Source organism: Cupriavidus sp. GW821-FHT07C08, assembly GCF_059419025.1.
This window is the reverse complement of sequence record NZ_JBWKQZ010000017.1, coordinates 57,672-170,412: the sequence shown is the minus strand read 5'-3', so window position 1 is coordinate 170,412 and position 112,741 is coordinate 57,672. Positions and strand designations below refer to the sequence as shown.

The window sequence follows — 112,741 nt, the reverse complement described above, 5'->3', positions numbered from 1 at the left end:
GCCGTTGTCTGTCGAGTTGGTTGTCGAAGCCAAGCGCCTTTACCCTCACGCGCGAGGTTCGCCCCTGTACCTTAGTGCGAGGCGGCGTGAAGGTAAAGCCGCAAATACGAGACCGCCTTCTGGCCGGGATGCGACCGGCACACCACCTCGCCAATCCCGCCACGCCGCATCCGGCAGGCTTGCGCTACACCACCCGATGCATCGCCGGCTGGCGCGGCTCAAGCATGCCGGCCTTGTGTGCGCATTCGGGCAGGACCTCGCCCAGGAAGTCGAGAAAGCGCCGGGCGGCAGGCGTCACGCCCTTGCGCGAGGGGAACACCGCATGCAGCGTGCCGACCGGCATGTCGTACTGCGGCAACACCAATTCAAGCTCGCCGCTTTCCAGCGCATCGCGGCAATACATCCGCGGCAGCATGGCCACGCCCGCGCCGGCGATCGCCGCCTCGCGCAGCAGCACGAAGTCTTCGGTGACCAGGCGCGGTTCATAGGCAATCTGGATCGAGTCGCTGGTCTTGCAGCGCAGGGTCCAGACATGCTTGCCATCGTGCGGCGGCTGGCCCACGCCGGGCATGCCGTCCAGCGCCTGCGGCGTGCGCGGGCGGCCGATGCTGTCCAGCAGCACGGGGCTGGCCACCAGCATCAGCTGGCTTTCACCGAAGGTGCGCACCGCCAGGCTGGAGTCCTCCATGGACTCGCGCACGCGCAGCGCCAGGTCGAAGCCTTCGCCGATCACGTCCACGCGCCGGTTGGTGGTCTCCAGCTCGATGCGTACGGCCGGGTTGGCGCGCATGAAATGGCCAATCGCAGGCGCCAGCAGGATCTGGGCGATGGCGATCGGGCAGCTCACGCGCAGCGTGCCGCCGGGCTGCTCGCGCGCCTGCTCGATGACCTCGCGGGCCGCCTTGGCCTCATCGAGCATGGCGCGGCAGCGTTCGTAGAAGGATTCGCCAAGCGGTGTAACGCGCACCTGCCGTGTCGTGCGGCGCAGCAGCTGCACGCCCAGGTCGCGTTCCAGCTGGGCGATGCGCCGGCTCAGGCGCGACTTGGGCACGCCTGAGGCGCGGCTGGCCGCGGAAAAACTGCCGTGTTCGACCACCTGGGCAAACAGGGACAAGTCGTTGAGGTCTTGCATGGATGGCTCCGGGATCACCGTGCGGCCGCCAGGCTGGCGTTGCGCCGGTAGAACAATCATTTGCATTTTGCCTCACTACCGATACCAATGGCCAGCCGCTATCTTTCATCCATCGCAACCGCACCCTCGTGGAGAAAGACATGAACATCCTGCAGATCGATTCCAGCGTCCTTGGCGACAACTCCGTTTCGCGCAGCCTTACCGCCAGCGTGGTGGCCGACCTCGTCGCCGCCAACCCGGGCGCAAACGTCACCGTGCGCGACCTGGACCAGGACGCTCCGGCGCACCTGTCCGGCAACCTGCTGCCCGTGCTGGGCGGCCCGAAGGAAGGCCTGAACGCCGTTCAGGAAGCCGAGCTGCAGCGCACCGAGCAATGGCTGGGCGAATTCCTGGCCGCCGACGTGCTGGTGGTGGGCGTGCCGCAGTACAACTTCGGCATCCCCAGCCAGCTCAAGGCCTGGATCGACCGCATCGCGCAGGCTGGCCGCACCTTCAAGTACACCGAGAACGGCCCGGTGGGCCTGGCCGGCGGCAAGCGCGTGATCGTGGTGTCGTCGCGCGGCGGCGTGCGCCAGGATGCCAATGAGCTGGACCTGCACGAAAAGACCGTCGACATCGTGTTCCGCTTTCTGGGCATCACCGACATCACCTACGTGCGCGCCCACGGCCTGGCCATGGGTCCGCAGTTCCGCGAAGCCGGCCTGGCCAGCGCCCGCACCGAAATCGCGGCACTGAACGACGCCAGCCGCCTGGCCGCCTGAGGTCCCGAGGGCCGGCCGGCGCTGCAGGACAGTGCCGGCTCGCCCCGCGGACGGATCGGGTCTATGATGGATCGGGGCGCTACGGCGCCCCGCGTGCCATGGGCGGCGCGCCGGCCCCGGCTATTTGCCCGCGGCTGTCCTGCCGCCTGCAGTCATCGACCGATCCACTCCCGGGAGCCCGCATGACTTCAGCCCTGTTGCCAGCCGCCGCCCTCCATCCGCCGCACGAACCCGCCCTGCTTTCGCAGTATCGCCACGTACGCACCGCCACCGAGACCCTGGTGGCCGACCTGTCCGATGCCGATACCACCGTGCAGTCCATGGACGACGCCAGCCCGGCAAAATGGCACCTGGCGCACACCACATGGTTCTTCGAGGAATTCGTGCTGGCTGCGCGAATCCCGGACTACGAGCTGGTGGACCCGGACTACCGCTACCTCTTCAATTCCTACTACGAAGCGGTCGGCCCGCGCCACCCGCGGCCACAGCGCGGGCTGCTGACCCGCCCTTCGCTGGACGAGGTGCTGGCCTACCGCGAAGCCGTCGACGAATCGATGCTGACGCTGCTGGGCAGCGCCCAGACCGATGACGAGGCGGCGCTGATCATGCTCGGCCTGCAGCATGAACAGCAGCACCAGGAACTGCTGCTGACCGATATCCTGCATCTGTTCGCGCAGAACCCGCTGCGCCCCGCCTTTGCCCCGGAACTGCCCGAGCCGGTGATCGCCGACCCGCGGCCCGCGCCGGACTGGATCGGCTTTGACGGCGGCCTGGTGGAGCTCGGCCACCGCGGCGAGACCTTTGCCTTTGACTGCGAAGGGCCGCGGCACAAGGCCTACCTGGCGCCGTTCACGCTGTGCTCGCACCCGGTCAGCAACCGGCAATGGTTTGAATTCATCGAGGACGGCGGCTACCAGACGGCCGGGCTGTGGCTGTCCGACGGCTGGCGCTGGGTGTGCGAGCAAGGCATCCTGGCCCCGCTCTACTGGGAAGAACGCGAAGGCACGTGGTGGCAGATGACGCTGCGCGGGATGCATCCGGTCGATCCGGACAGCCCCGTCACCCACGTCAGCTTCTATGAGGCCGAGGCGTTCGCGCGCTGGGCCGAGCGCCGGCTGCCGACGGAGGCCGAATGGGAGCACGCGGCGCGCAGCCTGCCGGCCACCGGGAATTTTGTTGAAGGCCGCGCGCTGCGGCCGTTGCCGGACCGGCAGAACACCTCAGGCGTGCTGCGCCAGATGTTCGGCGATGTGTGGGAATGGACCGGCAGCGCCTTCCTGCCGTACCCGGGCTTCCGCCCGAACGCCGGTGCGGTGGGCGAGTACAACGGCAAGTTCATGAGCGGCCAGATGGTGCTGCGCGGCGGGTCGTGCGTCACGCCCGAATCGCATATCCGGGCGACGTACCGCAACTTCTTCTATCCGCACCAGCGCTGGCAGTTCACGGGCGTGCGGCTGGCGGACGACGTCTGACCGCGCTTTAGCGCGGCGCCAGCCAGCGCCACGCCAGCCAGGCCAGCAGCACCCACACCAGCACGATGACCACGGCGGCCGCGCGATTGCGCGGCCGTTTTGCATGCGTGGCCTGCCACGCCTGGGCCCGGCCGCCGCATTCATTTTTTATCGCCGGTGGAATCATCCGCAGCGTGAGCCAGATGCCCAGCGGCACCAGCAGCACGTCATCGACATAGCCCAGCACCGGGATGAAATCGGGGATCAGGTCGATCGGGCTGAAGGCATAGGCCACCACCAGCGCGGCCAGCAGCCGCGCGCTCCACGGTGTGCCGGGATGGCGGCTGCAGAACCACAGCGTCAGCAGGCTCGCCTTGAGCCCGCGCGCCCACTGGCGCAGGCGTGCGCCGACGGCCATTGCCGGCATGGGCGCTTACCAGCCCTTGGTCTTCGGCTGCTGCGCCGCGGGTTGCTGCGCCGCGGGCCGCTGCCCGCCCGGCTCGCCGGTGGGCGCCTTCAGCGGCGGCGCCGCCACGATCGGCGTCTGCGGGTACAGCTTCTGCCAGCGCGCCTTCAGCCCCTTGGCGATCTCGGCCTGGTTGTAGCGCTCGGCAAAGTCGATCACGGTCATGCCCTGCTGGTTCTTCAGGCGCATGTCGGCGCCCTCGTCCAGCAGCAGCTTTACGGTCTCGATATGGCCGCCGCGCGCGGCCATCATCAGCGGCGTGGTGCCGTTGGGGCTTTCGGCGTCGATATAGGCGGCCTGGTCGACCAGGTACTTGACCACATTGTTGTGTCCGTTGGTGGCCGCGTAGTGCAGCGGCGTCCAGCCGGTCTTGTTAACCTCGGCCTCCATCTCGTCGACCATCAGCTTGACCATGTCCAGCTCGCCCTGCAGCGCGGCCATCATCAGCGGGGTTTCGCCGGCCGGGTTGGCCTTGTCGAAATCGATGTCCTTGGCGCGGATCAGCACCGTGGCCGCCTTCAGCGACTTCTCGCGCAGCGCCAGCACCAGCGCCGGGTTGCCGCGGCTGTCCACCAGATTGGGATCGACGCCCTTGGCCAGCAGCTTCTTGACGGTGTTGGCGTCGTCGAATTCGACGGCCTTGCGCATGTCGTCGGCAGGCGCGGCCTGCGCCAGGGTGGCGGCGACCAGCGCAAGGGCGCCGGCGGCGCGCCGGGCAAACTTCATGTTAAACATGCGATTCCCTGTCAATGTGCTTGAATAGATTGAAGAAATTTTCCGTCGTCTGCTCCGCAACCTGTTCCACCGGCAGCCCTCGCAACTGCGCGATGAACTCGCCCACATGGCGCACCCAGGCAGGTTCGTTGGTCTTGCCGCGGTATGGCACCGGCGCCAGGTAGGGCGAATCGGTCTCGATCAGCATGCGCTCCAGCGGCACCTTGCGCGCGGTTTCCTGCAGGTCGGCCGCGCTCTTGAAAGTGACGATGCCCGAGAACGAGATATGGAAACCCTCGTCCAGGGCCTGGCGGGCGACGTCCCAGGTCTCGGTGAAGCAGTGCATCACGCCGCCGGCCTCGCGCGCGTTCTCTTCGCGCATCAGGCGCAGCGTGTCGTCCGCGGACGAGCGGGTATGGATGATCAGCGGCTTGCCGGTCTGGCGCGCGGCACGGATATGGGTGCGGAAGCGCTCGCGCTGCCATTCCATGTCGGCGATGCTGCGGCCGTTCAGGCGGTAGTAGTCCAGCCCGGTCTCGCCGGTGCCGACCACACGCGGGTGGGCGGACAGTTCCACCAGACGCTCCAGCGTCGGCTCCTCGCCCTCTTCGTAGTCCGGATGCACGCCGACCGAGGCGTACAGGTTGGGATGCTGCTCGGCCAGTGCCAGCACGCGCGGGAAGTCTTCCAGCGTGACCGAGATGCACAGCGCATGCGTGACCTGGTTGGCGCGCATGTTCTCCAGCAGTTCCGGCAGGCGCGCGGCCAGCTCGGGGAAATCGATATGGCAGTGGGAATCGACAAACATTGGGAATCTCTGTTGGCGGGTGGCTCAGTCCACGCGGCGGCCGACGATGATCAGGTCGCGCTCGACACCGTCGAGCACGGCGACGCGCGGCAGGTCGCCCCAGCGCGTAAAGCCCAGCGACGCGAACAGGCCCAGGCTGGGCGCATTGTGGCCGAAGATAAAGCCGAGCAGCGTATTCACGCCGACCCTGGGCGCATGGTCGATGGCCTGTTGCAGCAGGTAGCGTCCCAGCCCCTGGCCGCGGCGCTGCGCGTCCAGGTAGATCGACACCTCGGCGGTGGCACCGTAGGCCGGGCGGCCGTAGAAATCTGAAAAGCTCATCCAGCCGGCCATGCGGCCGTCGGCGTCCTCACACACCCACAGCGGGCGGCGCCCGGGCTGGTGGGCATCGAACCAGGCCTGGCGCGAGGCCACGGTGACCGGTTCGGTATCGGCGGTGACCATGCGCGAGGGCACGGTGCTGTTATAGATGGCGACGATGCCCGGCAGGTCGCGGGGCTCGGCAATGCGAAGTGAAAAATTCATTGAAAATCAAAATGTTGTGAGAACAACCTCACAACGTTCATAAGGTCTGTGTGGGGCGCCCGGACTCCAGCATCTTGCCCAGGATCTCCTCCACCGCGCGGCGCAGGTTGCGCCCGTTGTCGTCGTCGGGGAAATGCACGCCGACGCCGGGGGTCTTCATCGGCGTGCCCGCCGGGGTGATCCAGGCCACGTGGCCCGCGATCTGGTATTTCTGCGGCCGGTCCAGCAGCGACAGCACCAGGAACACCTGCTCGCCCAGCCGGAACGGCCGGTTCGACGGCACGAAGATGCCGCCGCGCGCCAGGAACGGCATATAGGCCGCATACAGCCCGGCCTGGTCCTTGATCGACAAGGACAGCACATTGGGGCGCGATGCCGCCCCGCTGCCAGTTGGCGCAGCGGGCGGTGCGCCAGCGACTGCTGTGTTCATGGTTGACCCCCTGAATGACGGTGCTGCTTGTTGTTATGGCTTTTTTTTGACTGCCAGGCGTACTACCGGAACAGCTGGCGGTATTCCAGGAATACCGCTTCCATCACCAACCGGGCCGCCAGCGGATGGTTCTCGCTGCGGCGGTGCGCGGCCAACCGGGTGGCAAAGGCCTGCAGGCGGCGCGCGTCGGTGGCCCCGGCGCAGCGCGCCAGCACGGCCCGTTCCTTGGGGAGGTACCGCGGCGTGGCGCTGCCGTCCAGGCGCAGCGTCAGCAGATCGTACGTCCAGCGCTGCAGGATGCCAAGCACGGCAGGCACCGGCAGCTTCTGCAGTTGCTCGGCCGCCGCAGAGGCGTCGAAGGCGGCGGCGGCGCCCAGTTGGCCGACCAGCCAGCGCTGCAGCGGCTGCTCCTCGGCCTCGGCGGCATGCAGCGCGGTCAGCGGCGAGCCGCCGGCCAGCGCCAGCTGGGCCTCGGCATCGGCCACGCCCTGGCCGCGCAGCCAGGCCAGCGCGGCCTCCGGCGTCGGGCGCTGGGTCGAGAACTGGCGGCAGCGCGACAGGATGGTCGGCAGGATACGGTCGAGGCGGTCGGTCACCAGCAGGAACACGGTGGACGGCGGCGGCTCTTCCAGCGTCTTCAGCAGTGCGTTGGCGCCCTCGGTCTGCAGCGCATCGAGCGGATACACCACCACCACGCGCAGCCCGGCCCGGTGCGTGCCCACGCCCACGGCCTCGATCAGCGCGCGCACCTGCTCCATGCGGATGATCTTGCTGGGCGCCTTCTTCTTGCCGCCCTCGTCGGTCTCGGCCTCGGCCGCGGCGTCCAGCGCCTCGGGCCGCACCACGGTGAAATCCGGGTGGTTGCCCTGGCTGAACCAGTGGCAGGCGGCGCACTGGCCGCAGGGCTGGCCGTCCGGCAGCGGCGCCTCGCACAACAGCCCCTGCGCGAAATGCAGGGCCAGGTCGCGCTTGCCGATGCCTTGCTGGCCATGGATCAGCAAGGCATGCGGCAGCCGTTCACGCAGCGCGCCGAGCCGTTGCCAGTCTTCCTTTTGCCAGGGATATAGCATGTGAATCAGTGGGTTAGCGATCTAACTTTCAAGTTTTACCTGTGATAGGCCTGCGATTGCGGATTCCACAATAGCGCGGCGTTCACACGTATCACGTCAGGCATATATCGGCAAAAAATCAGACGGTTGCGATGATTTTTTCAAGTTCATCGCGAATGTCTGCAATGCTGCGCGTGGCGTCGATCACCCGGAAGCGCTGCGGCGACTGGGCTGCGCGGCGCAGGTATTCATCGCGGGTGCGCTGGAAGAACGCGCGCGATTCGGATTCGAACCGGTCGGGCGCGCGTGCCCCGGCCAGGCGCTCGCTGGCGGTTTCCAGCGGCACGTCGAACAGCAGCGTCAGGTCCGGCTGCAGACCGCCCTGCACCCAGTCTTCCAGGACTTCCAGGCGCTCGGTGGCCAGGCCCCTGCCCCCGCCCTGGTAGGCGAAGGTAGCGTCGGTGAAACGGTCGGAAATCACCCACTTGCCGCGCTCCAGCGCGGGGGCGATGACCTCGGCGATATGCTCGCGCCGGGCCGCGAACATCAGCAGCGCCTCGGTTTCCAGGTGCATCTTGCGATGCAGCAGGATCTGGCGCAGGTCTTCGCCCAGCGACGTGCCGCCGGGCTCGCGGGTGGTGACGACGCCGGCAATATCGCTGCGTGCGCGCAGGCGGTCGGCAACCCAGTCGATATGGGTGCTCTTGCCGGCGCCGTCGATGCCTTCAAACGTGATGAATTTTCCGCGCATGGAATGCCTATTTGCCGCGCTGGTACTTGTCGACCGCGCGGTTGTGTTCGGGAAGCGAGTTGGAGAAATGGCTGCTGCCGTCGCCGCGTGCGACGAAGTACAGTGCGTCGGATGGCGCCGGCGTGGTGGCCGCCGCCAGTGAAGCCAGCCCCGGCAGCGCAATCGGCGTGGGCGGCAGGCCGGTGCGGGTGTAGGTATTGTACGGGGTGTCGGCCTGCAGGTCGCGCTTGCGCAGGTCGCCGTCGAAGCCATCGCCCAGGCCGTAGATCACGGTCGGGTCGGTCTGCAACATCATGTTCTTGCGCAGCCGGTTGATGAACACGGCGGCGATCATCGGGCGTTCGGCGGCCTGGCCGGTTTCTTTCTCGACGATCGATGCCATCACCAGGGCCTCGTACGGGGTCTTGTACGGCAGGTCGGGCGAGCGTGCGTTCCAGGCCTCGTTCAGGCGCCGCTGCATGGCACGGTAGGCGTGCTTGTACAGCTCGACATCGCTGCTGCCGCGCGCGAACAGGTAGGTATCCGGGAAGAACATCCCTTCGGGCGAGGTCTCGGCCGCGCCGATTGTCTTCATCAGCTCCGCATCGGACATGCCCTGGGTGTCGTGCCGCAACGCCGGGCTGGCGTCCACGGCGGCGCGCATCTTGCGGAATTCCCAGCCCTCGATCACTGTGACCACATAGTGCGTAACCTCGCCGCGCGCCAGCTTGCCGATGATCGACAGCGGCGTGGCGCCGGTCTCGAATTCATAGCCGCCGGCCTTCAGGTCAGGGCCGTGGCCGGTCAGGCGCACCAGCAGCATGAACAGCCGCGGGTCCATGCCGACGCCGCCGCGCTGGATCTGGCGGCCGACGCTGGCGACGCCGGAATTGGGCTTGATCACCACTTCCACGGGCGACTTGTTGAGGGGCAGCGGGTGATTGGCCCACCACGCGAACGCGCCCACGGCCGCCAGCGCGAATACCAGGATGGCCAGGCCAAGACTAAGGAAAAATCGTTTCATGTATCAGGGATAGGGGCGGCTGGCCGGATCCGTCGGAGGGCTTGCGCACCGCCGCTTGCCGCCACGTGCTGCCGGCGCCGACCGAAAATCTCATAGCCCCATATAATAACCGGCAGCCTCGCACCGACCATGCGCCGCGGCGCCGGCGCCGCTTGATGGCCCGCCTGGCACGGCGCACGACCGGTGCCTTCCCTCTCCCGAATTGCCTCAACGATTGCCACGCAATGCCAGTGATGAATGCCCAAGCCCAGGAACTCGCCGCAAACCTTGAAGCCTTGAGCGGCAGCGGCATCGTCTGCAGCCCGGCCGGGCTCGGCCTGGTCCGTGTGGCCGGCGACGATGCCGGCAGCTTCCTGCACACCCAGCTGACCAATGCGGTCGAAGACCTGAAGGCCGGCGCGGCCCGACTGGCCGGCTACTGCTCGCCCAAGGGGCGCCTGCTCGCCACCTTCCTGATGTGGCGCGATGCCGAAGGCATCGTGCTGCAGCTGTCGGCCGACATCCAGGCCCCGGTGCAGAAGCGCCTGTCGATGTTTGTGCTGCGCGCCAAGGCCAAGCTGTCCGACATCACCCCCACCCACGCGGTCCTCGGCCTCGCCGGGGCCGGCGCAGCCAAGGCCCTGGCCGCTGCCGGCCTGCCCGTGCCCGAGGTCGCCTTTGCCGTGGCCGAAGCCGACGGCACCACCGTGATCCGACTGCCGGATGGCACCGGCCAGCCGCGCTGGCAACTGGTGCTGCCCGCCGAGCGGGCCGAGGCGGTGCGCGCGGCGCTTGCCGCCACGCTGCAGGATGCGTCGCCCGCGCTGTGGGACTGGCTGGAAGTGCAGTCGGGCCTGCCGCGCATCGTCGCGGCCACGCAAGAGCAGTTCGTGCCGCAGATGATCAACTTCGAACTGGTGGGCGGCGTCAATTTCCGCAAGGGCTGCTATCCCGGCCAGGAAATCGTGGCGCGCAGCCAGTACCGCGGCACGCTCAAGCGCCGCATGTGGCTGGTGCAGGGCGAAGGCGAAGTGCCGGCGCCCGCGGCAGAAATCTATCGTCCGGAAGACCCGGGCCAGCCGTGCGGCATGATCGTCAATGCCGCGCCGGCACCCCAGGGCGGCTGGGCCGGCCTGGCCGAGCTGAAGATCGATGCCGCCGCCAGCGCGCTGCGCCTGGGCAGCGCCGAGGGCGCGGCGGTGGCCACCGCCACCCTGCCCTACGAGGTGCCGCTGGGCGAGGCCGCCCAGGCCGCCGGCTGAATCCACAGGACCTGCCATGAGCGATCACCTCTACGTCTATTTCCGCGTCCCGGAAGCCGTCGCCGCCGAGGCGCTGCCGCACTGGCACCGCTGGATGGAGACGGTCGCCGAAGCAACCGGAATTGGTGGTACGCTGATGCGCAGGCCGGAAACCCGCGCCGGCGTGCAGACCTGGATGGAATGCTACGCCGACGTGCCGCCTGCTTTCGATGCCACGCTGGAAGGCCTGTGGCGGCAGAGCGGGCTGGACCAATGGGTGGATGGCGAGCGGCGGGCCGAGCACTTTGTCGACCTGGACGTGCTGTAGGCGTCTGCCGTTGGACTGAAGTACGCCGGGTGCCACTGCAGCAACCCCGGCGGCAAAGGAAGCAAAGCGATGTGTCTGATCCTGGTTGCCTGGCAATCCCACCCGGACTATGCCCTGGTCGTCGCCGGCAACCGCGATGAATTCTATGTCCGCCCCGCGGCGGCCGCGCACTGGTGGCAGGATGCGCCGCAGGTGCTGGCCGGGCGCGACCTGGCGGAAGTCATCGGCGAGCCCGGCACCTGGATGGGCGTCAACGCCGACGGCCGCTTCGCCGCACTGACCAACTACCGCGCCCCGTCCGAAAAACGCACCGACGCGCGCTCTCGCGGCGAGCTGGTGGCCGGCTTCCTGCGCGGCCATGCGGCCCCGTTCGATTACCTGGACGGCCTCGCCGGCGAAGACGGCTGCTACAACGGCTTCAACCTGCTGGCGAGCGACCTGCGTGAACTCTGGTGGTACAGCAACCGCTCCGCCTCGCGCCAGCCGCAACGGCTGCGCCCGGGGCTGTACGGCCTGTCCAACGCCCTGCTCGACACGCCCTGGCCCAAGGTGCGCAGCCGCGTGGGCGCGCTCGCCGAAGTGCTGGCCGCCGACAGCGGCCAGGCCAACGCCAGCGCCGAGCCCTACCTGCAAATGCTCGCCGACGCGCGCCAGGCGGCGGATTTCGAACTGCCTGCCACGGGCGTGGCGCCGGAATGGGAAAAGCTGCTGTCGTCGGCATTCATCCGCTCGCCGCTGTACGGCACGCGCGCCAGCACGGTGCTGCGCGTGCGCCACGATGGTCGTTTCGACCTGAGCGAGCGCAGCTTCGACGCCGATGGCCGCATCGGCGACGTCAACTTCCACGGCAAGCTGAACCTGCAACGCGACACCGGCATCGTGCCTGCGCCGCGCTGAGGCCCGGATCCCCGGCGTTCAGCCGGCCAGCCGCTTGCGCATCTCCACGTGCGGGATGCCCGCCTCTTCGAATTCCGGCCCCACCTGCGCAAAGCCCACGCGCGCATAGAATGGCGCCGCGTGCGTCTGCGCATTGAGTACCAGTTCCGGGTAGCCGAGCTGCTCCGCCTTCTCCATCAGCGCTTCTAGTACCAGCGCCCCTACGCCGGTGCCGCGCGCGGTTTTCAGCACCGCCATGCGGCCGATATGACCATCCGGCAGCAGCCGGCCGGTGGCCACCGGCGTGCCATCCTCGGCCAGCGCCAGCGCGTGCCAGCTCGGCTCGTCCCATTCATCCCATTCCAGCTCCACCGGCACGCCCTGCTCTTCGACGAAGACGGTGTAGCGGATGGCGCGCGCGCGTTCGCGGGCTTCGGACCAGGGGCAGATCAGGACGGTGACTGGCATGGCGGTGCAAGCAGGCTGGTTGAATGGCGGCGCCCGAAATCCGGGCGGGCGCTCATGATACGCCAGTGGTGCGGGGCGCGCATATTGCACCAAAGTGGACCAAAGACGGCATTTTCCGCACCAGACTAGGGTTTGCCCGGGGAGGCATCCCTTTAGCAAATTTGTATGATGACCTTATTACCCAATGACCCGGAGACTTCCGTGTTCCAGAAAGTCCCAGCCCGCGCCCTGACCGACAACGTCGCCGAACAGTTGCTGGACAAGATCCAGAGCGGCGCCTTTGCCCGCGGCGCCAAGCTGCCGACCGAGGCGGTGCTGTCCGAGGAATTCGGCGTCAGCCGCACCGTGGTGCGCGAAGCCATCTCCCGGCTCAAGTACGAAGGCGTGGTGGAGTCGCGCCAGGGCAGCGGCGTGTTCGTGACGCTACAGGCCGGCATCCGGCCGCTGCGCATCGACTACACCGAAACCGGCACGCTGGAATCGGTGCTGCAGATCGTCGAGCTGCGCCGCGCGATCGAGGCCGAGGTGGCCGCGCAGGCCGCCCGCCGCCGCACCGATGCGTCGATGGCAGCCATCGACGCCGCGCTGGCCCGGCTCGACGAAGAGGTAGCGCAAGGCGGCGACGGCGTGGCCGAAGACGTGGCCTTCCACCGCGCCATCGCCGAGGCCACCGGCAACCCGTATTTCCTGAAGACGCTGGCCTTCCTCAGCCAGTACCTGGAAGCGGCCACGCGCGTGACCCGGACCAACGAGGCGCGCCGCGCGGACTTTTCGCGCCAGGTGCGTGAAGAACACCAGACCATCGTCGCCGCCATCCGCGCCGGCGACCCGCTGGCCGCGCGCAATGCCGCGCAGAACCATATGTACAACGCCGCGCACCGGCTGGCCCAGCTGGGTGCGGACGAGAGCGGCGAAGCGCACGGCGCCACCAACTGACGCGCGCGCAAGCCCGAACCATCGAATTATCCGTATCTGTTTCAGGAGTCCCTTCATGTCCAGGAATATCGGCGTCATCGGCCTTGGTGCCATGGGCTTTGGTGTCGCGCAGTCGCTGCTGCGTGCCGGCTTCAACGTGCACGCGTGCGACCTGCGCCCCGAAGTACTGCAGCGCTTTGCCGATGCCGGCGGCGTGCCGTGCGCCTCGCCCGCCGAGCTGGGCAGCCGCTGCGACGTAGTGCTGACCCTGGTGGTCAACGCGCAGCAGACCGAGGCCGTGCTGTTCGGCGCCAACGGTGCCGCGGCCGCGATGCAGCCGGGCAAGCTGGTGATCGCCAGCGCCACCGTGCCGCCGGGCTTTGCCCAGGCGCTGGGCCGCCGGCTGGCGGAACAGGGCCTGCTGATGCTGGACGCACCGGTCTCCGGCGGCGCAGCGCGCGCCGCCAGCGGCGAAATGACCATGATGACCTCCGGCCCGGCCGAAGCCTACTCGCTGGCCGAGGACGTGCTGGCCGCCATCGCCGGCAAGGTGTACCGCCTGGGCGCCGCGCACGGCGCGGGCTCCAAGGTCAAGATCATCAACCAGCTGCTGGCCGGCGTGCATATCGCCGCGGCCGCCGAAGCGATGGCACTGGGCCTGCGCGAAGGCGTGGACCCGGATGCGCTCTATGACGTGATCACGCACAGCGCGGGCAACTCGTGGATGTTCGAGAACCGCGTGCCCCATATCCTGAAGGGCGACTACACGCCGCTGTCGGCGGTCGACATCTTCGTCAAGGACCTGGGCATGGTGCTCGACACCGCGCGCAACAGCAAATTCCCGCTGCCGCTGTCGGCCGCCGCGCACCAGATGTTCATGATGGCCTCCACCGCCGGCCATGGCGGCGAGGACGACTCGGCCGTGATCAAGATCTTCCCGGGCATCGAACTGCCGGGCAAGGCCGAATAAGAGGGGCGCACGATGACCGCAGGCACCCTCGCCCATCGCCCGCTTTTGGGCTGCATCGCCGACGATTTCACCGGCGCCACCGACCTCGCCAACACGCTGGTGCGCAATGGCATGCGCACCGTGCAGACCATCGGCCTGCCCGACGTGGGCGCCGTGCAGGACATTGGCGAAGCCGATGCGCTGGTGGTGGCGCTCAAGTCCCGCACCATCCCGGTCGTCGAGGCCGTGGCCCAGTCGCTGGCCGCGCTGCAATGGCTGCGCGCGCAGGGCTGCCGCCAGTTTGTCTTCAAGTACTGCTCCACCTTCGACTCGACCGACGCCGGCAATATCGGCCCGGTGGCCGAGGCGCTGCTGGCGGCGCTGGACAGCGATTTCACCATCGCCTGCCCGGCCTTTCCCGAGAACGGCCGCACCATCTTCCGCGGCCACCTGTTCGTGGGCGACGTGCTGCTCAATGAATCGGGCATGGAGCACCATCCGCTGACGCCGATGACCGATGCCAGCCTGGTGCGCGTGCTGCAGCGCCAGAGCAAGAACAAGGTCGGGCTGCTGCGCTACGACGCGGTGGCACGCGGCGCGCAGGCCTCGGCCGAGCGCATTGCCGCGCTGCGCAGCGACGGCGTGCGGCTGGCGATTGCCGACGCGGTGTCCGACGCGGACCTGTTTACGCTGGGCGAGGCCTGCGCCAACCTGCCGCTGATTACCGGCGGCTCCGGCATCGCGCTGGGACTGCCCGGGAATTTCCGCCGTGCCGGCCTGCTGCCGCAGCGCGGTGACGCCGCTTCGGTGCCTGCCATCGACGGCCCGGGCGTGGTGCTGGCCGGCAGCGCCTCGCGCGCGACCAATGGCCAGGTGGCACGCTGGCTGGAACAAGGCCGCCCGGCGCTGCGCATCGACCCGCTCGCGCTGGCGCGCGGCGAAGCCGTGGCCGACGCGGCGCTGGCCTTTGCCGCCGGCCATGACGAACCGGTGCTGATCTACGCGACCTCCAGCCCCGACGAAGTCAAGGCCGTGCAGGCCGAACTGGGCGTTGAGCGCGCAGGACACCTGGTCGAACAGTGCCTGGCCACGGTTGCCGCCGGGCTGCTGGCGCGCGGCACGCGCCGCTTCGTCGTGGCCGGCGGCGAGACCTCCGGCGCGGTGGTGCAGGCGCTGGGCGTGCGCGCCTTGCGTATCGGCGCGCAGATTGCACCGGGCGTGCCGGCCACCGTCACGCTGGATGCAAAGCCGCTGGCACTGGCGCTCAAGTCGGGCAACTTCGGCGGCCCGGACTTCTTTGACGAGGCGCTGCGCCAGCTTGGAGGCCAGTCATGAGTACCGAAAACCAGCTGCGCGAAGAGATCTGCCGCATCGGCGCCAGCCTGTACCAGCGCGGCTACACCGTGGGCTCGGCGGGCAATATCAGCGCGCGGCTGGAAGACGGCTGGCTGATCACGCCGACCGATGCCTGCCTGGGCAGGATGGACCCCGCCGCGGTCGCCAAGGTGGCCACCGATGGCAGCTGGGTGTCGGGCGACAAGCCGTCCAAGACGCTGACGCTGCATCGCGCGATCTACGACAACAACCCCGGGGCGCACGCCGTGGTGCATACGCACTCGACCCACCTCGTGGCCCTGACGCTGGCCGGTGTCTGGCAACCGGACGACGTACTGCCGCCGCTCACGCCGTACTACGTGATGAAGGTCGGCCATATCCCGCTGATTCCCTACCATCGCCCCGGCGATCCGGCCGTGGCCGCGCGCGTGGCCACGCTGGCCGCGCAGGTGCGCGGCGTGCTGCTGGAGCGCCTTGGCCCGGTGGTGTGGGAATCCAGCGTCTCGCGTGCCGCGTTCGCGCTGGAAGAACTGGAGGAGACCGCCAAGCTATGGATGACGATGAAAGACACGCCGGGCTTCGCCGCCCGCGCGGCGCTGCCCGACGGCGCACTGGCTGAGTTGCGCGACGCCTTCCAGGCGCGCTGGTAACACCGCCACCCGGCATTTCCCGATAAACGACGGCTTCACCCGGCGCGGTTGCCTAGCGGCCACCGTGCGGGGGACGCGCATGCCTGCATTCCGCGCGCCGCCGCATTAGACCCACCACCATACCCGGAGACCACCGTGAATCCAAACCAACCGGCGGCGAGCGTGCCTGCCTATGACAGCCTGGGCGGCAACGCCCGGCTGGACACCGAAGCCCAGATCGAAAAGCGCGCCTACAGCAAGGTGTTCTGGCGCGTCATGCCGTTCCTGATGCTGTGCTACGTGGTCGCCTACCTCGACCGTGTCAACGTCGGCTTCGCCAAGCTGCAGATGGGCCAGGACCTGGCCTTCTCCGAAACCGTGTTCGGCCTCGGCGCCGGCCTGTTCTTTATCGGCTACTTCCTGTTCGAGGTGCCCAGCAACCTGCTGATGCACCGCATCGGCGCGCGCATCTGGATCGCGCGCATCATGATCACCTGGGGCATCATCTCGGCGCTGTTCCTGTTCGTGAAGACGCCGACCCAGTTCTACACGATGCGCTTCCTGCTCGGCCTAGCCGAAGCGGGCTTCTACCCCGGCGTGATCCTGTACCTGACCTACTGGTTCCCGGCCAACCGCCGCGGCAAGATGATCGCGCTGTTCATGTCGGGCATCCCCATTGCAGGCATGTTCGGCAACCCGCTGTCGGGCTGGATCATGGATGCGTTCAACGGCGTGCACGATTTGCGCGGCTGGCAATGGATGTTCCTGATCGAGGCGCTGCCCGCGTTCGTGATCGGCGTGGTGACGATCTTCGTGCTGCGCGACGGCATTGACAAGGCACCGTGGCTCGACGCCGATGAAAAGCGCGTGCTCAAGCGCAATATCGAGGAAGACCAGCGCAACGCCCTTAACGCCGCCACCACCGCCGGCAAGTCCCACGGCCACTCGCTGGGCGCGGTGTTCTCCGACCGCCGCGTGTGGTGGATGTGCCTGATCTACTTCTGCTTCGTCACCGGCCAGTACGCGCTGACCTTCTGGATGCCCACGCTGGTCAAGGCCAGCGGCGTGACCGGCAACCTGAACATCGGCCTGCTGTCGGCGATCCCGTTTATCTGCGCCGTGGTCGTGATGAACATCCTGGGCCACAGCGCCGACGCCCGCCGCGAGCGCCGCTGGCACCTGATCGTGCCGGCGCTGATGGGTGCCTTGGGCTTTGCCATTGCTGCCTCGTTCACCAACAATACAACCGTGGCCATCGCCGCACTGTCGCTGGCCGCTGCCGGAGTGCTGACCTGCGCGCCTCTGTTCTGGTCGCTGCCGACCTCGTTCCTGTCGGGCATTGCCGCCGCTTCTGGTATTGCCGTGGTGAATTCGGTCGGCAACCTGGCCGGTTTCGTGTCGCCGTACATGGTCGGCGCGCTGAAGGACATGACGCACAGTACGCAGCTGCCCATGTACGTGCTGTCCGCGATCCTGGTCGTCGGCGCCGTGCTGGTGTGGCTGACGCCCGCTAAACTGGTCAACCGCTGATCCTGGCCGGCCCGCTTTCGACGTAGCGTTGAGCGGGCCGGTTCCGTACTACCGCTTTGGAGTTCCGAATGCCGCGCTTCGCCGCAAACCTCTCGATGATGTACAACGAGCACGCTTTCCTGGACCGCTTTGCCGCTGCCGCGGCGGACGGCTTCCGGGCGGTGGAGTACCTGTTCCCGTACGAGCACGCCGCCACCGAGCTGCGCGCGCGCCTGGACGCGAACGGTCTCACCCAGGCGCTGTTCAACGCCCCGCCGGGCGACTGGGCAGCCGGTGAGCGCGGCCTGGCTGCGCTGCCGGGGCGCGAGGCGGAGTTCCGCGACGCCGTCGGCCGCGCATTGGAATACGCCGGCGTGATCGGCAATGACCGCGTGCACGTGATGGCGGGGCTGGTACCGGCCAACGCCGACCGCGCCCGCCACCGCGCCGCCTACCTGGAGAACGTGGCCTTCGCCGCCAAGGCCGCTGCCGCACAGGGCATCACCATCGTGCTCGAACCGATCAACACGCGCGACATGCCAGGCTACTTCCTGAACCGCCAGGACGATGCGCAGGCGATCTGCAAGGAGATCGGCGCGGCCAACCTGAAGGTGCAGTTCGACTGCTATCACTGCCAGATCGTTGAGGGCGATATCGCGATGAAACTGAAGCGCGACATGCCCGGCATTGGCCATATCCAGATCGCCGGCGTGCCCGAGCGCCATGAACCGGACCTGGGCGAACTGAACTACCCCTATCTGTTCGAGGTCATCGACGGGCTCGGCTACGAAGGCTGGATCGGCTGCGAATATCGCCCCCGCGCCGGCACTTCCGAAGGCCTGGGCTGGCTCAAGCCTTACCTCGGCCGCTGATCCTTCGCGCAAACCCAAAGAACAAATCCTTCCTGCCATGAACGTACTGATTACCGGCGGCGCCGGCTTCCTTGGCCTGCAACTCGCCCGCCTGCTGCTGCAACGCGGCACCCTGAACCTGGACGGCCAGCCCGTCGCCATCGACCGCCTGACGCTGCTGGACGTGGTAGCGCCGCAAGGCCTGGACGATGCGCGTGTGCGTGTGGTCACTGGCGACCTGTCCGACCCGGCCGTGCTGCGCCAGGCCATCGACAAGGACACCGGCGCCGTGTTCCACCTGGCGGCCGTGGTCAGCGGCCAGGCCGAGGCGGATTTCGATCTCGGCATGCGCGTCAACCTCGACGCCTCGCGCGCGCTGCTGGAAACCTGCCGTGAGCTGGGCCACCAGCCACGCGTGCTGTTCACCAGCTCGGTCGCGGTCTACGGCGGCCAGCTGCCGCCGGTGGTGCAGGACGACACCGCGCTGAGCCCGCAATCGTCGTACGGCGTGCAGAAGGCCATCGGCGAGCTGCTGCTGTCGGACTACAGCCGCCGCGGCTTTGTCGACGGCCGCGTGCTGCGGCTGCCCACCATCAGCGTGCGCCCGGGCAAGCCCAATGCGGCGGCTTCGTCGTTCGCCAGCGGCATCATCCGTGAGCCGCTGTCGGGTGTCAGCGCCAATTGCCCGGTGGCACCGGACACGCCGCTGTGGCTGCTGTCGCCGCGCGCCGCCGTGGCGGCACTGGTCAATGGCATCGAACTGGCCGGCGAACGGCTGGGCAACCGCCGCGTGGTGAACCTGCCGGGCCTGTCGGTCACGGCTGCCGGCATGGTCGACGCCCTGCGCCGCGTGGCGGGCGATGCCGTGGCGGACCGCGTGACGTGGGAGCGCGAAGCGCGCGTGGAGAACATCGTCGGAACCTGGCCGGCGGCGTGGAATGCGGAGCGTGCGCAGTCGCTGGGGTTCCAGAGCGATGCGAGCTTCGATGAGGTGATTCGGGCTTATATGGAGGATGCCGGGCTGAGCAAGTAAAGCCAGGCCGGCTTCCTTCGCGACATGCCGGCATCTCCCGCGGGCCGGCCCCCTTTCCCGTGCGCGGGAGAGGGGATCGGGTCAAGCAGAGGCGAAGACGTCAGTTCCAGATGGGATCCTCTTTCTGCTGCTGTGCCTTGGACTTCGATGTCCAGTACGCACCGATCTGACGTTCGGTGACGTAACCCGACTTCTTGACATCGATCTTGTCAAAGTGCTTGTAGACTACCGGCGCGCCTGCCTGGGCTTCTTCGCGGCTTAGCTTCCCGTCGTGGTTGGTATCGGCAGTCTTGAAACGCTCGGAGATTTTTGCCTTGGCTTCGGCGGTAGTCGATGGCGCTGGCGGAATCTGGGTGGATTCCGCGCTTTGCGGGGCTGTTGATTCCGGTTTCTGCTGGGCGCTCGCCGCCGTAAAAGCGAGCACCATCACTGTCAAGCCGACTGCAGGCAGTTTACGCATGGTCATTGCCGTCTCCTCATGGTTTGTGATTCGACATTGCCTTCCTAAAGACTGCTTCGGCAACGAAGATCCTCTTTGAGCACTGGCTCACACCGATTCTAGGCAAGCGATCCCTACTTACCAATATCTTTGTGTTACAGGTCGCGACAGCTGATGCAGGACACCGGCAGTAATTCTTGCTGCACCTGGAATCCAGCGGAGCGCTACGGGCAAGGCGGGCGGCGTCATTCGGTGACGCCTTGCCTCACACCGCCGGCTTCACCACCTCATACCCTTCAATCGTCTCCCTTACCTGCCCCGGGATCGCCGCCGATTTCTGCGTGACCGGGTCCGCGCACACATAGACGATCTCACCGGTGATCAGGTGCTCGTCACCGCGGAACATCTCCACCCGGAACAGCATGCTCGAGCGCCCCAGGCGCGACATGCGGCCGCGGATCTCCAGCTCGTCGTCAAAGCGCGCCGAGGCGTGGTATTCCAGCGTGGACTTGACCACGAAGATGTCCACGCCATGCGCGTGCAGCACGTCTTCCGGATAGCGGATGCCCAGCGCGCGCCAGTACTCGGTCACGCAGATATCGCAATACGTCAGGTAGTGCGCGTTGAAGACGATCGACTGCGGATCGACTTCGGCCCAGCGCACGCGCAGCGGGATGCTGTGGCGAAAATCCTCTTTGGCCATCGGCCTGGTCTCCTTGTTTGTCGTGGCTTGTCAAAGCACCAGGCCGCCGGCCCGCCGGACAGGGCCGGCGGGCGTGGCGGCCCGGATCGATGATGGTGGCGGCAGGCTGATCGCCGTTATTGCGCCTTGGCCAGCCCCAGCTTCTCGATGATCGCCTTTTCCTTCTTGACGGTCTCGGCCGCAAACTGCGCGTATTGCTGGCTGTTCATGTAGTACGGCTCCATGTCGAACTTGGCCAGCGATTCGCGGTAGTTGGGCATGTCCATGGCCTTCTTGAAGGCGTCATGCAGCTTCTGCACGATCTTCGGGTCGGTGCCCTTGGGCGCGACCAGGCCGAACGGCGAGGTCTGCACGATGCCGATGCCCAGTTCCTTCAGCGTCGGCACGTTGGGGAAGCGCGCCGAGCGCTTCTCGCCCCAGGTCGACAGCAGGCGCAGCTTGCCCTGCTCCACATACGGTGCCCACGCCGGCGTGTCGGCCACCGACATCACGTGGCCGCCCAGCAGTGCCTGCATCGACTCGGAATTGCCCTTGTAGGGGATGTGCGAGAACTGCACGCCCTGCTTCATGGCCAGCTCTTCCATGGTCAGGTGCAGCGTGGTCATGGAGCCCGGCGAACCGTAGGTCAGCTTGCCCGGATTGGCCTTGGCGTAGGCGATGTATTCCTGCATCGTCTTGATCGGCGAGTCGGCCGGCACCACCAGGCCGAACGAATAGCCGGCGAGGTTGATGATGTAGCTCAGGTCCTTGACCGGGTCCCAGTTGATCTTGGTGGTGTACGGCAGGCGGTAGACCGGCATGGCAACCTGGGCCAGCGTGTAGCCGTCCGGCGCGGTGGTCTGCATCATCTGCGCGGGCAGCACGCCGCCCGCGCCGGGCTTGTTCTCGACGATCACGGGCTGGCCCAGGATCTTGGAGGCGTTGTCGGCCAGCACGCGGAACGGGATATCCGTGGAGCCGCCGGCGGTGTAGCCGATCACCAGGCGGATCGGGCGCTGCGGGAACTTGTCGGCCTGTGCCTGGGCGGGCATGGCGGCAAAACCCAGTGCCGCGGTGGCGGCGGCGATGCCCGCGCGGGCGATGAAGTGGCGGCGTTGCATTTGACTATGTCTCCTTGTGCTGCAAGTCACTGCTGAAAATGGAGGGCCGGGGCCGGTGCGGCCCTGACCGTGGCTGCTGGTCTAGTTGTGCGGTGTGCCGAACGCGGCGCGCAGCGCGGCAACGGCGTCGGCATGTGCCTGCGCCACCGCCGGCACGAACCGGCCCAGCTTGAAGAAATCATGGATCATGCCGGGGTAGTCCGCCAGCGTGGCGGCGACGCCCGCGGCGCGCAGCTTCTCTGCGTAGGCCACGCCCTCGTCGTGCAGCGGGTCGTAGCCGGCCACGGCGATCCAGGCCGGGCATGTGCCGCGCACCTCGGCGCCGGTGCCGCCGCCGTCCAGCGGGGCGAAACGCCAGTCGTCGCGGCTGGCTTCCTGGTCCAGGTACTGGGCAAAGAACCAGCGGATCATGTCCGCCGTCAGCAGGTAGCCATCGGCCAGCGCGCGGTGCGACGGCGTGTCCTGGCGCGCACAGGTGCCGGGATAGATCAGCAGCTGCAGCACGGGCGCCAGGCCCGTATTGCGGGCCTCCACGGCACACGCCGCGGCCAGCGTGCCGCCGGCGCTGTCGCCTCCCAGTGCGATGCGCGCCGGGTCGGCTCCCAGCCGGTCGCCTTCGGCAAAGACCCAGTGCAGCACGTCAAAGGCGTCGTTGGCCGCCGTCGGGAAGCGCCATTGCGGCCCGAGCCGGTAGTCCACCGACAGCACCATGCAGTCCGCCTGGCCACACAGCAGCCGGCACAGCGGATCGTGCGAATTGACGCTGCCGACCGTGAAGCCGCCGCCGTGGAAATACACCAGCAAGGGCAGCGGTTCAGTCCAGCTGGCCTCGCGCGGGGTGTACAGCCTGACCGGAATGGCGTGGCCGTCGCGCGCCGGCACCAGCAGGTCTTCCGCCATATGCACAGGCGGCGGGTTGATATCGAGGATCGGCGCGCTTTTCTCGTAGGCGATCTTGGCGTCCTCCGGCGCCATCGCGTGGATCGGCGGCCGCTTGGCGCGCGCGATCAGCTCCAGCAGCGCGGCCACCTGCGGGTCGAGCGGGCTGGACGGCAGGCCGGGCGTGGCGGGCGCATCAGGGCTGGAAGACGGTACGGCGGACATAGGGAATGACGCGGATCCGGACCCGGCGCCGGCGGCGCGCAGAAGCTCTGGCGCGTCGCCCGCATCGGGAGAAGTTCGAATTGTGAACGATCGTTCGATTTTAGTATGATGCCAGATGTTCCAGGTGCCCGGCAGTACGAGATAACCCCGAAAAGTCGCTGTCAGCCTGCCACGCGGCAAGTTTTTGCGCGATGATCGGCTGAAGCGATCCCGAGGGCTCCGGAAACGCAGTAGTGCAGGTCCATTGAAACCCAAGACAGCGGGCCTGGCGAGCATCCGCTCCAGGCCCGTGCAAAAGACAATTTGGCGGCAGATCCCGGCAGGAGACAAGCAAACATGGCGTTTATCTACTATCTGACCCACATCCACCTGGATTTCGGCGCGGTAAGCTTGCTCAAGTCCGAATGCGAGCGCATCGGCATCCGCCGCCCGTTGCTGGTGACCGACAAGGGCGTGGTCGCCGCGGGAGTGGCGCAGCGTGCCATCGATGCGATGCAGGGCCTGCAGGTTGCGGTATTCGATGAAACCCCGTCGAACCCGACCGAGGCCATGGTGCGCAAGGCCGCCGCGCAGTACCGAGAGGCCGGCTGCGACGGGCTGGTGGCGGTGGGCGGCGGCTCGTCGATCGACCTGGCCAAGGGCATCGCGATCCTGGCCACGCATGAGGGCGAGCTGACCACCTATGCCACCATCGAAGGCGGCAGCGCCAGGATCGCCGACAAGGCGGCGCCGCTGATCGCGGTGCCCACCACCTCCGGCACCGGCAGCGAGGTGGCGCGCGGCGCCATCATCATCCTGGACGACGGCCGCAAGCTGGGCTTCCATTCCTGGCACCTGCTGCCCAAGTCCGCCGTCTGCGACCCGGAACTGACGCTGGGGCTGCCCGCCGGACTGACCGCGGCCACCGGCATGGATGCGATCGCGCACTGCATCGAGACCTTTTTGGCCCCCGCCTTCAACCCGCCCGCGGACGGCATTGCGCTGGACGGCCTGGAGCGCGGCTGGGGCCACATCGAGCGCGCCACCCGCGATGGCCAGGACCGCGACGCGCGCCTGAACATGATGAGCGCATCGATGCAGGGCGCAATGGCCTTCCAGAAGGGGCTGGGCTGCGTGCATTCGCTGTCGCACCCGCTGGGCGGGCTGAAGATCGACGGCCGCACGGGCCTGCACCATGGCACCCTCAATGCGGTAGTTATGCCCGCGGTGCTGCGCTTCAATGCCGACGCGCCCACGGTGGTGCGCGACGACCGCTATGCACGCCTGCGCCGCGCCATGCACCTGCCCGACGGCGCCGATATCGCGCAGGCCGTGCACGACATGACCGCGCGCCTGGGCCTGCCCACCGGGCTGCGCCAGATGGGCGTCACCGAGGACATGTTCGACAAGGTGATTGCCGGTGCGCTGGTCGACCACTGCCACAAGACCAACCCGAAAGAAGCCAGCGCAGCGGATTATCGGCGTATGCTTGAGCAGTCCATGTAGCACACCATGTAGCACACAGCAGCTTCCCGCCGGTCAGACCGACCAAGCGGCTGTCCGGCGGCCCTCCCCTCCACAGCGCAGGAGACAACATGAGCGGCGAGCATTTGCAGGTAGTCCATGGCGATATCACCCGGATGGAAGTCGATGCCATCGTCAACGCGGCCAATAGCGGCCTGTTGGGCGGCGGCGGCGTAGACGGGGCCATCCACGGGGCCGGCGGCTCCGCCATCAAGGAGGCCTGCCGCGCGATCCGCGACGCGCAGGGCGGCTGCCCCACCGGCGAGGCGGTGATCACCACCGGCGGCCGCCTGCCGGCGCCATACGTGATCCACGCGGTCGGGCCGGTCTGGCAAGGCGGCGACCAGGGCGAGGACGAACTGCTCGCCAACGCCTACCGCAACAGCATCCGGCTGGCAGCGCAGCACCACCTGCGCAGGCTGGCCTTTCCCAATATCAGTACCGGCATCTACGCCTTCCCGCGCGAGCGCGCGGCGGATATCGCCATCGCCGCGGTGCGCGAGGCGCTGGCCGCGGCGCCGGAGATCGAGCAGGTCACCTTCGTCTGCTTCGACGACGAGAACTACCGCCTGTACCGCGAGCGGCTGCCCTGAGACAAGCCGCGGTGCATGCCCCGCGGCTTGCACCGCCTGCGTCAGAACTTGTGGCGCAGGCCCACACGCAACACCGCCTGGCTGTCATCTGCCGACGGACGCACGCCGTTGATCGCGACCACCGCGCGCTTGCCGGTGGAATCGATCCCCGATGCCTTCTGGTAGATCGCCATCGCGTAGACATCGGTGCGCCTGGACAGGTTGTAGTCCGCCCCCAGCACGAACTGCCGGTAGCTGGCGTCGTTGATGCCACTGCCCCTGGCATAGTCCGCGGCCACGCCCATCAGCAAGGCCGGTGTCACCTGGTACTTGAAGCTGGCTTCCACGTTGTTGAAGGTTGCGGTGCCGTGATAGCCGAACGGATTCGGGCCGGACGACAGGTCTCCCAGGTCCTTGAAGCGCGTGTTGGAATACGTGGTCCCGACCGTAGCCGCACCGAAGCTGTACGCCGCGCCCGCGGCAAAGACTTCCTGCGAGCGAGCCGACGCGTAGCCCGACTGCACCGGCGAGCCGATATTGGTCAGCGTGTTCAACGGTGCCGATCCCGTGGTATTGGCCGTGACGCCGGTGCCGTAGAACGAGGTATTGGGTTCCTGACGTTCAGGTAGCCCATGCCGAGCAGCAACGGTCCGCTGCCATAGCCCGCCCCCAGCGACCAGATCTGGTTGCGCGCCGGGCTGCCCGCCACGCCGCCCAGGCTGTAGACCCCGCCAAAACTCAGGCCGCCGTAGTTCTGGCTGCGGAGCTTGATGGCGTTGTTGACCCGGGCGGAGTTGTTCAGGTTGTCGATATCGCCGGTGTGGGCATTGTAGAAGCCGCCCCATTGCGCGCCGACGTTGAGCGGGCCGACAAAGTCCACCACCGAGTCGTACTGGCGGCCCATGGTCACCTTGCCATGGTCGCCGGACAGCCCGACATAGGCCTGGCGCCCGAAGACCAGGCCACCCTGCCCCAGCTTGCCGCTGCCGGCATCGAAGCCGTTTTCCAGCACGAACAGCGCCTTCATGCCGCCGCCCAGGTCCTCGCTGCCGCGCAGGCCGAAGCGGCTGGCCTAGATCACGCCGCTGGCCAGGCTGAACTGGTGATGGCCGCCCGCATTGTTGTTGTAGGTCAGGCCTTCATCGACGACGCCATAGAGGGTCACGCTGCCCTGTGCGCAAGCCATCTGCGCGAATCCGCCGATTAATGCAAAACCTGCAAGCTGCTTTTTCATTCCTCAGTCTCCGTCTGTAAGTTTGCTGCTGGACTGCCAAATCCCGGCGCTGGCAAATACCGCTGCCAGCCGCCGGTGCTCCCGGAACTGCCTTCAAAGAACCACTGCAACAACACTTGTGGGGGGAATCCGGCCACGTTTTCACTGGCGATGGGCGTGACAAAGCCGCTCACGCTGTGAGCACGGCTTTGCGCCGTTGGCGCAAAGCCGAAAATCTACCTCATGGAAAAGTCAGAACCAAGAACCGCCCCGCCCTTTGAAAATGACGGGGCTCAGGCAGGAAAGCGCGTCAGGTCATCCCGCCCGGTAGTCGCCGCGCCTTAGCCATCGAAATGAATCCAGGGCCGGCGCAACCGGTCCGCGCCCTGGAACGCGTCGATGCTTGACGCCAGCTTCAGCGTCAGCGCGATCGGGTCCAGCCCTTCCAGCAGCATCTGCCGCTGCTCGCTGCCGAGCGTGAAGCCATACCGCGCGCCCGCTGGCGACACCACTTCCAGCTCCTGGAAGTCGACCGTCACCTGCCGCGTGGCCGGCGCTGCGGCGCAGTCATCGGCCAGCGCCTGCACCGTTTCCATCGGCAGCACCACCGGCAGCAGGCCGTTGCGCACGCAGTTGTTGTGTAAGATAGCACCGAAGCCGGGCGCGACGATGGCGCGGATGCCGAACTCCTTCAGCGCCCACATCGCATGCTCGCGCGAGGAGCCGCAGCCGATATTGCTTCCGGCCAGCAGGATCGACGTCCCCGTGTACGCCGGCTGGTTCAGCACGAACAAGGGATCGGGGCTGCGGTCCGTCCCCGCCAGGTAGCGCCAGCCGGCGAACAGGCCCTCGGCCAGCCCGTGTTTGGAGACGCGCTTCATTTCCCGCGACCGGATGATGGCGTCGGTGTCGAGGCATATCGCGCTGGCATAGGCGCCAACCACGGCGCTGGCGCCAGCCTCGTTCATCTTCTCGACTTCGGCTGCGACTAGGCATCGCCTAGCACTGCTTCCAGCCTGGCGCCGCCCAGCGACTTGATGCCGCCGGCGGCGTGACGAAGGTCCCCTGCCCCGGCCGCCGATAAATCAGCCCTTCCTTGCAGCTCGGCCAGCGCCCGCCGCACGGTCACGCGCGCCACCCGGTACTGCTCCATCAGCCCGAATTCGGGCGGCAGGCCGCATACGACGTAAATGCGGTGATAACGCGGCATCGGTGAACTCTGGTTTCCCATGAATGGCAGTCGTTATCCTTCAAGTCCATAAAATCAAGTTCACATTTCCGAAAGCGCAGCCGTCCATACATCGAAATTTCCCAAAAGAAATATCGGTATTATTGTTACCTCAATAGGATATTAAATAGGACACCGAGAGATTTTCCCGAATGCAAGGCGTTGAATGGAAGGCAGTCTTTAATAACAACGCGCATCCGGTGGGCTGATTATTTAGTAAATGCTTAACGCGCTCGCCAATGCCTTATGGCGCGGCCGCTGCTTTCCCTTCGACCAATCAATACCATTGGCATCAATTAGATATCACTAAGAGACCAGTACGAGCCAATTTCGGCAAACTCGCTGGAGCATGACTGGTTCGCCGGAAGAGGAGATGGAATGGATGTGAGGAAACGACGGGCAATGTACCTGGCCGCCTTGGCCGCGTCGTCCGCCGAATGCGACGCGTCTGCCATGGGCGACGTCGCGATGGCAATGGAAAAGGAAGAAGGCAAGACCAGCCCCCGGGGGCTGGTCTTGCCCGGATCAGGACACAGGCAGCGCGCTGCGGATCAGCAGGTTGACCCGCTCCGGCTGCTCGTGGATCACCCAGTGGGTGCCCTCGGGGATGCGCTCCACGCGCAGGTCCGGCACGAAGTCACCCAGCCCGTCCACCAGTGATTTCGGCAGCGCGCGGTCGCGCTCGCCCCAGATCACCAGCGTGGGCACCCTGACCTCAAAAGCGGCCGGATCCAGGCGCGAGATGTCGGGCGGCGGCTCGCCCTCGCCCGGCGGGTGCATGGGCGAGGCGCGGTAGAAATTGACGCCGCCGGTGAGCGGATGGACGCTGGCATCCTGGCCTTCGCCCGGCTGGGACCATGCCGCGTGGTACCTGGCGCGCGTCTCGGGCGTGTACCAGGCCGCCGGCTTGCCGTCGGCATCGGCCAGCATCCGGTCCAGCAACGCGAAGTCGTTGGCGGCCAGTGCCTTTTCCGCGCCCGGCTTGCGCAGCCAGTTCATGTAGGCGGAAGCGGCCTGCTGCTCGGGATCGGTGGCCAGCGCGCGCGCAAACAGGTACGGGTGCGGCGAGTTGACAATGATGAGCTGGCGCACCAGCCGCGGGAACTGGATTGCCAGGTTCCAGCAGATCGCACCGCCCCAGTCGTGCGCCACCACCACGGCCTGGTCATAGCCCAGCGCGCTGACCAGCTGCACCAGGTCTTCGACGATATGGCGCGGCCGGTAGGCCTCGACCTCGGCGGGCTTGCTCGACAGGTTGTAGCCGCGCAAGTCCGGCGCCACTGCAAAATGCGTGCGCCCGAACTCGGCCAGCTGGGCCTCCCATTCGAACCAGAATTCAGGAAAGCCGTGCACGAACAGCATCAGCGGCTTGCCGCGCTCGCCCGCGCTGGCGTAGTGCAGGCGGGTGCCGTTGGGCAGCGTGGCGTACTGCAGGTGGCGGATCACGGCGGCGGGGGCAGCCATGTTGTTCTCCATATGTGGCCCTCCTCGTTGTGGCGTTGTGCTGGCGGCTGGTCAGCCGCGCAACGCGGCAACGAGGCCCGCGCGGACCTCGGGCTTGTCGGCAAACGGATCGCCGGGATTGCGCTGCCCGACGATATCCTCGAAGCGCTGGCGCACGGGGGCGAGCGCCTGGGGGTGGGAATAAATATAGAAGCTTTCGTCGCGGATGGCATCGAAGGTCAGCTGCGCGACCTCGGCGGCGGTCACCTTGCCGGAGCCGACGGCCTTGTCCGACAAGGCCTGCGACACCAGCTGCGAGCGCGTCGGCGGCGCCTGGTTGGCCAGGTCGGCGGGCCGGTTGCGCTGGGACTGGTTGATGCCGGTGGGCACGAAGTACGGGCACAGCACCGAGCAGCGCACCTGCTCCGTCACCAGGCCCAGGTCCTGGTACAGGGTTTCAGTCAACGCCACCACCGCGTGCTTGGACACGTTGTACACGCCCATTGCCGGCGGGTTCAGCAAGCCCGCCATCGACGCCGTGTTGACGATATGGCCCTGGTAGGCCGGATCCTTCCCTGCCGCGGCCAGCATCAGCGGCGTGAAGATGCGCACGCCGTGCACCACGCCGTACAGGTTGACGCCCAGCACCCACTCCCAGTCCTTCTCGGAGTTCTCCCAGATCAGGCCGCCCGCGCCCACGCCAGCGTTATTGAACAGCAGGTTGACCTGGCCGAAGGCCTCGATGGCAGCATCGGCCAGCGCCTGCACCTGATCGGCACGCGAGACGTCCGTGCGCAGCCCGATCACTGGCACATTGCGTGCCTTGAATTCCGCTACGGTCGCGTCCAGCGCGTCTTCCTGCACATCCGCCAGCACCAGCTTCATGCCGAGGTCGGCGGCAATGTGGGCAAACTCCTTACCGAAACCCGAGGCACCGCCGGTAATGACAGCCACCTTGTTGGAGAAATCCTTCATATCGTCTGTCCTGTTGCGTGATTCGTTTGGGAAACGGCGGGCCGTGTGCCGTGCACGCGCTCAGGCGGCGCGCTGCACCTGGTAGCCCTGCCGCGGGAAATGCACATTGAGCGCACCGGCGCGCGGGTCCTGGCGGCGCAGCGTGACGCGGCGCGCGGTCAGCGACAGCAGCACGCCGGCCACCGGGTCGCGCGCATAGTCGGTGGGCGTGACGGTGACAGGGTCGCCGGCCTGCAGCCCGGCATCGGCGATGACACCCTCATCCAGCACGACCGGATCGGCACTGCGCGCGGCGGCGATCGCGTCCTCGCTGTCGATCACGCGCGGCCGCCCATGGCCGAAGGTGTTCATGCGCGCATACCAGGCCTGCAGGCGCGGGTAAGCCTCCAGCAGCTGCGCCAGCGCGCCGGCGCGGCGGATAAACCAGAGGTTGTGGTACAGCGAGAAGTCGGCGACCGACAGCGCCGGCCCGGCCACATGCTCGATCCCGGCCGCGAACTGCATTTCCAGTTGCCCGAACGTTTCATGCAGCAGCGCGGTGGCTTCGGGCAACGGCATGCGCAGCGCATTGGTGTCGCCGCGCATGGCCTTGCGGTCGGCGCTAAAGGCCTGGACCTGCGCCGGCGACAGGTGGCCCAGCATGCTGGCAACGCCGGCTGGCTGGAACACATAGGTCACCGACGCCGTGAACAGCGCCGCATCGAACCAGGCTGCCGCGACCCGCGCCGCCGCGGCCTGGGCCGGCGGATACAGCGCCGGCGTGGGCGCCAGCGCGTCCAGCACCTCGCAGATCAGCGCGGTATCGCAGTAGATGTCGGCACCGACCTGCATCACCGGCGTGCGGCGGTAGCCGCCGGTCAGCGCCAGCAGGTCAGGCTTGGGCAGGATGGCGGGGATTTCCACCGCCTGCCACGCCAGTCCCTTGGCGCCCAGCAGCAGGCGCACCTTCTCGGAGAATGGCGAAGTTGCGTACTGGTGAAGAATGATGTCGGCCATGCGGTCCACCTCCATGTTTGCCAGCGGGTCGGCTAGTGTGTGCCGTGCAGATTCAGTCCAGCAGGTCCGGCTGTTCCTTGACGATGCGGGCATAGAGCGGCTGGAACTGGAACCAGCCCGCCTGCGCCGTGCCGACGATCGAATAGGCCTGGCGCGCGGCCGCATCGGAGATCAGCTTCAGCGGTGCCTGGGTGCGCGCCGCGGCGGCTTCGGCCAGCAACTGGACCTGGCAGGAGCGCTCCATGGTGATGAACCACCAGGCGGCTTCGTCCACGGTCTTGCCGACCGTCAGCAGGCCATGGTTCTGCAGGATGGCGGCCTTGTTCTGGCCCAGCGCATTGGCGATGCGCTGGCCCTCGTCGAGTTCCACCACCACGCCGCCGAAATCGTCATAGACCGCATGGTCCTGGTAGAACGCGCACACGTCCTGCGTCAGCGGATCGAGCGGGCGGCCCAGCGTGGACCACGCGCGGCCATAAGTGCTGTGCGAATGCGCTGCCGCGACCGCGTCGGAGCGGGTCTGGTGCACGCGCGAATGGATGGCGAAGGCCGCGGCATTGACCGGGTAGTCACCCTCGACCACGTCGCCGTGGTGGTCGCAGCGGATCAGGTTGGAGACCTTGACCTGGCTGAAATGCACGCCGAAGGGATTGACCCAGAAGGTATCGGGAAACTCCGGGTCGCGCGCGGTGATATGGCCAGCCACGCCTTCATCGAAACCGAATTTGGAAAACAGCCGGAAGGCCGCGGCCAGCCGCTGCTTGCGGTGCAGGCGCTCTTCGGCGGCGGTGGCGAACTGCGGCGGGCGCGGCAGGTTGCGGTAGCGGGCCTTGACCTCTTCGGGCAGGCCGGCGCCGATCTCGTCGTCGCTCTGGATTTGCGGGGCTTGCGGGGCTTGCGGGGCATTCATCGGTGTCTCCGTTTATTTGGTGAAATCCGTTGCCCGCGGCGCGCCCGGCAGGCGCGCCGCGGCCCTGCAGGCGCCGGTCAGATCAGCTTGACCAGCTGCTTGCCGAAGTTCTTGCCCTTGAGCAGGCCGATAAAGGCTTCCGGCGCGCTGGCCAGGCCTTCGGCAATGCTCTCGCGGAACTTGAGCTTGCCCTGTGCCACGGCGGTGCCCAGTTCCTTCAGCGCCTGCGGCCAGACTTCCATGTGCTCGGAGACGATAAAGCCTTCGATGGTCAGGCGCGACACCAGGATCAGCTGCGGGTTCTTCAGCGGCAGCGGCTGGCCGTCATAGCCCGCGATCATGCCGCACATGGCGATGCGGCCGAAGGCGTTCATGCGCGTCAGCACGGCGTCCAGGATATCGCCGCCGACATTCTCGAAATAGCCGTCGATGCCGTCCGGGGTGGCTTCCTTGAGCATCGTGTAGAGCTCCTTGGGATCCTTGGCCGCCTTGTAGTCGATGCAGGCATCGAAGCCCAGCTCATTGACCACGTAGTCGCACTTGTCCTTGCCGCCGGCAAAGCCGACCGCGCGGCAGCCGGCCAGCTTGGCCAGTTGCCCGACCACGCTGCCCACCGCCCCGGAGGCAGCGCTGACTGCGATGGTCTTGCCAGGCTTGGGCAGGATGATCTTGTTCAGGCCGTACCAGGCGGTCACGCCCGGCATGCCGACCGAGCCCAGGTAGGCCGACAGCGGGATATGCGTGGTGTCGACCGGCTGCAGGCCGGTGCCGTCGCTGACACCCATTTCCTGCCAGCCGAACATGCCGACCACCTTGTCGCCCGGCTTGAACTTGCTGTTCTTGCTTTCCACCACTTCGCCCACGGTGCCGCCGATCATGACCTCATTGAGCGGCTGCGGCGCGGCATAGGACTTGCTGTCGTTCATGCGGCCGCGCATGTACGGGTCCAGCGACAGGTAGTGGTTGCGCACCAGCACCTGGCCGTCGGCGATCTGCGGCACGGGCACTTCTTCCAGGCGGAAATTGGCCGGCGTCACCGCGCCTTCGGGACGCGAGGCCAGGACGATGCGCTTGAACGTTTTGGACATGGTCGATTCCTTTCAGTAGGAATATGGAACGGCTTGAATACTGCGTCGGGAGGGACAGCCGCGCTGCCCCGTCTGCTGCATCGGTGCCGGCGCTCAGCCGTCGGCACCGGTATCGGCTTCACCCGGGCGCTGCGGCGGCATGCGCCGGATGTACTTGAAGGTGCCCGAGCCGCGCGCCACGGTCTTGCCGTCGGCGTCGACGATCTCGCCTTCGCAGAACACCATGGTGGTGGTGCGGTGCACGGTGGTGCCGCGCGCGGTCAGCGCGCCGCGCCCCGGCGCCATGAAGCTGGTCTTCATCTCGATGGTGACCACGCCCCGGCCATCCGCGTCGCTGCTGCGGCCGGCCACCGCCATGGCCACGTCGAGCAGCGTCATGATCACGCCGCCGTGGGCCATGTCCCAGCTGTTCTGGTGGCGCTTCTCGATCGGCAGCGCGATCTCGCTGCGGCCGCCTTCGGCGAGGTTGCAGGTCACGCCGAGGTCGGCGAGGAAGGGGATGTGGGTCAGGGGGCCTTTGAACTGGTTCATGGCAATTGTGAGTCCGGAAATTGGGTGCCAGCGAGGCCGAGGCCTCGCGCCGGCCCCAAGTTTGAGGGCAATCCGGGATTCCGCCAAGCCGCGCCGTGCGTCATGTCCGGAATGCCCCCGGCCCGGCTCAGACCGCGCTGACGCCGCCGTCCACCGCCAGGATCTGGCCGGTGATGTGCTTGCCGGCGTCGCTGGCAAACAGCAGCGCCGCGCCCTTCAGGTCCTCGTCGTCGCCCAGGCGGTGCAGCGGCACGCCGGCGCACATCGCCTCAACGCCCAGGCGCTCGAGCGAGCCCTTGGTCATCTTCGACGGGAAGAAGCCCGGCGCGAGTGCATTGACGGTGATGTTGTGCTCGCCCCACTCGGCCGCCAGCGTGCGCGTGAAGTTGACCACCGCACCCTTGGAGGTGTTGTAGGCAATGGTCTCCATGCTGCCCGGCGGGTTGCCGGCCAGGCCCGCGATCGACGCCACGTTGATGATGCGGCCATAGCGGCGCGGGATCATCGACAGCTTGCCGATGCGCTGGCTCAGCAGGAACAGGCCGCGGATGTTCAGGTTCATCACCTTGTCCCAGGCCTCGACCGGGTGGTCTTCGGCGGGTGCGCCCCAGGTGGCGCCGGCGTTGTTGACCAGGATATCGACGTGGCCGAGCTTTGCGATGGCTTCATCGGCCAGGCGCGCGATCTCCGACTCCTGCGAGCCGTCGGCGGCGATCCAGTCGGCCTCGATGCCGAGCGACTTCAGGTGCGCCTGCGCCGCCTGCAGCTCGTCGGCCTTGCGCGCCGACAGCACCACGCGCGCGCCCTGCTCGCCGAGCGCCTCGGCAATCTGCAGGCCAAGCCCGCGCGAGCCGCCGGTGATCAGCGCGGTCTTGCCCTTCAGGTCAAACAGTTGCTGGATGGTACGCATATTGTCTTCCTTCGTTCTGTAGTGTTCGGGGATGGGCGGGCGCTGCTCAGAACCACGCGTCCTGCATGTCGAGCGTGGTGCGGTCGAGCGATTCAAGCAGCGCCAGCTGCGGGCCGACCTTGGGCAGCTCCCAGCGGAAGAAGTAGGCCGCCGCGGCCAGCTTGCCGCGGTAGAAGTCCTCGTCTTCCTTGCCGTTCGCGCGCGGCAGCGCGGCTTGCGCCAGCAGTGCCTGTTCCAGCCAGATCCACGCCACCACCACGTGCCCGAAAGCCTCCAGGTAGACCGAGGCATTGGCCAGCGTCACGTTGGGGTCGCCCGCGCTCCACAGCGCCTGCGTGACCTCGGCCAGGCGTTTGGTGGCGGCGCCAAGGGCGCCTGCCTGCTGCGACAGCTCGGCATCGCCGGCGGCCAGCGCGCGGCCGATGGTGTCCTGCACGCGCTCGCCCAGCAGCTTGAAGGCCGCGCCATCCTTCATCACCACCTTGCGGCCCAGCAGGTCCAGGCCCTGGATGCCGTGCGTGCCTTCGTGGATCGGGTTCAGGCGGTTGTCGCGGTAGAACTGCTCGACGTTGTACTCGCGCGTGTAGCCGTAGCCGCCGTGCACCTGGATCGCCAGGTTGTTGGCCTCCAGGCACCATTGCGACGGCCAGCTCTTGGCGATCGGGGTCAGGATGTCGAGCAGCAGCGCCAGGCGCGCATGCGCGGCTTCGTCGCCGGCGGCCGCCGCGGCCTCTTCCTCGTCGACCAGGCGCGCGCAATAGAGGTTCAGCGCCAGGCCGCCTTCGACATAGCTCTTCTGCGCCAGCAGCATGCGGCGGATATCGGCGTGCTCGACCAGCTTGACCTGCGGGCTGGCCGCATCCTTGCCGCCGGGACCGATCGCGCGGCCCTGCGGGCGGTTGCGCGCGTAGTCGAGCGCGTGCAGATAGCCGGTATAGCCCAGCATCACCGCGCCCAGGCCCACGCCGATGCGCGCCTCGTTCATCATGTGGAACATGCAGGCCAGGCCCTTGTGCGGCTCGCCCACCAGGTAGCCGATCGCGCCGGCCTTGCCGCCTGGCCGGTACTTCATGCCTTCGCCGAAGTTGAGCAGGCAGTTGGTGGTGCCGCGGTAGCCCATCTTGTGGTTCAGGCCGGCCAGCACCACGTCGTTGTGCTCGCCCAGCGAGCCGTCTTCGTTGACCAGGTACTTGGGCACGATGAAGAGCGAGATGCCCTTCACGCCCGGGATCAGCTTGCCGTCCGGGCCGGGGATCTTGGCCAGCACCAGGTGGACGATATTGTCCGACAGCTCGTGCTCGCCGGCGGAGATCCACATCTTGTTGCCGCGCAGCCGGTATTGCGCGCCCAGCGGCGATTCGCCCTCGTTCTCGGCGCGCGTGGTGATGTCCGACAGCGACGAGCCCGCCTGCGGCTCGGACAGGCACATGGTGCCGAAGAAGCGCCCTTCCATCTCCGGCTTGACGAAGGTCTCGATTTGCGCCGGCGTGCCGTGCGTCAGCAGCAGGTTGGCGTTGCCGATGGTCAGGAACGGGTAGGAGCTGGTGCCGACGTTGGCACCCTTGAAGTAGGCGAAGCCGGCCTTCTCGACCACCACCGGCAGCTGCATGCCGCCAAGTTCATAGTCCTGGCCGGCGGCCATCAGTCCGGCCTCGCAGAAGGCCTTCAGCGCGGTGCTGACCTCGGGGATGATGCTGACGGTCTCGCCATCGAAATGCGGCTCTTGCTGGTCGTTCTTCTTGTTGTGCGGCGCGAACAGGTCGGTGGCGATCTTCTCGCAGGTGTCCAGCGCGGCATCGAAGGTCTCGCGCGAGTGGTCGGCATAGCGCGGGATGCGCGTGAGCTCGTCGACCTTGAGCCATTCGTACAGCACGAAATTCAGGTCGCGGCGGGAAAGGATCATCGACATGGTGTCTCCATGCGGCGCACTGCGTGGCGCGCCGTGAATTCTTGTTGCCTTCTTTTGCGAACCGCCCGGGCTTTGAATCGCACCGCATGGGTGCTCCCGCTCCCGCTTGCGGGAGAGGGTTGGGGTGAGGGCCGGACGGTACTACGAAGTACAGGCCGGCGGTATGCCACCGCCTGCCCTCACCCCCTGCCCCTCTCCCGCAAGCGGGAGAGGGGAGCAAACCGGCAGCGTGCCGGCCTTGCCGGCAATTACAGGACTTCGAACAGCCCCGCCGCGCCCTGGCCACCGCCGATGCACATGGTCACCACCACGTACTTCACACCGCGGCGCTTGCCTTCGATCAGCGCATGGCCGACCAGGCGCGCGCCCGACACACCGTAGGGGTGGCCCACGGCGATGGCGCCGCCGTTGACGTTCAGGCGGTCCATCGGGATGCCCAGCGTATCGGCGCAGTACAGCACCTGCACGGCGAAGGCTTCGTTCAACTCCCACAGGCCGATGTCGTCGACCTTCAGGCCGGCCTTCTTCAGCAGCTTGGGCACGGCAAAGACGGGACCGATGCCCATCTCGTCCGGCTCGCAACCCGCGACGGCGAAGCCGCGGAACACGCCCAGCGGCTGCAGGCCGCGGGCCTCGGCCACGCGCGCATTCATCACCACCGCTGCCGAAGCGCCGTCCGAGAACTGCGAGGCATTGCCGGCGGTGATCACGCCACCCGGCACGGCGCTGCGGATCTTGGCCACGCCTTCCAGCGTGGTATCGGCGCGGATGCCTTCGTCGGCGGAGATGGTGACTTCCTTCGTCACCAGCTGGCCGGTCGACTTGTCGGCCACGCCCGCCAGCACCGTCATCGGCACGATCTCGTCCTTGAACTTGCCGGCTTCCTGCCCGGCGGCGGCGCGTTGCTGGCTGCGCACGCCGTACTCGTCCTGGCGCTCCTTCGAGATGTTGTAGCGCTTGGCCACGTTCTCGGCGGTCTGCAGCATGTTCCAGTAGATTTCCGGCTTGTTCTTCAGCAGCCAGCTTTCCTGGACCATATGGCGGTTCATTTCCTGCTGCACGCACGAGATGCTTTCCACGCCGCCGGCGACGAAGATGTCGCCCTCATCGGCGATCACGCGCTGCGCGGCCATGGCGATGGTCTGCAGGCCGGACGAGCAGAAGCGGTTGACGGTGGCACCGGGCACGGTGACCGGGCAGCCGGCGCGCAGTGCGATCTGGCGCGCGATGTTGGCGCCGGTGGCACCTTCCGGGTTGGCGCAGCCCATCAGCACGTCTTCCACTTCGGCGGCCTCGATCTTGGCGCGGGCAATGGCGTGCTGGACGGCATGGCCACCCAGCGTGGCGCCGTGGGTCATGTTGAAGGCGCCCTTCCAGCTCTTGGCCAGCGGGGTCCGCGCGGTGGATACGATGACTGCTTCGTTCATGTCTTGCTCCTCGGAATCTCTTGTGTCGTTCAGTTCGGTGGTTCGGTTCAGCCCTGGCCCTTGAGCAGTTCAGCGGACGTGACGCGCGCAACGCCGGCGGCGCCGAGGTCCTGCCATGCTTTGGCCAGCGACCCTTCCAGGTCGATGGCGCGGCAGGCATCCTCGATCACCGCGGCCGCGAAGCCCGCGGCGCGCGCATCGAGCGCGCTCCAGGCCACGCAGTAGTCCGTCGCCAGCCCGGCGCAGAACACGCGCTTGACGCCATGCTCGCGCAGGTAGCCGGCCAGCCCGGTGCGCGTGGTGCGGTCCGCCTCCAGGAAGGCGGAGTAGCTGTCCACATCGGCGTGATGGCCCTTGCGGATCACCAGCCGCGCATGCGGCACGTGCAGGCCCGCATGCAGCGCGGCGCCCGGCGTGTCCTGCACGCAGTGCACCGGCCACAGCACCTGCTCGCCATACGGCAGCGTCAGCGTCTGGAACGGCTGCGTGCCCGCATGGTTGGCCGCGAACGAGACGTGGCTGACGGGATGCCAGTCCTGCGTCAGCACCACGTGCCCGAACGCGCGCGCCAGCCGGTTGATGACGGGCACCACTTCATCGCCGTGGGGCACGGCAAGCGCGCCGCCCGGCATGAAGTCGTTCTGCACGTCGATCACCAGCAGGCAATCGTCCGGTCCGATGGTGGTGTTCATCTCAGCTCCAGGCTGAACCGTGTGGCGGTATTAACCGTTGAAGCCCTTGCCTTCGTCCGCCAGCTTCTGCAGCAGCGGCGCGACCTGCCAGGCTTCACCGTGGTAGCCCTTGGCGTAGCGCTTCATCGACAGCGCCACGTTGTACAGGCCGACCTGGTCCGCGTACAGCATCGGGCCGCCGCGGAACAGCGGGAAGCCGTAGCCGGTCAGGTACACCATGTCGATATCCGAGGCCTTGGAAGCAATGCCTTCTTCCAGGATCTTGGCGCCTTCGTTGACCAGCGCGAACACCAGGCGCTCGACGATCTCTTCGTCAGAGATCTTGCGGCGCGTGATACCCAGGTCCTTCGAATGCTGCACGATCATGTCGTTGACCTGCTGGTTCGGGTACGGCTTGCGGTCGCCCGCCTTGTAGTCGTACCAGCCCGCACCGGTCTTCTGGCCGAAGCGGCCCATCTCGCACAGCAGGTCGGCGGTCTTCGAATACTGGATGTCCGGCTTGTCCACCGCGCGGCGCTTGCGGATGGCCCAGCCGATGTCGTTGCCGGCCAGGTCGCCCATGCGGAACGGGCCCATGGCAAAGCCGAACTTCTCGATGGCCTTGTCGACCTGTTCCGGCAGCGCGCCTTCGTCCAGCAGGTAGCCGGCCTGGCGGCTGTACTGCTCGATCATGCGGTTGCCGATAAAGCCGTCGCACACGCCCGACACCACCGCGGTCTTCTTGATCTTCTTGCCGATCTGCATGACCGTGGCCAGCACGTCCTTGCCGGTCTTCTCGCCGCGCACCACTTCCAGCAGCTTCATCACGTTGGCCGGGCTGAAGAAGTGCATGCCGACCACGTCCTGCGGACGCTTGGTGAACGAGGCGATCTTGTTGACGTCCAGCGTGGAGGTGTTCGAGGCCAGGATCGCGCCTTGCTTGGCGACTTCATCCAGCTTCTTGAACACGGTCTCCTTGACGCCCATTTCCTCGAACACGGCCTCGATGATCAGGTCGGCGTCCTTGAGGTCGTCATAGGACAGCGTGGTGCTCAGCAGGCCCATGCGCTGCTCGACCTTCTCTTGCGTGAGCTTGCCCTTCTTGGCGCTGTTCTCGTAGTTCTTGCGGATCGTGGCCACGCCACGGTCCAGCGCTTCCTGCTTGGTTTCCAGCATGGTGACCGGGATGCCCGCGTTCAGGAAGTTCATGCTGATGCCGCCACCCATGGTGCCGGCGCCGATCACGGCAACCTTCTCGATCTTGCGAGTCGGCGTGCCTTCGGGCACGTCGGGGATCTTGCTGGCGGCACGCTCGCCAAAGAAGGCGTGGCGCAGCGCGCGCGATTCCGGCGTGGTCACCAGGAACAGGAAGCCCTCGCGCTCTTCCTTGAGACCTTGCTCGAACGGCTTGAGCGAGCCGGCCACCGCTTCCAGGCACTTCAGCGGCGCCGGGAAGTTCTTGGCCATCGCGGCCACGGTGTTGCGGGCAAAGCCCAGGTAGCCTTCGGGGTTCTCGTGGCGCACCTTCAGGTCGCGCACCTTGGGGTGCGGGCCGGTGGCGGCGCCGACGTTCTGCGCGAACTTGACCGCCGCGGGCAGCACGTCACCGTCGACGATCTCGTCGAACAGCTTGGTGCCGGCGAACTTCTCGGACAGCACCGGGGTGCCCGACACGATCATGTTGGCCGCGGCCTCCAGGCCGATCACGCGCGGCAGGCGCTGCGTGCCGCCGGCGCCGGGCAGCAGGCCCAGCTTCACTTCCGGCAGCGCGATCTGGGCGCCCTTGGACGCCACGCGGTAGTTGCAGCCCAGCGCCAGTTCCAGGCCGCCACCCATGGCGACCGAGTGCACGGCGGCCACCACCGGCTTGGACGAGCCTTCCAGCACGCGGATCACCGAGTGCAGCGTCGGCTCCTGCATGGCCTTGGGCGTATTGAATTCACGGATGTCGGCGCCGCCCGAGAAAGCCTTGCCAGCGCCGGTGATGACGATGGCCTTGACGGCGGCATCGTCCAGCGCACGGGTCATGCCTTCGACGATGCCAAGCCGGGTGCTGTGACCCAGGCCGTTGACAGGGGGATTGTCGAGCGTGATGACGGCTACGCCGTCCTGAACCTGATACTGCGCTGTCATGCTGGTTCCTTTGGTGTCAAAAATTGTCTCGGGATTCGAATTCTCGAATGCATTTTTTACTGCACGGCGCGGCCAGCGGCGGCCGGCGACTGCTGCGGGAGGTGACCGTCATGGGCGGGTAAACCCTCCGCCCGACCTGCCGCTTTCCCGCGTCCCGCAACGCCTTCCGGCGCTTGGGCGAAACAAGCATACACAAAATAGCACGGTCGTTCAATTTCAATTTTCGGACTTTTCCGGCGACATGCGCGGCGCGAATGCCGCCCCTGATCGCGATGCATGGCGGGAACGCTAAACCCAACGCCAAATCGCCCTGCCATGCCGGATAGAGCACTTGCCGAGTGCGACTGAGTGCCACCTCTAAACCAGTATCGGACTTTATTTGACCGACACGGACAAATCGCGCGGGCCGACACGGTAGACTCGCGGCTTTTCGTTTTTTGCCGCCCGGGTTCCACAAGGTGCCGGATCGGCGGAAGGTCCAGCGATCCTGATGTCTTCCCCCTCACATTCCCACGCTCACGAGCACCAGCACCCGGTGGTTGAGCACGACCACCTCAAGCGCAAGCTCAAGGCCCGCCACCTGACCATGATTGCCATCGGCGGCGCGGTCGGCACCGGGCTGTTCGTGGCCTCGGGCGCCTCGATCGCGCAGGCCGGCCCCGGCGGCGCGCTGCTGATGTATATGCTGCTCGGCCTGATGGTCTATTGCCTGATGACCAGCCTGGGCGAGCTGGCGGTGCATATGCCGGTGGCCGGCTCCTTTGTCACCTACAGCGCGCTCTACGTCGACGAAGGCTTCGGCTTCGCGCTGGGCTGGAACTACTGGTTCAGCCTGGCGGTGACCATCGCCGTGGAACTGACCGCGGCGCAGCTGGTGATGCAGTACTGGTTCCCCGAAATGCCCGGCGTGGTCTGGAGCGCCGCGTTCCTGCTGCTGATGTTCGGGCTCAATGCGTTCTCGGTGCGCGGCTTCGGCGAGGCCGAGTACTGGTTCGCGCTGATCAAGGTGGTGACCGTGATCGTGTTCCTGGGCGTGGGCCTGTTGATGATCTTCGGCATCATGAAGGGTGGCCCGCAGTCGGGCTGGCACAACTTCACCATGGGCGACGCGCCCTTTGTCGGCGGCATCCCGGCCATGATCGGCGTGGCGATGATCGCGGGCTTCTCCTTCCAGGGCACGGAAACGGTGGGCGTGGCCGCCGGCGAAGCGGAGAACCCGGCCAGGACCATCCCGCGCGCGATCCGGCAGACCTTCTGGCGCATCCTGCTGTTCTATGTAATCGCGATCCTGATCATCGGGGTGCTGATTCCCTATACCGATCCCAGCCTGCTGCGCAACGACGTCACCGACGTGGGCGTGAGCCCGTTTGCGCTGGTGTTCCGCCACGCCGGCCTGGCCTTTGCCGCGGGGCTGATGAACGCGGTGGTGCTGACCGCGCTGCTCTCGGCCGGCACCTCCAGCATGTATGTGTCGACCCGGATCCTCTACGGCCTGGCCGTCAGCGGCCGCGCGCCGCGCGCGTTCGGCAAGCTGACCGCGAGCGGCGTGCCGTTCAATGCGCTGCTGGCCACCACCGCCGTGGGCGCGCTGTGTTTCTTCAGTTCGCTGTTCGGGGACAAGGCGGTCTACCTGTGGCTGCTCAACACTTCGGCCATGACCGGCTTCTTTGCCTGGCTGGGCATTGCCATCAGCCACTATCGCTTCCGTCGCGGGCTGGTGCACCAGGGCTATGACGTGAGCATGCTGGCGTACCGCTCGCCGCTCTATCCCTTCGGCCCCATCTTTACCGTGGTGCTGTGCGTGGTGATCGTGGCCGGGCAGAACTACCAGGCGTTTGCGGATATTCCGAACCGGTGGCCGGAGATCGTGGCGACCTATATCGGCGTGCCGGCGTTCCTGGCGCTGTGGTGGGGGTACCGGGCCGTGAAGAAGTCGCGGCTGATTGATTACGAGGATATGCCGTTTGACTTGCCGAAGCCGCAGGTTCGCTCCCCTCTCCCGCTTGCGGGAGAGGGGCAGGGGGTGAGGGCAGGCGCTGGCATACCACCGGAATGACTTCGCAGGGGTGCTCCGCCCTACCGGCGCAAATCCATGATGAGCGCCGGATCAGACCTCCAGCCACTCCTTTCTCACCTGCGAGTTGGCCTTCAGCTCCGCGGGCGTGCCTTCGAACACGATGTGCCCGTGCCCCATCACGTAGACGCGCTGGGAAATGTCCAGCGCGATCGCCAGCTTCTGCTCGATCAGCAGCACGGAAATACCCCGCTCCTTCAGCGTCTTCAGGTAGTCCCCGACCAAGGCCACGATCATCGGCGCCAGCCCTTCGGTCGGTTCGTCGATCAGCACCAGGTCGGGGTCGCCCATCAGCGTGCGGCACAGCGTCAGCATCTGCTGCTCGCCGCCGGAGAGCACGCCGGCCGAGGTGTTCTCGCGCTCCTTCAGCCGCGGGAACATGTTGAACATGTCCTCGACGGTCCAGCGCGGCCTGGCCTGCCGTGGGTTGCGCTTCTCGCCCAGCAGCAAATTCTGCCGCACCGTCAGGGTCGGAAAGATGTCGCGGTTCTCCGGCACATAGCCAATCCCGAGGTGCGCGATTTCGAAGGTACGCCGGCCCAGGATCTCCTCGTCGCGAAACCGCACCGAGCCCTCGGCCTTGACCATGCCGAGGATGGCCTTGGCCATGGTCGAGCGCCCCACCCCGTTGCGCCCCAGCAGCGCGACGATCTCGCCTTCGTCGATATGCGCGTCCACGCCGTGGAGGATATGGCTCTTGCCGTAGTAGGCGTGCAGGCCCTGGACGTTCAGCATGCGCTTGCCCATCAGTGCGCTCCTTCGGTGGCGTCTTCGTCGAGGGTGGTGCCCAGGTAAGCCTCCTTGACCTTGCGGTTGTTGCGGATGGCCTGCGGGGTGTCCGTGGCGATCACTTCGCCGTAGACCAGCACAGAGATGCGGTCGGCCAGGCCGAACACCACGCTCATGTCGTGCTCCACCATCACCAGGGTCTTGCCGACGGTGACCTTGCGGATCAGTTCGACCGCGTGATCGGACTCGGAGCGGCTCATGCCCGCGGTGGGCTCGTCCAGCAGGATCACCTCGGCGCCGCCGGCGATGGTGATGCCAATCTCCAGCGCACGCTGCTCGGCATAGGTCAGCAGGCCCGCCTGGCTATCGCGGCGGTGCTGCATGCCAATCAGCTCCAGCACCTCCTCCGCGCGCTCGCGCGTGTCGCGCAGGCCCTTGAGCCGGTGCCAGAACGAATACTTGTAGCCGAGCGACCACAGCACCGCGCAGCGCAGGTTCTCGAACACCGACAGCCGATGGAAGATGTTGGTGATCTGGAAGCTGCGCGACAGCCCCATGCGGTTGATCACGAAGGGCTGCAGCCCGCCGATCTCCGCGCCGTTCAGGCGCACCGTGCCGCTGGTCGGCGCAAAGCGCCCCGAGATCAGGTTGAAGGTGGTCGACTTGCCCGCCCCGTTCGGCCCGATCAGCGCATGGCGCTCACCCTTCGGGATGCTCAGGTTCACGCCGCGGATGATCTCCGTCTGGCCGAACTTCTTGCGTACATCGGTCAGTTCCAGTGCCGCTGTCATGCCCTGCCTCCTGCGATTTCCATCTGTACCTTGTCCCACGCGCTGCGCACCCGCGCCGCCGCCAGGCGCCAGGCGAACAGCCCAGCCGCCCACAGCACGGCCGCCACCAGCCATGGCGTCCAGGTTGCGGCATCGAAGCCGACGCCGAACAGCGACATCGCGGTGCCGTTGGCGCTGTCGACCTGCACCTTGTAGACCAGCTCGACCGTCAGGATCATGGCCAGCAGCAGCACCACGCCGGCGCCGCCGGCACGCGCATAGGACGGCAGCATGCGGCCCAGCTTGCCCTTGCCCAGCAGCGGCATCTGCATCAGCAGCAGGCTGGCCAGCCCGCCCGGCACGAACATCACCATCAGCACGAAGAACAGGCCCAGGTACAGCAGCCAGGCCTTGGTCAGGTCCGACAGCGCCACCGCGAACAGCACGAACACCACCGCGCCGATGATGGGCCCGAAGAACACGCCCGCGCCGCCGATGAACACCGCCAGCAGCACGCCGCCGGAGCGCACCGCGCTGACATTCTCGGCCGAGACGATCTCGAAGTTGATGGCGCCCAGGGCTCCGGCGATACCGGCGAAGAATGCTGACAGGATCAGCACCAGGTAGCGCACGCGCTGGGTGTTGTAGCCGATGAACTCGACCCGCTCGGGGTTGTCGCGCACGGCGTTGGCGATGCGGCCCAGCGGCGTCTGCGTCCAGGCGTACATCGCCACCATCGACAGCAGGCACCACGCCGCGATCAGGTAGTACACCTGGCGCCCCGGCCCGAAGGTGATGCCCAGGAACGGGTCACCGACCACGCGGTTGGTGGAGATGCCACCCTCGCCGCCGAAGAACTCCGGGAACATCAGCGAGCTGGCGAACACCATCTCGCCGATGCCCATGGTGATCATGGCAAAGGTGGTGCCGGACTTCTTGGTGGTGACGTAGCCGAAGATCACGCCGAAGAAGGCGCCCGCCAGGCCGCCCACCAGCGGCAGCATCGACACCGGCAGCCAGACCTTGCCCGCCCCGATCATATTCAGCACATGCACGGCGATAAACGCGCCCAGGCCGGAGTAGACCGCGTGGCCGAACGACAGCATGCCGGTCTGCCCGAGCAGCATGTTGTACGACAGCGCGAAAATGATCATGATGCCCATCTGCGACATCAGCGTGATGGCGAAGCCCCCGGTGAAGACCAGCGGCAGCACCAGCATGACCAGCACGGTCAGGCTCCAGATGATCCAGCGCGCCAGGTTCAGCGGGCTGTAGCGCAGGGTGCGGCCGGTCACCACCGGCTCGCGGCGTTGTTGCATCGCTTGCTCCATGGTCTCAGCTCTCCCGGGTTCCCATCAGTCCACGCGGGCGGAAGATCAGCATCACCACCAGCAACAGGTACGGCAGCACCGGCGCCACCTGGGCCACCGTGAGCTTCCACAAGGAATAGAACGGCGTGGCCTCGCTGACGGCCAGCCCCAGGCTGGTCATCAGGCCCGCCAGCGAGGCGTCGATGGTGACCGCGAAGGTCTGCAGCACGCCGATCAGGATCGACGCAATGAAGGCGCCCACCAGCGATCCCATGCCGCCCACCACCGCCACCACGAACACGATCGACCCGACCGCCGCGGCCATCGACGGCTCGGTGACAAAGGCATTGCCCCCGATCACCCCCGCCAGCCCGGCCAGCGCGGCGCCGCCGCCAAACACCATCATGAACACGCGCGGCACGTTGTGGCCCAGCGCCTCGACCATTTCCGGATGCGTCAGCGCGGCCTGGATCACCAGCCCGATGCGGGTACGCGTCAGCACCAGGTAGATCGCCACCAGCATGCCCAGCGACACCAGCATCATGAAGGCGCGGTACTTGGGGAAGGACGAGGTGAACACCGTGAACAGCGGCCCGTCCAGCTCCGCGGGAATCCGGTACGGCACCGCCGCCAGGCCCCACACCAGCTTGACGCCCTCTTCCATCAGGTAGGCCAGGCCGAAGGTGAACAGCAGCTCGGCCACGTGGCCGTATTTGTGCACCGTGCGCAGGCCGAAGCGCTCCACCAGCGCGCCCGCGCCCGCCACCAGCAGCGGCGCGAAGATCAGCGCCGGCCAGAACCCGACCTTGCTGGCGATGGTGTAGGCAAAGTAGGCGCCCAGCATGTAGAAGCTGGCGTGGGCGAAATTGAGCACGCCCATCATGCTGAAGATCAGCGTAAGGCCCGATGACAGCATGAACAGCAGCAGCCCGTAGCTGATGCCGTTCAGCAGTGAGATGACGAAGAATTCCACAGCGTGTCCTTCAAGCTGGCGCCGCCATGCGGGGGCATGCCGGCATCCGTCCGGTTGGATTGAGGGTGAGCGTCCCCCTCCGGGGGGCGGATGCCCGCCCCGGACGCTCCCCGGTATCGACCGAAAAAGACCGAAAGTATGCAGGATCGGGCGGCCACTTTGTCAGCGTGGCCGGCCCGTCACGGACAGGATCAGCCCGGCCGCTTCATCTGGCAGGAAGTCGGCTGGGCCGACACGTACTGGTCCATCAGCGCGTTGGTCCTCCAGCCGTAGCCGGTGTTTTCCTGGTCGTACTTGATTTCCTTGCCATCCACCTTGGTCCAGGTGGCGACCACCAGCGACTGCTGCGCCTGGTGATCCGAGTTGCGCATCTCCACCGTGCCGTTCATGCTGTCGACCTTGATCCCCTCGAGCGCCTTGGCGACCTTGATCGGATCGGTCGATCCGGTGTCCTTGAAGGCCTTGGCCAGCATGGCAATGCCGGTGTAGGAGGCCATCACGTAGAAGTCATCGTTGTACTTCTTCTTGAAGCCCTCGATGACATCCGCCCCCTTGAACCCCTTGTTGTTGGGGTTGTAGTAGCCGACATACTTGACGTGCTCTGCGCCGGTGGCGCCCATCGCCGTGGGCACGCCGGTGGTGCCGGCGTAGTAGGTGTAGTAGTTGGTGGTCAGGCCGGCATCCTTGCCCGCCTTGATCAGCAGCGCCAGGTCGCTGCCCCAGTTGCCGGTGATCACGGTATCGGCGCCAGAGGCCTTGATCTTGGCCGCGTACGGGGCAAAGTCCTTGACCTGCGCCAGCGGGTGCAGGTCTTCACCGACGATCTGGATATCCGGGCGCTTGCGCTTCAGGTAGTCCTTGGCCGCGCGCGCCACCTGGTGGCCGAACGAGTAGTTCTGGTTGATCAGGTAGACCTTCTTGACGTTCGGGTCCTTGGCCAGGAAGGTGGTCAGCGCCTCCATCTTCATGTCCGAGTTGGCGTCGAGCCGGAAATGCCAGTAGTTGCATTTGGCATTGGTCATGTCCGGGTCCACCGCGGCGTAGTTCAGGTAGACGATCTCCTTGCCCGGATTGCGCTCGTTGTGCTTGGCCACCGCATCCTGCAGCGCCAGCCCGACCGACGAGCCGTTGCCCTGCACGATATAGCGGATGTTCTGGTCGACCGCCTGCTTGAGGATGGTCAGGCTTTCCTGCGGCGACAGCTTGTTGTCGAAACCCACCACCTCGAACTTGTGCGCGCCGGCCCAGTTCTTCTGGTTGGCGATGTCGGCGACATACTGCCAGCTCTTGAGCTGGTTCTGCCCAACGGGAGCCATCAGCCCCGATAGCGGGTCAATGAAGGCGATCTTCACCGTATCCGCGAGTGCGGTACCTGAAACCAGCGCAGAACCCAGTGCGGCAAACACGGCCACACCGGCCACCAGCGGACGCAATTTGGTCATACCTGTCTCCTTCACTCTTGTCGTTGGCTTGTCGTCGTATTTGGCTGGCTGCGCGGCGTCCTCCATGCCACGCCCTGCAGCCGGCCCCCGGACACGCCATGCCGCAAGCAGGCATGGCGCACCGGAAAGCGCGTGCCGGCGTCAGGCGGTCGGCAGCTTGTAGTCCTTGAACTGCTCGCGCAGCTTGAGCTTCTGCATCTTGCCGGTGGCGGTCAGCGGGATCTCGGTGACGAAGGCCACGTCGTCCGGGATCCACCACTTGGCGACCTTGCCCTCGAAGAACTGCAGCAGTTCTTCACGGGTGACTTCGACGCCGGGCTTCTTCACCACCACCAGCAGCGGGCGTTCGTCCCACTTGGGGTGGTAGGCCGAGATGCAGGCCGCCATATGCACCGCGGGGTGCGCGGCGGCGACGTTCTCGATATCGATCGACGAGATCCATTCGCCGCCGGACTTGATCACGTCCTTGCTGCGGTCGGTGATCTGCATGAAGCCATCGGCGTCGATGGTGGCAACGTCGCCGGTCGGGAACCAGCCGTCGGCCAGCGGGTTGGCATCGTTGCGGAAGTAGCGGTCGATGATCCACGGCCCGCGCACCATCAGGTCGCCGAAGGCCTTGCCGTCCCACGGCAGCTCGTTGCCGTCGCCATCGACGATCTTCATGTCGACGCCGAAGATCACGCGGCCCTGCTTCTCCTGGATCTTGTGGCGGTCGGCGTCGGACAGGTCCTGGTGCTTGGCCAGCAGCTTGCACGACGTGCCCAGCGGCGACATCTCGGTCATGCCCCAGGCGTGGATCACCTCGACGCCCAGCGCCTCGAGCGCGCGGATCATCGCCGGCGGCGCGGCCGAGCCGCCGATCACGGTGCGGTGGAAGGTGGAGAACTTGAGCTTGTTCGATTGCACGTGCTGGATCAGGCCAAGCCACACCGTCGGCACGCCAGCGGAGAAGGTGACCTTCTCTTGCTCGAACAGCTCATAGATCGAGGCCCCGCCCAGCTTGGCACCGGGCAGCACCAGCTTGGCGCCGACCAGCGGCACCGAGTACGGCAGGCCCCAGGCATTGACGTGGAACATCGGCACCACGGGCAGGATCACGTCGCTGGCGGAACAGCCCAGCGCGTCCGGCATGGCCGACGCATACGAGTGCAGCACCGTCGAGCGGTGCGAATACAGCGCGCCCTTTGGGTTGCCGGTGGTGCCCGACGTATAACACAGGCTCGACGCCTGGTTCTCGTCGAACTGCGGCCATTCGTAGTTGCCGTCCTGCGCGTCGACCAGCTCCTCGTAGCACAGCAGCGGCACCTTGGATTCGGCCGGCATATGCGCGCGGTCGGTCATCGCCACCCAGCCCTTGACGTTGGGGCAATGCGGCGCAACGCCTTCCACCAGCGGCAGGAAGGTCAGGTCGAAGAAGATATAGCCGTCTTCCGCGTGGTTGACGATATAGGCAATCTGCTCGGGGAACAGGCGCGGGTTGATGGTATGGCAGACGGCGCCCATGCCGGACACGCCGTAGTAAATCTCCAGGTGGCGGTAGCCGTTCCAGGCCAGCGTGCCGACGCGCTCGCCCTGCTTCACGCCCAGTGCGCCGAGCGCCTGCGCCAGCTTGCGGGCGCGCAGTTCGCAATCGCGGTACGTATAGCGATGCAGGTCGCCCTCCGTGCGCCGCGAGACGATCTCGGTGCTGCCGTAGTAACGCGCGGCGTGTTTGATGATGGAGGAAATGAGCAGCGGCGCGCTCATCATTTGACCCATCAATGCCATGAACCTGCCTCCTGAATGTCTTGTGTAATCCGCCTGAAAACGAACAACCGTACTATTTTTTGGCGGTCGTTTCCATGCACCAAATCGGCATCCGGCCGATCTCGTTGTGCACTGCCGTACTGTCGTTGCGTATTGCCGTCGGGGTTGCCGTCGGTATTGCCATCGAATTCGGGGCCGCAATTCTGCGAAAAGCCCATGCACCGGATTCATGTGCGCACTGAAAGAGAAAAATAACCGTGCGGTGCATGGCGGCATTCACTCGGTCGAGCGGTCGAGTGCCGTTGAGGACGTACAATACTGCGTGGCATGTTGCACCTCAACATGTCGTTTTCCCTAGCCACCATCGCATTTTCGTGCGCCCGGCATGCCGCGCTGCACCGCCTTTTACGCGGTTCGCCGCACATCGACGAACGCACGGAATTCGCACCGCCCCTTGCGCCCCGAGGCGCCCCTACGCGATGCCAGACACGCCCCAGTCACAAGCTCCGCAGCCCTCCGACGCAGCCACGCCGGCCACGCTGTCCGTGCCCTTTCGCACCGCGCCCGGCTTCGCCGAACTCGGCATGCAGTTCTTTACGCGCCTGCGTCCCACGCCGCTGCCGTCACCCTACCTGGTGGGGGTGGCGCCGGCCGCGGCGGCCCTGCTCGGATGGGAGGCCAACATCGGCAGCCGCGAGGACTTTATCGAGACCTTTGTCGGCAACCAGGTGCCGGACTGGGCCGACCCGCTCGCCAGTGTGTATTCCGGGCACCAGTTCGGGGTGTGGGCCGGCCAGCTCGGCGATGGCCGTGCCATCCGCCTGGCGCAGGCCGAGACCGCCACCGGTCCGTGGGAAATCCAGCTCAAGGGCGCGGGCCTGACGCCCTACTCGCGCATGGCCGATGGCCGCGCGGTGCTGCGCTCGTCGATCCGTGAGTACCTCTGCTCCGAAGCCATGGCCGCGCTGGGCATACCGACCACGCGCGCACTGTCGATCATGGGCTCGGACGCGCCGGTGCGGCGCGAGACCATCGAAACCGCCGCGGTGGTGACCAGGCTGTCGCCGACCTTTATCCGCTTCGGGCACTTCGAGCATTTCGCCGCGCACGACGACGTGGCCGCGCTGCGCAAGCTGGCGGATTTCGTCATCGACAACTTCATGCCCGCGTGCCGCGACGACGCCCAGCCCTACCAGGCGCTGCTGCGCGAGGTCTCGCTGCGCACCGCCGACCTGATCGCGCACTGGCAGGCGGTGGGCTTCTGCCATGGCGTGATGAACACCGACAATATGTCGATCCTGGGCCTGACCATCGACTACGGCCCATTTGGCTTCCTGGACGCATTCGACGCCAACCATATCTGCAACCACTCCGACACGCAGGGCCGCTACGCCTACAGCCAGCAGCCGCAGGTGGCGTTCTGGAACCTGCACTGCCTGGCCCAGGCGCTGCTGCCGCTGTGGCTGGGACCGGAGGATGCCGACAAGGAAGGCGCGCGCGACGCCGCCGTGGAAGCCGCGCGCGCGGCGCTGGACCCGTTCCGCGACCGCTATGCCGCGGCATTCTTCCGCCACTACCGCGCCAAGCTGGGCCTGCGCCCGCCCGCCGGCGGCGACGACAAGAGCGATGAGCCACTGCTGACCAGCCTGTTCCAGCTGCTGCACGGCCAGCGCGTGGACTACACGTTGTTCTGGCGCAAGCTGTGCGGCATTTCGTCCACCGATGCCTCGCGCGACGCGCCGGTGCGCGACCTGTTCCTGGATCGTGCCGCCTTTGACACGTGGGTGGCCGACTATCGCGTGCGCCTGCGCGCCGAGCAGTCGCACGATGCCGCGCGCGAACTGGAAATGCTGGCGGTCAACCCCAAATACGTGCTGCGCAACCACCTGGCCGAAACCGCGATCCGGCACGCCGGCGAGAAGGACTTCACCGAAGTGGACCGGCTGCTGGCAGTGCTGTCGCGCCCCTTCGACGAACAGCCGGAGGCAGAACACTACGCGGCGCTGCCGCCGGACTGGGCGTCCGGCCTGGAGGTCAGTTGCTCGTCGTGACGCCATGTGATCCGCGCCCTGCACGCCGGCGCCAGCCGGTGTAAGGTTCGCGCAGTTCGCACGACCAATGCCTTAACTGAGGAACCCATCCGAGGAAGCCCTGCGAGGACAAACCATGACCACCACCAAGACCGACGCCGAGTGGCGTGAACAACTCTCCGACATCGAATACCGCGTGACGCGCGAGGCCGCCACCGAGCGCCCATTCACCGGCCGCTACTGGGACCACTGGGACAACGGCATCTACCACTGCGTGGGCTGCGGCACGCCGCTGTTCGAATCCGCCACCAAGTTCGATGCCGGCTGCGGCTGGCCCAGCTATTTCCGCGCCATCAACGGCGAGGTGATTGCCGAGCACGTCGATCACAGCCACGGCATGACGCGGGTGGAGGTACGCTGCAAGGAATGCGGCAGCCATCTGGGCCATGTCTTCGAAGATGGCCCGGCCCCGACCGGCCTGCGCTATTGCATCAACTCGGCTGCGCTAAAATTCGATGATCGCGACCCGGCACAGCGTGCGGCGGATGATGCCCACGCCGCCGGCAGCGGCGACAAACCCCGGCGCGACCCGCAGCGCTGAACGCTCCGGCAAGGACGCCGGACACAACCTGGTACCGCATGAAATTCCTGTTCGACCTGTTCCCGGTCATCCTGTTTTTTGCCGCTTTCAAGCTGGCTGACATCTACACCGCCACCGCAGTGGCCATTGGCGCCACGGTGCTGCAGATCGGCTGGGTCTGGTTCCGCCACCGCAAGGTCGAGCCGATGCAGTGGGTCAGCCTGCTGATCATCGCGGTGTTCGGCGGCGCCACGCTGGTGCTGCACAACGAGACCTTCATCAAGTGGAAGCCGACCGTGCTCTACTGGATGTTCGCGGTAGCGCTGCTGGGCTCGGTGATCGGCTGGCGCAAGAACCTGATCCGCGCCATGATGGAAAAACAGGTGACCCTGCCCGACCCGGTGTGGGCGCGGCTGAACGCCGCCTGGGCCGGCTTCTTTGCCGCCATGGGCGTGCTGAACCTGTATGTGGCCTACCAGTTCTCGACCGAGACCTGGGTCAACTTCAAGCTGTTCGGCAGCATGGGGCTGATGCTGGTGTTCATCGTCGCCCAGAGTGTTTGGCTGTCGCGCCACATGCCCGAGAACAGCCAGGACTGACAGCCCCGCCCCCGCACCCCTGAAACGAAGGAAACCATTGATGGCAGCCGATCCCGCCACTATCGAGGCGATGCTGCGCGAAGCGCTCGCCCCCAGCCACCTGGCCGTGCGCGACGACAGCGCGCTGCACGCCGGACATGCCGGCGCCGCATCCGGCGGCGGACATTACGACGTGACAATCGTCAGCGAGCGCTTTACGGGTCACAGCCGGGTTGCGCGACACCGCATGGTGTATGATGCGCTGCGCGGTCTGTTCCCCGCGCAGATCCACGCACTTGCCGTGACTGCGTTCACCGACCAAGAGTACCAATCCCGCGCATCATCACGCGATTCTTCCAGCAACTCTCAGACCTGATTCCATGAAGACCACCGTCCTCTCGTTCAGCCTGGCGGCTGTGCTTGCTGCCGGCAGCCTGCCGGCCATCGCCCAGAATGCCGCCGTCGTGAATGGCAAGGCCATTTCATCGGCAAAGCTGGACAAGTTGATCGCCGGCACCGGCCAGCCCGACAACCCGGAGCTGCGCTCGCGCGCGCGCAACATGCTGATCGACCGCGAACTGCTCTCGCAGGAAGCCAACAAGCGCGGCCTGACCCAGCGCGACGACGTGCAGGAACAACTGGAACAGGCCCGCCTGAACGTGCTGGCCGGCGCAGTGTTCGAAGACTACGTGAAGACCCACGGCGCCAGCGACGCCGAGTTGCGCAAGCAGTACGACAAGATCAAGTCGCAGTTCGGCAACGGCAAGGAATACCACGCCCGCCATATCCTGGTGGAAAAGGAAGCCGACGCCAAGGCGATCATCATCAAGATCAAGGGCGGCGCCAAGTTCGAAGACATGGCCAAGGCCTCGTCCAAGGACCCGGGCTCCGCAGCCAACGGCGGCGACCTGGACTGGGCCAACAGCAGCAGCTACGTGCCTGAGTTCTCGGCAGCCATGACCGGCCTGAAGAAGGGTCAGCTGACCGATACGCCGGTCAAGACCCAGTTCGGCTGGCATATCATCGAACTGGTCGACGTGCGCGACGCCAAGATCCCGTCGTTCGAAGAGGTCAAGCCGCAGTTGACGCAGATGCTGATGGGGGACCAGAACTGGCAGCGCGAGCAGTTCCAGGCCATGATGAAGTCACTCAAGGACAAGGCCAAGATCCAGTAAGGCACGGTCCGGTCGCCCCCGCCGGTCCTGCAAGATTCAAGGATGCAGCGCGTGGAGTCGACTGGCCGTTACTGGCAACTCTGGCATCTCTCGTCCCGGGGCATGTGCTATTGCGCACTTGCCTGGGCGACCCTGGACGGCGCCGCCCCCGGCTGGCGCCAGCTCCACCCCTACCTGCCCCTGCGTGACCGTTACGCGCCCGAGAAGATCCTGCACGCCGTGGTGGCGTACAAGGAGGCTCGCGGCGAGATCAGGCCGCCTCCCGGTTTTGAATCGGGGCGCATGCTGACCTACGCGTATGCGTCATGGAGTTCACGCCTGCTCCCTCCGCTTGCCGGCTGAACCCTGCCTTCACTGGCGCAGGTCGTAGCGCCACCCCGTTTCATCGAGCTGCGTGATACTGTCGGCAACCAGTCCGACCAGCGCGTCCAGCATCTTGCTGCCCTTTTCCGCGCTGGCCCAGGTCGGGTCACCGGTGGCGCCGGTCGCCGAAACCTCGGCGATATCCCACATGATCTGTACGCGCTCGCCAATGCGGATGCTGTCTACCGGCATCTGCCGCATGGCCTTACCCAGGTCGCACAGGTCCGGACGCACCGCCATGGTGATCGAGGTTTCACCTTCGCCGCCGTGGCCCAGTCCATTCCACTCAGCGAAGAAGCCGTCGCCAAGCCGGCTGCCGATCACCGACCACCAGGCAGGCAGGAAGGCGAACACCACCTCCGGGTGGCGCTGCTTGACCTTGCGCTGGGCGATCTCGAGCGGCGCAATATTGCCGTCGTGCCCGTTCAGCACAAAGATGTGCCGGATATCGTAGGCAATCAGGCTCTCGAAGATGTCCTCGGCGAGCGCCGTCACCGTCTCGAGGCGCAGCGAGACCGCCATCGGGTTGGCGTTGTAGTGCATCGAGGTGCCGAACGGCACGCCGGGGACCACGATGGTCCGTTCAAGCCGTTGCGCCGCCAGCCGTGCCACTTCGGCGGGAACGAACAGGTCCGGCCCGAGCGGCAGGTGCCCGCCGTGGCTTTCGCAGCTGCCAAAAACGGTGATGGCGCTGTCTATGCCGCCAGCGGCAAACATGGCCTCCAGTTCGGCCGTGGAGAACTCGTTCAGCAAGACTTTCTTCATGATGCGTTCTCCGCCAGCGGCTGCGCTTTCGCGTTCAGGACCGGATGCAACAACAGGTACACCAGCACCGTGGCCAGCAGCGCCACCAGCCCGTTGGGCCAGTCGGGCAGCCAGCGGTTCAGCTCGAGGCCGAGCCCCAGTGCCATGCCGACCAGCGCGGCGCCGACACCGGCCCGGTTGAATGCAGGCTGCCGGTCGAGTTCGCGAACGTCATAGCGGCCTTTGTGCCGGATATAGAAATCCGCCAGCAGCGGGCCGGCCAGCGGCGGCGCCATGATGCCGAGGTAGTTGATGAACTGCGCGAAGAACATCTGGTAGAAGCCCAGCGCACCGAGCACGGTGCCAAGCAGCCCCGCCACCAGCACCAGCTGCCGCTTGCCGGCGCGGATCCCGCAGGAATGCAGCACCGGGCCGGTATAGAGCGCATTGCAGTAAAGTTCCGCGTCGTTGGTGGTCCACAGCGACAAGGTCCAGGTGAGCGCGCCCACCAGGGCCAGCAGGAAGCTCTTCTCCAGCATCCACGAGACGTAGTTGTATTCACCGACCGTGACGGTGCCGATATAGCCGACGATATTGAGCAGCGGGTTGGTCAGCCGGAAGCAGGCGGCCGAGCCCAGCCAGACCGCCCTGGCATTGCGGTTGAAGCGGAACAGGTCGACGCCCATGATGGCGCCGGCGATCCAGCTGCCGACCAGCATGGTCACGGCCGACGACAATGGCAGGCCGTCCTTCTGCGACGAGGCAGCGATAAAGCTGCCAAGCCCGCCGCCCTCGTCGACCATGCCGATGCCGACCAGCACCGCGATCAGCATGATGACGGGCGCCACCGGCACCGCCAGGCGCTCCAGCCCTTTCATGCCGGACATCGAGGTCGCGGTGAACAGCAGGCCGCAGGTCACGCATGCCAGGAACACTTCCAGCGTGATCGGCGCGATGTCGAATCCCAGGCGGGCCGGGTCAAGCACGGTGATGCCGCTCGGATTGCCGATGAACGCGCCCCAGATGTCGCCCACCATGCCGGTGATGGCGGAGAACCAGCCCAGCGTCAGCAGCCCCATCGCCAGCATCGGCAGGTTCATGCCCCTGGCACCGTAGGCATAGCGGCACAACAGCGCCAGGCTCAGGCCGGTGCGTTGCGCGATGATGCCCAGCAGTCCGGTCAGCACGAACAGGATGCCCATGCCGATGGCGATGGCCAGCAGGGCCATGGGGAAGGAAACACCCGCGCCGCCCGCCGGCCCGGCCAGCGTGCCACCGATGAACAGGCCAGTGGCAACGTAGCCAAACCCAACCCATACCATCACCTGCTTTCCAGGTCGGCCTGCGCGCATCGGGCGGGACCGGGGCGAACATATAGTCTGCATCGACTGCCGGGGACGACTGCACCTTCTGATTCATGATGGGATCTCCGAATCCACCGTTCCGTGTTCGAGCGACCCGGATGCAAGGGAACCAGCCCTGCATCCGATCGTGAGTCAGCGCGAGAGTAACAGTGCGAAAGCGGCAGGAAATGCGGAAGATTCCAAGATGCGTAGCGAAATGGCCGTCGCCATCCGGGCTTTGGCTGCTTGCATCGCCGAAAAACTAAAAAGCCACCGGCACTGCCGGTGGCTCTTGGTTGGGACGAAGGGCGCAGGCCCTGGGCTGCTGCTTACCCCACCCACTTCCGCGCATTGCGGAACATCCGCATCCACGGGCTGCCGCCGTCAGCAACCTGCTTCCACGCATCCGGCGCCCAGCTCATGGTCGCGGCACGGAACACGCGTTCCGGGTGCGGCATCAGCACGGTGAAGCGGCCATCGACGGTGGTCACCGAGGTAATGCCGTCAGGCGAGCCGTTCGGGTTGAGCGGATAGGTCTGCGTGACCGCACCGTAGTTGTCGACAAAGCGCAGCGCCACGTGGGCCTGGTCGATATTGCCCTGCTGCGAGAAGTCGGCAAAGCCTTCGCCGTGGGCGACAACGATCGGGATGCGGCTGCCTTCCATGCCGGCGAAGAAGATCGACGGCGAGGACTGCACTTCCACGGTCACGTAGCGCGCCTCGTATTGCTCCGACTGGTTGCGCGTGAATTGCGGCCAGGCGCCTGCGCCCGGGATGATCGGGGCCAGGTTGCTCATCATCTGGCAGCCGTTGCACACGCCCAGCGCAAAGGTGTCCTGGCGGTTGAAGAAGGCCGCGAACTGCTCGGCCATCTGCGCGTTGAACAGGATGGTCTTGGCCCAGCCCTCGCCCGCGCCCAGCACGTCGCCGTAGCTGAAGCCGCCGCAGGCAACGAAACCGCTGAAGTCGGCCAGGTTGGCACGGCCGGCGATCAGGTCGCTCATATGCACGTCGTGCGTGTCGAAGCCCGCGCGGTCCATGCTGTACGCCATCTCGATCTGCGAGTTGACGCCCTGCTCGCGCAGGATCGCCACGCGCGGACGGGCGCCGGTGGCGATGAACGGGGCGGCGATGTCTTCGGCCGCATCGAAGGTCAGCACCGGGCTGATGCCGGGGTCGGCGGCATCCAGCAGGCGGTCATATTCGCTGTCGGCGCAGGCCGGGTTGTCGCGCAGGCGCGCGATGCGCCAGCTGACTTCGCTCCAGTTGCGCTGCAGGTCGGTACGCGAGGCGCCGAAGACCTTCTTGGCATCGCGGTAGACCTCGATCTGGTCGGTCGCGTTGGGCTTGCCCACCACATGGCTGCAGGCCGACAAGCCGGCTTCGCGCAGCACGGCGAAGACCGTGTCGCGGTCTTCCATGCGCACCTGCACCACCGCACCCAGCTCTTCCGAGAACAGCGCGCGCAGGGTCTGGTCGTTGCGGCGCTCGGCAATCTGCTGCGCCCAGTTCTTGGCGTCGCCGTAGTCCTGCTCCTGCTGCGGGTCCAGCGCCAGCATGTCGACGTTTAGCGACACGCCGCAGTGGCCGGCAAAGGCCATTTCCGCCAGCGCAGCCATGAAGCCGCCGTCGGAACGGTCATGGTAGGCCAGCAGCTTGCCTTCGCGGTTCAGGCGCTGGACCACGTTGAAGAAGTTCTTCAGGTCTTCGGCATTGTCGACGTCCGGGGCGCTGTCGCCCACCTGCTGCATGACCTGCGCCAGGATGCTGCCAGCCATGCGGTTCTTGCCACGGCCCAGGTCGACGGCGATCAGCACGGTGTCGCCGGCGTCGGTGCGCAGTTGCGGCGTCAGCGTGCGGTTGACGTCGTCCACCGCGGCAAAGGCCGAGATGATCAGCGACACCGGCGCGACCACTTCCTTGTTGACGCCGTCGTCCTGCCACTTGGTGCGCATCGACAGCGAATCCTTGCCGACCGGGATGCTGATGCCCAGCGCCGGGCACAGTTCCATGCCGACGGCGTGCACGGTGTCATACAGCTTGGCGTCTTCACCTTCCACGCCGCAGGCCGCCATCCAGTTGGCCGACAGCTTGACCTTGCCCAGGTCCTTGACCGGCGCCGCCGCCAGGTTGGTCAGCGCCTCGCCGATCGCCATGCGGCCCGATGCCGGCGCGTTGATCACGGCCAGCGGGGTGCGCTCGCCCATGGTCATCGCCTCGCCGGCGTTGCCCTTGTAGTCGAGCGTGGTCACAGCTACGTCAGCCACCGGCACCTGCCACGGGCCGACCATCTGGTCACGCGCGTTCATGCCGCCCACTGTGCGGTCGCCAATGCTGATCAGGAACGACTTGCTGGCCACGGTCGGATGGCGCAGCACGTCGCGCACGGCCTGCTCCAGGCTGATGCCGGTCACGTCCACGGCCGGCAATGCCTCTTCCACGCGCTTGACGTCGCGGTGCATGCGCGGCGGCTTGCCCAGCAGCACGTCCATCGGCATGTCGACGGCGTAGTGCTCCTTGAGCGCGGCATCGACGCTGGCGTCGACCAGCTGCAGCTGCTTTTCTTCGGTGGCGATGCCGACCACGGCGAACGGCGAGCGCTCGCGCTGGCACATGGCCTGGAACTGCGGGAAGCTGTCCGGCGCGATCGCCAGCACATAGCGCTCCTGCGACTCGTTGCACCAGATCTCGGCCGGCGACAGGCCGGACTCTTCCAGGTGCACCTGGCGCAGGTCGAAGCGCGCGCCGCGGTCGGCGCCGTCCACCAGTTCAGGGAAGGCGTTGGAGATGCCGCCCGCGCCGACGTCATGGATCGACAGGATCGGGTTGGCGTCACCGAGCTGCCAGCACGCGTTGATCACTTCCTGCGCGCGGCGCTCCATTTCGGGGTTGCCGCGCTGGACCGAATCGAAGTCCAGGTCGGCGGTGTTGGTGCCGGTCGCCATCGAGCTGGCGGCGCCGCCGCCCATGCCGATGCGCATGCCCGGGCCACCCAGCTGGATCAGCAGCGTGCCGGCCGGCAGCGGGTTCTTGTGCGTGTGCCCGGCATCGATATTGCCGATGCCGCCCGCGATCATGATCGGCTTGTGGTAGCCGCGCACGGTGCCGCCCACGTTCTGCTCGTAGACGCGGAAGTAGCCGCCCAGGTTGGCGCGGCCGAATTCATTGTTGAAGGCGGCGCCGCCGAGCGGGCCATCGATCATGATCTGCAGCGGCGAGGCGATGCGGTCCGGCTTGCCGGTCACGCCGGGCTTGTCGTCCGGATTGCGGTGCGCCACCGGCTGGGCGGCGTCGCGGTCGTTTTCCCAGGATTCGACCGCTTCAGGCAGCATCAGGTTGGACACCGTGAACCCGGTCAGGCCGGCCTTGGGCTTGGCGCCGCGGCCGGTCGCGCCCTCGTCGCGGATTTCACCGCCGGCGCCGGTGGAGGCACCCGGGAACGGCGAGATCGCGGTCGGGTGGTTGTGCGTCTCCACCTTCATCAGCGTGTGGGTCAGCGCCTCGTGGCGGCCGTACTTGTGGTCGCCGCCGCGCGGGAACCAGCGCTCGGCAACGTCGCCTTCCATCACCGCGGAGTTGTCCGAATAGGCCACGATCGAGCCCTGCGGATTGAGCTGGTGCGTATTGCGGATCATCGCGAACAGCGACTTGTCCTGCTGCACGCCGTCGATGGTCCAGGTGGCGTTGAAGATCTTGTGGCGGCAGTGCTCGCTGTTGGCCTGCGCGAACATCATCAGCTCGACGTCGGTCGGGTTGCGCTCCAGCTTGGCATAGGCCTCGACCAGGTAGTCGATCTCGTCCTCGGACAGCGCCAGGCCCATCTCGACATTGGCCGCGGCCAGCGCGCTGCGCCCGCCCGAGATGTCGATAAAGCGCAGCGGCTTAGCCGGCAGTTCCTGGAACAAGCCGGCGGCATCGTCACGCGTGGCGACCACGGTCTCGGTCATGCGGTCGAACAGGTGCGCGGCGACGGCGGCGCGGGTGTCCGCGTCCAGCGTCTTGCGGCCGCGCAGCAGGCCCTTCTTGCAGACGACGGTGATTTCGATGCCGCGCTCGATGCGGTGGATATGCGTCAGGCCGCAGTTATGGGCGATGTCGGTAGCCTTGCTGGCCCACGGCGAGATCGTGCCGAAGCGCGGGATCACCACGAAGCGGTCGCCGTCGGACGGCTCGGCGAATGGCGCACCGTAGGTCAGCAGCGCCGCCACGCGGGACTGCTCTTCGGCCGACAGCGGCGTCTGTGCGTCAACAAAGTGCAGGAACTGGCCATGCACCGATTCAATATCGGCGTCGATCTGCCGCAGGGCGGTGAGCAGGCGTTGCTGACGGAAGGCGGAAAGCGCCAAAGCGCCGGGGAAGCACGAGAAATGCGCCATGATCGTAGCGGTCGGGAGGCGGTGAGGTAGGGGCTGCTGCTTAGCCGGCACCGCTGCATGGGGTGCCGACTGGCGGAAACCGCTATTGTACCTTGCCGGCACCCGGATTTTGCACTGCGACATCACGGCAAGGCCGTGTTAGGGCCTACCCTGATAATGCTTATGCGTCACTTTGACCAAATGGACGGCTCAGAGTGACGTCGCCGAGCGCGCGGCCTGCTCGTACAGGCCGGTCAGCACCCGCATCAGCCGGGCGAGTTCGCCGATCTCGGCATTTTCTTCGCTGCCTTCGGTGAAGTTGCTGGTCAGGCATTGTTCGCGGATCTCGCGGTAGCGCGCGCAGGCCTCGGTGCCGGCCGGGGTGGTCGAATAAGTGGCCTCCTTGCCGACCCGCTCCCCGCTCACCAGCCCCAGCCCCTGCAGCTTCTTCAATGCGTAGGTCACCAGGTGCGTGTCTTCCACGTTCAGCACGAAGCAGATATCGGCCAGCCGCTTGGGCCGCCCGCGATGGTTCACGTGATGTAGCACCAGCACGTCCAGGAAGGTCAGGTCGCGCACACCCGCCGCGCCCATGCAGCGCACCACCCAGCGGCTGTAGGCGTTGTAGGCGGTGTTCAGGCCGAACTCGAACTCGGACAGCTCGGGGCTGCGTACCGACACCAGGTGCGAGGACGACACGATATTGGACCCGGCCGCGCGCGACAGCGCGGTGGCCGGCCTTGCGTTACCGGCAACGGCAGGGGCATCGGCCACGGCGGCGGTGGTGTGCCCGCTCTCGGCTGGCTTGCGTGGCATGCGGGAGACTCCTTTCGATGGGGGCGGCGCTGACTAGCGGTGCTAGGTATAAGCCCCCGGCAATTTTAGCTTGACAGTTTATTGGCGAATTATGAGCATGAACACCTAATAAATACAGGTAAAGCATGAGGGAGGACGCCGGCCACGACTGGCTCCGCGCATGTGCACCGCGCCCTTCCCCGTGCTGGCAGGCGGCCGCCACCATGGCGGTGCCCGCCCCGCCCTCGCACCCCGTTTGCAGACCCCATGCCATCCATGCTTCCCGACCTCGACACCCTGAACACCCGCCTGCGCGACGGCGCCACCAGCCGTGCGCAGCTCATCGAGCAGGCGGCCACGCTTGCCGCCACGCCGGCTGCCGAGGCCGTGTTCCTGCACAGCACCTTCGAGGCCGCGGCCCAGGTCGCGCGCGCGGCCGATGCCGCCGGCCGCGCCGGCAAGGCGCTGCATCCGCTGACGGGGCTGCCGGTTTCGGTCAAGGACCTGTACGACGTGGCCGGCGAAGTCACCAGCGCGGCCTCGCTGGTGCGCAAGGATGCCGCGCCGGCCACGGCGGACGCCACCGTGGTCGCCCGCCTGCGCGCGGCAGGGGCAGCCCTGGTCGGGCGCACCAACATGACGGAGTTCGCGTTCTCGGGTGTGGGCATCAATCCCCACTACGGCACGCCGGTCAATCCGGCCGGCACGGATGGCGTGGAACGCATCCCGGGCGGCTCGTCGTCGGGTGCGGCCGTTTCGGTGGCGCTGGGGCTGGCGGTCGCGGCGCTTGGCAGCGACACCGGCGGTTCCATCCGCATCCCCGCGGCGCTGTGCGGCATCACCGGCTTCAAGCCCACCGCGCGGCGCGTGCCGCTGACCGGGGCCTTTCCGCTGTCGTACACGCTGGATACCGCCTGCGCGATGGCGCGCACGGTCAGCGACTGCATTGCCATGGACAGCGTGATTGCCGACAGCGCAGTGATCCCGCGCGTCACCAACCCCGCCGCCACGCGGCTGGCGATCCCGCGCCAGGTCCTGCTGGACGACCTCGACCCGGTGGTCGCACGCGCCTTCGACCGCGCCCTGGGCCGCCTGTCGGCAGCCGGCGTGCAGATCGAGCACGTCGACCTGCCGGAACTCGGCGAACTGGCCGGCCTGAACGCGCAAGGCGGCTTCAGTTCGGCCGAGGCCTACGCCATCCACCGCCATGTGCTGGCCACCCGGCGCGAGCTGTACGACCCGCGCGTGGCCTCGCGCATCGACCGCGGCGCCAATATCAGCGCCGCCGACTATATCGACCTGGGCCGCGCCCGGCTGGACTGGATCGCCCGCATGGAAGCGCGCCTGGCGCGCTTCGACGCCGTGGTCTGCCCGACCGTGCCAATGATCGCGCCCGAGATTGAGCCGCTGCGCACCGATGATGCGCAGTTCTTCCGCGTCAATGCCCTGCTGCTGCGCAATACCTCGGCCTTCAATTTCCTTGACGGCTGCTCGATCTCGATGCCCTGCCACGCGCCGGACGAGCTGCCCGTGGGCCTGATGCTGTCGCACGGCCCGATGCGCGATGCCGACCTGCTGGGCACGGCCCTTGCGTTGGAATGCATCGTGCAACCTTCACAGCGCGACGACTGAGCCTGCTGCCGCGCCGTTGATCTTGCGCCGACGTGCCCGCCAATGCGGGCGCGATCGGCACCAGGTAGTACGCAACCAGCAGTACAACCGCGCCCCCGCGCGCACACCAGGAGAGATCGAGATGCGAGTCAAGGCAATCGTTGCGGCCGGCCTGATGCTGGCCGCCGTGGCGGCACAGGCGGATACCAAATGGGACCTGCCTACCGGTTACCCGGTCAGCAACCTGCACACCGAGAACCTGCAGCAGATGGCCAGCGACGTGGACAAGGCCACCGGCGGCAAGCTCAAGATCGTGCTGCATCCCAACGGGTCGCTGCTCAAGGCCAATGAGATCAAGCGCGGCGTGCAGACCGGCCAGGTGCAGATGGGCGAAATCCTGATGTCGCTGCTGGCCAACGAGAACCCGGTGTTCGGCGTCGATGCGGTGCCGTTCCTCGCCACCAGCTACACCGATGCCTACAAGCTGTGGCAGGCGTCGCGCCCGGTCACCGAGAAGGTGCTCGACAAGCAGGGCCTGAAACTGCTGTACGCGGTAGCCTGGCCGCCGCAGGGCATCTACGCCAGCAAGCCGATCAATTCCGCCGCGGACATGAAGGGCCTGAAATGGCGCGCCTACAATCCCGCCACCTCGCGCATCGCCGAACTGGTGAGCGCGCAGCCAGTGACCATTCAGGCCGCCGACCTGGCGCAGGCGCTGGCCACGGGCACGGTCAACTCCTTCATGTCATCGGGCGCGACCGGGGTCGACACCAAGGTCTGGGAAAGCGTGAAGTACTTCTACACCGTCGACGCCTGGCTGCCCAAGAACATGCTGGTGGTCAGCAAGAAGGCCTTTGCCGCGCTGGACAAGCCGACCCAGGATGCGCTGCTCAAGGCCGTGGCCGATGCCGAGAAGCGCGGCTGGCAGGTCTCGGAGCAAAAGACCAAGGAGTACCTGGCCACCCTGTCGCGCAACGGCATGACGGTGCAGCCGCCTTCGCCGCAGCTCAAGGCCGACATGCAGAAGGTGGGCAAGGTCATGGTGGATGACTGGGCCAAGGGCGCGGGCGAGGACGGCAAGGCCATTCTGGACGCGTACCGGAAGTAAGGCCGCTGCCACCAGCGTTGCTCATTTACAAGGCAATCGTCATTTCCGCGCAGGCAGGAATGACGTTGCTTCACGCGTTCTGCCTCTCCTACCGCCGCCCATCATGCCAACTCCTACCCTCCCCAAGCGCTGGCTTGACCGCCTGCTCGACCTCTTCGCTGCGCTCGCGGCGCTGTGCATCTTCGCTGTCTGCGTGATCATGGTGCTGATGTCGCTGTCGCGCGAAACCGCGGTGACGTTCAAGGGCGGCGACGATTTCGTGGCCTGGCTGTGCGCCGCCTCGGCCTTCCTGATCCTTGGCCAGACCTTTCAGCACGGCGGCATCGTGCGTGTGGAGATGCTGCTGGAAGCGGTCGGCCCGCGCCGGCGCTGGGCACTGGAGGTGCTGTCGCTCTCCGTGTGCCTGATGTTCGCCGCCTATGCGGCCTGGGCGCTGGGCACCTTCGCCTGGCAGAGCTGGGAGATCGGCGACGTCTCGCAGGGCCAGATCGTGATTCCACTGTGGATTCCGCAGAGTTTCGCGGTGCTGGGCTGCATTGGCTTCCTGCTGGCGGTTGCCGACGAATGGCTGCGCGTGGTGCGCCGGCATAAGCCGCGCTACCAGCTGGCGCAGGAAGCCAAGCTCGCCGCTGGCGATTTCGGGGAGACGATCTGATGAGCACGGTATTGGTTGCGCTGGTTCTGCTGGTGGTGCTGATCGTCTTCCTCGCCATCGGCACTTGGATCCCGGTGGCGATCGCGGTCACCTCCTGGATCGGCCTGGTGGTGTTCTCCGACCGCGAGGCGCTGGTGAGCCTGGCCAATGCGTGGTGGTCGTCGAGCGCCTCGTACACGCTGGCATCGCTGCCGCTCTTTGTCTGGATGGGCGAGATCCTGTTCCGCACCAAGCTGAGCGAGCAGATGTTCAGCGGCCTCTCGCCGTGGCTGAACTGGCTGCCCGGGCGGCTGATGCACGTCAACATCCTGGGCTGCGGCATCTTCGGCTCGGTGTCGGGGTCGTCGGCGGCCACCTGCGCAACGATTGCCAAGTCGGCGCTGCCGGAGCTGACGCGCCGCGGCTACGACGAGCGCGTCACGCTCGGTTCGCTGTCCTGCGCGGGCACGCTCGGCATCCTGATCCCGCCGTCGATCACGATGGTGGTGTATGCAGTCTCGGCCGATGTGTCGATCATCCGCGTGTTCCTGGCGGGCTTTATTCCGGGGCTGATGCTGATGGCGCTGTTCTCGGGCTATATCGTGGTCTGGGCGTTGGCCAACCCGGACAAGACCCCGGCATCCGACCACTTCGGCTGGCGCGCGCGGCTGGCGTCGGTGCGGCAGCTGCTGCCGTGCATCGTGCTGATCGCCTTTATCGCCTGGGTCATGGTCACCGGCTACGCCACTGCCACCGAGGCCGCCGCCTACGGCGTAGTGGCGTCGCTGGGGCTGGCCTGGGCGGGCGGCTCGCTCACGCGCGCGGCGTTCTGGGACAGCCTGATGTCGGCGACGCGGCTGACCGCGATGATCATGTTCGTGCTGGGCGCGACTTCGTTCCTGTCGGTGACCATGAGCTTTACCGGCATCCCGCGCGCGCTGGCGGAATGGGTGGCGGCGCTGCACCTGTCGCCGTGGGCGCTGATCGCCGTGCTGACGGTGATCTACATCGTGCTGGGCACGGCGCTGGACGGCATCTCGATGATCGCGCTGACCACCGCGACGGTGCTGCCGATGGTGCAGGCGGCCGGCTTCGACCTGGTCTGGTTCGGCATCTTCATCGTGCTGCTGGTGGAGATCGCCGAAGTGACGCCGCCGGTGGGCTTCAACCTGTTCGTGCTGCAGAGCATGACCGGCAAGGACAGCAACTACATAGCGCGGGTCTCGCTGCCCTTCTTCATGATGATGGTGGTGGCCATCGCCATCATCACGATCTGGCCCGTCGTGGTGACCTGGCTGCCGGACATTGTCATGCAGCAGGAAGTCAAATAGCATTGGCCGGCCCCGCCCGGCCCCACCCCTTCCCGCCGGCACGGCAATGTGGAGGTTTCCCAGTCCGATGCATGTGATCGTCATCGGCGCCGGCGCGATCGGCGTCAGTTCCGCCTGGTACCTGCGGCAGGCCGGTTTCGACGTGACCGTGCTCGAACGCCGCGCCGCGCCGGCGCAGGAAGCCAGCTTCGGCAATGCCGGCGTGATCGCGCCCGGCTACGTCACGCCATGGGCCGCGCCGGGCATGCCCGGCAAGATCCTGCGCACGCTCTTTGCGCGCGAGGCGCCGGTCCTGTTCCGCCCTTCCGCCGACCCCGCCATGTGGCGCTGGATCGCGCGCTGGCTGCGCGAATGCCGGCTGGAGCGCTACCGCGCCAACAAGCTGCGCATGCAGCGGCTGGCGTTCTACAGCCGCGCGTGCCTGCACCGCCTGCGCAGCGAGCTGGAGATCGACTACGAGCAGTCGCAAGGCTATCTGCAGCTGTTCCGCACCGTGCGCGACCTCGACCTTGCCGCGCCCGCCGTGGCCCTGCTGCGCGAGAACAACGTGCCGCACCGGCTGGTCAGCGCGCAGGAATGCCGCCGCATCGAACCGGGCCTGGCGGCCGACACGCCGCTGGCTGGCGGGCTGCACCTGCCGGAAGACGAATCCGGCAACTGCCCGATGTTCGTGCGCGCGCTGCACCGGCATGCCGAGGCCGCGGGAGTATCGTTTCGCTTCGACACCCAGGTGGCGCGCGTCAGGCCAGACAACGCAGGCAAGCTGCAGGTCGAGCTGTCGCACGCCGACAAGCAGCGCCCTGGCCAGGTGCTGAGCGCCGACCGCGTGCTGGTCGCGGCCGGCGCCGACAGCACCGCGCTGCTGCGCCCGCTGGGCCTGCGCGTGCCGCTGTATCCGGTCAAGGGCTACTCGGTGACGGTGATAGTCCGCGACGAACTGCAGGCGCCGCTGGGCGCGCTGATGGATGAGTCCTACAAGGTCGCGATCACGCGCATGGGCAACCGCCTGCGCGTGGCGGGCACGGCCGAGCTGGGCTCACGCAAGCTTGATCTGCGGCCGGCCGCACTGAATACGCTGATCAAGGTCGCGCGCGACTGGTTCCCGGTGGCCGGCAACTACCAGGAAGCCACGCAATGGGTGGGCGCGCGGCCGATGCTGCCGGACGGACCGCCGCTGATCGGCCCTACGGCCGTGCCCGGCCTGTTCCTCAACCTCGGCCATGGCTCGACGGGCTGGGCGATGAGCTGCGGATCGGGCAAGATTGCGGCTGACCAGATCGCCGCCAGCGCCGGCCCCCATGGCGGCCCCGACATCGACATGGAGGGCCTGCTGCCCGACCGCTACGGCCTGGGGCCCGCCAGATAACCAGATATGACACCCTCTGCTTCCACCGCCACCTCGCCCGCAAGCGGCGACGGCTGGTTTGCACTCGATGCCGCCGCATCCGCACCGGTTCCGCTGTACGACGTCGCCGCCGTCCGCCGCATCGAGAACGCCGCCTTCACGCAACTGCCCGCCTTTACGCTGATGTCGCGCGCCGGCGCCGCGGCCGCGCGCTGGCTGGCTTGCCACGCACCCGCCGGCCCGCTGCTGTTCCTGGCGGGTCCCGGCAACAATGGCGGCGATGCGCTGGTGGCCGCCACGCAATTGCACAGCGCCGGCCGTGCCGTGCAGGTATGGCTGACGGCGGACCCGCAGCGCCTGCCCGCAGATGCCGCGACCGCCTGGCAGCAGGCGCACGCCGCCGGCGTCCCGGTCAGCGTGGTCGCGGGCATGGCTGCCTCGCAAGACGCGGACTGGCCCGCCGGCACCGCCGCGATCGTCGACGGCCTGCTCGGCATCGGCCTGAACCGTCCCGCCGACGGCACCATGACTTGGTGGATCGGACAAATCAACCGCAGCGCGCTGCCGGTGTTTGCGCTGGACATCCCCAGCGGCCTGTTCGCCGACACCGGCGCGGGCGCGCCGGCCGTGCGCGCGCAGCGCACGCTGACCTTTATCGCCGCCAAGCCCGGGCTGCTGACGCTGGACGGGCGCGACTGCGCCGGCGAGGTCGATATCGCGCCGATCGGGCTCGGCTATCCGCCGGACGAAGCGCCCCATTGCCTGGTAAACGGGCCGGCGCTGTTCAGTACCGCGCTGCCGCGCCGCCGCCACGCCAGCAACAAGGGCACGCATGGCTCGCTGGCTGTCATCGGCGGCAACCTCGGCATGACCGGCGCGCCGCTGCTGGGCGCCAGGGCCGCGCAGTTCCTCGGCGCGGGCAAGGTGCACATCGGCTTCCTGGCGCAGCCCGCACCACGGTTCGATCCGCTGCATCCGGAGCTGATGCTGCATGCCGTGGACGCACTGGCCCTCGCTGCGATGTCGGCGCTGGTGATCGGTCCGGGCATGGGCACGGATGCCAACGCACACAAGCAGTTTGCGCGGCTGCTGCAAGCCGCGCCCTTGCCGCTTGTGCTGGATGCCGATGCCCTGAACCTGCTGGCCGCCGATCCGGCGCTGGCCGGGGCACTGGCCGCCAGCGGCGCGGCTTGCGTGATGACACCGCACCCGCTCGAAGCCGCCCGGCTGATGGGCGTGTCCGTCGCCGACGTGCAGCGCGACCGGCCCGCTGCTGCCGCGGCACTGGCTGCGCAATGGCAGGCCGTAGTGGTGCTGAAGGGATCGGGCACCGTGATCGCAGCACCTGGCGGCAGCCCATGCACGCTCAACCCGACCGGCAATGCGGCGCTTGCCAGTGCCGGCACCGGGGACGTGCTGGCTGGCATGCTGGGCGCCCTGCTGGCACAGGGCATGGCGCCTCTGGCCGCGGCGCAGGCGGCGGTGTGGATCCACGGCCGTGCCGCCGATGCCCTCGTGGCCCAGGGCACCGGGCCGGCCGGCGTCACCGCAAGCGAACTGTACGCGCCGGCGCGCACCGTCTTCAACCAGTTGCTGGCCGGGACCCGCGCATGACGCGCGGCACGCTGCTGCGCGATCCCGCCGACCGCCGCCACCTGCTTACCGGCATCGCCCTGCTGGTCATCGGGCAATGGATCCTCAGCCTGCTCGATGCCACCAGCAAGACCCTGACGCAGCAAGGACTGCCGCTGGTGGCCGTGGCATGGGTGCGCTATGTCGGCCATGTGGTCGCGATCTTCCTGCTGCTCGGTCCCGCCGGCTGGCGGCGCCAGTGGCGGCCGGCAAAGCCTGGACTGCAGTGGCTGCGGGGCGGGCTGATGCTGGTCTCGACGCTGGTGTTCTTCAGCGTGCTGATGCTGATGCCGCTGGCGCAGGCCACGGCACTGAATTTCTGCGCGCCCCTGTTCGTGGTGGCGCTGTCGCCGTGGCTGCTGGGTGAGCGCCCCGGGCGCCATGCCCGCTGGATGCGCTGGACCGGTGTGGTGGTCGGCTTTGCCGGCATGCTGGTGGTGGTACGCCCGGGTGGCCAACTCAGTCCGCTCGGTGTCGGCCTGGGCCTGGTGTCGGCACTGGTGTTCGCGCTGATGCAGATGCTGACGCGCCGCATTGCCGCGCATGACGCGCCCATGACCACGCTGATCCAGAGCGGTGTCACCGGCGCCTGCCTGACCACGCTGATCGTGCCCTTCTTCTGGTTCAGCGCGTGGCCCACGCCGATGCAATGTGCGCTGTTGCTCTCTGCAGGGATCACCGGGTCCCTGGGCCACTATTTCGTCATCCGGGCCTTCCAGTACGCGGATGCCTCGTTCCTGAGCCCCTTCCTGTACCTGCAGATCTTGTCCGCCACCGTGATCGGCTACCTGGCCTTCGGCCAACTGCCCGACTGGATCACCGCAGCTGGCATCGGCATTATCTGCCTGGGTGGCTTGTGCGTGGCCGGCGGCGAACCGGTGCTGCGCGCTGTCGCGGTCCGGCTCGCTGGCCGGCGACGTCAGACAATGTCTGATACTTAGCGCGCACACATGCTGCTATGTTGCAAGTGTTAACAGTTGCTTACGCCGAGGGGTAAAAGTGCCGCGGCGCAGGCGATATACTTTGCGAGTCTGCGCCGCCGCGCGCACTCGCCCCCCCTGCAAACTTCCTAGTCCCGCATGCCCACCGACCTTCACGCCTGGAACGCCCTGCTGCGGCACCATGACACCCTTCGCGACGCTCAGATGCGCGAGTGGTTCGACGGCGAAGGCGCGCAACGCGTCGCGCAATTCTCGCTGGAAGCCGCCGGGCTCTATCTCGACTACTCGAAGAACCGGATCACGCCCGAAACCATGCGCCTGCTGGTGCAGCTGGCAGCCGAGGCCGGCGTGACCAGACGCCGCGACGCGATGTTTGCGGGCGAGCATATCAATACGACGGAAGACCGCGCGGCCCTGCACGTAGCGCTGCGCGCGACCGCCGGCGCCGGCTACAAGGTTGACGGCGAGCAGGTCATGCCGGCAATCCAAAAGGTGCTGGTACGCATGCGCGATTTCTCGGAGCGTGTGCGCAGTGGCGCCTGGAAGGGTGCCACGGGCGAACGCATCACCGATGTCATCAATATCGGCATCGGCGGCTCCGACCTGGGGCCGCGCATGGTATGCCGCGCGCTGTCGCACCTGGCCGATGCCGATGGCAATGCCGCGCCGCGCATGCACTTCGTCTCCAATGTCGACGGCACCGACCTGGCCGAGACGCTGGTGCGGCTCGACCCGCAACGCACGCTGGTGATCGTCTGCTCCAAGACCTTCACCACGCTGGAAACCATGGCCAACGCGCGCAGCGCGCGCGCCTGGTTTGTCGCCAACGGCGTGGCCGAGCATGACCTTGCCAAGCATTTCGTCGCAGTCTCGACCAATACCGAAGCGGTGCGCGAGTTCGGCATCGACCCGGCCAATATGTTCGAGTTCTGGGACTGGATCGGCGGACGCTTCTCGCTGTGGTCGTCGGTCGGCCTGTCAATCACGCTGGCGGTAGGCTTCAATGCCTTCGCCGACCTGCTGGCCGGCGCGCGCGCCATGGACGAGCACTTCCGCACCGCGCCGCTGGAGCGCAACATGCCGGTGATCCTGGGCATGCTGGGCATCTGGTACCGCAATTTCTGGCATTTGCCGACCAGCTGCATGGCGCCGTACTCCACCTCGCTGGAGCTGTTTCCCGCCTTCCTGCAGCAGCTGGAGATGGAGAGCAACGGCAAGTCAGTGCAGCTTGACGGGCAGCGCGTGCGCACGCATACCTCGCCGGTGGTGTGGGGCACGGCCGGCACCAACGGGCAGCATGCCTATTTCCAGCAGATCCACCAGGGCTCGCAGGTGGTGCCGGTGGACTTTGTCGCGCCGCTGGTGCCGCCGCGCCGGCTGGCAGGCCATCACGCCAAGCTGCTGGCCAACTGCTTCGCGCAGGCCGAGGCGCTGATGCGCGGGCGTACCGCCGATGAGCTGCGTGCCGCCGGCCTGAAGGACGAAGTCCGCATCGCCCATATGGTGTTCGAGGGCAACCGCCCCAGCAACACGCTGCTGATGGAAAACCTGACGCCGCATGTGCTGGGTGCGCTGATTGCGCTGTATGAGCACCGCACCTTCGTGCAGGGCGTCGTCTGGAAGATCAATTCCTTCGACCAGTGGGGCGTTGAGCTGGGCAAGATCCTGGCCCGTCCGATCGAAGCCGAGCTGACCGGGAATACCGTTGGCCAGCACGATGCCTCCACCACGTCGCTGATCGAGCGCGCCCGCGCGGTGCTGAAGGCGGGCGCCGCCAGCTAGACCTCCGCGCCCATCCATTCATCGCTGGCCACGCGGCCGGCGTCGATGGTCAGGATGCGGCCACAGCGCGCCGCCACCGAGCGGTCATGCGTGACCAGCACCAGCGTGGAGCCGGCATCGCGGTTCAGCTCGAACATCAGCGCGATCACGGCTTCGCCAGTGGCGGTATCGAGGCTGCCGGTGGGCTCGTCGGCAAACAGGATGTCCGGGCGCGCCACGAACGCGCGCGCCAGCGCCACGCGCTGCTGCTCGCCGCCCGACAGCGTGCGCGGATAGTGCCGCAGCCGCGCGCCCAGGCCCACACGCTGCAGCATGTCCAGGGCGCGCTCGCGCACCTGCGACGTTTCGCCACGCAGCTCCAGCGGCAGCATCACGTTTTCCAGAGCGGTCAGGTGGCCGACCAGCTGGAACGACTGGAACACAAAGCCGACATGGCGGCCCCGCACCGCGGCGCGCTGGTCCTCGTCCAGCGCGAACAGGTCCTGGCCGTGCAGCCGTACCGTGCCCGTGCTGGGCAGGTCCAGCCCCGCCAGCAGCCCGAGCAGCGTCGACTTGCCCGAGCCGGACGCCCCCACGATGGCGAGCGTTTCGCCCGGCGTGACGGAAAAGGTCACGTCGTGCAAAATCGTCAGCGAACCGGTCGTGTCGGCAACGGTCTTTCCGAGGGACTCGACAGCGAGAATGGAAGAAGACATGGATATTGGGATCCGAGGCAAATGGCGCCGGCTGCTGCTGGCAACCGGCATGGCACTGACGTTATCGGCCGGGGCCTCAGCCCAGGCCGCGGCGCCGGCACTGCTGGTGCTTGGCGACAGCCTCTCCGCCGAGTACGGCATCACGCGCGGCGCTGGCTGGGTCACGCTGCTGCAGGACCGCCTGCGGCAGGAGCGCTTCGATTATAGCGTTGTCAATGCCAGCATCAGCGGCGAGACCACCATCGGCGGCAAGACGCGGCTGCCGGAGCTGCTGTCGCGGCACCGCCCGGCCATCGTGGTGGTGGAGCTTGGCGCCAACGATGCGCTGCGCGGATTGCCGCTGCAGACCACCGAGGCCAACCTGCGCAACATCGTCACCACGGCACAGCAGGCCGGCGCGGGCGTGCTGCTGATCGGCATGCGCATCCCGCCCAACTACGGGCAGGACTACACCGAGAAGTTCGTCTCGCTGTATCCGAAGCTGGCTAGCGAATACAAGGTGCGGCTGGTGCCGTTCTTCCTCGACAAGGTCATCACGCGGCAGGACTGGTTCCAGCCCGACCGCATCCACCCGACCGCCGCGGCACAGCCAGCCCTGCTCGATACGGTGTGGCCGCAGCTCAAGCCGATGCTCAGGCGCAGCGGCGCGAAGTAAGAACAAATAAAAAAACCCCTGCCGCCTGGCAAGGGTCCTTGCTGGCAGCGGGGCTGCCGGGGCTGATCTGGCGCTTACTCGGCGCCTTGCGCCTGCGTGGCACCCACCGGCGTCAGCATCTTGACCTTGGAGCGGGCCTTGAGGCTTTCATAGAAGGCCTGCAGGTCGGTCTGGCCGGCCAGTTGCGACAGCTGCTGCGCTTCGGCCTGGCGCTGCGCCGGATTGCCTTGCGCCGGCTGGCTCACCTTGGTGATGCGATAAACCGCATAGCCTTCGGCTCCCAGGTCGACACCAACCACCGCCGGCAGCTTGGCCGCATCGGCACGCATCACCGCTTCCACAGCCTGCGGCGCAATGCCCTCGGCCTTGGCGCGCGACACGGTCTGCACCGCGCCAAAGCCGTCGGCGCTGTCTGCCTTCTTCAGCGCAGCAAGGCGGGCCTCGCCGTCCTTGCGCGCCAGTTCGGCCGCCTGCTGGGCGATATAGCCCTCACGCACCTTGGCTTCGACTTCCTCGAACTTGCGCACGGCCGCCGGGCGGTACTCGACGATGCGCGCGGCCACCAGCGTGTTCGGGCCCACCTGGACGGCCTCGGTGTTGCGCTTGTTCTTGATCGCGTCGTCGCTGAACAGCGCCTTGAGCAGCTTGTCGTTGTTGAGCGGGCTCTGCGCGCCCAGCGCCGGGTTCGGCTGGCGCGTGACGTTGTCGGCGGTCTGGATGGTCAGCTTGAACTTGTCGGCGGCAGCCTTGAGGCTGTCGGCCTGCTCATAGACGGTATTGCCGAAGGCATCGGCCTGCTCGGCAAACTTCTTGTCGGCGAACTGCTTGCGCAGCTCCGCTTCCAGTTCCGTGCGCACGGCTTCCAGCGGCTTGGTTTCGGCGGGCTTGATGCCGGTCAGCTTGATGATGTGGTAGCCGTAGTCGGTTTCCACCACGTCGCTGACCTGGCCATCCTTGAGCGCGTACATGGCGTCCTCGAACGGCTTGACCAGCGCGCCGCGGCCCATGAAGCCCAGGTCGCCGCCCTTGCCGGCCGAGCCCGGGTCCTGCGAGTTCTTGCGCGCCACGTCGGCGAAGGTGTCCGGGTGCTTGCGCAGGTCCTCCAGCAGCTTGGTGGCCTTGTCCTTCGCGGCCTGGCGCTGGGCGGCCGGCGCATCCTTCGGCGCGCTGATCAGGATATGGCTGGCGCGGCGCTGCTCATCGATGCGGAAGCGCGCGATATTGCTGTCGTAGTAGGACTTCAGCTCTTCGGGCGTGACCGCCTGCGTCGCGGCCAGGGCCTCGCCCGACAGCAACAGGTACTCGACCTTGGCTTGCTCCGGCACCGAGAAGGCCTGCTGGTGGCTGTCGTAGTAGGCCTTCAGCGCGGCCGCATCGGGCTGCACCTTGGCGGTGTAGGCGGCCGGTTTGAACAGCAGCGCCTGCACGTCGCGCTGCTGGTCGCGCACGGCGATCAGGCGATCGAGCAGCGACTTGGGCACGAAGGCCGTCGCGGCGACCGATGCGCCCAGCTGCTGCGTGGCCAGTTCGAAGCGCATGCGGGCATCGAACTGCTCGGGCGTCATGCCCTGCGACTGCAGCAACTGCAGGTAGGCCTTGTCGTCGACCTTGCCGTCCTTGGTGCGCGGCAGTTGCGCGATCGCCGGCAGGTTGCTGATTTCCTCGAGCAGCTTGGCGTCGGACACGGTCAGGTGCTCACGCGCCACGGCACTGGCCATCACGCGTTGCAGGATCAGCTGGTCCAGCACGGCCTTGCGTGCGTCCGGGCCTTCGAACTGGCGCGGGTCATAGCTGGCGCCCAGGATCTGGCGCGCGCGTTCGCTCTGGTCGCGCACGACGTTATCGATTTCCTGCACGCTGATGGCGCGGCCGTCGACCTTGGCGGCATCGTGCGAGCTGTCCATGAAGCGCGAATAGCTTTCCACGCCGAAGAACACGAACGACGGGAAAACAAGCACCAGCAGCAGCAAGAGCATCAGGCGCCGGTTGTTGCGTACGAAATCAAGCATGCGGATTCGGGTAGTGGATTGGCACGAAAGACAAACTCCACGATTCTATCAGGAGCCGCTGGGCACGCACCCTTGTGCAGGGTGGGAAACATAGGGGAGCAAATGAAAAACGCCCGCTAATGCGGGCGTTTCCTTAAAACTGGCGGAGTGGACGGGACTCGAACCCGCGACCCCCGGCGTGACAGGCCGGTATTCTAACCGACTGAACTACCACTCCTGTGTCGGCGCTTGCTGCCGGAGATGCACATGTCCTTGCGAGGGAGAGTGGTGGGTGCTGAGGGGTTCGACCCCCCGGCGTACGCCTTGCAAGGGAATCGAATTTCCTTACAAATCATAAGCCTACAACGCCTATCAACCTTCCCTTGCCGACCGTGCCCTGCTGCAAGAGGCCGAACTATAGCTCGTGCTCATCATCTGCGCAATACCCGGATGACTCAATCTTGTGCTCCAGCCCCTCCAAAGCCCCGCAATCCCGAACGCCGGCTGATGGGGAGACGGGACGGAAGCGCGGGCATGTTTTTTTCTCCAGTGAGCTGATTGCCCGATCTCGCACGACATTGTGCGCGATTCGCTCCCAACAAGTTGCCCGCCTCGACAGAGGCCTGGGCTTCGCCGCCTCTCACGGCGCCCGCGATGCCGGCGCCGGCCCTTGCACCCCGATGTCATCTCCATGTCATCCACGCCACACAGAATGCCATCCAGACAGGGTGCAGGCACCCGTCCGCCAGCCGGCTTCTGCGGCAGTGCAGCGACGGAATGTCTTGACGCCCGCTTTTTTCCACCTTCAATGAAAACGTTTTCATCCGGAGCTGCAAGCGTGAATCGCAAAGATCCAGCGGGGGGCAGGCCCGACACGACAGGTGGCGCCACCCTGATCGACGTGGCGCAAGCCGCGCGGGTGTCGCTCGCCACCGCATCGCGCGTATTCAGCAGCCCGCACCTGGTGCGCGACAGCACGGCGCAGCGCGTGCGCGAGGCGGCGCGCCGGCTCAGCTTTCGCCCCAACCTGCTGGGCAGCAAGCTGCGCGCCCAGCAGACCCGCATGATCGGTGTGATGCTGCCAACGCTGGAAAATGCGGTGTTCGCCGAGTGCTGGCGCGGCATCGAGGAAGCGGCGCTGGCGGGCGGCTATTCGCTGATGCTGGTCACCAGCGGCTACGATCCGGCGCGCGAACGCGAGCGTGTGGAATACCTGCTGCGCCATCGCGTGGACGGTATGGTGCTGACCGTGGCCGACGCGGCGCGCAGCACAGTGCTGGATCAACTCGACGGCGAGGGCGTGCCCTACGTGCTGGCGTACAACCAGGCCGGACCGCGCAGCCGGCGTCATTCGGTATCGGTGGACAACCGGCGCAGCGCCTGTGCCGGCGTGGAGGCCCTGATCGCAGCCGGGCATCGCCGCATCGCCGTGGTATCGGGCGCCTTCGTCGCCTCGGACCGCGCGCGCCAGCGCTTTGCCGGCTATCAGGACGCCATGCGCGCGCACGGGCTAATGCCCGCCGCGCCAGTCTGCCTGCCATCGCACACCGCCAGCAATGCCGAACAGATCCGCGCGCTGGTCCGGGCAAACGATGCGCCCACCGCCTTTTTCTGCACCAATGACCTGCTGGCCATCGGCGTGATCTCCGACCTCAGGCGCCTCGGCCTGAGCGTGCCGCGCGACATCTCCGTGCTGGGCTATGACGGTATCGCGCTGGGCAGCGTGGTCGAACCGCCGCTGGCCACCGTCGTGCAACCCAATTCGGAGATCGGCGCCAGCGCCGTCGGCCGGCTGCTTGCCTGGCTGCACGATGGCGGACGAGCCTCGGCGGCGCTGCCGCGCGTCACGCTGCTGCCGCACGCACTGCGCGTCAATGGCACCGTGGCCGCTCCGCCGTCACCGTAACCGCGTGCGCATGTTGCATTCCCCACCCCTGTCCTCAACCAAGGAGCCTCTCATGCAACCTATTCCTTCCTGGCGCCGCCCGCTGCGCTGGATTGCCCTGGCGCTAAGCGCCGCCGCGTTCAGCCAGGGCGTGGCCGCCCAGACCGCGATCTGCTACAACTGCCCGCCCGAATGGGCCGACTGGGCGGCACAGATCCGCGCCATCAAGGAAAAGACCGGCGTTGCCGTGCCGCTGGACAACAAAAACTCCGGCCAGTCGCTGGCGCAGCTGGTCGCCGAGAAAGCCAGCCCGGTGGCCGACGTGGTCTACTACGGCGTGACCTTCGGCATCCAGGCCAAGAAGGACGGCGTCACCGCCGCCTACAAGCCCGCCCACTGGAACGACATTCCCGACGGCCTGAAGGACCCGCAGGGCAACTGGTTTGCCATCCATTCCGGCACGCTGGGCTTCATGGTCAATGTCGACGCGCTGCGCGGCAAGCCGGTGCCGCAGTCATGGGCCGACCTGCTCAAGCCCGAGTACAAGGGCCTGGTCGGCTATCTCGACCCCGCCAGCGCCTTCGTCGGCTACGTGGGCGCAGTCGCGGTCAACCAGGCCATGGGCGGCACGCTCGACAACTTCGGCCCGGCCTTCAAGTATTTCAAGGACCTGCAGAAGAACCAGCCGATCGTGCCCAAGCAGACCGCATATGCGCGCGTGCTGTCCGGTGAAATCCCTATCCTGCTCGATTACGACTTCAACGCCTATCGCGCCCGCTACAAGGACCACGCCAACGTTGCCTTCGTGATCCCCAAAGAGGGCTCGGTGGTGGTTCCCTACGTGATGAGCCTGGTCAACAAGGCGCCGCATGAGGCCGAAGGCCGCAAGGTGCTCGACTTCGTGCTGTCCGACGCCGGCCAGGCGCTGTGGGCCAACGCCTACCTGCGCCCGGTGCGCGCCGGCGTGGTGCCTAAGGAAGTACAGGCGCGTTTCCTGCCGGCCACCGAATACGCACGGGCCAAGGCGGTGGACTTCGGCAAGATGGCCGACGTGCAAAAGGCGTTCAGCGAGCAGTATCTGAAGGAGGTGCGCTGACAGGTGCGCTGACAGGTGCGCTGACAGGTGCGCTGACAGGTGCGCTGACAAGCGCGCTGACGACTGGCGATGGTGTCTCCCGCCTGATGGCTGTCTTCCCGCAAGCGGGGAGACAGCCGGGCGGCTCACCCAAGCCATCGCCCACCGCCCATCACCCCGTCACTGCCATGACAAACCGATCCCCCTCCCTCTTCCTGTTTGCCTTGCCGGCACTGGTGGTCTTTCTGGCCTTCTTCTGCCTGCCGATGGCGCGGCTCGTGGCGGTCAGCATCAACGGCGAGCAAGGCGCGGGCGTGTACTGGACCGTGGTCTCCAGTCCGCGCTACCTGCACAGCCTGATGGTCACCGTGCTGCTGTCGGCAGCCGTGACACTGGTCACGCTCGTGATTGCCGGCATTGCCGGCACCTTCCTGCAGCGCAACGCGGTGCCTGGCAAGTCCGTGCTGGTGGCCATGCTGACCTTTCCGCTGGCGTTTCCCGGCGTGGTGATCGGCTTCATGGTCATCATGCTCGGCGGCCGCAACGGCCTGCTGGCCATGGTCGGCGACAAGCTCGCCGGCGAGCGCTGGACCTTTGCCTACGGCCTGGCCGGGCTGTTCGTCGGCTACCTGTACTTTTCGATCCCGCGCGTGATCCTGACCGTGATGGCGGCAGTGGAGAAGCTCGACGCCTCGCTGGAAGAAGCTGCCCGCTCGCTGGGCGCCGGGCCCTGGCGCGTGGTGCGCGACGTGATGCTGCCCGCGATGATGCCGGCCATGATCTCCAGCGGCGCGATCTGCTTTGCCACCAGCATGGGCGCGTTCGGTACTGCCTTCACGCTGGCCACGCAACTCGACGTGCTGCCGCTCACCATCTACAACGAGTTCACCAACTACGCCAACTTCGGCATGGCCGCTGCGCTGTCCATCCTGCTGGGCACCGTCACCTGGGCCTTGCTGGCGGTCGCGCGCTGGTTCTCCGGCGACGCCGTGGCCGCGACCGCTTAGTGTCCACACCAGGAGCCAACCCATGACCCCAACCCATCGCCGCCCCGGCTACTGGCTGCAACTGGCGCTCACACTGGCAGTCTGCGCCTTCATGACCGTGCCGGTCGTGCTCTCCGTGCTGGCTGGCCTGACCAACAATATCTTCGTCGGCCTGGAAAGCGGCCTGACCACGCGCTGGCTCGTGGAAGTCTGGTCGCTCTATCGCAATACCATCTTCCTGTCGCTGCTGATCGCGCTGGCCTGCCTTGCCTGCACGCTGGTGCTGGGCGTTCCGGCCGCGTACTGCATGGCGGTGCGGCGCAACCGCGTCACCCGGCTGATCGAGGAACTGCTGATGCTGCCGGTGGCCGTTCCGGGCCTCGCGACCGCGCTTGGCCTGATCCTGCTCTACGGCACCTGGCAGGCGCTGCGCACGAGCTGGCTGTTTATCCTGATCGGCCATGTGCTGTTCACCCTGCCCTTTATGGTGCGTTCGGTGCTGGCCATCCTTTCCGCCATCGATATCCGCACGCTGGAGGACGCGGCGGCCAGCCTTGGCGCGAGCCGCCTGCAGCGCTTCTTCACCGTGGTGCTGCCCAATTGCCGCCAGGGCATCCTGGCCGGCGCGCTCATGGTGGTCACGCTGTCTGTGGGCGAATTCAACCTGACCTGGATGCTGCACACGCCCACCACCCAGACGTTGCCGGTGGGCCTGGCTGACAGCTATGCCTCGATGCGGCTGGAGATCGGCTCGGCCTACACCATCGTCTTCTTCGTCATGATCATTCCGCTGCTGGTGCTGATGCAGGCGCTCAGCGCGCTGGGCGCGCGTTCCCGCAAGTACGTTCCCGAAGCGGCGCACGCCCCCGCCGTTGCCGCCACACCGGTCAACCCTCATACCGAGACCCGTCATGCATGAACCCACCACCATCAGGCTGCGCAATTGCGGCAAGACCTTTGCCGACGGCACGCTGGCGCTGCAGCCGCTGGATCTCGACATCGGCGCCGCGGAAACGGTGGTGCTGCTGGGCCCGTCCGGCTGCGGCAAGACCACCACGCTGCGCATCATCGCCGGGCTGGAGTATCCCGATGTGGGCGGCGAAGTCTGGTTCGGCGATACCTGCGTGACCGCGCTGCCGATCGAGCAGCGCGGCGTGGGCATGGTGTTCCAGAGCTACGCGCTGTTCCCCAATATGACCGTCTCCGAGAACATCGGCTACGGACTGCGCGTGCGGCGCGTGGACGCCGCCACGCGCCGCCGGCGGGTCGGCGACATGCTCGCGATGATGCATCTCGAACCCTTCGCCGACCGCCGCGTGGACCAACTCTCGGGCGGCCAGCGCCAGCGCGTGGCGCTCGCACGCGCCATTGCCGTGCAGCCGCGTGTGCTACTGCTGGATGAGCCGCTGACCGCGCTCGACGCCAAGCTGCGCGACGCCCTGCGCGCCGACATCAACCAGTTGCTGCGCAGCCTGGGCATCACCGCCGTCTATGTCACGCATGACCAGGCCGAGGCCATGGCGCTGGGCGACCGCATCATCGTAATGGACAAGGGCCGCATCGCCCAGACGGGCACGCCGCAGGACATCTACCGCGCGCCGGCCAATGCCTTCGTGGCGGATTTCATCGGCACCATGAACCGCCTGCCCGCCGCTGCCGAGAACGGCGCCTGGCGCGTGCCTGGCGGCGTCGTGCCCCGAACGCACGAATCCGCGCCGGCGCAGCGCGCCGAGCTGATGTTCCGCCCCGAAGACGTGGCGCTGGTGCTCGCGGACAACGCCCATCTGCACGGTAGCGTGGTCACGGCCCTGTTCCTGGGCAACTGCACGCGCCTGCTGGTGGAAGTCGGCGCCGCCGCGCCGCTCATCGTCGACACCACGCGCCGCGACAACTGGCACGCCGGAGACCGCGTCGGCCTGCGCATCGATACCGGCCACCTCATCACACTTTCCGAAGCCCTGGCAGCATGAACACCGTCCCCTACCTGATCGCCCACATCACCGACCTCCACATCAAGGCCGGCGGCAAGCTGTCGTACCGGCTGGTTGACACCGCCGGTGCACTGCACCGCTGCATCGACACCCTGCTGGCAGCCCCGCAACAGCCCGACGCAGTGATTGTCACCGGCGACCTGGTCGACTTCGGCGCCGAAAGCGAATACCAGTTCCTGCGCGAGATCCTGCAGCGGCTACCCATGCCCGTGCGGCTGCTGCCGGGGAACCACGACAGCCGTGGCGCGCTACGCCGCGTCTTTGCCGATCACGACTACCTGTTCGCCACCGGCAGCGACGAAGACCCGGTGCACTACAGCATCGACGCGGGCCCGCTGCGGCTGGTGGCCTTCGACTGCACCGTCCCGGGCCAGCCCGGCGGGCGCGTCGATCCCGCCGCGCTGCCATGGCTGGAAGCCGCACTGTCTGCCGACCCGGCCCGCCCCACCCTGCTGTTGCTGCACCATCCGCCGTTCTTTACCGGCATCGGCCACATGGACGAGCAGGGCCTGGCCAACGCCGACGCGCTCGAAGCCATCGTGCGCCGCCACCCGCAAGTGGAACGCGTGCTATGCGGCCATCTGCATCGGCACATCACGCGCCGCTTCGGTGGCACGGTCGCGATCACCGCGCCCGGGCCGGCACACCAGGTGGCGCTGGACCTGGACCCGCAGGCGCCCTCGCGCTTTCGCATGGAGCCGCCGGGCTACCTGCTGCACTGGTGGCATCCGGCGCACGGACTCGTGACGCATGCGGCAGCGATCGGAGACTATGGGGCAGCGCATCCGTTCTTTGACGCACAGGGCAAGCTGATCGACTAGTCAGTATGACTCCGTGAGGCAGAGGCTGGCCCGCCGCGAGGAATCAAACGCGGGTTAGCATGACTGCCAGAGCCGCACGGTGTGGACAGTGCCACACCCGGCGATTTCCAGCGCGGAGGCCAGCATGGAACACGATAGCACTTTGTATGTCGGGTTGGATGTCCATAAGGACTCGATCACGGTCGCCTATGCACTCGGCATGGGCGAGGTGGAGCTGCTTGGCAAGATTGGTACCTCGAAGGCGGATATCGACCGCCTGTGCAAACGCCTGCAGTCCAAAGCGCGCCGAATCCGCATCGTCTACGAGGCGGGCCCATGCGGATATGGCCTTTACCGGCAGCTTGCAGGGAAGGGATTCGAGTGCATGGTGTGCGCGCCGTCGCTGATCCCAAAGAAGCCCGGCGAGCGCGTCAAGACCGATCGGCGCGATGCGGTCAAGCTCGTGCGATCGCTGCGTGCCGGTGACCTCTCGGCCGTGTACGTGCCCAGCGTCGAAGACGAATCATTCCGGGATCTGTCACGCGCGTGGGTCAGCGCCAAGGACGATCTGAAGCGGGCCCGACAAAGGCTGAAAGCCTTTCTGCTCTCGCACGGTGTTCGCTACAGCGGCAGAGCCGACTGGGGACCGGCGCACCGGCGCTGGATCAGTGCCTTTGCGTTCGATACAGTGTGGCAACAACTTGCCTTTGACGAATATCGACGGACCATCGAGGATCGGCTCGCGCAATGCAGCCGTCTCGAAGCGGCCTTGCGCGAAGCCGTGGTCAACTGGCACTTCTATCCGGCCGTACTGGGCTTGCAGGCCATGCGCGGCGTGCAGTTCACCACGGCGATAGGCATCCTCGCCGAGTTGGGCGATCTCTCGCGCTTTGTCCATCCGCGCCAACTGATGGCCTGGCTCGGGGTGACACCCGCTGAACACTCATCGGGAGAAAAACGACGACAGGGCAGCATCACCAAGAACGGCAATAGCTATGCAAGAAAGCTTCTCGTCGAGGCTGCCTGGAGTTACCGGCACCCGGCACGTGTGAGTCCCGAGATCCAGCGCCGGCACGAAGGCATCCCCAAGGCCATCGTTGACCGGTCTTGGGACGCCCAGGTTCGACTGTGCCGGCGCTATCGGAAACTTGCCGCCCGCGGCAAGAACCCGAACATCGCGGTGGTCGCCGTGGCGCGCGAACTGAGCGGGTTTATCTGGGATATCAGCCAGCTCGCGATGTCCCTTGCCGTACCACAAGAGGCGCCGGGCAACCTAACCTAGCCCGGCCCATATCGACGGATCAACCACCTACTTTGGAGGCAGTTTCCTGAAGGCGACGTAGCCCGGCACTCGAGTAACCCGCGACACCGCTACGCAACGGAATCTCATCCCACTTGCGGCACTAGATAGCGGCAGGCTCATTGGGCGGAATGGAATGGACGTCCCCCCACCTGTGGCCGGTGAGGAAATGGGAAAGCGGATCCTCGCGGGCCCCCGATACGGGGGGGATCATAGTGCCCCAGGAGATCAGTGGCGATTTCCCCAACGCAAACCGGAGGATACGATCATGACCTATACGATAGTCGGCCTAGATATTGCGAAGAACGTCATGCAGATGCACTGGGTCGATCCCGCCACGGGGGAAATCGTCAACAAGTCGATCAAGCGCTCGGTGTTTCTAGAGCACTTCGCGAATCGCGAACCTTGCCTTATTGGCATGGAGGCCTGTGGAGGCGCGCAGCACTGGGCGCGTCGACTGCTGGAAATGGGACATCAGGTGAAGCTGATACCGGCCAGATTCGCCAAGGCGTTCAACATCGGCAACAAGAATGACGCCGCCGACGCCCGCGCCATCTGGATGGCCACGCAGATGCCCAGCAAGTCTGTTGCCATAAAGACCGAGGCCCAGCAGGCGGTGCTGGCGCTGCACAGGTTGCGGGAACAGAAGGTCAAGTTTCGCACGATGCAAATGAACTGCCTACGTGGTTTGCTGACTGAATATGGTGAAGTGATGGGCAAGAGCCGCGCGGCGCTCGACAAGGCAATCCCTGGTGTTCTGGAGAAACTCGCCGGGCGACTGCCCGGCATGCTCATCGAGTCACTGCGCGAGCAGTGGAATGACCTCGAGAAGCTCGACCGGCAGATCGCCGACATTGAACGGCGCTTGCAGACATGGCTGAAAGACGACCAGGCATGCAAGGCGATTGCTGCCATACCAGGCGTCGGGCTCCTGACCGCCACCGCGGCCGTCGCGACGATGGGTAGTCCGAAGTCGTTCAGGTCCGGGCGGGAATTCGCGGCGTGGCTCGGCCTGGTTCCCAAACAAACGGGCACGGGCGGGAAGACCGTGTTGCTGGGCATCAGTAAGCGAGGTGATACCTATCTGCGGACCTTGCTGATTCACGGTGCGCGCAGTGTGCTCTCGCATGCGAAGGATCCGGGTGCATGGGTTACCCAGCTCGTCAAACGACGGCATTCCAACGTCGCGATCGTCGCGCTCGCCAACAAGATGGCCCGCACAATCTGGGCAGTTCTCGCCCACAACAGCCCCTATGAAAAAGAGCATGTAAGTACTAAACCGGCATGATCGCGGTGTGCCGTACCAGAGCAATAACCCTTTACAGGACGCCACGTTGAAAGGTTGGGTGGCAATCGTATGTGATGACAACACAGGTCGGACCGGGACTCGCCAAACCTGAATTACAGAGAGAGCTTTTAGCTCGTGGGCGGAATGAGGTGCGAGTCAGCGGATTTCATAGGGGCCCGCAGCGCGTCAGGCTGCAACAAGGCCGAATGTAGAGCTGCAACCTATCCTGTCAGTCAGCGCGCACGAAAACCTTCGCAAACGGGGGGACGTCCATGTAGACCTCTGTAATGCGGCAACCAACCCGCGGATATCAGCATGATCCACCGTCGACTCTTACTGCTACGTCGCCCTCAGGAAATTGGGTGAGGAAAAACATGCAACTGTGAAACTGAACAAACCAATCTCGATTGACATCCGGAGTCATATCAGCGGTGACGCTCTGGCAAGTTGTTCGCACCGACGATTCTCGCGTGGCCAGTGCAGGCTTGGTTGACAGCCACCGCCGCGCGATGCTGGGCGCGCCCGATGCGAGATTTTAGCGAAGCGGGCAATCGGCGTAGTCGGGAGGCAGCGGTAACGAAGCCATGACAGGAGAGGCGGAGAAGACGCAATGGGGGCAGTATAGAGCACCCGTCAGGGCCGCTACGAAATCATCACGAAAGCTACGCCGCTTACGCAACTTGCTATCAGAATCCCCTGGAAGATGCGCAGGCATCGGCAGAATCGAACCGTTTATGCAATTTCTGCATAACCATGCGCTGCGCAGCGACACTCCATGAAATCTTGGCATCGAATGTGCTGCGGGCACGGCCGATTCCCTAGACTTCGGCCGCAGTGCTGAAACCAATTTACGCGAGGAGCGTAACCATGACTGCCGGACTCTTCAGAACCGAACATGACCTCCTGGGTGACCGTGAAGTCCCTGTCCAGGCCTACTATGGCGTGCATACGTTGCGCGCCGTCGAGAATTTCCCTATCACAGGCACCCCGATCTCCATCTACCCAGAGCTGATCAAGGCGCTGGCTGCGATCAAGCAGGCCGCGGCGCAGGCCAATCATGAGCTAGGCCTGCTCGACAAGGCGCGCTGCGACGCAATCGTCGGCGCCTGCCAGGAGTTGATTGCCGGGAAGCTGCACGACCAGTTCGTCGTCGATGTCATTCAGGGCGGCGCCGGCACCTCGACCAACATGAACGCCAATGAGGTGATCGCCAACCGCGCGCTCGAACTGCTCGGCCATCAGAAGGGTGAGTACCAGCACCTGCACCCGAACGAGCACGTCAACATCGGCCAGAGCACCAACGATGTCTACCCGAGCGCGCTGAAGGTCGCTACGTGGTTCGGTATCGCCGGTCTTGTGGACGCCATGGCAGTGCTGCGACGGGCCTTCGAGGCGAAGGCCGACGAGTTCGCTCACATCATCAAGATGGGCCGCACTCAGCTGCAGGACGCGGTGCCGATGACGCTCGGCCAGGAATTCAGCACGTACGCCGTGATGCTCGGAGAAGACGAGGCGCGCCTGCGCGAAGCCGCGATGCTGATCTGTGAGATCAACCTTGGGGCCACCGCGATCGGCACCGGCATCACCGCGCATCCATCGTATGCGCCCGTGGTGCTGCGGCGCCTGCGCGAGATCACAGGCATTCCGCTGGAGACCGCACCCAATCTGATCGAGGCCACGCAGGACTGCGGCTCCTTCGTGCAACTCTCCGGCGTGTTGAAGCGCGTTGCCGTGAAGTTATCGAAGACCTGTAACGACCTGAGGCTGTTGTCCAGCGGCCCGCGCGCTGGCCTGAGCGAGATCAACCTGCCGCCGATGCAGGCCGGCTCCAGCATCATGCCCGGCAAGGTGAATCCGGTGATCCCCGAAGTCGTGAATCAGATCGCCTTCGAAGTCATCGGCAATGACATCACCGTCAGCTTTGCGGCCGAGGCCGGCCAGCTCCAGCTCAATGCGTTCGAGCCGATCATCGCGCACAGTCTGTTCAAGAGCGTCAGCCATCTGCGCAACGGCTGCCTGACGCTCGCCGAGCGCTGCGTCAAAGGCATCACCGCGAATGCCGACCGGCTGCGCGCCACGGTCGAGAACTCGATCGGCGTCGTGACGGCGCTCAACCCCTACATCGGCTATGCGAACGCGACCGCCGTTGCGCAGGAAGCGCACGCCACCGGCGGCAGCGTCTATGAAATCGTCTTGCGCAAGGGCTTGCTGTCTAAAGAGGAACTCGACCGCATCCTGCGCCCCGAGACGCTGACCCAGCCGGTGCCGCTGGACTTGCATGGGAAGTCGTTTGTCCGATGACAGGTATCCCGGTGCAACAACATTTCCGTCCCCGACAGGGTAGCGCGGCGGGACGCCCTATGCAGTCCTGGCCCCTTGTGAAAGGAGCTTCAGCAGCCGTGCTTCGTCGGCACGCAGGCGGCTGACGTTGGCGACGCGCGCGCAGTCCTGCAATCCGTCGTCGATGAAGGCCTCGATCACCGCCGGATGGACATAGCATTTGCGGCACACCGCCACGGTGTTGCGCAGGCGCTGGGCCACTGACTTGATGGCCTCGGCCACGCACTTCCTGCGCGCGGCTTCGCCGTCCGCCCCGGCCGCGCGCAGCAGCGCGAGCGCATGCACGCTGCCCGCCCACGTGCGGAAGTCCTTGGCAGTGAAGTCGCCGCCGGTCGCCTGCTGCAGGTAGGCGTTGACGTCCGCGGACCCGACCTCGCGGATCTCGCCGTCGCTGTCGCGATACTTGAACAGGCACTGGCCTGGCAGGTCGGCACAGTTGCGCACGATGCGGGCCAGACGCGGATCGTTGACCGATACGTCATGGGTAATGCCGCTCTTGCCAGTAAACTGGAAACGCAGCCGGCTGCCGCGCACGGTGACATGGCGGCGGCGCAGCGTGGTGAGGCCGTAGGTGCGGTTCTGCCTCGCATATTGCGGACTGCCCACGCGCACAAGCGTGGCGTCGAGCAGTTGTACCACTGCCGCGACCACTTTTTCGCGCGGCATGCCGTTGCGGCGCAGGTCGCGCGCGACGCGCGCCCGCAAGCGGGGCAGTACGCTGCCGAAGGCCGCCAACCGCGCGTATTTGTCCGAATCGCGCAGCGCGCCCCACTCAGCGTGGTAGACATACTGCTTGCGGCCCCGCGCATCACGCCCGGTCGCCTGCAGGTGCCCCGCAGGGTTCGCGCAGATCCACACTTCCTCGTAGGCAGGAGGAATCGCCAGCGCAGCGATGCGTGCCAGCGTGGCGGCATCGTGCACGCGTCTGCCGTTGGCGTCGATGTAGGCAAAGTCGCCGCCCTGGCGGCGGCGCCTGATGCCCGGCATACTGTCATCGACATAACGCAATCCGGCCTCGCGCAATACCGTACGCAACGCTTTGTCGGCACCATTAGTCGGGAGGACACTATCCAAGGCTGGATCTCTTTCCGGGGCTGCCAGCGCGCCGTCCCGGGCTTCCGGCGATTTATGCGCGCGGGGCGCAGTGGCCTTGCCCGCGCTGCGCCTGTTCGTGGTAATGGCAAATGCGAGCCAGCGCCCAGTCGGCAGCGGCTTCGCGCACGGCGTTACGCGCCCCCGGAAAGCGCCGCGTTTCCGTGAACGCCGCAACACCCCCGGTGCTCCGCAGCACATCGCGCGCCGCATGGCCGTGGCGGCGGAACACCCAGGCAAAGCACTGCGTACCCGCCGGGATATCGCCATCGCCGCCGTCATCGGCGACGCCGGTGTTGGCGATCGCGAGGTCGGCGCCGGTGATCTCCATGGCGCCCAGCGCCATTGCCAGCGAGACCGCCTCGCTGGTCAGTCCGTGATACCTGATGGTCTCAGGCGGCACGTGCAGCAACTGTTCCTTGGCCGAGGGCGAATACGCCACGATGGCGCAGTGCAAAACGTCGCCGCAACCCGGCACCTCGGCGATGCGCGAGGCGATCAGCCCCGCGGTACAGGATTCCGCCGTGACCACATGCAAATTGTGGCGCCGCAAATAGCGTGCAATGCGGCCGTTGTCGCTGCCGCCTTCCCCAATCGTCATCGCCGCGCCCCCGACGCCTGGACGGGCACTCCGTTGCGGCGCGAGACAGCATGTGTGGGCGGCGCAGCGGGTACGCGGCCATCTCCGCTGCGCCCCTTCACGAACGTCACCTTGCCGTCGCGCTCCAGCACCACCCGGCTGAGGTTGTCGAAGCTGTCGGTCTGAAGTGTCGCACGCAGGTTGGCCTTGAGGTCTTCCTCGGTCAGCATTGCGTGGCTCACGCGCTCCCGGTCCAGTTCCCCCTCGCGCAGCAGGTCCAGCGCTTGGCCGCCAGTGGCGCGGTCGAATGCCGGAGAACGGCTCGACAGCCAGCCCACCACTCGGTGCAGAAGCACCAATGCCAGCGCGGCGGAAAACGCCACCGCGAATGAAGTGGCCCCGACCACGGCGCGCGACAACACCGCGCCCAGCAGCAATATGATGCACAGGTCGAACGATGTCTTTTGCGCGAAGGCCCGCCTGCCGGCCAACCGCAGCATCGCCCAAGTGCCGACGAAGATGATGGCGGCACGCACGGCGCCTTGCCACCACGCCAGGTTGTCACCTTCGCCCACGAGCTGGCGCATCACATCGGCGATCACTTCCACGCTGTCCATGTCGGCGTCCGCAGTCGATTTTCTGACTGGTTTTGCAAGTTCCGCGCCAGGCTCACGGCGCTGGGCCGTGCTGCTGTGCATGCCTCATACGCGCTTATTCGCGCAGGAATGCGGGGAAAATGTACATGCAGCGCCGGGGCCTGGCCTGAAAAAGCTGCGCAAAGCGCGCAACGTCGAGAGCGAATGGCGCCCATCTGTGGGACGCCGGAAGGCACCTGCCGGGAGCTTGGCTGGAGGGAGGTGAAATGCCAACAAAAAAGGACTTAGATCGCTCTAAGTCCTTGATTTTGTTTGTCGAGCGGTGGTGGGTGCTGAGGGGCTCGAACCCCCGACCTACGCCTTGTAAGGGCGCCGCTCTACCAACTGAGCTAAGCACCCGCTCGACCATCACAGGCTGGCTGCCTGCAACTTGCTGATCGCTCCGCACCTCGCGGCAGTTGCCGTGGTTTGCGTTGCGAGGGCGCAAGTGTAATACAGGTGATTTCAGTTTGCCAAGACCTGCGCGCGCAAAAAAAAACGCCGCCGGGCATCGCTGCCCCGCGGCGTTTCATTCATGCGGCCAAAGCTGTGTCAGTGATGCAGACGCTCAACCTTGGCCGTGGCCTTGTCCGCCACTTCGGCGGGCTTGGCGTCTTCTTCCGGCAGCGGCTCGGGCTTGCGCTCGAGCGCCAGTTCCAGCACCTTGTCGATCCAGCGGACTGGCACGATCTCGATGGCGTTCTTCACGTTGTCCGGGATCTCGGCCAGATCCTTGACGTTTTCCTCCGGGATCAGCACCAGCTTGATGCCGCCCCGGTGGGCCGCCAGCAGCTTCTCCTTGAGGCCGCCGATCGGCAGCACCTCGCCGCGCAGCGTGATCTCGCCGGTCATGGCGACATCCGCGCGCACCGGGATGCCGGTCAGCACCGACACCAGCGCCGTGGTCATGGCACCGCCTGCGGACGGACCGTCCTTGGGCGTGGCGCCTTCGGGCACGTGGATGTGGATGTCGCGCTTCTCGAACATCTCATCCGTGATACCCAGGCGGCGTGCCCGCGAACGCACCACCGAACGTGCGGCCTCGACCGACTCCTTCATCACATCGCCCAGCGAACCGGTGCGCGTGATGTTGCCCTTGCCCGGCATGATCGCGGCTTCGATGGTCAGCAGGTCGCCGCCCACCTCGGTCCACGCCAGGCCGGTCACCTGGCCAACCTGGTTTTCCTTGCCGGCCAGGCCGAAGTCGTACTTGCGCACGCCGAGGAATTTGTCCAGGTTCTCGGAATCGACCTTGATCGTGCCCGACTCCTTCTTCAGCAGCAGCAGCTTGACCACCTTGCGCGCGATCTTGGAGACCTCGCGTTCCAGCGAACGCACCCCCGCTTCACGCGTGTAGTAGCGGATGATGTCGCGGATCGCGCTTTCGGCAACCTCGATCTCGCCTGCCTTCAGACCGTTGTTCTTGATCTGCTTGGGCAGCAGGTAGCGCTGCGCGATATTGACCTTCTCGTCCTCGGTGTAACCCGACAGGCGGATCACTTCCATACGGTCGAGCAGCGGCGGCGGGATGTTGAGCGAGTTCGACGTCGCCACGAACATCACGTCGGACAGGTCGAAGTCCACTTCGATGTAGTGGTCCTGGAACGTGTGGTTCTGTTCCGGGTCCAGCACCTCGAGCAGCGCCGACGACGGATCGCCGCGGAAATCCATGCCCATCTTGTCGATCTCGTCGAGCAGGAAGAGCGGATTGCGCACGCCGACCTTGGACAGGCTCTGCAGGATCTTGCCCGGCATCGAACCGATGTAGGTACGGCGGTGGCCGCGGATCTCGGCCTCGTCACGCACGCCACCCAGTGCCATGCGCACGAACTTGCGGTTCGTCGCGCGCGCCACCGACTGGCCGAGCGAGGTCTTGCCCACGCCGGGAGGCCCGACCAGGCAGAGGATAGGCGCCTTCACCTTGTCCACGCGCTGTTGCACCGCGAGGTACTCGAGAATGCGTTCCTTGACCTTCTCCAGGCCGTAGTGGTCTTCATCCAGCACGCGCTCGGCGTTGGCCAGGTCGTTGTTGACCTTGCTCTTCTTGCGCCACGGCAGGTTCACCAGCGTGTCGATGTAGTTGCGCACGACGGTGGCTTCGGCCGACATCGGCGACATCAGCTTGAGCTTCTTGAATTCGGCGTCGGCCTTCTTCTTGGCTTCCTTCGGCATGCGCGCAGCCTTGATGCGCTTGTCGAGCTCTTCCAGGTCGGCGCCTTCTTCGCCCTCGCCCAGTTCCTTCTGGATGGCCTTGACCTGCTCGTTCAGGTAGTACTCGCGCTGGCTCTTCTCCATCTGGCGCTTGACGCGGCCACGGATGCGCTTTTCAACCTGAAGGATGTCGATCTCGCCCTCGAGCTGCGACAGCAGGCTTTCCAGGCGTTCGGTCACATTGACCATCTCCAGGATCTTCTGCTTCTGCTCGAGCTTGATCGGCAGGTGCGCGGCGATGGTATCCGCCAGGCGGCCTGCCTCGTCGATGCCTGACAGCGAAGTCAGGATCTCAGGCGGGATCTTCTTGTTGAGCTTCACGTACTGGTCGAACTGCGACACGATCGCGCGGCGCAGGGCCTCGGTCTCGGCGCTTTCGCCAGGTGCGGGCGGCACGGGCACGGCTTCGCACATGAAATGCGATTCGTCCTCGCTCACCTCGCGGATGTTTGCGCGTTGCGTACCCTCGACCAGCACCTTCACGGTACCGTCGGGCAGCTTCAGCATTTGCAGGATATTAGCGATGCAGCCGACCTCATACAGGTCGTCGGCGGTCGGCTCATCTTTGGCCGCCGTCTTCTGGGCCACGAGCATGATGCTCTTGCCCGCCTCCATCGCAGTCTCAAGCGCCTTGATGGACTTCGGGCGTCCCACGAACAGCGGGATCACCATGTGCGGAAACACCACCACGTCGCGCAGCGGCAACAGTGGGAGGCGAATCGGCTCGGCCGGGAGGAGTTGTGTTCCGGACATCATTTTCCCCAAGTCAGTCATTTAAGGCGTAAATTGGGCCGCCCGAATCGATTACAAGATACGTGCCAATCGATTCATCAAGGCAGGCAGATGCCGCTTCCTGCACTTGCTGGCCCCTCTGAAACAGCATACCCGCGTTTCCTCCCTCTCGTCGGTAGAAATAAACAAAAAAAGCCGCTCGCTTCTACGCGAACGGCCTTTCCGCCCAGCTGCCGGTGTGGTCCCGACCACTTACCACGTCTGGCAGCCCTCGCGATTAGTTGGACCCCGCCACCTTGGGCTGCTGCTCTTCGTACATCAGCAGCGGAGGTGCATCGCCGTTGATCGTATTTTCATCGATCACCACCTTCTGCACGCCCTTGTAGTTGGGCAGGTCGTACATGACGTCCATCAGCGACTGCTCCAGGATCGAACGCAGGCCGCGGGCCCCGGTCTTGCGGCGGATCGCCTTGCGGGCGATGGCGCTCAGCGCACCCGGGCGGATTTCCAGCTCGACGCCTTCCATTGCCAGCAGCTTCTGGTATTGCTTGACCAGCGCGTTCTTGGGCTCGACCAGGATCTGCATCAGCGCGGCCTCGTCCAGCTTGGACAGCGTGGCGACCACCGGCAGGCGGCCGATCAGTTCGGGGATCAGGCCGAACTTGATCAGGTCTTCCGGCTCCGTCTGCGGCAGCACTTCGCTGGCGTCGCGCTCATCCTTGCTCTTGACCTGCGCGGCAAAGCCGATGCCGGTCTTGTCCGAGCGCTGCATGATGACCTTCTCCAGGCCATCGAAGGCGCCGCCGCAGATGAACAGGATGTTGGTCGTGTCCACCTGCAGGAAGTCCTGGTTCGGATGCTTGCGGCCACCCTGCGGCGGCACCGATGCCATGGTGCCTTCGACCAGCTTGAGCAGTGCCTGCTGCACGCCCTCGCCCGACACGTCGCGGGTGATCGACGGGTTGTCGGACTTGCGCGAGATCTTGTCGATCTCATCGATGTAGACGATGCCGCGCTGCGCCTTCTCAACTTCGTAGTTGCAGTTCTGCAGCAGCTTCTGGATGATGTTCTCGACGTCCTCGCCCACGTAGCCGGCTTCGGTCAGCGTGGTCGCGTCGGCGATCACGAACGGCACGTTGAGCAGGCGCGCCAGCGTCTGCGCGAGCAGCGTCTTTCCCGAGCCGGTCGGCCCGATCAGCAGGATGTTGCTCTTGGACAGCTCGACATCGTCCTTCTTGCCGAGGTGCTTGAGGCGCTTGTAGTGGTTGTAGACCGCCACGGCCAGGATCTTCTTGGCCTGTTCCTGGCCAATCACATACTGGTCCAGGCTTTCGCGGATCTCGTGGGGCGTGGGGAGGTCCGAGCGCGCGGCCGCAGCGGCGTCTTTCTCGGATGCCGTGGCCTCGTCGCGAATGATCTCATTGCACAGGTCGATGCATTCGTCGCAAATGAACACCGACGGGCCGGCAATCAGCTTCTTGACCTCATGCTGGCTCTTGCCGCAGAAGGAGCAGTACAGAAGCTTTTCGCTGGATGAACCTTTTTTGTCCGCCATAGGAATCAGTCACTTTTGCTGTGCGCACACCGCGGGGCGAAAGGCTCCCCGGAGATACGCTTCAACGCATCATACGCCAAAACAATTGGCACCACCGGCGGTTCCCCCCGGCTGTGGGGCAAAAGCAAAAAACGAGGCACGGGGCCTCGTTCCGGTGTAGCCTTCGCCATTTGAGCCCTTGCCAGCCTGGCCGGCCGCCGCTGCCGATTGCGCCACGGCGGCCCGCTGCATCAGCCGCGACGGGCGAGGACCTTGTCGATCAGGCCGTAGTCAACCGCCTGGTCGCCGCTCATGAAGTTGTCGCGATCGGTGTCGCGCGCAATCTTCTCGACCGGCTGGCCCGTCACCTCGGACAGGATGGTGTTGAGGCGCTCGCGCAGGTACAGGATCTCGCGCGCCTGGATCTCGATGTCCGAGGCCTGGCCGCGCGCGCCGCCCAGCGGCTGGTGGATCATGATGCGCGAGTTGGGCAGCGCCGAACGCTTGCCCTTGGCGCCAGCCGCCAGCAGGAACGCGCCCATGCTTGCCGCCATGCCCATGCACAGCGTGGACACGTCCGGCTTGATGAACTGCATGGTGTCGTAGATCGCCAGCCCCGCCGATACGGAACCGCCCGGCGAGTTGATGTACAGCGACACGTCCTTGTCGGGGTTCTCGCTCTCGAGGAACAGCAGCTGGGCCACCACCAGGTTGGCGGTCTGGTCATTGACCTCGCCCACCATGAACACCACGCGCTCCTTCAGCAGGCGCGAGTAGATGTCATAGGCGCGCTCGCCCCGGCCGGACTGCTCGACGACCATCGGCACCAGCCCCAGGCCCTGGGTTTCCAGTGCCGAAGCCTGCGTGGTGGCGAGACGGTCAAGCAAATCATTGCGGGTCATGCATGTTCTCCATGGATTCGTCGGATCGCAAGGCCATCCGGGGTAACTCGGGACGTTGCCCCGCCCCACGCCGTGGCGCGGGGCTGCGGGTCACTTCCGGCCTCAGGCTTGCTGCTGGTTGCCTTCGGCGGTGAGTTCCTCGAAGGACACCTTCTTGTCGGTGACCTTGGCCTTGTCGCACACGAAATTTACCACGTTGTTTTCGAGCACGTAGGCTTCCATTTCGGCCAGGCGCTGCTGGTCGCCGTAGTACCAGCGCATGACTTCCTTCGGGTCTTCGTAGCTCTTGGCGAAGTCCTCGATCTCGGCCTTGATCTGGTCAGCCTTGGCTTCCAGGCCGTTGGCCTTGACGATCTCGGCCAGGATCAGGCCCAGCTTGACGCGGCGCTCGGCCTGCTGCGCGAACATCTCGGCCGGGATCGGCATGTCCTTGGCGTTGGGCATGCCACGCTGCTCCAGGTCGCGGCGGGCCATTTCCACCAGGCGTTCCTGGTCCTGCTCGATCAGGGCCTTGGGCACGTCCAGCTCGCTGGCCTTCAGCAGCGCTTCCATGACCTGGTCCTTCAGCATGGAATGCGTGCGGCGCTTCACTTCGCGCTCGAGGTTCTCGCGGATATCGGCGCGCATCTTGTCGACGCTGCCGTCGGCGATGCCCAGCGACTTGGCGAAGGCATCATTGACTTCCGGCAGGTGCGCCCACTCGATCTTCTTCAGCGTCACGGTGAACTCGGCGGTCTTGCCGGCCACTTCCTTGCCGTGGTAGTCCTCCGGGAAGGCCAGCGGGAAGGTCTTGCTTTCGCCGACCTTCAGGCCCAGCGCGGCCTGCTCGAACTCGGGCAGCATGCGGCCTTCGCCCAGCACGAACGGGAAGTCCTCGGCCTTGCCGCCGGCGAACTCTTCACCGTCGATCTTGCCGACGAAGTCCAGCGTCACGCGGTCACCGTTCTGGGCGGTGACGTCGGCACCGCCGTCGCCATGCTCGCCGGCTTCGCCGCGGGCGTGGTAGTGCACGCGCTGCTTGCGCAGGATGTCGATGGTCTTGTCGACTTCGGCATCGGTGATTTCAGTGCCGGTGCGGGTGACTTCGGCAGCCGACAGGTCGCCGATGGTCACTTCCGGGTACACCTCGAAGGTGGCGTCGAAGGCGACTTCGTCCTCGCCCACGCCTTCGTTCTTGATCTCGAACTTGGGCTGGCCGGCAACCTTGACGTCCTGTTCCTTGGTGATGTCGAAGAACTTGCGTGCGGCCTTGTCGAAGCGCACTTCGAACTCGACCTGCTGGCCGTACTGCTTCTCGACCATCTTCATCGGCACCTTGCCCGGACGGAAGCCCGACATCTTCACGGTCTTCGACAGGCGAACCAGGCGCTCCTGCTTTTCCTTCTCCACTTCGGCCTTGGGGATGGCCAGGGTCACCTTGCGGTCCAGCTTGCCGAGGTTCTCAATCACGTTCGACATGGTCGTAGATCCAATCCAGAAAATGTAGTTGTGTTCGTAGGTGCTACCGCTTGCGCATGTACCGCCCGCTTTACCGCCACGGCGCCGTCACCACAGGACAGCCGGGGCGGCGCACCGGCGAACGGGAAGCTCCGCGCAAACGGAAAACGGGGATTATCGCACGGTTTTCATTCGCTTCCGGCAGATTTTGCCCGGAACGGGCCCGGACCCGCCCGCCGGACTCGCGGTGCTATCCCGTCTGCCCATGGCGCAGCGCGCGCAGCAGCAGGCGTGCTGGATCCATCGCATCGGCCAGGTCCGACTCCAGCGGCAGGGGCTCGCCCTCGATCTGGCTGGCCAGCAGTTCCGCGCCCAGCGCTGCCCAGGTGAGGCCGCGCGACCCATATGCAAGGGCGGCGTAGAGCCCGGGCATGCGCGGCAGGTCACGCAAGTGCGCGCCGCGCAGCGATGCGGCCTGCGCCAGCGCGGCGGCCTCGTCAGGCACCTGGCCGACCAGCGGCAGCCGGTTGTGCGTGACCGTGCGCACGCCGACATAGCCGGAGAGCGTTGCGGGATCGATGGCGGCCACGGCATCGGCCTGGCGCGGCAGCATGCCGGACAGGCGCGCCAGGTTGGCCGCGTGGACCGCCGACTGCTCCACCAGCGGGCCCTCGTCGGCGTCGTAGCTGGAGCCGACCCGGCCGGCGCCGTCTGCGGCACGCGGCAGCAGGTAGCCGGCACCGGTCACCACGCAATCCGGCCAGCCGCCGAGCGCATCCACCTGCGCCGACCCCAGCGTGGTCAGCTGCCCGCGCACGCGCCGCATGGTCCAGTGCTGCCGCGGCAGCAGTTGCTGCGCCTCATGTGCGTTGGCCAGTACCAGCACCGGCGCCGATGCCAGCAATTCACCGTCCTGCCCGAGCGCCTGCCATTGCCCGTCAACGCGCGCGATTGCAGCAACCCGGCAGCCGAAACGTGCCGTCACCGCAGCGCCCGCTTGCGCCAGCTGCGCCGCGCAGATGTCCGGCGGCGCCACCCAGCCGCCTTGCGGAAACCACAGGCCGCCACGCGGCACGCCGGCATGGTGGGCCGCCGCCTCTTCAGCGCTCATCCAGCGCACGAATCCTTCCGGCAAGCCCTGCGCCGCCAGTGCGGCGCGCTGGGCGTCGCCCTCGGCTTCGTCCTCTCCGATCTGCAGCACGCCGCAGCCATGCCAGCCGACCGCATGGCCGGCCTCGGCCAGCGCCGCCCAGCCGCGCAGCGCGTACTGGTTGCCCGCGCGCGACAGCCGCGACAGCAGGCTGTCGTCGGCGGACACGTGCGCATGCATGGCCGCCGCGCGATGCGCCGAGGTCTGCCGCGCTGGCCCGTCGTGGCCATCGAACAGCGTCACGCGCCAGCCGCGCGCGGCCAGCCGCTCGGTCACGGCGCAGCCGGCCAGGCCGGCGCCGATCACGATGGCATGGCGCTCGGCCCATTGCGCCGCCAGTGGCGGCGCGTGGCGGCGCGCTTTCCATTGCGGGCGGAAGCGCGCGACGGTCATTTGCCACTTGCCGCCAAAGCCCGGCGCCTTGCTGACCTCGAAACCGACGTCCTTGAGCCCGCGCCGCACAAAGCCCGCGGCCGCCCACGTGGCCAGCCTGGCGCCTGGCCGGGCCAGCCGCGCCAGTCCGCGGAACACCTGCGGCGACCACATTTCCGCATTGCGCGCCGGCGCAAAACCGTCCAGGTAGAAGGCATCGACGCCGGCCGCCAGCCGCGGCAGCATCTGCTCGATATCGCCCAGCGCCAGCGTCAGCATCACGCGCCCGCCGTCGAAGGCCAGGCGGTGCAGACCCGGCAGCGCCAGCGGCCATTGCGCCTGCAGCGCCTGCGCCAGCGGCTGCAGCCCGTCCAGCCCGGCGTGCAACTGCGCCAGCCCTTCGCGGGTGAACGGGTGCTTTTCGATCGAGACGAAATGCAGCGATCCGCAGCGCTGGGGATCATCGCGCCACGCCTGCCAGGTCGCAAGGAAATTCAGCCCCAGGCCGAAGCCGGTCTCGACGATGACGAACTGGCGCTGTCCGGCCCACGCCTGCGGCAGGCCGTTGCCGCCCAGGAAGACATGGGCGGCCTGCGCCAGCCCGCCTTCGGTGCTGTGGTAGACGTCGTCGTAGCGGGGCGAATACGGGATGCCTTCGGCAGACAGGATGGGCTCGGCGGGCTCTAGTGCGCGCGGCATGGGACAGGAAACTCGGCGAAAAGCAAAATGCCCGGGCGGATTCGCCGGGGCGTGAGAGCGGGGTTGGCCGGGGTGGGCAACTCGCGCCGGATGGTAGCATAGCGGCCTTCCCGCAGACCGCACCGCCCTGCCCCTTGATCTGCGCCGCCCAGGCGCCCCGCTCCACATGCTCAGCTACCGTCACGCCTTCCACGCCGGCAACCATGCCGATGTCCTCAAACACGCCGTCGTGGTGCAACTGCTCGAGCACCTGGCGCAGAAGGACAAGGCGTTCTGGTATATCGACACCCATGCCGGCGCCGGCCTCTATGCGCTGGACCACGCCTACGCGCAGAAGAAGGCCGAATTCGAAACCGGCATCGCGCCGCTGTGGCGCGCCGCCGCCAGCGGCACCCAGCTGCCGGCGATGCTGGACGAATACCTGGACCAGGTGCGCGCGCTCAACCCGGACGGCAACCTGCGCCACTACCCCGGCTCGCCCTGGCTGGCCTGGCAGATGCTGCGCGAGCACGACCGGCTGCGGCTGTTCGAGCTGCACAGCACCGAGATCCAGGTGCTGCGCGACAACTTCCGCGGCGCCGGGCGCCGCGTCATGCTGTACGACGGCGACGGCTTCGGCGGCATCAAGGCCATCCTGCCCCCGCCGCCGCGCCGCGCGCTGGTGCTGGTCGACCCCTCCTACGAGGACAAGCAGGACTACGCCCGCACCGTGCAGACCATCCGCGACGGGCTGGAGCGCTTTGCCACCGGCGTCTATGCGGTCTGGTACCCGCAGGTACAGCGGCGTGAATCGGTGCAGCTGCCGGTGCAGCTCAAGGGCCTGCCGCTCAAGAGCTGGCTGCACGTGACCCTGACCGTCAGGCATCCGGTCGAGGGCGGCCTGGGCCTGCACGGCAGCGGCATGTTCATCGTCAACCCGCCGTGGCGTCTGAAGGAATCGCTGCAGCAGGCCATGCCGGTGCTGACGGACCTGCTTGGCCAGGACGACGGCGCAAAGTTCACGCTCGAAGCCGAGGAGAGCTGAGGCGGCGCACCAGCCAGTCCAGCGCCATGCCCGCAGCCAGGCCGACGCTGTCGGCCAGCAGGTCGAGCCAGTCGGCCTCGCGGTAGCCGGTCTGCCCCTGCAGCAGTTCGATCAGCCCGCCGTACGCCACCAGTCCCAGCAAGACGGCCCAGCCACGGCCGGCGTAGGCGCGCCGGCCCAGCACGCCCAGCACCGCGAACGCCAGCATATGGTTGGACTTGTCCCAGCCGGTGGTCGGCAGGGGCTGCGTCGGCGGCATCAGCGAAAGCGCCAGCACCGCGGCCGCGCAGCCCCAGAACAGCAGGCGCCAGCGCAGCGGGGTCAGGGTCGGGAAGGCAATCATCGGCATGTGTGCGGGATCTGGAAAGCCGACAATATATCCCTGCCGCCTGCCGCCGCCACCGCAGCGCCCGGCAGGGCTGGATTCCCCCCGCGCCTTGCGCTACAATCCGCAGCCTCGTTGCACTGTAGACGCTAGCCATGCCGACGCCACGGTTCGGCGGCCAGTGCCGGCAGCAGCGGACAGATGAAAGGCGGGCAGTTCCAGCCGCCTTTTTTGCTTTCCTGTCCGGCGCAGCCAGCGAGCATCGCGGCCGCCCGCCCGGGCAGCGCCGCAAGGACCGCGAGGGTGGCGAAATTGGTAGACGCACCAGGTTTAGGTCCTGACGCCAGCAATGGTGTAGGGGTTCGAGTCCCCTCCCTCGCACCACCCGCCCTTCAAGTGGCGGACTGACAACTTCCGTTTTCAAATTCCCCTTCAGCCCGCTTCTCCCGGCAGGCACCTCCATGTTGCGCCACTTTCCATACTGCGCCAGCGACGGTATCATTTTGTCATCGTATCGATAATCGATACATACGTATATTGGTGCAATATTCACTCATCGTGGTGCAGCCATCCCGCGGATGGTGCCGCCCGGCCTCTCGCCCGCGACCCAACTATGCCGTCAAAACCCGTCCCGCTACCCGCGCCCGACCGCGACAACCCGCTGTTCAACCAGTCGCTGGAAAAAGGCCTCGAAGTCCTGCGCGCCTTCAATGGCGTGCACCGCACGCTGACCCTGTCGGAGCTGGCCACGCTGACCGGCATGAACAAGAGTTCGGCGCAGCGCACCATCCATACGCTGGAAGCGCTGGGCTATGTCGACAAGCACCCGCAGACGCGCCGCTTCCGGCTGACGCCGCGGGTGATGGAGATCGGCTACAACTACCTGGCGGCCGACGCGCTGATCCCGGTGGCCAGCCCCTACCTGTCGCAGCTGGCCGCAGCCAGCGGCGAGACCGCCAACCTGACCGAGCCGGTCGGGCTGGACATGGTCTACGTGGCCCAGCTGATGACCGCCAAACACATGCCGGTGCTGACGCCGGTGGGCATGCGCATCCCGATGTACTGCACCAGCTCCGGCCGGGCCTACCTCAGCACGCTGCCCGACGAGCAGGTCCTGGCGATGCTGGAGCAGTCGGCACGCGTGGCGCGCACGCCCGCGACGCTGACCGGCGTGGATGCGATCTTCGAGCGCGTGGCGGCGTGCCGCCGGCTGGGCTACGCCAGCAATGAAGAGGAACTGTTCATCGGCGACATGGGCCTGGCCGCGCCCATCATCAACAGCCAGGGCGTGGCGGTCGGCGCGGTGCACGTGTCGCCGCCGGCCAGCCGCTGGAACATGGCCGAGGCGCAGAAAAAGCTGGCGCCGCTGGTGATGGAATGCGCGCGGGCGATCTCGCGCTCGATCGCCCATTGAGGCCCGGCACGGCGAACTCCCGCCAGCTTGCGCAGGGGTGGTAGAACACCTGAGTGCCAGTGCCTTTCGCGGACCCTTGCCGCGATCTATGCTGAAGGTGTCGGGGCGGCACCGCGCCGGTCCGGCATCGTTATCTCAGCCCTGATCGGAGGGCATATGAAATTCCCCGCTTTACTGTTGGCAGCGTCGATGACCGCTGGCTGGTCATCGTTTGCACAGGCCGCCGGATGCCAGTACGACATGCAGTGCAAAGGAGAGCGGATCTGCCAGCAAGGGCAGTGCGTCTTTCCTGACGCGGAAGAAACCGCGGAAGCCGGTGGGCCGGCGCCGCTGTCGGCGACCAAGCGCACGCCGGCTCCACCACCGCCCCGTGGGTGCTGCACCGTGGCAGGCAAGCTGAAGCTGTCACCGGCCGCGGCCGCGGATACCAGCCTGGCGAGCGGCGATGCGTGCCAGGGGCTGACCGCCTCGGGCAAGCCGGTTCCCGGCACGATCTGCAACTAGCCCCGGATCTGGCGCTAGCGCCCTAGCGCCCTAGCGCGCGTGCGCCAGCATGGCCTGCAGCAGCACGTTGGCGCCCGCCTCGATGTGCTCGGGCAGCGCGTCTTCCAGCTCGTTATGGCTGATGCCGTCCTTGCACGGCACGAAGATCATGCCGGTGGGCGCGCGCCGCGCGACGTAGACCGCGTCGTGGCCGGCGCCGCTGACCACGTCCATATGCGGCAGGCCCAGCGCCGTGGCCGCGCGCCGCACGCTGTCAACGCATTCGGGCGCGAACACGCACGGCTCGAACTTCACCACCTGGCGGATTTCGACCTCAACGCCGGCGGCCAGGGTAATGCCTTCGAACGCCGCCTGCATGGCCGCGTGCATGCGGTCCAGGCCAGCCTGCGACAGGTTGCGGAAGTCGACCGAGAAATCGACCCGGCCCGGAATCACGTTGCGCGAGTTCGGCGAGACCTGCAGGTAGCCGACCGTGCCGCGCCCGTGCGGCGCCTCGTCGCGCGCGATCTGGTTGACCGCCTCGACCATGCGCGCGGCCGCCAGCATCGCGTCGTGGCGCAGCGCCAGCGGCGTCGGGCCGGCGTGCGCGTCCATGCCGGTCACGGTCACGTCGTACCACTGCTGGCCCAGCGCGCCCGAGACCACGCCGATCGGCAGGCCGGCCGCCTCCAGCACCGGCCCCTGCTCGATATGCGCCTCGAAGTAAGCCGCGAACATGCCGCCCGGCACCGCGCCCGCCGGCTGCGCGCCGCGGTAGCCGATGGCCACCAGCGCGTCGCCCACGCTGACGCCATCCACATCGGTCTGCGCGCGCGTAAAAGCCGCGTCGAACTCTCCGGCGAACACGCCCGAGCCCATCATCACCGGCGTGAAGCGCGTGCCCTCCTCGTTGGTCCAGAACGCAACCTCCAGCGGCGCGCGCGTGACGATGCCCAGGTCGTCGAGCGTGCGCATGACTTCCAGGCCGGCCAGCACGCCGAAGTTGCCGTCGAACTTGCCGCCCGAGGGCTGGGTGTCGATATGGCTGCCGGTGGCCACGGCGCGCGCGTCGGGGTCGCTGCCGGCGCGGCGTGCGAAGACGTTGCCGATCTCGTCGATGCGCACGTCGAGCCCGGCCTCGCGGCACCACTGCACCACCAGGTCGCGCCCTTTGCGGTCGGCTTCGGTCAGCGCGATGCGGCACACGCCGCCCCTGGGCGTGGCGCCGATCGCGGCGAGGTCCATCAGCGCTTGCCACAGGCGGGCGCCATTGATGCGGGGAAGGTGTAGCTGGTCCATGTCTGGTTGCGGGTGAGGTGGAGGGAGAGGAAACGGCAGCAGGTTCAGCAAGAAGCAGACCACCGTCGCCCGCACTTCGGCCCGGGTTCTCTGCCCTGTCACCGTGGCACATGACTTGCTTTGCAGACATCCGTCCCCTCAAGCCAACCCAGGAGCAAGCCTGTGCACCACGATCCCTCCCTTCTCGCGAAAGGTCTCAAGTCAGCTGCCTCGCTCATGAGCGCCGCCGTGCTGGCGCTGCTCGCGCTGCCCGGTGCCGCCCATGCCGACAAGGTGCTGCGCATCGGCATGACCGCCGCCGACATCCCGCGCACGCTCGGCCAGCCCGACCAGGGTTTTGAGGGCAACCGCTTCTCCGGCATCCCGATGTACGACGGCCTCACCCAATGGGACCTGTCCAGGGGCAACGGCCCCAGCCTGCTGATCCCGGGCCTGGCCACCGAATGGAAGGTCGACGCCGCCGACAAGACCAGATGGGTATTCAAGCTGCGCCCTGGCGTCAAGTTCCACGACGGCACCCCGTTCAACGCCGACGCCGTGGTCTGGAACGTCGGCAAAGTGCTGGACAAGACCGCCAGGCAGTTCGATCCCAGCCAGGTCGGCGTGACTGCCTCGCGCATGCCGACGCTGCGCACGGCAAGGAAGATCGACGACCTCACCGTCGAGCTGGTCACCTCGGAGCCGGATTCGTTCCTGCCCTACAACCTGACCAACCTGTTCATGGCCTCGCCCACGCAGTGGGAGAAGAAATTCGCCGCGGTGCCGGCCTCGGTCACCGATCCGGTCGAGCGCTCCAAGCAGGCCTGGGTCGCGTTTGCCGCCGACGCCGCCGGCACCGGGCCGTTCAGGATGAGCCGCCTGGTGCCGCGCGAGCGCCTGGAAGTGGTGCGCAATGCGCAATACTGGGACCCGAAGCGCGTGCCAAAGATCGACAAGGTGGTGATGGTGCCGATGCCCGAGGCCAACGCGCGCACCGCCGCGCTGCTGTCGGGCCAGGTCGACTGGATCGAAGCCCCGGCGCCCGACGCCATCGCCCAGATCAAGAGCCGCGGCTTCCAGGTCTACGCCAACGCGCAGCCGCATATGTGGCCGTGGCAGCTGTCGTTCGCGCCCGGCTCGCCGTGGCTGGACAAGCGCGTGCGCCAGGCCGCCAACCTGTGCGTCAACCGCAGCGGCCTGAAGACGCTGCTGGGTGGGTACATGGCCGAGGCCAAGGGCATCGTCGAGACCGGCAATCCGTGGTGGGGCAATCCGAAGTTCGATATCAAGTACGACCCGGCCGCGGCGAAGAAGCTGATGCAGGAGGCCGGCTACTCGGCCGCCAAACCGGTCAAGGTCAAGGTGCAGGTGTCAGCGTCGGGCTCCGGCCAGATGCAGCCGCTGCCGATGAACGAGTACGTGCAGCAGAACCTGAAGGAGTGCTTTATCGACGTCGACTTCGACGTGGTCGAGTGGAACACGCTCTTCACCAACTGGCGCGTCGGCGCCAAGGACGCCAGCGCGCACGGCGCCAACGCCATCAACGTCAGCTTTGCGGCAATGGACCCGTTCTTCGCCATGGTCCGCTTCGTCAGCACCAAGACGCAGCCGCCGGTCTCGAACAACTGGGGCTACTTCGGCAATGCCGAGTTCGACAAGCTGATCGAGAACGCGCGCACCTCGTTTGACGAGAAATCGCGCGACGCGGCGCTGGCCAGGCTGCATGCCCGCATCGTCGAGGAGTCGCCGTTCGTGCTGATCGCGCACGACGTCGGCCCGCGCGCGATCTCGAAGAAGGTCAAGGGCGTGGTGCAGCCGCAGAGCTGGTTTATCGATATCGCGACGATGTCGATGGACTGATCCCGGCCGCGCCCGACGGACGCCGCGCGGCAGCCCCGCCGCCGCGCGGCCCGGCAATCCCGCCCGGTCTTTCCCGCGTGCCGCGCACCGCGCACGCACGCCCCCAACTTGCCGGATCCTCCCATGCAATACCTGTTCCGCCGCATCCTCTATGCCATCCCCATCCTGCTCGGGGTGGCGCTGCTGTGCTTCTCGCTGGTCCATATCGCCCCCGGCGATCCGCTGGTGTCGGTGCTGCCGCCCGACGCCTCGGAGGACCTGCGCCGCCAGCTGACCGCGCTCTACGGCTTCGACAAGCCCTTCCTGGAGCAATTCGTGCACTGGCTGGGCCGCGCGCTGCAGGGCGACCTGGGCACTTCGATCGCCACCAGCCGGCCGGTGATGGCCGAAGTCGGCGCCGCCGTGGTCAATTCCCTGCGCCTGGCCACCGTGGCCACGCTGATCGGCTTCAGCTTCGGCTGCCTGTTCGGCTTTGTCGCCGGCTACCTGCGCGATTCCGTGGCCGACCGCACCGCGTCGCTGCTGTCGGTGCTGGGCGTCAGCATCCCGCACTACTGGCTGGGGATGGTGCTGGTGATCGCGTTCTCGGTGCTGCTGGGCTGGCTGCCGGCCACCGGCGCCGGGCCGGGCGGTTCGGGCGACTGGGCGTGGGACTGGGAGCACATGCAGTACATGCTGCTGCCGGCGGTGACCATGTCGGTGATCCCGATGGGCATCGTGGCGCGCACGGTGCGCGCGCTGGTGGCGGAGATCCTGGCCAACGAGTTCATCGTCGGCCTGCGCGCGCGCGGCCTGTCCGACCTGGCCGTGTTCCGCCATGTGCTCAAGAACGTGGCGCCGACCGCGCTGTCGGTGATGGGCCTGCAACTGGGCTACCTGCTGGGCGGCTCGATCCTGATCGAGACCGTGTTCTCGTGGCCCGGCACGGGCTTCCTGCTCAACTCCGCCATCTTCCAGCGCGACTTCCCGCTGCTGCAGGGGACCATCCTGGTGCTGGCGGTGTTCTTCGTGCTGCTCAACCTGCTGGTCGATGCGCTGCAGACGCTGTTCGACCCGCGCATCCAGCGCAACTGAGGAGGCCGACATGGACATGACTCTCGACCAATCACCGGCCGCCGCTGCGGTGCAGCGCTCGCCCGGCTACTGGACCACGGTCGGCCGGCGCCTGCTGCGCAACCGGCTGGCCATGCTGGCCGCGCTGGTGCTGCTGGGGCTGGTGCTGATGGCGCTGTTCGCCCCGGCACTGATGCCCGCCGACCCGTACGCGGCATCGATCCTCAAGCGCCTCAAGCCGATCGGCACCGAGCACTTCCCGCTGGGCACCGACGAGCTGGGACGCGACATGCTGTCGCGGCTGATGCTGGGCGCGCGGCTGTCGCTGTTCATGGGCATCACGCCGGTGCTGCTGGCCTTTGTCATCGGCAGCGCACTCGGCATCGTCGCCGGCTATGCCGGCGGCTGGACCAACACCGTGATCATGCGGCTCACCGACGTCCTGTACGCGTTCCCGTCGGTGCTGCTGGCGATCGCGCTGTCGGGCACGCTGGGCGCGGGCGTGGGCAATGCGCTGCTGTCGCTGACCATCGTCTTCATCCCGCAGATCGTGCGCGTGGCCGAAAGCGTGACCACCCAGGTGCGCAACCGCGAGTTTGTCGACGCGGCGCGTGCTTCCGGGGCATCGTCGCTGACCATCGTGCGCGCCCATGTGCTCAACAACGTGCTTGGGCCGATCTTCGTCTATGCCACCAGCCTGATCTCGGTGTCGATGATCCTGGCCTCCGGGCTGTCCTTCCTGGGCCTGGGCGTCAAGCCGCCCGAGCCGGAGTGGGGCCTGATGCTCAACACGCTGCGCACGGCCATCTACACCCAGCCGTGGGTTGCCGCCCTGCCCGGCGCCATGATCTTCCTGACCTCGGTCTCGTTCAACCTGCTGGCCGACGGCATCCGCTCGGCCATGGAAATCAAGGACTGAACCATGCCAGCACTGATGCAGGCCCCTTCCCCACAGGCCGGCCGCGATGTCGGCGGCCCGGCGCAGCCGCTGGTGATCGCCCACCAGCTGGTCAAGCACTTCCCCATCAAGTCCGGCCTGCCCGGCCTGCGCGCGCGCGCCGCGTCGGTACGCGCGGTCGATGGCGTCAGCTTCGACGTGCGCAAGGGCGAGACCCTGGGCGTGGTCGGCGAGTCCGGCTGCGGCAAGTCCACTACCGCGCGGCTGCTGATGCAGCTGACCCAGCAGGACAGCGGCGAGCTGATCTTCGACGCGCAGGGCGTGGGCTCGGCCCAGCTGCCGATGAAGCAGTTCCGCAGCCAGGTGCAGATGGTGTTCCAGGACAGCTATTCGTCGCTGAACCCGCGCCTGACCATCGAGGCCTCGATCGCCTTCACGCCACAAGTCCATGGCGTGCCGGCGCGCGAAGCCACCGAGCGCGCCCGCTACCTGCTGCAGCGCGTCGGGCTGGACCCGGCGCGCTTTGCCGGGCGCTACCCGCACGAGCTGTCGGGCGGGCAGCGCCAGCGCGTCAACATTGCCCGCGCGCTGGCGCTGCGCCCGCGGCTGGTGATCCTGGACGAGGCGGTCTCGGCACTGGACAAGTCGGTGGAGGCGCAGGTGCTGAACCTGCTGCTGGACCTGAAGGCCGAGTTCGACCTGACCTACGTCTTCATCAGCCACGACCTCAACGTGATCCGCTACCTGTGCGACCGCGTGATGGTGATGTACCTGGGCAAGGTGGTGGAGATCGCGGATACCGAGACCCTTTATCGCCACCCGGCGCACCCGTACACGCGCGCGCTGCTGGCGTCGATGCCGTCGATGGACCCGGACCACCGCACCGCGGTCGCGCCGCTGGCGGGCGACCCGCCCAATCCGATCAACCCGCCGCCCGGCTGCAGCTTCCATCCGCGCTGCGCCATGGCGCAGGACGTGTGCGCGCGGCGCGAGCCGCAGCTGACCGACCTGGTGGCCGGGCATCCGGTCGCCTGCCTGCTGGCCACTGCGCCCTGAGGAGCCCACCATGTCCACCACCCCACAAAGCACGCCCGGCGCGCCCATGATTTCGGTGCGGGACCTGCACGTCACCTTCTCCGGCGGCGGCAAGACCATCCGCGCCGTCAACGGCGTCTCGCTCGACGTGGGCGCCGGCGAGGCCGTGGCCCTGATCGGCGAATCCGGCTCCGGCAAGAGCGTCACGCTGCGCGCGCTGATGCGCCTGCACCCGCCGCGCCGCACCCGCATGGCAGGCGAGATCCACGTCGACGGCGCCGACGTGATGGCGCTCGACCAGCGCGCACTGGCCCGGCTGCGCGGCGGCACCATGGCGATGGTGTTCCAGGAGCCGCTGCTGGCGCTAGACCCCGTCTACACCGTGGGCCAGCAGATCGTCGAATGCATCCGCACCCACGACAAGGTCTCGGCCGCTGAGGCGCGCGAGCGCGCGCTGCAGGCGCTTGAGTCCGTGCGCATTCCCAGCCCGGAGCGGCGGCTGGCAGCGTATCCGCACGAGATGTCGGGCGGCATGCGCCAGCGCGCGATGATCGCGCTGGCACTGTCGGCGCGGCCCAGGATCCTGCTGGCCGACGAGCCCACCACCGCGCTGGACGCCACCGTGCAGATCCAGGTGCTGATCCTGCTGCGCGAGCTGCAGCGCGAACTGGGGCTGTCCATCGTCTTCGTCACCCACGATATCGGCGCGGCGGTGGAGATCGCCGACCGCGTCGCGGTGATGTACGGCGGGCGCATTGTCGAGGAAGGCCCGATCCGCACCCTGCTGCGCGCGGCGCGCCACCCCTACACCATCGCCCTGCTGCAGAGCCGCCAGCATGGCATGGACCGCGGCCAGCGGCTGCAGGCCATCGGCGGCGCCCCGCCCGACCTGGCCGCGCTGCCGCCGGGCTGCACCTTCGCGCCGCGCTGCCCGCATGCGCGCCCGCAATGCCTGGCCGAGGTGCCGCGGGCGGTCACCGTCGGCACCGGCCACCGCGTCAGCTGCGTGCTCGCCGCCGAGCCAGCGGTCGCCACCGCGGCATAAGCCCCATCCCACAACCCCAATGTATTCCAGGCCCCTCATGACGCTTGCCACCCATCCTGCCCGCGCCTTCATGCCGTACCCTCAGATTGCTGTCCCGCACGCCGCCAGCGGCCCGCTGCAGGGCCTGAGCTTTGCCGTGAAGGACCTGTTCGATGTAGCTGGCTATCCGACCGGCGGCGGCAATCCGCACGTGCTGGCGCGCTCGGGCATCAAGGCCGCGACCGCGCCGGCGGTGCAGCGGCTGCTGGATGCCGGCGCCGCCTTCGTCGGCAAGACCCACACCGACGAGCTGGCCTTCTCCATGAACGGCCAGAACGCCCACTACGGCCGCCCGGTCAACGGCGCGGCGCCGGACCGCATCACCGGCGGCTCGTCGTCGGGCTCGGCCTCGGCGGTATCGAACGGCTTGTGCGACTTCGCGCTGGGCTCCGACACCGGCGGCTCGGTGCGTGCGCCGGCCAGCCATTGCGGCCTGTTCGGCATCCGGCCCACGCACGGGCGCATTTCGCTGGAGCGCTGCCTGCCGCTGTCCGAGAGCCTGGATACCTGCGGCTTTTTCGCGCGCGACATCGCCACCTTCGCGCGCGTGGCCGAGGTGCTGTTCGGCGCGGACCCGGCGCCGCTGCCGGCCGCGCCGCGGCTGCTGTTTGCCACCGACCTGTTCGCCCAGCCGACGCCGGAAGCCCGCGACGCGCTGGCACCGGCTGTCGCCCGGATCGAAGCCGCGCTGGGCCGGGCCGCGCCAGTCACCGTGGCCGACCGGCCGCTGTCCGAGCTGTGGTGGGCGTTCCGCTACGTGCAGGGCTGGGAGGCGTGGCACAGCGACGGCGAACTGATCGAGCAGCACGGGCTGGAGCTGGGTGCCGATGTCGCGGCACGCTTCGCCTTCTCGAAGGCCGTCACCCGCAGCCAGTTCGACGAAGCCAGTGCCGTGCGCCGCGACTTCACCGCGCACCTGGGCCGGCTGCTGGGGCAGGACGGCGTGCTGGTGCTGCCGACCATGCCCGATATCGCGCCGCTGCGCGCCGAGCCGGTCGAATCGCTGGAGACCTACCGCAACCTCGCCGCCCAGACGCTGTGCCTGACGCCGCTGAGCGGTTTCCCGCAGCTGAACCTGCCGCTGGCCGGCCGCGACGGCGCACCGCTCGGCATCTCGCTGCTGGGCCCCGCGGGCAGCGACCGCAGCCTGGTGGCACTGGCGGAGCTGATCATGGCGCACCAGGCGTGAGCCAGTAACGCAAACGGCACGCGGGTGGGCGCCCGGCGCCCCACCCGCGTCAGGTGGCCCGCCACCCGAAGGCGCCGCCAGCCAGCCCGGCGCTCCTACAATGCCGTCATCGCATTGGTCCGCCGGCCCGCGCCGCGCGGATAAGAGGAGCCCAGCATGTCCCCGGCCGGAGCCGCGCCAGCAGAATCCGCCCGCCAGTCCGCCACACCTGCCTTCGCGGTCACGCCGACCAAGCTGGTGCCGCCGCGCGGCGCCCGCCCGCTGATGCCGCGCGACACCCTGCTGGCGCGCCTGGCCGAGGCGCGGCGCCAGCGCTGCGTGGTGATCCAGGGGCCGGCCGGCTGCGCCAAGACCAGCACGCTGGCGGCGTGGCGCCAGGCCCTGCTGACGCTGGACTTCGACGTCGCCTGGCTGTCGCTCGCCCCGGAAGACAACAGCGTCGCGGCCTTCTTCAACGGCCTGGCCGCCAGCCTGGCCACCGTGGATCCGGCCATCGTGCGCGATGCCTGGGTGCTGATGGGCCGCGACGGCCACCAGTCCGCGGTCGAGCACTGGGTGATCACGCTGGTGCGGGCCATCGGCGCGCGCCGGCGCGAACTGGTGCTGATGCTCGACGACGTCCATCACCTGGACGACCCTGGCGTGGTGCTGGCGCTGCGCTGGCTGCTCGACTACGCGCCGCCGCAACTGCACGTGGTGCTGGCCTCGCGCACCGCGCCGCCGCTGTCGCTGGCGCGGCTGCGCACGCAGGGGCTGCTGTCGTCATTCGGGCTGGCCGACCTGCGCTTCTCGGCACAGGAATCCGCCCGCTTCCTGCAAGAACAGCTGGGCCACGTCGACGCCCGCGATGCCGGCCGGCTGCATGAACTCACCGACGGCTGGGCCGCCGGCCTGCAGCTCTTTGCCATCGACCTGAAGGGCAAGCGCGGCGGATCGTACAACCCGGTCCAGGTGCGCGACGCACAGACCTTTGCCAGCTATTTCGAGCGCGAGGTGCTGGTGCGGCTGACGCCGGATGACCTCGGCCTGCTCACCCGCATGGCGCTGTGCCACCGCTTTTGCGGCGCGCTGTGCGCCACCCTGCTGGGCCGGCCCGAAGCCGCCGCCGAGATCACCGCGCGGCTGGCGCACCTGGCGCGCGACGACCTGTTCATCGCGCAGATCGGCAGCGACAGCCATGGCGAAGCCTGGTACCGCCTGCACCCGCTGTTGCGCGAAGTGCTGCTGGGGCGCCTCGGCGGGCTGCCGCAGGGCACGCAGGCCGCGATGCACGCAGCGGCCTGGCAGTGGTTCAACGCGCATGGCGACGTCGACGAGGCCGTGCGGCACGCGGTGCTGGCCGGGGACAGCGCGGCCGCCGCCGACATGGTGCACGGCCGCGCGCACGGCCTGCTCGCGCGCGGCGAACTCAGCCAGCTGGCAGCGCTGGTGCGGCAACTCCCGGCGGAACAGATTCGGGCCCGCTTCGGCCTGCTGCTGGTCCAGGCCCACCTGCAGATGTATGCCGGCGACTCCGACGGACTGCAAGACAGCCTGCAGCGGATGCAGGCCCAGGCCGGGCGCCTGGGCCCGCGCGAGCACTATGCTCTGGCGATATTGCAAGGCAGCATCGCGCTGCTGCGCGACGACTCCGACGTCGTCGCCAACCTGCTGCCGACGCTGCAGCGCGTTCCGGCCGGCGCGGACGACTTCACCCTGACCGGGCGCGGCAACATCCTGTCGTGGATGCATATCTACCGCGGCGAATACGACCAGGCGCGGCGCGTGATCGAGGACGGCGCGCCCTGCGACGGCGCGCCGCGCGGCACGCTGCTGGGCCGCTGCATGGGCGGCATGACGCACGCGGTCGAGGGCCAGGTGCTGGTGGCCGAACGCGTGCTGCATGACGTGCTGGCCGACGCCGAGCAGCGCGGCGCCGCCTGCGCCGGCGTGGCCTGCATGGCGGCCGCGCTGCTGGGCGAGACCCTGTACGAACTCAATGATGTCGAGGCTGCCGCCGGCCTGCTCGATGCCCGCATCGACGTGCTGGTGCGCATCTCGATCCCCGACACCGTGCTGCGCGCGCTGCTGGCGCTGTCCTGCAGCCGCTGGCATGCCGGCGACCACGCCGGTGCGCTGGCGTGCCTGGACCGGCTGGAGCGCTACGGGCGGCGCCACCGGGTCGACCGCCTGGTGGCCGGGGCCCTGTCGCTGCGCTCGCGCCGGCTGCTGGAAGACGGCCATGTCGACGCCGCCGACGACGCGCTGCTGCGGCTGGAAGCGCTGGCGGCCCGGCATGCCGGCGCGGTGCGCAGCACCGCCTGGGAAGTGCGGGTCCACGCCGATCTGGCCCGCATCGGCATGTGCCTGCACCACAACGATTTCGACGGCGCGCTGGCGCGCCTGGAGCCGCTGGCGGCGCTGTCCGAGGCCGGCGGGCGCTGGTCCCGCGTGGCCACCTTGCGCGTGCTCATGGCGCAGGCCCACCGGGGCCGCCGCGATCCCGCCGCCGCGCGCCGGCAACTGCTCGACGCCCTGCGCATCGGCCACCGCCACGGGCTGGTGCGCAGCCTGCTCGATGCCTCGCCGCAGGTGCCGGCCATGCTGGCCGCGCTGGCCGGCGATGACAGCCTGGACCCGGTGCTGGCGTTCTACGCGCAGCGCCTGGCCGACGCCGCCGGTCCGGGCGCGTGCGCCAGTCCCGCTCCCTCCCCAGCCCCGGCCGCCCAACTCGCGCGCCTGGCCACCCTCAGCGAGCGCGAGCAGGAGGTGCTGGGCCTGCTCGCGCAGGCCATGCCGAACAAGAAGATCGCGCGCATCCTCAACGTGTCGCTCGACACGGTCAAGTGGCACCTGCGCAATGTCTACGCCAAGCTGGAAGTCACCGGACGTGACCAAGCCGTGGCCCGGCTGCGCGACGCCGGCGCCCTGCCCACCGCCTGATCTACCCCACCTACACCACCGGTGTAGGGACTTCCCACCCGCCCCCGGCCACACTGGATCCAATGAGGCAGCGACACCGCTGCCGTCCACCAGTCAGACCGGGAGCCATCGATGGAAATCATCCGCAACGTCTATCGCGAAGACCACGAGATGTTCAGGGAAACCGCGCGCCGCTTCTTCGAGCGCGAATGCCTGCCGCGCCAGGCCGCCTGGGACCAGGCCGGCTGCGTCGACCGCGAGACCTGGCTCAAGGCCGGCCGCGAGGGCCTGCTGTGCGTCACCGTGCCCGAGGAATACGGCGGCGGCGGCGGCGATTTCGGCCACTCCGCCGTGCTGGCCGAGGAATATCACCGCTCCGGCATTTCCGGCCCGAGCTTCTC

At 67.0% G+C, this 112,741-nt stretch carries 99 protein-coding genes, 3 tRNA genes and 1 pseudogene (1 of these 103 running past the window's edge); 51 read left to right on the top strand and 52 right to left on the bottom strand.

All coding sequences use genetic code 11. From position 1 onward, the window contains the following. Window positions 1-184 precede the first annotated feature (184 nt). The gene (locus tag AC07UK_RS21635) at window positions 185-1,132 is read right to left on the bottom strand and encodes a LysR family transcriptional regulator (RefSeq protein ID WP_436221572.1); all 948 of its coding nucleotides are present in this window, start codon (window positions 1,130-1,132) and stop codon (window positions 185-187) included. Window positions 1,133-1,272: 140 nt separating this feature from the next. Here AC07UK_RS21635 and AC07UK_RS21630 point away from each other — a divergent pair, with 140 nt between their 5' ends. After that, window positions 1,273-1,893 carry an FMN-dependent NADH-azoreductase gene (locus AC07UK_RS21630; RefSeq protein WP_436221571.1) on the top strand — a complete coding sequence of 207 codons (621 nt, stop codon included), beginning with the start codon at window positions 1,273-1,275 and terminating at the stop codon, window positions 1,891-1,893. Window positions 1,894-2,075: 182 nt separating this feature from the next. Then, entirely contained in the window at window positions 2,076-3,365 is a 1,290-nt protein-coding gene (gene egtB, locus AC07UK_RS21625) for an ergothioneine biosynthesis protein EgtB (protein ID WP_436221570.1), read from the top strand. Between the two features lie 7 nt (window positions 3,366-3,372). Here the strand turns inward: egtB and AC07UK_RS21620 are convergent, their stop codons facing one another. From AC07UK_RS21620 to mltG, 8 genes are all read right to left on the bottom strand, one after another. Next, on the bottom strand, window positions 3,373-3,762 hold the full coding sequence (locus AC07UK_RS21620; RefSeq protein WP_436223065.1) for a YkvA family protein: 390 nt from the start codon (window positions 3,760-3,762) through the stop codon (window positions 3,373-3,375). Between the two features lie 15 nt (window positions 3,763-3,777). Further along, the gene (locus AC07UK_RS21615) at window positions 3,778-4,545 is read right to left on the bottom strand and encodes an ankyrin repeat domain-containing protein (RefSeq protein WP_013956572.1); all 768 of its coding nucleotides are present in this window, start codon (window positions 4,543-4,545) and stop codon (window positions 3,778-3,780) included. Continuing rightward, entirely contained in the window at window positions 4,538-5,332 is a 795-nt protein-coding gene (locus AC07UK_RS21610) for a TatD family hydrolase (protein WP_494686254.1), read from the bottom strand. The genes AC07UK_RS21615 and AC07UK_RS21610 overlap by 8 nt, the downstream gene beginning before the upstream one ends. Before the next feature lie 24 nt (window positions 5,333-5,356). Continuing rightward, a complete protein-coding gene (locus AC07UK_RS21605; protein ID WP_153954816.1) occupies window positions 5,357-5,857 on the bottom strand; it encodes a GNAT family N-acetyltransferase in 501 nt (166 codons plus the stop codon). Window positions 5,858-5,894: 37 nt separating this feature from the next. Continuing rightward, window positions 5,895-6,287: a PilZ domain-containing protein gene (locus tag AC07UK_RS21600; RefSeq protein ID WP_010810001.1), complete on the bottom strand. Its 393-nt coding sequence runs from the start codon at window positions 6,285-6,287 to the stop codon at window positions 5,895-5,897. A gap of 62 nt (window positions 6,288-6,349) precedes the next feature. After that, window positions 6,350-7,357: a DNA polymerase III subunit delta' gene (locus tag AC07UK_RS21595; protein ID WP_316149349.1), complete on the bottom strand. Its 1,008-nt coding sequence runs from the start codon at window positions 7,355-7,357 to the stop codon at window positions 6,350-6,352. A 118-nt stretch (window positions 7,358-7,475) separates the two neighbouring features. Next, entirely contained in the window at window positions 7,476-8,087 is a 612-nt protein-coding gene (gene tmk, locus AC07UK_RS21590; RefSeq protein ID WP_013956567.1) for a dTMP kinase, read from the bottom strand. Window positions 8,088-8,094: 7 nt separating this feature from the next. Beyond that, a complete protein-coding gene (gene mltG / locus AC07UK_RS21585) occupies window positions 8,095-9,090 on the bottom strand; it encodes an endolytic transglycosylase MltG (protein ID WP_494686255.1) in 996 nt (331 codons plus the stop codon). Window positions 9,091-9,314: 224 nt separating this feature from the next. On the opposite strand from mltG, the gene ygfZ reads away from it, so the two are divergent. From ygfZ to AC07UK_RS21570, 3 genes are all read left to right on the top strand, one after another. Beyond that, entirely contained in the window at window positions 9,315-10,331 is a 1,017-nt protein-coding gene (gene ygfZ, locus AC07UK_RS21580) for a CAF17-like 4Fe-4S cluster assembly/insertion protein YgfZ (protein ID WP_494686256.1), read from the top strand. 16 nt (window positions 10,332-10,347) lie between these two features. Further along, on the top strand, window positions 10,348-10,638 hold the full coding sequence (locus AC07UK_RS21575) for a DUF4936 family protein (RefSeq protein ID WP_013956564.1): 291 nt from the start codon (window positions 10,348-10,350) through the stop codon (window positions 10,636-10,638). A gap of 69 nt (window positions 10,639-10,707) precedes the next feature. Further along, window positions 10,708-11,535, top strand: coding sequence for an NRDE family protein (locus tag AC07UK_RS21570; RefSeq protein WP_013956563.1), 828 nt, complete (start codon window positions 10,708-10,710; stop codon window positions 11,533-11,535). Between the two features lie 18 nt (window positions 11,536-11,553). Here the strand turns inward: AC07UK_RS21570 and AC07UK_RS21565 are convergent, their stop codons facing one another. Further along, window positions 11,554-11,982: a GNAT family N-acetyltransferase gene (locus AC07UK_RS21565; RefSeq protein WP_494686257.1), complete on the bottom strand. Its 429-nt coding sequence runs from the start codon at window positions 11,980-11,982 to the stop codon at window positions 11,554-11,556. A 201-nt stretch (window positions 11,983-12,183) separates the two neighbouring features. On the opposite strand from AC07UK_RS21565, the gene AC07UK_RS21560 reads away from it, so the two are divergent. The 7 genes from AC07UK_RS21560 to denD all read left to right on the top strand — a co-directional run bounded on the left by AC07UK_RS21560 (window position 12,184) and on the right by denD (window position 19,203). Continuing rightward, window positions 12,184-12,918 carry a FadR/GntR family transcriptional regulator gene (locus tag AC07UK_RS21560; protein WP_436221566.1) on the top strand — a complete coding sequence of 245 codons (735 nt, stop codon included), beginning with the start codon at window positions 12,184-12,186 and terminating at the stop codon, window positions 12,916-12,918. 55 nt (window positions 12,919-12,973) lie between these two features. Continuing rightward, a complete protein-coding gene (gene ltnD, locus AC07UK_RS21555; protein WP_436221565.1) occupies window positions 12,974-13,867 on the top strand; it encodes an L-threonate dehydrogenase in 894 nt (297 codons plus the stop codon). 12 nt (window positions 13,868-13,879) lie between these two features. Continuing rightward, window positions 13,880-15,181 carry a 3-oxo-tetronate kinase gene (gene otnK, locus AC07UK_RS21550; protein ID WP_494686258.1) on the top strand — a complete coding sequence of 434 codons (1,302 nt, stop codon included), beginning with the start codon at window positions 13,880-13,882 and terminating at the stop codon, window positions 15,179-15,181. Further along, on the top strand, window positions 15,178-15,831 hold the full coding sequence (otnC, locus tag AC07UK_RS21545) for a 3-oxo-tetronate 4-phosphate decarboxylase (RefSeq protein WP_436221563.1): 654 nt from the start codon (window positions 15,178-15,180) through the stop codon (window positions 15,829-15,831). The genes otnK and otnC overlap by 4 nt, the downstream gene beginning before the upstream one ends. Window positions 15,832-15,966: 135 nt before the next feature. Beyond that, window positions 15,967-17,340, top strand: coding sequence for an MFS transporter (locus AC07UK_RS21540; protein WP_494686259.1), 1,374 nt, complete (start codon window positions 15,967-15,969; stop codon window positions 17,338-17,340). Window positions 17,341-17,408: 68 nt separating this feature from the next. Then, window positions 17,409-18,191: a 2-oxo-tetronate isomerase gene (otnI, locus tag AC07UK_RS21535; protein ID WP_436221562.1), complete on the top strand. Its 783-nt coding sequence runs from the start codon at window positions 17,409-17,411 to the stop codon at window positions 18,189-18,191. 37 nt (window positions 18,192-18,228) lie between these two features. After that, a complete protein-coding gene (gene denD / locus AC07UK_RS21530; protein ID WP_436221561.1) occupies window positions 18,229-19,203 on the top strand; it encodes a D-erythronate dehydrogenase in 975 nt (324 codons plus the stop codon). Between the two features lie 100 nt (window positions 19,204-19,303). Here the strand turns inward: denD and AC07UK_RS21525 are convergent, their stop codons facing one another. The 4 genes from AC07UK_RS21525 to AC07UK_RS21510 all read right to left on the bottom strand — a co-directional run bounded on the left by AC07UK_RS21525 (window position 19,304) and on the right by AC07UK_RS21510 (window position 22,549). Then, complete coding sequence (locus tag AC07UK_RS21525) at window positions 19,304-19,669, bottom strand: EF-hand domain-containing protein (protein ID WP_436221560.1); 366 nt, start codon at window positions 19,667-19,669, stop codon at window positions 19,304-19,306. Between the two features lie 238 nt (window positions 19,670-19,907). Then, window positions 19,908-20,345, bottom strand: a complete 438-nt coding sequence (locus tag AC07UK_RS21520; protein ID WP_436221559.1) for a YbgC/FadM family acyl-CoA thioesterase — start codon at window positions 20,343-20,345, stop codon at window positions 19,908-19,910. 116 nt (window positions 20,346-20,461) lie between these two features. Beyond that, on the bottom strand, window positions 20,462-21,445 hold the full coding sequence (locus AC07UK_RS21515; protein WP_436221558.1) for a tripartite tricarboxylate transporter substrate binding protein: 984 nt from the start codon (window positions 21,443-21,445) through the stop codon (window positions 20,462-20,464). Between the two features lie 81 nt (window positions 21,446-21,526). Beyond that, complete coding sequence (locus AC07UK_RS21510) at window positions 21,527-22,549, bottom strand: alpha/beta hydrolase (RefSeq protein ID WP_494686260.1); 1,023 nt, start codon at window positions 22,547-22,549, stop codon at window positions 21,527-21,529. A 336-nt stretch (window positions 22,550-22,885) separates the two neighbouring features. Here AC07UK_RS21510 and gbd point away from each other — a divergent pair, with 336 nt between their 5' ends. Then, on the top strand, window positions 22,886-24,034 hold the full coding sequence (gene gbd, locus AC07UK_RS21505) for a 4-hydroxybutyrate dehydrogenase (RefSeq protein ID WP_494686261.1): 1,149 nt from the start codon (window positions 22,886-22,888) through the stop codon (window positions 24,032-24,034). A gap of 89 nt (window positions 24,035-24,123) precedes the next feature. Further along, window positions 24,124-24,645, top strand: a complete 522-nt coding sequence (locus AC07UK_RS21500) for an O-acetyl-ADP-ribose deacetylase (RefSeq protein WP_494686262.1) — start codon at window positions 24,124-24,126, stop codon at window positions 24,643-24,645. Between the two features lie 41 nt (window positions 24,646-24,686). Here AC07UK_RS21500 and AC07UK_RS21495 read toward each other — a convergent pair. The 14 genes and pseudogenes from AC07UK_RS21495 to AC07UK_RS21430 form a co-directional block, all read right to left on the bottom strand. Beyond that, window positions 24,687-25,858, bottom strand: a pseudogene (locus AC07UK_RS21495) (porin). A 320-nt stretch (window positions 25,859-26,178) separates the two neighbouring features. Next, complete coding sequence (gene leuD / locus AC07UK_RS21490) at window positions 26,179-26,805, bottom strand: 3-isopropylmalate dehydratase small subunit (protein ID WP_436221551.1); 627 nt, start codon at window positions 26,803-26,805, stop codon at window positions 26,179-26,181. Window positions 26,806-26,825: 20 nt separating this feature from the next. Next, complete coding sequence (locus tag AC07UK_RS21485) at window positions 26,826-27,047, bottom strand: hypothetical protein (protein ID WP_494686263.1); 222 nt, start codon at window positions 27,045-27,047, stop codon at window positions 26,826-26,828. A gap of 543 nt (window positions 27,048-27,590) precedes the next feature. Further along, complete coding sequence (locus AC07UK_RS21480) at window positions 27,591-28,541, bottom strand: alpha/beta fold hydrolase (RefSeq protein ID WP_436221549.1); 951 nt, start codon at window positions 28,539-28,541, stop codon at window positions 27,591-27,593. Window positions 28,542-28,580: 39 nt separating this feature from the next. Next, window positions 28,581-29,483, bottom strand: coding sequence for an SDR family oxidoreductase (locus AC07UK_RS21475; RefSeq protein ID WP_436221548.1), 903 nt, complete (start codon window positions 29,481-29,483; stop codon window positions 28,581-28,583). A gap of 60 nt (window positions 29,484-29,543) precedes the next feature. After that, window positions 29,544-30,479, bottom strand: coding sequence for a glutathione S-transferase family protein (locus AC07UK_RS21470; protein WP_436221547.1), 936 nt, complete (start codon window positions 30,477-30,479; stop codon window positions 29,544-29,546). Window positions 30,480-30,531: 52 nt separating this feature from the next. Further along, window positions 30,532-31,389: a class II aldolase/adducin family protein gene (locus AC07UK_RS21465; protein WP_494686264.1), complete on the bottom strand. Its 858-nt coding sequence runs from the start codon at window positions 31,387-31,389 to the stop codon at window positions 30,532-30,534. 77 nt (window positions 31,390-31,466) lie between these two features. Further along, complete coding sequence (locus AC07UK_RS21460; RefSeq protein WP_494686265.1) at window positions 31,467-32,477, bottom strand: NADP-dependent oxidoreductase; 1,011 nt, start codon at window positions 32,475-32,477, stop codon at window positions 31,467-31,469. 93 nt (window positions 32,478-32,570) lie between these two features. Beyond that, window positions 32,571-33,008, bottom strand: a complete 438-nt coding sequence (locus AC07UK_RS21455) for a PaaI family thioesterase (RefSeq protein ID WP_436221544.1) — start codon at window positions 33,006-33,008, stop codon at window positions 32,571-32,573. Between the two features lie 127 nt (window positions 33,009-33,135). Further along, window positions 33,136-33,918, bottom strand: coding sequence for an SDR family oxidoreductase (locus tag AC07UK_RS21450; protein ID WP_114130399.1), 783 nt, complete (start codon window positions 33,916-33,918; stop codon window positions 33,136-33,138). Between the two features lie 46 nt (window positions 33,919-33,964). Continuing rightward, complete coding sequence (locus tag AC07UK_RS21445; RefSeq protein WP_494686266.1) at window positions 33,965-35,827, bottom strand: acyl-CoA dehydrogenase; 1,863 nt, start codon at window positions 35,825-35,827, stop codon at window positions 33,965-33,967. A gap of 248 nt (window positions 35,828-36,075) precedes the next feature. Further along, window positions 36,076-37,254, bottom strand: a complete 1,179-nt coding sequence (locus tag AC07UK_RS21440; RefSeq protein WP_035820248.1) for an acetyl-CoA C-acyltransferase — start codon at window positions 37,252-37,254, stop codon at window positions 36,076-36,078. Between the two features lie 47 nt (window positions 37,255-37,301). Then, window positions 37,302-37,946 (bottom strand): bifunctional nicotinamidase/pyrazinamidase, encoded by a 645-nt coding sequence (gene pncA / locus AC07UK_RS21435; protein WP_436221542.1) that lies wholly within the window; start codon window positions 37,944-37,946, stop codon window positions 37,302-37,304. Window positions 37,947-37,976: 30 nt separating this feature from the next. After that, window positions 37,977-40,058 carry a 3-hydroxyacyl-CoA dehydrogenase NAD-binding domain-containing protein gene (locus AC07UK_RS21430; protein ID WP_494686267.1) on the bottom strand — a complete coding sequence of 694 codons (2,082 nt, stop codon included), beginning with the start codon at window positions 40,056-40,058 and terminating at the stop codon, window positions 37,977-37,979. A gap of 490 nt (window positions 40,059-40,548) precedes the next feature. On the opposite strand from AC07UK_RS21430, the gene AC07UK_RS21425 reads away from it, so the two are divergent. After that, complete coding sequence (locus AC07UK_RS21425) at window positions 40,549-42,114, top strand: amino acid permease (RefSeq protein WP_436221540.1); 1,566 nt, start codon at window positions 40,549-40,551, stop codon at window positions 42,112-42,114. Window positions 42,115-42,165: 51 nt separating this feature from the next. On the opposite strand, the gene AC07UK_RS21420 is transcribed toward AC07UK_RS21425, so the two are convergent. From AC07UK_RS21420 to AC07UK_RS21395, 6 genes are all read right to left on the bottom strand, one after another. Beyond that, window positions 42,166-42,879 carry an ABC transporter ATP-binding protein gene (locus AC07UK_RS21420; RefSeq protein WP_035820240.1) on the bottom strand — a complete coding sequence of 238 codons (714 nt, stop codon included), beginning with the start codon at window positions 42,877-42,879 and terminating at the stop codon, window positions 42,166-42,168. Beyond that, the gene (locus tag AC07UK_RS21415; protein ID WP_114134672.1) at window positions 42,879-43,652 is read right to left on the bottom strand and encodes an ABC transporter ATP-binding protein; all 774 of its coding nucleotides are present in this window, start codon (window positions 43,650-43,652) and stop codon (window positions 42,879-42,881) included. The genes AC07UK_RS21420 and AC07UK_RS21415 overlap by 1 nt, the downstream gene beginning before the upstream one ends. Then, the gene (locus AC07UK_RS21410; RefSeq protein WP_436221539.1) at window positions 43,649-44,962 is read right to left on the bottom strand and encodes a branched-chain amino acid ABC transporter permease; all 1,314 of its coding nucleotides are present in this window, start codon (window positions 44,960-44,962) and stop codon (window positions 43,649-43,651) included. The genes AC07UK_RS21415 and AC07UK_RS21410 overlap by 4 nt, the downstream gene beginning before the upstream one ends. 4 nt (window positions 44,963-44,966) lie before the next feature. Then, window positions 44,967-45,914: a branched-chain amino acid ABC transporter permease gene (locus AC07UK_RS21405; RefSeq protein ID WP_010810051.1), complete on the bottom strand. Its 948-nt coding sequence runs from the start codon at window positions 45,912-45,914 to the stop codon at window positions 44,967-44,969. Window positions 45,915-46,105: 191 nt separating this feature from the next. Then, on the bottom strand, window positions 46,106-47,356 hold the full coding sequence (locus AC07UK_RS21400) for a branched-chain amino acid ABC transporter substrate-binding protein (RefSeq protein ID WP_436221538.1): 1,251 nt from the start codon (window positions 47,354-47,356) through the stop codon (window positions 46,106-46,108). A 141-nt stretch (window positions 47,357-47,497) separates the two neighbouring features. Then, on the bottom strand, window positions 47,498-49,123 hold the full coding sequence (locus tag AC07UK_RS21395; protein WP_494686268.1) for a 3-(methylthio)propionyl-CoA ligase: 1,626 nt from the start codon (window positions 49,121-49,123) through the stop codon (window positions 47,498-47,500). A 458-nt stretch (window positions 49,124-49,581) separates the two neighbouring features. Here AC07UK_RS21395 and AC07UK_RS21390 point away from each other — a divergent pair, with 458 nt between their 5' ends. The 6 genes from AC07UK_RS21390 (at window position 49,582) to AC07UK_RS21365 (ending at window position 53,807) form a co-directional block, all read left to right on the top strand. After that, window positions 49,582-51,153 (top strand): protein adenylyltransferase SelO, encoded by a 1,572-nt coding sequence (locus tag AC07UK_RS21390; RefSeq protein ID WP_436221536.1) that lies wholly within the window; start codon window positions 49,582-49,584, stop codon window positions 51,151-51,153. A 115-nt stretch (window positions 51,154-51,268) separates the two neighbouring features. Then, window positions 51,269-51,733, top strand: a complete 465-nt coding sequence (gene msrB, locus AC07UK_RS21385) for a peptide-methionine (R)-S-oxide reductase MsrB (RefSeq protein ID WP_013956525.1) — start codon at window positions 51,269-51,271, stop codon at window positions 51,731-51,733. Window positions 51,734-51,771: 38 nt separating this feature from the next. Then, complete coding sequence (locus AC07UK_RS21380; RefSeq protein WP_018315370.1) at window positions 51,772-52,311, top strand: septation protein A; 540 nt, start codon at window positions 51,772-51,774, stop codon at window positions 52,309-52,311. Between the two features lie 40 nt (window positions 52,312-52,351). Next, entirely contained in the window at window positions 52,352-52,666 is a 315-nt protein-coding gene (locus tag AC07UK_RS21375; protein WP_010810057.1) for a BolA family protein, read from the top strand. 4 nt (window positions 52,667-52,670) lie between these two features. Beyond that, on the top strand, window positions 52,671-53,465 hold the full coding sequence (locus AC07UK_RS21370) for a peptidylprolyl isomerase (RefSeq protein WP_436221535.1): 795 nt from the start codon (window positions 52,671-52,673) through the stop codon (window positions 53,463-53,465). A gap of 42 nt (window positions 53,466-53,507) precedes the next feature. Then, window positions 53,508-53,807: a hypothetical protein gene (locus AC07UK_RS21365; RefSeq protein ID WP_436221534.1), complete on the top strand. Its 300-nt coding sequence runs from the start codon at window positions 53,508-53,510 to the stop codon at window positions 53,805-53,807. Between the two features lie 9 nt (window positions 53,808-53,816). Here the strand turns inward: AC07UK_RS21365 and AC07UK_RS21360 are convergent, their stop codons facing one another. From AC07UK_RS21360 to AC07UK_RS21345, 4 genes are all read right to left on the bottom strand, one after another. Then, a complete protein-coding gene (locus AC07UK_RS21360; protein WP_494686269.1) occupies window positions 53,817-54,593 on the bottom strand; it encodes a creatininase family protein in 777 nt (258 codons plus the stop codon). Beyond that, window positions 54,590-55,894: a purine-cytosine permease family protein gene (locus AC07UK_RS21355; RefSeq protein ID WP_494686298.1), complete on the bottom strand. Its 1,305-nt coding sequence runs from the start codon at window positions 55,892-55,894 to the stop codon at window positions 54,590-54,592. Before AC07UK_RS21355 ends, AC07UK_RS21360 begins: the two co-directional genes overlap by 4 nt. Before the next feature lie 350 nt (window positions 55,895-56,244). After that, entirely contained in the window at window positions 56,245-60,291 is a 4,047-nt protein-coding gene (purL, locus tag AC07UK_RS21350) for a phosphoribosylformylglycinamidine synthase (RefSeq protein WP_436221531.1), read from the bottom strand. Between the two features lie 189 nt (window positions 60,292-60,480). Beyond that, entirely contained in the window at window positions 60,481-61,086 is a 606-nt protein-coding gene (locus AC07UK_RS21345) for a winged helix DNA-binding protein (protein WP_494686270.1), read from the bottom strand. Window positions 61,087-61,332: 246 nt separating this feature from the next. On the opposite strand from AC07UK_RS21345, the gene AC07UK_RS21340 reads away from it, so the two are divergent. From AC07UK_RS21340 to pgi, 8 genes are all read left to right on the top strand, one after another. After that, window positions 61,333-62,697 carry an amidase gene (locus AC07UK_RS21340; RefSeq protein WP_494686271.1) on the top strand — a complete coding sequence of 455 codons (1,365 nt, stop codon included), beginning with the start codon at window positions 61,333-61,335 and terminating at the stop codon, window positions 62,695-62,697. 121 nt (window positions 62,698-62,818) lie between these two features. Next, window positions 62,819-63,784 (top strand): TRAP transporter substrate-binding protein, encoded by a 966-nt coding sequence (locus AC07UK_RS21335; RefSeq protein ID WP_436221528.1) that lies wholly within the window; start codon window positions 62,819-62,821, stop codon window positions 63,782-63,784. 103 nt (window positions 63,785-63,887) lie between these two features. Then, the gene (locus tag AC07UK_RS21330; protein WP_436221527.1) at window positions 63,888-64,439 is read left to right on the top strand and encodes a TRAP transporter small permease subunit; all 552 of its coding nucleotides are present in this window, start codon (window positions 63,888-63,890) and stop codon (window positions 64,437-64,439) included. Continuing rightward, window positions 64,439-65,749 (top strand): TRAP transporter large permease, encoded by a 1,311-nt coding sequence (locus tag AC07UK_RS21325; RefSeq protein WP_436221526.1) that lies wholly within the window; start codon window positions 64,439-64,441, stop codon window positions 65,747-65,749. Before AC07UK_RS21330 ends, AC07UK_RS21325 begins: the two co-directional genes overlap by 1 nt. 67 nt (window positions 65,750-65,816) lie before the next feature. Continuing rightward, window positions 65,817-67,115 (top strand): D-amino acid dehydrogenase, encoded by a 1,299-nt coding sequence (locus tag AC07UK_RS21320; protein ID WP_436221525.1) that lies wholly within the window; start codon window positions 65,817-65,819, stop codon window positions 67,113-67,115. Window positions 67,116-67,121: 6 nt separating this feature from the next. Continuing rightward, complete coding sequence (locus AC07UK_RS21315) at window positions 67,122-68,708, top strand: NAD(P)H-hydrate dehydratase (RefSeq protein WP_494686272.1); 1,587 nt, start codon at window positions 67,122-67,124, stop codon at window positions 68,706-68,708. Beyond that, window positions 68,705-69,667, top strand: coding sequence for a DMT family transporter (locus tag AC07UK_RS21310; RefSeq protein ID WP_436221523.1), 963 nt, complete (start codon window positions 68,705-68,707; stop codon window positions 69,665-69,667). The genes AC07UK_RS21315 and AC07UK_RS21310 overlap by 4 nt, the downstream gene beginning before the upstream one ends. Before the next feature lie 138 nt (window positions 69,668-69,805). Beyond that, the gene (gene pgi, locus AC07UK_RS21305; protein ID WP_436221522.1) at window positions 69,806-71,449 is read left to right on the top strand and encodes a glucose-6-phosphate isomerase; all 1,644 of its coding nucleotides are present in this window, start codon (window positions 69,806-69,808) and stop codon (window positions 71,447-71,449) included. On the opposite strand, the gene AC07UK_RS21300 is transcribed toward pgi, so the two are convergent. Beyond that, complete coding sequence (locus AC07UK_RS21300) at window positions 71,446-72,144, bottom strand: ABC transporter ATP-binding protein (RefSeq protein WP_436221521.1); 699 nt, start codon at window positions 72,142-72,144, stop codon at window positions 71,446-71,448. The genes pgi and AC07UK_RS21300 overlap by 4 nt on opposite strands. Between AC07UK_RS21300 and AC07UK_RS21295 the strand changes: the two genes are divergently transcribed. Continuing rightward, window positions 72,143-72,799, top strand: coding sequence for an arylesterase (locus AC07UK_RS21295; RefSeq protein WP_436221520.1), 657 nt, complete (start codon window positions 72,143-72,145; stop codon window positions 72,797-72,799). The genes AC07UK_RS21300 and AC07UK_RS21295 overlap by 2 nt on opposite strands. A gap of 74 nt (window positions 72,800-72,873) precedes the next feature. Here the strand turns inward: AC07UK_RS21295 and AC07UK_RS21290 are convergent, their stop codons facing one another. Further along, entirely contained in the window at window positions 72,874-74,808 is a 1,935-nt protein-coding gene (locus AC07UK_RS21290; protein ID WP_436221519.1) for a SurA N-terminal domain-containing protein, read from the bottom strand. A 140-nt stretch (window positions 74,809-74,948) separates the two neighbouring features. Continuing rightward, window positions 74,949-75,025, bottom strand: a tRNA-Asp gene (locus AC07UK_RS21285). 570 nt (window positions 75,026-75,595) lie between these two features. Here AC07UK_RS21285 and AC07UK_RS21280 point away from each other — a divergent pair. The 9 genes from AC07UK_RS21280 (at window position 75,596) to aspA (ending at window position 86,413) form a co-directional block, all read left to right on the top strand. After that, entirely contained in the window at window positions 75,596-76,693 is a 1,098-nt protein-coding gene (locus tag AC07UK_RS21280; RefSeq protein WP_436221518.1) for a substrate-binding domain-containing protein, read from the top strand. Window positions 76,694-76,745: 52 nt separating this feature from the next. Then, a complete protein-coding gene (locus tag AC07UK_RS21275; RefSeq protein WP_456809579.1) occupies window positions 76,746-77,768 on the top strand; it encodes an ABC transporter substrate-binding protein in 1,023 nt (340 codons plus the stop codon). Between the two features lie 167 nt (window positions 77,769-77,935). After that, window positions 77,936-78,754 (top strand): ABC transporter permease, encoded by an 819-nt coding sequence (locus AC07UK_RS21270; RefSeq protein ID WP_436221516.1) that lies wholly within the window; start codon window positions 77,936-77,938, stop codon window positions 78,752-78,754. A 22-nt stretch (window positions 78,755-78,776) separates the two neighbouring features. Further along, the gene (locus AC07UK_RS21265; protein WP_436221515.1) at window positions 78,777-79,652 is read left to right on the top strand and encodes an ABC transporter permease; all 876 of its coding nucleotides are present in this window, start codon (window positions 78,777-78,779) and stop codon (window positions 79,650-79,652) included. After that, entirely contained in the window at window positions 79,645-80,703 is a 1,059-nt protein-coding gene (locus AC07UK_RS21260) for an ABC transporter ATP-binding protein (RefSeq protein WP_494686273.1), read from the top strand. Before AC07UK_RS21265 ends, AC07UK_RS21260 begins: the two co-directional genes overlap by 8 nt. Further along, entirely contained in the window at window positions 80,700-81,545 is an 846-nt protein-coding gene (locus AC07UK_RS21255) for a phosphodiesterase (protein ID WP_436221513.1), read from the top strand. Before AC07UK_RS21260 ends, AC07UK_RS21255 begins: the two co-directional genes overlap by 4 nt. Window positions 81,546-81,669: 124 nt before the next feature. After that, window positions 81,670-82,806 carry an IS110 family RNA-guided transposase gene (locus tag AC07UK_RS21250; protein WP_494686274.1) on the top strand — a complete coding sequence of 379 codons (1,137 nt, stop codon included), beginning with the start codon at window positions 81,670-81,672 and terminating at the stop codon, window positions 82,804-82,806. A 286-nt stretch (window positions 82,807-83,092) separates the two neighbouring features. After that, window positions 83,093-84,112 (top strand): IS110 family RNA-guided transposase, encoded by a 1,020-nt coding sequence (locus AC07UK_RS21245; protein ID WP_494686275.1) that lies wholly within the window; start codon window positions 83,093-83,095, stop codon window positions 84,110-84,112. A gap of 867 nt (window positions 84,113-84,979) precedes the next feature. Continuing rightward, window positions 84,980-86,413 carry an aspartate ammonia-lyase gene (aspA, locus tag AC07UK_RS21240; RefSeq protein WP_436221512.1) on the top strand — a complete coding sequence of 478 codons (1,434 nt, stop codon included), beginning with the start codon at window positions 84,980-84,982 and terminating at the stop codon, window positions 86,411-86,413. A gap of 57 nt (window positions 86,414-86,470) precedes the next feature. Here the strand turns inward: aspA and AC07UK_RS21235 are convergent, their stop codons facing one another. From AC07UK_RS21235 to mnmC, 9 genes are all read right to left on the bottom strand, one after another. After that, entirely contained in the window at window positions 86,471-87,526 is a 1,056-nt protein-coding gene (locus AC07UK_RS21235) for a DNA topoisomerase IB (protein ID WP_436221511.1), read from the bottom strand. A 52-nt stretch (window positions 87,527-87,578) separates the two neighbouring features. Continuing rightward, the gene (locus tag AC07UK_RS21230; RefSeq protein WP_436221510.1) at window positions 87,579-88,145 is read right to left on the bottom strand and encodes a CinA family protein; all 567 of its coding nucleotides are present in this window, start codon (window positions 88,143-88,145) and stop codon (window positions 87,579-87,581) included. Continuing rightward, window positions 88,142-88,741: a DUF421 domain-containing protein gene (locus AC07UK_RS21225; protein WP_494686276.1), complete on the bottom strand. Its 600-nt coding sequence runs from the start codon at window positions 88,739-88,741 to the stop codon at window positions 88,142-88,144. Before AC07UK_RS21225 ends, AC07UK_RS21230 begins: the two co-directional genes overlap by 4 nt. A gap of 302 nt (window positions 88,742-89,043) precedes the next feature. Beyond that, window positions 89,044-89,119 (bottom strand) — tRNA-Val (locus tag AC07UK_RS21220). Between the two features lie 192 nt (window positions 89,120-89,311). After that, a complete protein-coding gene (gene lon / locus AC07UK_RS21215; protein WP_013956502.1) occupies window positions 89,312-91,723 on the bottom strand; it encodes an endopeptidase La in 2,412 nt (803 codons plus the stop codon). 256 nt (window positions 91,724-91,979) lie between these two features. Further along, window positions 91,980-93,257: an ATP-dependent Clp protease ATP-binding subunit ClpX gene (gene clpX / locus AC07UK_RS21210; protein WP_013956501.1), complete on the bottom strand. Its 1,278-nt coding sequence runs from the start codon at window positions 93,255-93,257 to the stop codon at window positions 91,980-91,982. Between the two features lie 230 nt (window positions 93,258-93,487). Further along, the gene (gene clpP, locus AC07UK_RS21205; RefSeq protein ID WP_011615108.1) at window positions 93,488-94,138 is read right to left on the bottom strand and encodes an ATP-dependent Clp endopeptidase proteolytic subunit ClpP; all 651 of its coding nucleotides are present in this window, start codon (window positions 94,136-94,138) and stop codon (window positions 93,488-93,490) included. A 102-nt stretch (window positions 94,139-94,240) separates the two neighbouring features. After that, window positions 94,241-95,596: a trigger factor gene (gene tig / locus AC07UK_RS21200; RefSeq protein ID WP_114135231.1), complete on the bottom strand. Its 1,356-nt coding sequence runs from the start codon at window positions 95,594-95,596 to the stop codon at window positions 94,241-94,243. Window positions 95,597-95,825: 229 nt separating this feature from the next. After that, a complete protein-coding gene (gene mnmC / locus AC07UK_RS21195; protein ID WP_494686277.1) occupies window positions 95,826-97,796 on the bottom strand; it encodes a bifunctional tRNA (5-methylaminomethyl-2-thiouridine)(34)-methyltransferase MnmC2/FAD-dependent 5-carboxymethylaminomethyl-2-thiouridine(34) oxidoreductase MnmC1 in 1,971 nt (656 codons plus the stop codon). Window positions 97,797-97,962: 166 nt separating this feature from the next. Here mnmC and AC07UK_RS21190 point away from each other — a divergent pair, with 166 nt between their 5' ends. Continuing rightward, the gene (locus tag AC07UK_RS21190; protein ID WP_436221507.1) at window positions 97,963-98,820 is read left to right on the top strand and encodes a 23S rRNA (adenine(2030)-N(6))-methyltransferase RlmJ; all 858 of its coding nucleotides are present in this window, start codon (window positions 97,963-97,965) and stop codon (window positions 98,818-98,820) included. Here AC07UK_RS21190 and AC07UK_RS21185 read toward each other — a convergent pair. Next, the gene (locus AC07UK_RS21185) at window positions 98,795-99,169 is read right to left on the bottom strand and encodes a VanZ family protein (protein WP_494686278.1); all 375 of its coding nucleotides are present in this window, start codon (window positions 99,167-99,169) and stop codon (window positions 98,795-98,797) included. The two genes, AC07UK_RS21190 and AC07UK_RS21185, sit on opposite strands and share 26 nt — an antisense overlap. A 273-nt stretch (window positions 99,170-99,442) precedes the next feature. On the opposite strand from AC07UK_RS21185, the gene AC07UK_RS21180 reads away from it, so the two are divergent. The 3 genes from AC07UK_RS21180 to AC07UK_RS21170 all read left to right on the top strand — a co-directional run bounded on the left by AC07UK_RS21180 (window position 99,443) and on the right by AC07UK_RS21170 (window position 101,063). Next, window positions 99,443-99,529, top strand: a tRNA-Leu gene (locus AC07UK_RS21180). Between the two features lie 229 nt (window positions 99,530-99,758). After that, window positions 99,759-100,559, top strand: coding sequence for an IclR family transcriptional regulator (locus tag AC07UK_RS21175; RefSeq protein WP_436221424.1), 801 nt, complete (start codon window positions 99,759-99,761; stop codon window positions 100,557-100,559). 156 nt (window positions 100,560-100,715) lie between these two features. Continuing rightward, a complete protein-coding gene (locus AC07UK_RS21170; protein WP_013956495.1) occupies window positions 100,716-101,063 on the top strand; it encodes a hypothetical protein in 348 nt (115 codons plus the stop codon). Between the two features lie 30 nt (window positions 101,064-101,093). Here AC07UK_RS21170 and AC07UK_RS21165 read toward each other — a convergent pair whose 3' ends face one another. Beyond that, a complete protein-coding gene (locus AC07UK_RS21165) occupies window positions 101,094-102,341 on the bottom strand; it encodes a Zn-dependent hydrolase (protein WP_494686279.1) in 1,248 nt (415 codons plus the stop codon). Between the two features lie 216 nt (window positions 102,342-102,557). Between AC07UK_RS21165 and AC07UK_RS21160 the strand changes: the two genes are divergently transcribed. The 8 genes from AC07UK_RS21160 to AC07UK_RS21125 all read left to right on the top strand — a co-directional run. Then, the gene (locus AC07UK_RS21160; RefSeq protein WP_436221422.1) at window positions 102,558-104,180 is read left to right on the top strand and encodes an ABC transporter substrate-binding protein; all 1,623 of its coding nucleotides are present in this window, start codon (window positions 102,558-102,560) and stop codon (window positions 104,178-104,180) included. Window positions 104,181-104,303: 123 nt separating this feature from the next. Beyond that, complete coding sequence (locus AC07UK_RS21155; RefSeq protein WP_494686280.1) at window positions 104,304-105,254, top strand: ABC transporter permease; 951 nt, start codon at window positions 104,304-104,306, stop codon at window positions 105,252-105,254. Between the two features lie 10 nt (window positions 105,255-105,264). Further along, entirely contained in the window at window positions 105,265-106,152 is an 888-nt protein-coding gene (locus AC07UK_RS21150; RefSeq protein ID WP_035820142.1) for an ABC transporter permease, read from the top strand. A gap of 3 nt (window positions 106,153-106,155) precedes the next feature. Continuing rightward, complete coding sequence (locus AC07UK_RS21145) at window positions 106,156-107,187, top strand: ABC transporter ATP-binding protein (protein WP_436221420.1); 1,032 nt, start codon at window positions 106,156-106,158, stop codon at window positions 107,185-107,187. 10 nt (window positions 107,188-107,197) lie between these two features. Continuing rightward, window positions 107,198-108,211 (top strand): ABC transporter ATP-binding protein, encoded by a 1,014-nt coding sequence (locus AC07UK_RS21140; protein ID WP_436221419.1) that lies wholly within the window; start codon window positions 107,198-107,200, stop codon window positions 108,209-108,211. A gap of 37 nt (window positions 108,212-108,248) precedes the next feature. Next, window positions 108,249-109,439, top strand: coding sequence for an amidase (locus AC07UK_RS21135; RefSeq protein WP_494686281.1), 1,191 nt, complete (start codon window positions 108,249-108,251; stop codon window positions 109,437-109,439). Between the two features lie 156 nt (window positions 109,440-109,595). Further along, window positions 109,596-112,361 (top strand): winged helix-turn-helix domain-containing protein, encoded by a 2,766-nt coding sequence (locus AC07UK_RS21130; RefSeq protein WP_494686282.1) that lies wholly within the window; start codon window positions 109,596-109,598, stop codon window positions 112,359-112,361. A gap of 111 nt (window positions 112,362-112,472) precedes the next feature. After that, window positions 112,473-112,741, top strand: partial view of an acyl-CoA dehydrogenase family protein gene (locus tag AC07UK_RS21125; RefSeq protein ID WP_494686283.1) — the 5' end (the start) only. 871 nt of this gene lie beyond the right edge of the window; only the first 269 of its 1,140 coding nucleotides appear in the window; it begins with the start codon at window positions 112,473-112,475; its stop codon lies off the right edge, out of view.

What these genes read in the sequence shown, in the direction of transcription:
- AC07UK_RS21635 (WP_436221572.1), bottom strand. Translation starts at nt 1,132, where the DNA reads ATGCAAGACCTCAACGACTTGTCCCTGTTTGCCCAGGTGGTCGAACAC.
- AC07UK_RS21630 (WP_436221571.1), top strand. Translation starts at nt 1,273, where the DNA reads ATGAACATCCTGCAGATCGATTCCAGCGTCCTTGGCGACAACTCCGTT.
- egtB (WP_436221570.1), top strand. Translation starts at nt 2,076, where the DNA reads ATGACTTCAGCCCTGTTGCCAGCCGCCGCCCTCCATCCGCCGCACGAA.
- AC07UK_RS21620 (WP_436223065.1), bottom strand. Translation starts at nt 3,762, where the DNA reads ATGGCCGTCGGCGCACGCCTGCGCCAGTGGGCGCGCGGGCTCAAGGCG.
- AC07UK_RS21615 (WP_013956572.1), bottom strand. Translation starts at nt 4,545, where the DNA reads ATGTTTAACATGAAGTTTGCCCGGCGCGCCGCCGGCGCCCTTGCGCTG.
- AC07UK_RS21610 (WP_494686254.1), bottom strand. Translation starts at nt 5,332, where the DNA reads ATGTTTGTCGATTCCCACTGCCATATCGATTTCCCCGAGCTGGCCGCG.
- AC07UK_RS21605 (WP_153954816.1), bottom strand. Translation starts at nt 5,857, where the DNA reads ATGAATTTTTCACTTCGCATTGCCGAGCCCCGCGACCTGCCGGGCATC.
- AC07UK_RS21600 (WP_010810001.1), bottom strand. Translation starts at nt 6,287, where the DNA reads ATGAACACAGCAGTCGCTGGCGCACCGCCCGCTGCGCCAACTGGCAGC.
- AC07UK_RS21595 (WP_316149349.1), bottom strand. Translation starts at nt 7,357, where the DNA reads ATGCTATATCCCTGGCAAAAGGAAGACTGGCAACGGCTCGGCGCGCTG.
- tmk (WP_013956567.1), bottom strand. Translation starts at nt 8,087, where the DNA reads ATGCGCGGAAAATTCATCACGTTTGAAGGCATCGACGGCGCCGGCAAG.
- mltG (WP_494686255.1), bottom strand. Translation starts at nt 9,090, where the DNA reads ATGAAACGATTTTTCCTTAGTCTTGGCCTGGCCATCCTGGTATTCGCG.
- ygfZ (WP_494686256.1), top strand. Translation starts at nt 9,315, where the DNA reads ATGCCAGTGATGAATGCCCAAGCCCAGGAACTCGCCGCAAACCTTGAA.
- AC07UK_RS21575 (WP_013956564.1), top strand. Translation starts at nt 10,348, where the DNA reads ATGAGCGATCACCTCTACGTCTATTTCCGCGTCCCGGAAGCCGTCGCC.
- AC07UK_RS21570 (WP_013956563.1), top strand. Translation starts at nt 10,708, where the DNA reads ATGTGTCTGATCCTGGTTGCCTGGCAATCCCACCCGGACTATGCCCTG.
- AC07UK_RS21565 (WP_494686257.1), bottom strand. Translation starts at nt 11,982, where the DNA reads ATGCCAGTCACCGTCCTGATCTGCCCCTGGTCCGAAGCCCGCGAACGC.
- ltnD (WP_436221565.1), top strand. Translation starts at nt 12,974, where the DNA reads ATGTCCAGGAATATCGGCGTCATCGGCCTTGGTGCCATGGGCTTTGGT.
- otnK (WP_494686258.1), top strand. Translation starts at nt 13,880, where the DNA reads ATGACCGCAGGCACCCTCGCCCATCGCCCGCTTTTGGGCTGCATCGCC.
- otnC (WP_436221563.1), top strand. Translation starts at nt 15,178, where the DNA reads ATGAGTACCGAAAACCAGCTGCGCGAAGAGATCTGCCGCATCGGCGCC.
- otnI (WP_436221562.1), top strand. Translation starts at nt 17,409, where the DNA reads ATGCCGCGCTTCGCCGCAAACCTCTCGATGATGTACAACGAGCACGCT.
- denD (WP_436221561.1), top strand. Translation starts at nt 18,229, where the DNA reads ATGAACGTACTGATTACCGGCGGCGCCGGCTTCCTTGGCCTGCAACTC.
- AC07UK_RS21525 (WP_436221560.1), bottom strand. Translation starts at nt 19,669, where the DNA reads ATGACCATGCGTAAACTGCCTGCAGTCGGCTTGACAGTGATGGTGCTC.
- AC07UK_RS21520 (WP_436221559.1), bottom strand. Translation starts at nt 20,345, where the DNA reads ATGGCCAAAGAGGATTTTCGCCACAGCATCCCGCTGCGCGTGCGCTGG.
- AC07UK_RS21515 (WP_436221558.1), bottom strand. Translation starts at nt 21,445, where the DNA reads ATGCAACGCCGCCACTTCATCGCCCGCGCGGGCATCGCCGCCGCCACC.
- AC07UK_RS21510 (WP_494686260.1), bottom strand. Translation starts at nt 22,549, where the DNA reads ATGTCCGCCGTACCGTCTTCCAGCCCTGATGCGCCCGCCACGCCCGGC.
- gbd (WP_494686261.1), top strand. Translation starts at nt 22,886, where the DNA reads ATGGCGTTTATCTACTATCTGACCCACATCCACCTGGATTTCGGCGCG.
- AC07UK_RS21500 (WP_494686262.1), top strand. Translation starts at nt 24,124, where the DNA reads ATGAGCGGCGAGCATTTGCAGGTAGTCCATGGCGATATCACCCGGATG.
- leuD (WP_436221551.1), bottom strand. Translation starts at nt 26,805, where the DNA reads ATGAACGAGGCTGGCGCCAGCGCCGTGGTTGGCGCCTATGCCAGCGCG.
- AC07UK_RS21485 (WP_494686263.1), bottom strand. Translation starts at nt 27,047, where the DNA reads ATGCCGCGTTATCACCGCATTTACGTCGTATGCGGCCTGCCGCCCGAA.
- AC07UK_RS21480 (WP_436221549.1), bottom strand. Translation starts at nt 28,541, where the DNA reads ATGGAGAACAACATGGCTGCCCCCGCCGCCGTGATCCGCCACCTGCAG.
- AC07UK_RS21475 (WP_436221548.1), bottom strand. Translation starts at nt 29,483, where the DNA reads ATGAAGGATTTCTCCAACAAGGTGGCTGTCATTACCGGCGGTGCCTCG.
- AC07UK_RS21470 (WP_436221547.1), bottom strand. Translation starts at nt 30,479, where the DNA reads ATGGCCGACATCATTCTTCACCAGTACGCAACTTCGCCATTCTCCGAG.
- AC07UK_RS21465 (WP_494686264.1), bottom strand. Translation starts at nt 31,389, where the DNA reads ATGAATGCCCCGCAAGCCCCGCAAGCCCCGCAAATCCAGAGCGACGAC.
- AC07UK_RS21460 (WP_494686265.1), bottom strand. Translation starts at nt 32,477, where the DNA reads ATGTCCAAAACGTTCAAGCGCATCGTCCTGGCCTCGCGTCCCGAAGGC.
- AC07UK_RS21455 (WP_436221544.1), bottom strand. Translation starts at nt 33,008, where the DNA reads ATGAACCAGTTCAAAGGCCCCCTGACCCACATCCCCTTCCTCGCCGAC.
- AC07UK_RS21450 (WP_114130399.1), bottom strand. Translation starts at nt 33,918, where the DNA reads ATGCGTACCATCCAGCAACTGTTTGACCTGAAGGGCAAGACCGCGCTG.
- AC07UK_RS21445 (WP_494686266.1), bottom strand. Translation starts at nt 35,827, where the DNA reads ATGTCGATGATCCTTTCCCGCCGCGACCTGAATTTCGTGCTGTACGAA.
- AC07UK_RS21440 (WP_035820248.1), bottom strand. Translation starts at nt 37,254, where the DNA reads ATGAACGAAGCAGTCATCGTATCCACCGCGCGGACCCCGCTGGCCAAG.
- pncA (WP_436221542.1), bottom strand. Translation starts at nt 37,946, where the DNA reads ATGAACACCACCATCGGACCGGACGATTGCCTGCTGGTGATCGACGTG.
- AC07UK_RS21430 (WP_494686267.1), bottom strand. Translation starts at nt 40,058, where the DNA reads ATGACAGCGCAGTATCAGGTTCAGGACGGCGTAGCCGTCATCACGCTC.
- AC07UK_RS21425 (WP_436221540.1), top strand. Translation starts at nt 40,549, where the DNA reads ATGTCTTCCCCCTCACATTCCCACGCTCACGAGCACCAGCACCCGGTG.
- AC07UK_RS21420 (WP_035820240.1), bottom strand. Translation starts at nt 42,879, where the DNA reads ATGGGCAAGCGCATGCTGAACGTCCAGGGCCTGCACGCCTACTACGGC.
- AC07UK_RS21415 (WP_114134672.1), bottom strand. Translation starts at nt 43,652, where the DNA reads ATGACAGCGGCACTGGAACTGACCGATGTACGCAAGAAGTTCGGCCAG.
- AC07UK_RS21410 (WP_436221539.1), bottom strand. Translation starts at nt 44,962, where the DNA reads ATGGAGCAAGCGATGCAACAACGCCGCGAGCCGGTGGTGACCGGCCGC.
- AC07UK_RS21400 (WP_436221538.1), bottom strand. Translation starts at nt 47,356, where the DNA reads ATGACCAAATTGCGTCCGCTGGTGGCCGGTGTGGCCGTGTTTGCCGCA.
- AC07UK_RS21395 (WP_494686268.1), bottom strand. Translation starts at nt 49,123, where the DNA reads ATGGCATTGATGGGTCAAATGATGAGCGCGCCGCTGCTCATTTCCTCC.
- AC07UK_RS21390 (WP_436221536.1), top strand. Translation starts at nt 49,582, where the DNA reads ATGCCAGACACGCCCCAGTCACAAGCTCCGCAGCCCTCCGACGCAGCC.
- msrB (WP_013956525.1), top strand. Translation starts at nt 51,269, where the DNA reads ATGACCACCACCAAGACCGACGCCGAGTGGCGTGAACAACTCTCCGAC.
- AC07UK_RS21380 (WP_018315370.1), top strand. Translation starts at nt 51,772, where the DNA reads ATGAAATTCCTGTTCGACCTGTTCCCGGTCATCCTGTTTTTTGCCGCT.
- AC07UK_RS21375 (WP_010810057.1), top strand. Translation starts at nt 52,352, where the DNA reads ATGGCAGCCGATCCCGCCACTATCGAGGCGATGCTGCGCGAAGCGCTC.
- AC07UK_RS21370 (WP_436221535.1), top strand. Translation starts at nt 52,671, where the DNA reads ATGAAGACCACCGTCCTCTCGTTCAGCCTGGCGGCTGTGCTTGCTGCC.
- AC07UK_RS21365 (WP_436221534.1), top strand. Translation starts at nt 53,508, where the DNA reads ATGCAGCGCGTGGAGTCGACTGGCCGTTACTGGCAACTCTGGCATCTC.
- AC07UK_RS21360 (WP_494686269.1), bottom strand. Translation starts at nt 54,593, where the DNA reads ATGAAGAAAGTCTTGCTGAACGAGTTCTCCACGGCCGAACTGGAGGCC.
- AC07UK_RS21355 (WP_494686298.1), bottom strand. Translation starts at nt 55,894, where the DNA reads ATGGTATGGGTTGGGTTTGGCTACGTTGCCACTGGCCTGTTCATCGGT.
- purL (WP_436221531.1), bottom strand. Translation starts at nt 60,291, where the DNA reads ATGGCGCATTTCTCGTGCTTCCCCGGCGCTTTGGCGCTTTCCGCCTTC.
- AC07UK_RS21345 (WP_494686270.1), bottom strand. Translation starts at nt 61,086, where the DNA reads ATGCCACGCAAGCCAGCCGAGAGCGGGCACACCACCGCCGCCGTGGCC.
- AC07UK_RS21340 (WP_494686271.1), top strand. Translation starts at nt 61,333, where the DNA reads ATGCCATCCATGCTTCCCGACCTCGACACCCTGAACACCCGCCTGCGC.
- AC07UK_RS21335 (WP_436221528.1), top strand. Translation starts at nt 62,819, where the DNA reads ATGCGAGTCAAGGCAATCGTTGCGGCCGGCCTGATGCTGGCCGCCGTG.
- AC07UK_RS21330 (WP_436221527.1), top strand. Translation starts at nt 63,888, where the DNA reads ATGCCAACTCCTACCCTCCCCAAGCGCTGGCTTGACCGCCTGCTCGAC.
- AC07UK_RS21325 (WP_436221526.1), top strand. Translation starts at nt 64,439, where the DNA reads ATGAGCACGGTATTGGTTGCGCTGGTTCTGCTGGTGGTGCTGATCGTC.
- AC07UK_RS21320 (WP_436221525.1), top strand. Translation starts at nt 65,817, where the DNA reads ATGCATGTGATCGTCATCGGCGCCGGCGCGATCGGCGTCAGTTCCGCC.
- AC07UK_RS21315 (WP_494686272.1), top strand. Translation starts at nt 67,122, where the DNA reads ATGACACCCTCTGCTTCCACCGCCACCTCGCCCGCAAGCGGCGACGGC.
- AC07UK_RS21310 (WP_436221523.1), top strand. Translation starts at nt 68,705, where the DNA reads ATGACGCGCGGCACGCTGCTGCGCGATCCCGCCGACCGCCGCCACCTG.
- pgi (WP_436221522.1), top strand. Translation starts at nt 69,806, where the DNA reads ATGCCCACCGACCTTCACGCCTGGAACGCCCTGCTGCGGCACCATGAC.
- AC07UK_RS21295 (WP_436221520.1), top strand. Translation starts at nt 72,143, where the DNA reads ATGGATATTGGGATCCGAGGCAAATGGCGCCGGCTGCTGCTGGCAACC.
- AC07UK_RS21300 (WP_436221521.1), bottom strand. Translation starts at nt 72,144, where the DNA reads ATGTCTTCTTCCATTCTCGCTGTCGAGTCCCTCGGAAAGACCGTTGCC.
- AC07UK_RS21290 (WP_436221519.1), bottom strand. Translation starts at nt 74,808, where the DNA reads ATGCTTGATTTCGTACGCAACAACCGGCGCCTGATGCTCTTGCTGCTG.
- AC07UK_RS21280 (WP_436221518.1), top strand. Translation starts at nt 75,596, where the DNA reads ATGAAAACGTTTTCATCCGGAGCTGCAAGCGTGAATCGCAAAGATCCA.
- AC07UK_RS21275 (WP_456809579.1), top strand. Translation starts at nt 76,746, where the DNA reads ATGCAACCTATTCCTTCCTGGCGCCGCCCGCTGCGCTGGATTGCCCTG.
- AC07UK_RS21270 (WP_436221516.1), top strand. Translation starts at nt 77,936, where the DNA reads ATGACAAACCGATCCCCCTCCCTCTTCCTGTTTGCCTTGCCGGCACTG.
- AC07UK_RS21265 (WP_436221515.1), top strand. Translation starts at nt 78,777, where the DNA reads ATGACCCCAACCCATCGCCGCCCCGGCTACTGGCTGCAACTGGCGCTC.
- AC07UK_RS21260 (WP_494686273.1), top strand. Translation starts at nt 79,645, where the DNA reads ATGCATGAACCCACCACCATCAGGCTGCGCAATTGCGGCAAGACCTTT.
- AC07UK_RS21255 (WP_436221513.1), top strand. Translation starts at nt 80,700, where the DNA reads ATGAACACCGTCCCCTACCTGATCGCCCACATCACCGACCTCCACATC.
- AC07UK_RS21250 (WP_494686274.1), top strand. Translation starts at nt 81,670, where the DNA reads ATGGAACACGATAGCACTTTGTATGTCGGGTTGGATGTCCATAAGGAC.
- AC07UK_RS21245 (WP_494686275.1), top strand. Translation starts at nt 83,093, where the DNA reads ATGACCTATACGATAGTCGGCCTAGATATTGCGAAGAACGTCATGCAG.
- aspA (WP_436221512.1), top strand. Translation starts at nt 84,980, where the DNA reads ATGACTGCCGGACTCTTCAGAACCGAACATGACCTCCTGGGTGACCGT.
- AC07UK_RS21230 (WP_436221510.1), bottom strand. Translation starts at nt 88,145, where the DNA reads ATGACGATTGGGGAAGGCGGCAGCGACAACGGCCGCATTGCACGCTAT.
- AC07UK_RS21225 (WP_494686276.1), bottom strand. Translation starts at nt 88,741, where the DNA reads ATGGACAGCGTGGAAGTGATCGCCGATGTGATGCGCCAGCTCGTGGGC.
- lon (WP_013956502.1), bottom strand. Translation starts at nt 91,723, where the DNA reads ATGTCCGGAACACAACTCCTCCCGGCCGAGCCGATTCGCCTCCCACTG.
- clpX (WP_013956501.1), bottom strand. Translation starts at nt 93,257, where the DNA reads ATGGCGGACAAAAAAGGTTCATCCAGCGAAAAGCTTCTGTACTGCTCC.
- clpP (WP_011615108.1), bottom strand. Translation starts at nt 94,138, where the DNA reads ATGACCCGCAATGATTTGCTTGACCGTCTCGCCACCACGCAGGCTTCG.
- tig (WP_114135231.1), bottom strand. Translation starts at nt 95,596, where the DNA reads ATGTCGAACGTGATTGAGAACCTCGGCAAGCTGGACCGCAAGGTGACC.
- mnmC (WP_494686277.1), bottom strand. Translation starts at nt 97,796, where the DNA reads ATGCCGCGCGCACTAGAGCCCGCCGAGCCCATCCTGTCTGCCGAAGGC.
- AC07UK_RS21190 (WP_436221507.1), top strand. Translation starts at nt 97,963, where the DNA reads ATGCTCAGCTACCGTCACGCCTTCCACGCCGGCAACCATGCCGATGTC.
- AC07UK_RS21185 (WP_494686278.1), bottom strand. Translation starts at nt 99,169, where the DNA reads ATGCCGATGATTGCCTTCCCGACCCTGACCCCGCTGCGCTGGCGCCTG.
- AC07UK_RS21175 (WP_436221424.1), top strand. Translation starts at nt 99,759, where the DNA reads ATGCCGTCAAAACCCGTCCCGCTACCCGCGCCCGACCGCGACAACCCG.
- AC07UK_RS21170 (WP_013956495.1), top strand. Translation starts at nt 100,716, where the DNA reads ATGAAATTCCCCGCTTTACTGTTGGCAGCGTCGATGACCGCTGGCTGG.
- AC07UK_RS21165 (WP_494686279.1), bottom strand. Translation starts at nt 102,341, where the DNA reads ATGGACCAGCTACACCTTCCCCGCATCAATGGCGCCCGCCTGTGGCAA.
- AC07UK_RS21160 (WP_436221422.1), top strand. Translation starts at nt 102,558, where the DNA reads ATGAGCGCCGCCGTGCTGGCGCTGCTCGCGCTGCCCGGTGCCGCCCAT.
- AC07UK_RS21155 (WP_494686280.1), top strand. Translation starts at nt 104,304, where the DNA reads ATGCAATACCTGTTCCGCCGCATCCTCTATGCCATCCCCATCCTGCTC.
- AC07UK_RS21150 (WP_035820142.1), top strand. Translation starts at nt 105,265, where the DNA reads ATGGACATGACTCTCGACCAATCACCGGCCGCCGCTGCGGTGCAGCGC.
- AC07UK_RS21145 (WP_436221420.1), top strand. Translation starts at nt 106,156, where the DNA reads ATGCCAGCACTGATGCAGGCCCCTTCCCCACAGGCCGGCCGCGATGTC.
- AC07UK_RS21140 (WP_436221419.1), top strand. Translation starts at nt 107,198, where the DNA reads ATGTCCACCACCCCACAAAGCACGCCCGGCGCGCCCATGATTTCGGTG.
- AC07UK_RS21135 (WP_494686281.1), top strand. Translation starts at nt 108,249, where the DNA reads ATGACGCTTGCCACCCATCCTGCCCGCGCCTTCATGCCGTACCCTCAG.
- AC07UK_RS21130 (WP_494686282.1), top strand. Translation starts at nt 109,596, where the DNA reads ATGTCCCCGGCCGGAGCCGCGCCAGCAGAATCCGCCCGCCAGTCCGCC.